The sequence below is a fragment of the Micromonospora sp. B11E3 genome (assembly GCF_039871625.1).
Taxonomy (GTDB): domain Bacteria; phylum Actinomycetota; class Actinomycetes; order Mycobacteriales; family Micromonosporaceae; genus Micromonospora.
This window is the reverse complement of sequence record NZ_JBDPMC010000021.1, coordinates 1-98,774: the sequence shown is the minus strand read 5'-3', so window position 1 is coordinate 98,774 and position 98,774 is coordinate 1. Positions and strand designations below refer to the sequence as shown.

The 98,774-nt window shown below is 73.5% G+C and carries 85 protein-coding genes and 1 pseudogene; 52 read left to right on the top strand and 34 right to left on the bottom strand.

Going from position 1 to position 98,774, the window contains the following annotated elements; all coding sequences use genetic code 11:
- The first annotated feature begins 19 nt into the window (after window positions 1-19).
- Entirely contained in the window at window positions 20-1,252 is a 1,233-nt protein-coding gene (gene coaE / locus ABGB16_RS14010) for a dephospho-CoA kinase (protein WP_347668463.1), read from the top strand.
- 182 nt (window positions 1,253-1,434) lie between these two features.
- Here coaE and ABGB16_RS14005 read toward each other — a convergent pair whose 3' ends face one another.
- The gene (locus tag ABGB16_RS14005) at window positions 1,435-3,030 is read right to left on the bottom strand and encodes a hypothetical protein (RefSeq protein ID WP_347668456.1); all 1,596 of its coding nucleotides are present in this window, start codon (window positions 3,028-3,030) and stop codon (window positions 1,435-1,437) included.
- A gap of 553 nt (window positions 3,031-3,583) precedes the next feature.
- Between ABGB16_RS14005 and uvrB the strand changes: the two genes are divergently transcribed.
- Window positions 3,584-5,689: an excinuclease ABC subunit UvrB gene (gene uvrB / locus ABGB16_RS14000; RefSeq protein WP_347668455.1), complete on the top strand. Its 2,106-nt coding sequence runs from the start codon at window positions 3,584-3,586 to the stop codon at window positions 5,687-5,689.
- A gap of 322 nt (window positions 5,690-6,011) precedes the next feature.
- Window positions 6,012-6,995 (top strand): DUF5753 domain-containing protein, encoded by a 984-nt coding sequence (locus ABGB16_RS13995; RefSeq protein ID WP_347668454.1) that lies wholly within the window; start codon window positions 6,012-6,014, stop codon window positions 6,993-6,995.
- Window positions 6,996-7,191: 196 nt separating this feature from the next.
- Here the strand turns inward: ABGB16_RS13995 and ABGB16_RS13990 are convergent, their stop codons facing one another.
- Entirely contained in the window at window positions 7,192-7,485 is a 294-nt protein-coding gene (locus ABGB16_RS13990; RefSeq protein ID WP_347668453.1) for an antibiotic biosynthesis monooxygenase, read from the bottom strand.
- 401 nt (window positions 7,486-7,886) lie between these two features.
- Here ABGB16_RS13990 and ABGB16_RS13985 point away from each other — a divergent pair, with 401 nt between their 5' ends.
- On the top strand, window positions 7,887-8,882 hold the full coding sequence (locus ABGB16_RS13985) for a TerC family protein (RefSeq protein WP_347668452.1): 996 nt from the start codon (window positions 7,887-7,889) through the stop codon (window positions 8,880-8,882).
- Between the two features lie 51 nt (window positions 8,883-8,933).
- Here ABGB16_RS13985 and ABGB16_RS13980 read toward each other — a convergent pair whose 3' ends face one another.
- Window positions 8,934-9,857, bottom strand: coding sequence for an NlpC/P60 family protein (locus ABGB16_RS13980; protein WP_347668451.1), 924 nt, complete (start codon window positions 9,855-9,857; stop codon window positions 8,934-8,936).
- Between the two features lie 59 nt (window positions 9,858-9,916).
- A complete protein-coding gene (locus tag ABGB16_RS13975; protein ID WP_347668450.1) occupies window positions 9,917-11,014 on the bottom strand; it encodes a dipeptide epimerase in 1,098 nt (365 codons plus the stop codon).
- Window positions 11,015-11,058: 44 nt separating this feature from the next.
- On the opposite strand from ABGB16_RS13975, the gene ABGB16_RS13970 reads away from it, so the two are divergent.
- Window positions 11,059-11,856: a tyrosine-protein phosphatase gene (locus tag ABGB16_RS13970; protein WP_347668449.1), complete on the top strand. Its 798-nt coding sequence runs from the start codon at window positions 11,059-11,061 to the stop codon at window positions 11,854-11,856.
- 21 nt (window positions 11,857-11,877) lie between these two features.
- Here ABGB16_RS13970 and ABGB16_RS13965 read toward each other — a convergent pair whose 3' ends face one another.
- Together ABGB16_RS13965 and typA are read right to left on the bottom strand one after the other, a co-directional pair.
- Window positions 11,878-12,738: a serine hydrolase gene (locus tag ABGB16_RS13965; RefSeq protein ID WP_347668448.1), complete on the bottom strand. Its 861-nt coding sequence runs from the start codon at window positions 12,736-12,738 to the stop codon at window positions 11,878-11,880.
- 88 nt (window positions 12,739-12,826) lie between these two features.
- Window positions 12,827-14,695, bottom strand: coding sequence for a translational GTPase TypA (gene typA, locus ABGB16_RS13960; RefSeq protein ID WP_347668447.1), 1,869 nt, complete (start codon window positions 14,693-14,695; stop codon window positions 12,827-12,829).
- Window positions 14,696-15,450: 755 nt separating this feature from the next.
- Between typA and ABGB16_RS13955 the strand changes: the two genes are divergently transcribed.
- Both ABGB16_RS13955 and ABGB16_RS13950 read left to right on the top strand, forming a co-directional pair.
- Window positions 15,451-16,134, top strand: a complete 684-nt coding sequence (locus tag ABGB16_RS13955; RefSeq protein WP_347668462.1) for a transglycosylase SLT domain-containing protein — start codon at window positions 15,451-15,453, stop codon at window positions 16,132-16,134.
- 260 nt (window positions 16,135-16,394) lie between these two features.
- On the top strand, window positions 16,395-17,264 hold the full coding sequence (locus ABGB16_RS13950) for a hypothetical protein (protein WP_347668446.1): 870 nt from the start codon (window positions 16,395-16,397) through the stop codon (window positions 17,262-17,264).
- A 47-nt stretch (window positions 17,265-17,311) separates the two neighbouring features.
- Here the strand turns inward: ABGB16_RS13950 and ABGB16_RS13945 are convergent, their stop codons facing one another.
- Window positions 17,312-17,515, bottom strand: a complete 204-nt coding sequence (locus ABGB16_RS13945; protein ID WP_145772852.1) for a cold-shock protein — start codon at window positions 17,513-17,515, stop codon at window positions 17,312-17,314.
- A 237-nt stretch (window positions 17,516-17,752) separates the two neighbouring features.
- Between ABGB16_RS13945 and ABGB16_RS13940 the strand changes: the two genes are divergently transcribed.
- Window positions 17,753-18,367 (top strand): VTT domain-containing protein, encoded by a 615-nt coding sequence (locus ABGB16_RS13940; RefSeq protein ID WP_347668445.1) that lies wholly within the window; start codon window positions 17,753-17,755, stop codon window positions 18,365-18,367.
- Between the two features lie 106 nt (window positions 18,368-18,473).
- Here ABGB16_RS13940 and ABGB16_RS13935 read toward each other — a convergent pair whose 3' ends face one another.
- Both ABGB16_RS13935 and ABGB16_RS13930 read right to left on the bottom strand, forming a co-directional pair.
- On the bottom strand, window positions 18,474-19,127 hold the full coding sequence (locus tag ABGB16_RS13935) for an MBL fold metallo-hydrolase (RefSeq protein ID WP_347668444.1): 654 nt from the start codon (window positions 19,125-19,127) through the stop codon (window positions 18,474-18,476).
- 7 nt (window positions 19,128-19,134) lie between these two features.
- The gene (locus ABGB16_RS13930) at window positions 19,135-19,851 is read right to left on the bottom strand and encodes a maleylpyruvate isomerase family mycothiol-dependent enzyme (protein WP_347668443.1); all 717 of its coding nucleotides are present in this window, start codon (window positions 19,849-19,851) and stop codon (window positions 19,135-19,137) included.
- A 182-nt stretch (window positions 19,852-20,033) separates the two neighbouring features.
- Between ABGB16_RS13930 and rsgA the strand changes: the two genes are divergently transcribed.
- Together rsgA and uvrA are read left to right on the top strand one after the other, a co-directional pair.
- A complete protein-coding gene (gene rsgA, locus ABGB16_RS13925; protein WP_347668442.1) occupies window positions 20,034-21,086 on the top strand; it encodes a ribosome small subunit-dependent GTPase A in 1,053 nt (350 codons plus the stop codon).
- A 323-nt stretch (window positions 21,087-21,409) separates the two neighbouring features.
- Window positions 21,410-24,358 (top strand): excinuclease ABC subunit UvrA, encoded by a 2,949-nt coding sequence (uvrA, locus tag ABGB16_RS13920; RefSeq protein ID WP_347668441.1) that lies wholly within the window; start codon window positions 21,410-21,412, stop codon window positions 24,356-24,358.
- Window positions 24,359-24,700: 342 nt separating this feature from the next.
- Here the strand turns inward: uvrA and ABGB16_RS13915 are convergent, their stop codons facing one another.
- The 3 genes from ABGB16_RS13915 to ABGB16_RS13905 form a co-directional block, all read right to left on the bottom strand.
- Window positions 24,701-25,702, bottom strand: a complete 1,002-nt coding sequence (locus ABGB16_RS13915) for a hypothetical protein (RefSeq protein WP_347668440.1) — start codon at window positions 25,700-25,702, stop codon at window positions 24,701-24,703.
- Between the two features lie 28 nt (window positions 25,703-25,730).
- The gene (locus ABGB16_RS13910) at window positions 25,731-27,089 is read right to left on the bottom strand and encodes a cytochrome P450 (RefSeq protein ID WP_347668439.1); all 1,359 of its coding nucleotides are present in this window, start codon (window positions 27,087-27,089) and stop codon (window positions 25,731-25,733) included.
- Between the two features lie 374 nt (window positions 27,090-27,463).
- Window positions 27,464-27,775 carry a hypothetical protein gene (locus ABGB16_RS13905; RefSeq protein ID WP_347668438.1) on the bottom strand — a complete coding sequence of 104 codons (312 nt, stop codon included), beginning with the start codon at window positions 27,773-27,775 and terminating at the stop codon, window positions 27,464-27,466.
- A 131-nt stretch (window positions 27,776-27,906) separates the two neighbouring features.
- On the opposite strand from ABGB16_RS13905, the gene ABGB16_RS13900 reads away from it, so the two are divergent.
- From ABGB16_RS13900 to secG, 9 genes are all read left to right on the top strand, one after another.
- On the top strand, window positions 27,907-28,374 hold the full coding sequence (locus ABGB16_RS13900) for a Rieske (2Fe-2S) protein (RefSeq protein ID WP_347668437.1): 468 nt from the start codon (window positions 27,907-27,909) through the stop codon (window positions 28,372-28,374).
- An 89-nt stretch (window positions 28,375-28,463) separates the two neighbouring features.
- Complete coding sequence (gene uvrC / locus ABGB16_RS13895; RefSeq protein WP_347668436.1) at window positions 28,464-30,509, top strand: excinuclease ABC subunit UvrC; 2,046 nt, start codon at window positions 28,464-28,466, stop codon at window positions 30,507-30,509.
- A 208-nt stretch (window positions 30,510-30,717) separates the two neighbouring features.
- Window positions 30,718-31,635: an RNase adapter RapZ gene (rapZ, locus tag ABGB16_RS13890; RefSeq protein WP_347668435.1), complete on the top strand. Its 918-nt coding sequence runs from the start codon at window positions 30,718-30,720 to the stop codon at window positions 31,633-31,635.
- Window positions 31,632-32,612, top strand: a complete 981-nt coding sequence (gene yvcK / locus ABGB16_RS13885; RefSeq protein ID WP_347668434.1) for a uridine diphosphate-N-acetylglucosamine-binding protein YvcK — start codon at window positions 31,632-31,634, stop codon at window positions 32,610-32,612. The genes rapZ and yvcK overlap by 4 nt, the downstream gene beginning before the upstream one ends.
- 54 nt (window positions 32,613-32,666) lie before the next feature.
- Window positions 32,667-33,647, top strand: coding sequence for a DNA-binding protein WhiA (gene whiA / locus ABGB16_RS13880; protein WP_347668433.1), 981 nt, complete (start codon window positions 32,667-32,669; stop codon window positions 33,645-33,647).
- A gap of 249 nt (window positions 33,648-33,896) precedes the next feature.
- Window positions 33,897-34,901 (top strand): type I glyceraldehyde-3-phosphate dehydrogenase, encoded by a 1,005-nt coding sequence (gap, locus tag ABGB16_RS13875; RefSeq protein WP_347668432.1) that lies wholly within the window; start codon window positions 33,897-33,899, stop codon window positions 34,899-34,901.
- Window positions 34,902-34,953: 52 nt separating this feature from the next.
- Window positions 34,954-36,162 carry a phosphoglycerate kinase gene (locus ABGB16_RS13870; RefSeq protein WP_347668431.1) on the top strand — a complete coding sequence of 403 codons (1,209 nt, stop codon included), beginning with the start codon at window positions 34,954-34,956 and terminating at the stop codon, window positions 36,160-36,162.
- Entirely contained in the window at window positions 36,162-36,956 is a 795-nt protein-coding gene (tpiA, locus tag ABGB16_RS13865; protein WP_347668430.1) for a triose-phosphate isomerase, read from the top strand. Before ABGB16_RS13870 ends, tpiA begins: the two co-directional genes overlap by 1 nt.
- 95 nt (window positions 36,957-37,051) lie before the next feature.
- Window positions 37,052-37,312: a preprotein translocase subunit SecG gene (gene secG / locus ABGB16_RS13860; protein ID WP_347668429.1), complete on the top strand. Its 261-nt coding sequence runs from the start codon at window positions 37,052-37,054 to the stop codon at window positions 37,310-37,312.
- Between the two features lie 74 nt (window positions 37,313-37,386).
- On the opposite strand, the gene pgl is transcribed toward secG, so the two are convergent.
- The 6 genes from pgl to tkt all read right to left on the bottom strand — a co-directional run bounded on the left by pgl (window position 37,387) and on the right by tkt (window position 46,163).
- Entirely contained in the window at window positions 37,387-38,157 is a 771-nt protein-coding gene (pgl, locus tag ABGB16_RS13855; RefSeq protein ID WP_347668428.1) for a 6-phosphogluconolactonase, read from the bottom strand.
- 128 nt (window positions 38,158-38,285) lie between these two features.
- Window positions 38,286-39,302 (bottom strand): glucose-6-phosphate dehydrogenase assembly protein OpcA, encoded by a 1,017-nt coding sequence (locus ABGB16_RS13850; protein WP_347668427.1) that lies wholly within the window; start codon window positions 39,300-39,302, stop codon window positions 38,286-38,288.
- A gap of 31 nt (window positions 39,303-39,333) precedes the next feature.
- Window positions 39,334-40,848, bottom strand: coding sequence for a glucose-6-phosphate dehydrogenase (gene zwf, locus ABGB16_RS13845; RefSeq protein WP_347668426.1), 1,515 nt, complete (start codon window positions 40,846-40,848; stop codon window positions 39,334-39,336).
- A 93-nt stretch (window positions 40,849-40,941) separates the two neighbouring features.
- Complete coding sequence (locus tag ABGB16_RS13840; RefSeq protein WP_347668425.1) at window positions 40,942-42,591, bottom strand: glucose-6-phosphate isomerase; 1,650 nt, start codon at window positions 42,589-42,591, stop codon at window positions 40,942-40,944.
- A 259-nt stretch (window positions 42,592-42,850) separates the two neighbouring features.
- Window positions 42,851-44,008 (bottom strand): transaldolase, encoded by a 1,158-nt coding sequence (tal, locus tag ABGB16_RS13835; protein WP_347668424.1) that lies wholly within the window; start codon window positions 44,006-44,008, stop codon window positions 42,851-42,853.
- Between the two features lie 16 nt (window positions 44,009-44,024).
- Window positions 44,025-46,163, bottom strand: a complete 2,139-nt coding sequence (tkt, locus tag ABGB16_RS13830; RefSeq protein ID WP_347668423.1) for a transketolase — start codon at window positions 46,161-46,163, stop codon at window positions 44,025-44,027.
- Window positions 46,164-46,459: 296 nt separating this feature from the next.
- Here tkt and ABGB16_RS13825 point away from each other — a divergent pair, with 296 nt between their 5' ends.
- The 3 genes from ABGB16_RS13825 (at window position 46,460) to ABGB16_RS13815 (ending at window position 48,970) form a co-directional block, all read left to right on the top strand.
- The gene (locus ABGB16_RS13825; RefSeq protein WP_347668422.1) at window positions 46,460-47,416 is read left to right on the top strand and encodes a heme o synthase; all 957 of its coding nucleotides are present in this window, start codon (window positions 46,460-46,462) and stop codon (window positions 47,414-47,416) included.
- Between the two features lie 288 nt (window positions 47,417-47,704).
- Window positions 47,705-48,037, top strand: coding sequence for a hypothetical protein (locus tag ABGB16_RS13820; RefSeq protein WP_347668421.1), 333 nt, complete (start codon window positions 47,705-47,707; stop codon window positions 48,035-48,037).
- A gap of 6 nt (window positions 48,038-48,043) precedes the next feature.
- Window positions 48,044-48,970: a hypothetical protein gene (locus ABGB16_RS13815; RefSeq protein WP_347668420.1), complete on the top strand. Its 927-nt coding sequence runs from the start codon at window positions 48,044-48,046 to the stop codon at window positions 48,968-48,970.
- Window positions 48,971-49,091: 121 nt separating this feature from the next.
- Here ABGB16_RS13815 and ABGB16_RS13810 read toward each other — a convergent pair whose 3' ends face one another.
- Window positions 49,092-50,048 (bottom strand): COX15/CtaA family protein, encoded by a 957-nt coding sequence (locus tag ABGB16_RS13810; protein WP_347668419.1) that lies wholly within the window; start codon window positions 50,046-50,048, stop codon window positions 49,092-49,094.
- A gap of 211 nt (window positions 50,049-50,259) precedes the next feature.
- Here ABGB16_RS13810 and ABGB16_RS13805 point away from each other — a divergent pair, with 211 nt between their 5' ends.
- From ABGB16_RS13805 to ABGB16_RS13765, 9 genes are all read left to right on the top strand, one after another.
- Window positions 50,260-50,970 (top strand): transcriptional regulator, encoded by a 711-nt coding sequence (locus ABGB16_RS13805; protein WP_347668461.1) that lies wholly within the window; start codon window positions 50,260-50,262, stop codon window positions 50,968-50,970.
- Window positions 50,967-52,397: a Fe-S cluster assembly protein SufB gene (sufB, locus tag ABGB16_RS13800; protein WP_347668418.1), complete on the top strand. Its 1,431-nt coding sequence runs from the start codon at window positions 50,967-50,969 to the stop codon at window positions 52,395-52,397. Before ABGB16_RS13805 ends, sufB begins: the two co-directional genes overlap by 4 nt.
- 126 nt (window positions 52,398-52,523) lie before the next feature.
- Window positions 52,524-53,720, top strand: a complete 1,197-nt coding sequence (gene sufD / locus ABGB16_RS13795; RefSeq protein WP_347668417.1) for a Fe-S cluster assembly protein SufD — start codon at window positions 52,524-52,526, stop codon at window positions 53,718-53,720.
- Entirely contained in the window at window positions 53,720-54,046 is a 327-nt protein-coding gene (locus tag ABGB16_RS13790) for a non-heme iron oxygenase ferredoxin subunit (RefSeq protein ID WP_347668416.1), read from the top strand. Before sufD ends, ABGB16_RS13790 begins: the two co-directional genes overlap by 1 nt.
- Entirely contained in the window at window positions 54,046-54,819 is a 774-nt protein-coding gene (gene sufC / locus ABGB16_RS13785; RefSeq protein WP_347668415.1) for a Fe-S cluster assembly ATPase SufC, read from the top strand. Before ABGB16_RS13790 ends, sufC begins: the two co-directional genes overlap by 1 nt.
- A gap of 6 nt (window positions 54,820-54,825) precedes the next feature.
- Window positions 54,826-56,130: a cysteine desulfurase gene (locus ABGB16_RS13780; protein WP_347668414.1), complete on the top strand. Its 1,305-nt coding sequence runs from the start codon at window positions 54,826-54,828 to the stop codon at window positions 56,128-56,130.
- Window positions 56,130-56,603 carry a Fe-S cluster assembly sulfur transfer protein SufU gene (sufU, locus tag ABGB16_RS13775; protein WP_347668413.1) on the top strand — a complete coding sequence of 158 codons (474 nt, stop codon included), beginning with the start codon at window positions 56,130-56,132 and terminating at the stop codon, window positions 56,601-56,603. The genes ABGB16_RS13780 and sufU overlap by 1 nt, the downstream gene beginning before the upstream one ends.
- Window positions 56,604-56,679: 76 nt before the next feature.
- A complete protein-coding gene (locus ABGB16_RS13770) occupies window positions 56,680-57,129 on the top strand; it encodes a metal-sulfur cluster assembly factor (protein ID WP_347668412.1) in 450 nt (149 codons plus the stop codon).
- Between the two features lie 189 nt (window positions 57,130-57,318).
- A complete protein-coding gene (locus ABGB16_RS13765) occupies window positions 57,319-57,981 on the top strand; it encodes an acVLRF1 family peptidyl-tRNA hydrolase (RefSeq protein ID WP_347668411.1) in 663 nt (220 codons plus the stop codon).
- Between the two features lie 338 nt (window positions 57,982-58,319).
- Here ABGB16_RS13765 and ABGB16_RS13760 read toward each other — a convergent pair whose 3' ends face one another.
- Window positions 58,320-59,237 (bottom strand): neutral zinc metallopeptidase, encoded by a 918-nt coding sequence (locus tag ABGB16_RS13760; RefSeq protein ID WP_347668460.1) that lies wholly within the window; start codon window positions 59,235-59,237, stop codon window positions 58,320-58,322.
- 245 nt (window positions 59,238-59,482) lie between these two features.
- Here ABGB16_RS13760 and ABGB16_RS13755 point away from each other — a divergent pair, with 245 nt between their 5' ends.
- On the top strand, window positions 59,483-61,087 hold the full coding sequence (locus ABGB16_RS13755) for an ABC-F family ATP-binding cassette domain-containing protein (RefSeq protein WP_347668410.1): 1,605 nt from the start codon (window positions 59,483-59,485) through the stop codon (window positions 61,085-61,087).
- A gap of 86 nt (window positions 61,088-61,173) precedes the next feature.
- On the opposite strand, the gene ABGB16_RS13750 is transcribed toward ABGB16_RS13755, so the two are convergent.
- On the bottom strand, window positions 61,174-61,590 hold the full coding sequence (locus ABGB16_RS13750) for a cadmium resistance transporter (protein ID WP_347668409.1): 417 nt from the start codon (window positions 61,588-61,590) through the stop codon (window positions 61,174-61,176).
- 244 nt (window positions 61,591-61,834) lie between these two features.
- Here ABGB16_RS13750 and ABGB16_RS13745 point away from each other — a divergent pair, with 244 nt between their 5' ends.
- The 3 genes from ABGB16_RS13745 (at window position 61,835) to ABGB16_RS13735 (ending at window position 64,965) form a co-directional block, all read left to right on the top strand.
- On the top strand, window positions 61,835-62,062 hold the full coding sequence (locus ABGB16_RS13745; protein ID WP_007462679.1) for a helix-turn-helix domain-containing protein: 228 nt from the start codon (window positions 61,835-61,837) through the stop codon (window positions 62,060-62,062).
- Between the two features lie 46 nt (window positions 62,063-62,108).
- Window positions 62,109-62,876: an enoyl-CoA hydratase/isomerase family protein gene (locus ABGB16_RS13740; protein ID WP_347668408.1), complete on the top strand. Its 768-nt coding sequence runs from the start codon at window positions 62,109-62,111 to the stop codon at window positions 62,874-62,876.
- A 109-nt stretch (window positions 62,877-62,985) separates the two neighbouring features.
- Window positions 62,986-64,965 carry an ABC transporter ATP-binding protein gene (locus ABGB16_RS13735; RefSeq protein WP_347668459.1) on the top strand — a complete coding sequence of 660 codons (1,980 nt, stop codon included), beginning with the start codon at window positions 62,986-62,988 and terminating at the stop codon, window positions 64,963-64,965.
- A gap of 53 nt (window positions 64,966-65,018) precedes the next feature.
- Here ABGB16_RS13735 and mug read toward each other — a convergent pair whose 3' ends face one another.
- The 6 genes from mug to ABGB16_RS13705 all read right to left on the bottom strand — a co-directional run bounded on the left by mug (window position 65,019) and on the right by ABGB16_RS13705 (window position 69,545).
- Window positions 65,019-65,612 (bottom strand): G/U mismatch-specific DNA glycosylase, encoded by a 594-nt coding sequence (gene mug / locus ABGB16_RS13730; protein WP_347668407.1) that lies wholly within the window; start codon window positions 65,610-65,612, stop codon window positions 65,019-65,021.
- Window positions 65,612-66,373 (bottom strand): SDR family oxidoreductase, encoded by a 762-nt coding sequence (locus ABGB16_RS13725; RefSeq protein WP_347668406.1) that lies wholly within the window; start codon window positions 66,371-66,373, stop codon window positions 65,612-65,614. The genes mug and ABGB16_RS13725 overlap by 1 nt, the downstream gene beginning before the upstream one ends.
- 33 nt (window positions 66,374-66,406) lie before the next feature.
- A complete protein-coding gene (locus ABGB16_RS13720; RefSeq protein WP_347668405.1) occupies window positions 66,407-66,865 on the bottom strand; it encodes a hypothetical protein in 459 nt (152 codons plus the stop codon).
- A 232-nt stretch (window positions 66,866-67,097) separates the two neighbouring features.
- A complete protein-coding gene (locus ABGB16_RS13715; protein WP_347668404.1) occupies window positions 67,098-67,949 on the bottom strand; it encodes a DUF692 domain-containing protein in 852 nt (283 codons plus the stop codon).
- Window positions 67,946-68,863, bottom strand: coding sequence for a TIGR04222 domain-containing membrane protein (locus ABGB16_RS13710; protein ID WP_347668403.1), 918 nt, complete (start codon window positions 68,861-68,863; stop codon window positions 67,946-67,948). The genes ABGB16_RS13715 and ABGB16_RS13710 overlap by 4 nt, the downstream gene beginning before the upstream one ends.
- A 109-nt stretch (window positions 68,864-68,972) precedes the next feature.
- A complete protein-coding gene (locus ABGB16_RS13705) occupies window positions 68,973-69,545 on the bottom strand; it encodes a helix-turn-helix domain-containing protein (protein ID WP_347668402.1) in 573 nt (190 codons plus the stop codon).
- A 117-nt stretch (window positions 69,546-69,662) separates the two neighbouring features.
- Here ABGB16_RS13705 and ABGB16_RS13700 point away from each other — a divergent pair, with 117 nt between their 5' ends.
- The gene (locus ABGB16_RS13700; protein ID WP_347668401.1) at window positions 69,663-70,532 is read left to right on the top strand and encodes a carbon-nitrogen hydrolase family protein; all 870 of its coding nucleotides are present in this window, start codon (window positions 69,663-69,665) and stop codon (window positions 70,530-70,532) included.
- A 451-nt stretch (window positions 70,533-70,983) separates the two neighbouring features.
- Window positions 70,984-71,916, top strand: a complete 933-nt coding sequence (locus ABGB16_RS13695) for an RIO1 family regulatory kinase/ATPase (RefSeq protein WP_347668400.1) — start codon at window positions 70,984-70,986, stop codon at window positions 71,914-71,916.
- Between the two features lie 85 nt (window positions 71,917-72,001).
- Here ABGB16_RS13695 and ABGB16_RS13690 read toward each other — a convergent pair whose 3' ends face one another.
- Window positions 72,002-72,247, bottom strand: a complete 246-nt coding sequence (locus ABGB16_RS13690) for a DUF2630 family protein (protein ID WP_347668399.1) — start codon at window positions 72,245-72,247, stop codon at window positions 72,002-72,004.
- Between the two features lie 105 nt (window positions 72,248-72,352).
- On the opposite strand from ABGB16_RS13690, the gene ABGB16_RS13685 reads away from it, so the two are divergent.
- From ABGB16_RS13685 to ABGB16_RS13650, 8 genes are all read left to right on the top strand, one after another.
- Entirely contained in the window at window positions 72,353-73,273 is a 921-nt protein-coding gene (locus ABGB16_RS13685; protein ID WP_347668398.1) for a GNAT family N-acetyltransferase, read from the top strand.
- A gap of 216 nt (window positions 73,274-73,489) precedes the next feature.
- Entirely contained in the window at window positions 73,490-74,821 is a 1,332-nt protein-coding gene (locus ABGB16_RS13680) for a cytochrome P450 (RefSeq protein WP_347668458.1), read from the top strand.
- On the top strand, window positions 74,818-75,732 hold the full coding sequence (locus ABGB16_RS13675; protein WP_347668397.1) for a terpene synthase family protein: 915 nt from the start codon (window positions 74,818-74,820) through the stop codon (window positions 75,730-75,732). The genes ABGB16_RS13680 and ABGB16_RS13675 overlap by 4 nt, the downstream gene beginning before the upstream one ends.
- Complete coding sequence (locus ABGB16_RS13670) at window positions 75,729-77,450, top strand: prenyltransferase/squalene oxidase repeat-containing protein (RefSeq protein WP_347668396.1); 1,722 nt, start codon at window positions 75,729-75,731, stop codon at window positions 77,448-77,450. Before ABGB16_RS13675 ends, ABGB16_RS13670 begins: the two co-directional genes overlap by 4 nt.
- A gap of 97 nt (window positions 77,451-77,547) precedes the next feature.
- Window positions 77,548-80,088: a nitrate- and nitrite sensing domain-containing protein gene (locus ABGB16_RS13665; protein ID WP_347668395.1), complete on the top strand. Its 2,541-nt coding sequence runs from the start codon at window positions 77,548-77,550 to the stop codon at window positions 80,086-80,088.
- A gap of 88 nt (window positions 80,089-80,176) precedes the next feature.
- A complete protein-coding gene (locus ABGB16_RS13660; protein ID WP_347668394.1) occupies window positions 80,177-80,596 on the top strand; it encodes a roadblock/LC7 domain-containing protein in 420 nt (139 codons plus the stop codon).
- Between the two features lie 4 nt (window positions 80,597-80,600).
- Window positions 80,601-80,987 (top strand): DUF742 domain-containing protein, encoded by a 387-nt coding sequence (locus ABGB16_RS13655; RefSeq protein ID WP_347668393.1) that lies wholly within the window; start codon window positions 80,601-80,603, stop codon window positions 80,985-80,987.
- Entirely contained in the window at window positions 80,968-81,582 is a 615-nt protein-coding gene (locus tag ABGB16_RS13650) for an ATP/GTP-binding protein (protein ID WP_347668392.1), read from the top strand. Before ABGB16_RS13655 ends, ABGB16_RS13650 begins: the two co-directional genes overlap by 20 nt.
- Window positions 81,583-81,647: 65 nt before the next feature.
- Here the strand turns inward: ABGB16_RS13650 and ABGB16_RS13645 are convergent, their stop codons facing one another.
- Window positions 81,648-84,533 carry an aconitate hydratase gene (locus ABGB16_RS13645; protein ID WP_347668391.1) on the bottom strand — a complete coding sequence of 962 codons (2,886 nt, stop codon included), beginning with the start codon at window positions 84,531-84,533 and terminating at the stop codon, window positions 81,648-81,650.
- 161 nt (window positions 84,534-84,694) lie between these two features.
- Between ABGB16_RS13645 and ABGB16_RS13640 the strand changes: the two are divergent.
- Both ABGB16_RS13640 and ABGB16_RS13635 read left to right on the top strand, forming a co-directional pair.
- Window positions 84,695-85,052: pseudogene (locus ABGB16_RS13640) on the top strand (VOC family protein).
- A gap of 191 nt (window positions 85,053-85,243) precedes the next feature.
- Window positions 85,244-85,900 carry a DedA family protein gene (locus ABGB16_RS13635; RefSeq protein ID WP_347668390.1) on the top strand — a complete coding sequence of 219 codons (657 nt, stop codon included), beginning with the start codon at window positions 85,244-85,246 and terminating at the stop codon, window positions 85,898-85,900.
- Between the two features lie 69 nt (window positions 85,901-85,969).
- On the opposite strand, the gene ABGB16_RS13630 is transcribed toward ABGB16_RS13635, so the two are convergent.
- Both ABGB16_RS13630 and ABGB16_RS13625 read right to left on the bottom strand, forming a co-directional pair.
- Window positions 85,970-86,632 (bottom strand): C39 family peptidase, encoded by a 663-nt coding sequence (locus ABGB16_RS13630; protein WP_347668388.1) that lies wholly within the window; start codon window positions 86,630-86,632, stop codon window positions 85,970-85,972.
- 314 nt (window positions 86,633-86,946) lie between these two features.
- Window positions 86,947-87,927, bottom strand: a complete 981-nt coding sequence (locus ABGB16_RS13625) for a hypothetical protein (protein ID WP_347668387.1) — start codon at window positions 87,925-87,927, stop codon at window positions 86,947-86,949.
- Window positions 87,928-88,003: 76 nt separating this feature from the next.
- Here ABGB16_RS13625 and ABGB16_RS13620 point away from each other — a divergent pair, with 76 nt between their 5' ends.
- Entirely contained in the window at window positions 88,004-88,372 is a 369-nt protein-coding gene (locus ABGB16_RS13620) for an ArsC/Spx/MgsR family protein (protein ID WP_347668385.1), read from the top strand.
- Window positions 88,373-88,440: 68 nt separating this feature from the next.
- Here the strand turns inward: ABGB16_RS13620 and ABGB16_RS13615 are convergent, their stop codons facing one another.
- Both ABGB16_RS13615 and ABGB16_RS13610 read right to left on the bottom strand, forming a co-directional pair.
- Window positions 88,441-88,956, bottom strand: a complete 516-nt coding sequence (locus ABGB16_RS13615; protein ID WP_347668384.1) for a hypothetical protein — start codon at window positions 88,954-88,956, stop codon at window positions 88,441-88,443.
- A gap of 157 nt (window positions 88,957-89,113) precedes the next feature.
- Window positions 89,114-89,299 (bottom strand): hypothetical protein, encoded by a 186-nt coding sequence (locus ABGB16_RS13610; RefSeq protein ID WP_347668457.1) that lies wholly within the window; start codon window positions 89,297-89,299, stop codon window positions 89,114-89,116.
- Between the two features lie 211 nt (window positions 89,300-89,510).
- On the opposite strand from ABGB16_RS13610, the gene ABGB16_RS13605 reads away from it, so the two are divergent.
- The 4 genes from ABGB16_RS13605 (at window position 89,511) to pulA (ending at window position 97,176) form a co-directional block, all read left to right on the top strand.
- Window positions 89,511-90,200: a hypothetical protein gene (locus tag ABGB16_RS13605; protein ID WP_347668383.1), complete on the top strand. Its 690-nt coding sequence runs from the start codon at window positions 89,511-89,513 to the stop codon at window positions 90,198-90,200.
- Between the two features lie 98 nt (window positions 90,201-90,298).
- Complete coding sequence (locus ABGB16_RS13600; RefSeq protein WP_347668382.1) at window positions 90,299-90,688, top strand: hypothetical protein; 390 nt, start codon at window positions 90,299-90,301, stop codon at window positions 90,686-90,688.
- 127 nt (window positions 90,689-90,815) lie between these two features.
- A complete protein-coding gene (locus ABGB16_RS13595; protein ID WP_347668381.1) occupies window positions 90,816-91,502 on the top strand; it encodes a cellulose binding domain-containing protein in 687 nt (228 codons plus the stop codon).
- A 172-nt stretch (window positions 91,503-91,674) separates the two neighbouring features.
- On the top strand, window positions 91,675-97,176 hold the full coding sequence (gene pulA / locus ABGB16_RS13590; protein WP_347668380.1) for a pullulanase-type alpha-1,6-glucosidase: 5,502 nt from the start codon (window positions 91,675-91,677) through the stop codon (window positions 97,174-97,176).
- Window positions 97,177-97,396: 220 nt separating this feature from the next.
- Here the strand turns inward: pulA and ABGB16_RS13585 are convergent, their stop codons facing one another.
- On the bottom strand, window positions 97,397-98,455 hold the full coding sequence (locus ABGB16_RS13585; RefSeq protein ID WP_347668379.1) for a hypothetical protein: 1,059 nt from the start codon (window positions 98,453-98,455) through the stop codon (window positions 97,397-97,399).
- Window positions 98,456-98,774 lie beyond the last annotated feature (319 nt).

Sequence of the window (98,774 nt, the reverse complement as noted above, 5' to 3'; positions counted from 1 at the left end):
GATCCGGTTGACTGGTCCGGTGCTGAGGGTGGGACTGACCGGCGGGATCGGGTCCGGCAAGAGCGCCGTGGCGGCCCGGCTGGCCGCGCTGGGCGCGGTGGTGATCGACTCGGACCGGATCGCCCGCGAGGTGGTCGCCCCGGGCAGCGACGGGCTGGCCGAGATCGTCGCCGCCTTCTCCGACCGCGTGCTCGGCCCCGACGGCGCGCTCGACCGGGCCGCGCTCGGCGCGGTGGTCTTCGCCGACGAGGGAGCCCGCCGTCGGCTGGAGGCGATCACCCATCCCCGGGTGCGGGCGCGCTCCGCCGAGCTGGCCGCCGCCGCGGCCCCGGACGCCGTCGTGGTCAACGACGTGCCGCTGCTGGTCGAGGTCGGGCTCGCCCCGACGTACCACCTGGTGGTCGTCGTGGAGACCGCGGTGGCGACCCGGCTCGCGCGGCTGGAGCGCGACCGGGGGATGGACCGGGCGGAGGCCGAGCGGCGGATCGCCGCGCAGGCCGACGACGCACGCCGCCGGGCGGCAGCCGACGTGGTGCTGCGCAACGACGGCAGCCTGGACGAGTTGCACGCCGCCGTGGACCGGCTGTGGCACGAACGGCTGGTGCCGTACGAGGCGAATGTGCGCCACGGGCGGGCGGCCCGCCCCGACCGGGTGGTGCTGACGGGCCCGGACCCGAGCTGGCCGGAGCAGTACGCCCGGCTGGCCGCCCGGATCCGGCACGCGATCGCCCCGGCCGACCTGCGGATCGACCACATCGGGTCGACGGCCGTACCCGGCCTGGCCGCCAAGGACGTCGTCGACATCCAGCTCACCGTGCCGAGCCTGGCGGAGGCGGACGGCCCGCTGGCGGAGCGGCTCGCCGCCGCCGGCTTTCCCCGGCTGCCCGGAGACTGGTGGGACAACGCCCGCGCGGCTCGGGCCGGTGGCGCCGGATCCGCTGGGCCGGGCGAAGGATCGGCGGACGCGGTCGGCGGCCGGTGGGAGAAGCGGCTGCACGGCAGCGCCGACCCCGGGCGCCCGGTGAACCTGCACCTACGCCCGGCCGGCTCGCCCGGCTGGCGCTACGCGCTTCTCATGCGCGATCACCTGCGGGCCGACCCGCAGCAGCGGGAGGCGTACCTGGCGCTGAAGCGGCGGCTGGCTGCCGGCGGGCCGGGCGCCGCCGGGTACGCCGACGGCAAGGAGCCGTGGTTCGACGAGGAACACCAACAGGCCGAGGAGTGGGCCGCCCGTACCGCCTGGCGGCCCTGACCCCGCGCCGGCCCCGGCCGCCCGGCTCGGCGGCCGTGACCCGCGCCGGCCCCGCCCGCCCGGCTCGGCGGCCGTGACCCGCGCCGGCCCCGCCCGCCCGGCTCGGCGGCCGTGACCCGCGCCGGCCCCGCCCGCCCGGCTCGGCGGCCGTGACCCGCGCCGGCCCGTCCGGGGCGCCCCCGTCAGCGGGCGGGGGCGGCCACCGGCGGCAGCGCCGGCGTCGGGCCCGGGACCAGATCGAGCTGGGCGTACGTCCCGAGGCGGGTGCGCAACTCGAGGCGGCGGAGCAGGCCGTCCCGGTCGATCCAGTAGCGCAGCAGCCCCTGACGGGCGGCCACCTCGACCACGTCGACCGTCCGGTCGGCGACCCGGTCGCCCCGGATCCGGCTCGCCGACGTGGGCGGCACCGCCGCCTCGCCGGCCTGGAGCGCGGCGGCCAGCAGGGCGTCCACGTCGTCGGCCCCGGGCGGGTGCCGCTGCCAGGCGTCGCGCGGGGGCGGCAGCGGGGGAGGGCCGGCGACCGGGTTGCGGGTGTTCGACGCCGCCCACACCCCGGCCGGGTCGTAGCGGCGCAGCGTCCGTCCGTCCGGCGCGTCCGGGTCGCCGACCGCCAGGTACGCCGCGCGGGCCGTCCAGCTCACCCAGCCCGTACCGCGCGGCGTGACCCCCGGCGCGACCGGCGCGGTGAGCGTCACCGCCGCACCACCCTCAGCCCGTAGCCGGGCCGGCAACCGGGCGAGCCGGTCCTCCTCGGGGCCGGTGAGCGCCCGGGGCAGCCCCGGCCGCCCGCCCAGGGCAGCCGCCGGCCACAGCGTCGGTCGGTTGGTCCGATGCAGTTCCAGGCTCACCGGTACGCCGCCGGGCAGGCGTCCCTCCAGCCGGTGCAGGCGCGCGTCCCGGTCGACCCACCAGCGGGCCGGCCCGTCCAGCGCCCGTGCGGCGGCGGACGGCGTCGGGGCGGCCGGCAGGCTGGGCAGTGGGCCGGGCCAGGTCGGGGCGGGCGCAGCCGTCCCCGGGCCGGCGGCGTCCCGCCGACCGGCGGTGTCGGGCAGCGGGGCCTGGAGGACGTCCACCGGCTGGCCGCCGGCCTCGGCGCGGCCCAGCCAGCGGCCTTCGCCGGGGGGCAGCGCCCCGGCCGGTTCCGGGCGGGGCGCGGCGAGCGCGAAGAGCAGGTCGAGCGCGGGTCGCAGGGCCCGGGTGGAGGGATCCCGCACCCGCCATCCGTCGGCCGGCGGCACCAGCGGCGGGGGTGCCGGGGCGGGCACCGCCGCGGGGTCGGGCCGGGCGAGCAGCAGCCGGGGAGTGGCCTGGACGAGTCCCCGGTCCGCCCCGGCCCCGGGGCCGCCGACGTCGACGTACGCCAGCGACCGGGACCAGTCGATCCAGCCCACGACGTCGATGCGCCCGCCCGCGTCGCCGAGGGTGAGCCGCAGTCCCGACCGGACGTCCCGCTGGTTGGTGACCCGCACGGCGGCGAGCCGCTGCGCCTCGGCGTCGCTCAGCGGCCGGGAGGGCTCCGGCTCCGCCGGCGCCCAGGTCAGCAGCACGGCGGCGAGCCCCGCCGCCGAGGCGACGGCGGCCACGCCCAGCGCGACCCGCAGGGTGCGTCGGCGGCCGGCGGCGGGCCGGTGGGCCGGGTTGACCAGCGTGTCGGCGGGGGGCGCGTCGATCTCGCCGAACCTGGTCGTCGGGTCGGCGTGGTCGGCCACCGGATCGTTGGGAGCGGTGCGGTCGGCCGTCGGGTCGGCGGTGCGGTTCGGCCGGGACGAGTTCTCCACGGGGGGATGAACTTGCGGCGCGCCGGACAGGTGACGCCCGTGCGGTGGGGCGGAAGCCGGCGGCGCCGCCGCCGCGCGGCGGTGGGACGGTCGGTGGCGCTCGCATCCGCGGGCGGGCCGTGCCGGGCGCCTGTGCGGCGGTGGGACGATCGGCGGCGCTCGCATCCGCGGGCGGGCCGTGCCGGGCGCCTGCGCGGCGGTGGGACGATCGGCGGCGCTCGCGCCCGCGGCCGGGCTGTGCCGGGCGCCCGCGCCGCGGGCGGCGAGAGGGCCCGCCACGGGTGGGTGACTGGGGCGCTCGCGGCGGCCGGTCTGCGCCTCGGCGCGACCACCTCGGGTGCGCACGCCGGTCGTCCCGGGTGCTGCGACCTCCTGTGCCGGGGGCGCGCCGGCCCTTCGAGGGGCTCGGCCGCCGGCCCGGACGGCCGCCGCGAGCGGCCTACGGAAGCACACTAGCGCGGTGAGATGTGCCACACAATGCGAATATTGAAGCCGATCACGGACTGTCCGTAATCGGTCCGGGTTGTCGGACCCCCGGCGTACCGTGGAGGTCATGGCGCTCGACATTCCCCGGCTCGACGGCCGCTTCCAGGTCGTCAGTGAGTTCCAGCCGGCCGGTGACCAGCCGGCCGCCATCGACGACCTGGAGCGTCGGGTGCGTCGCGGCGACCGCAACACCGTCCTGCTCGGCGCCACCGGCACGGGCAAGAGCGCCACGACGGCCTGGCTCATCGAACGGCTGCAGCGGCCGACGTTGGTGCTGGCCCCCAACAAGACGCTCTGCGCCCAGCTGGCCAAGGAGTTCAGCGAGCTGCTGCCGCACAACGCGGTGGAGTACTTCGTCTCCTACTACGACTACTACCAGCCCGAGGCGTACATCCCGCAGACCGACACCTACATCGAGAAGGACTCCTCGATCAACGAGGAGGTCGAGCGGCTGCGGCACTCGGCGACGATGTCGCTGCTCACCCGCCGCGACGTGGTCGTCGTGGCCACGGTGTCGGCGATCTACGGCCTGGGCACCCCGGAGGAGTACCTCGACCGCGCGGTCCGGGTCGCCGTGGGGCAGGAGCTCGACCGGGACCAACTGCTGCGCCGCCTGGTCGACATCCAGTACACCCGCAACGACGTGGCCTTCCAGCGGGGCACCTTCCGGGTGCGCGGCGACACGCTGGAGATCATCCCGGCCTACGAGGAACTGGCCGTCCGGATCGAGCTGTTCGGCGACGAGGTCGAGAAGCTCTACTATCTCAACCCGCTGACCGGCGACGTGGTCCGCGAGGTCGACCATCTGCTGATCTTCCCGGCCACGCACTACGCGGCCGGCCCCGAGCGGATGGAGCGGGCGATCCGCGACATCGAGACCGAGCTGGCCGAGCGGCTCGCCGAGCTGGAGCGGCAGGGCAAGCTGCTGGAGGCGCAGCGGCTGCGGATGCGCACCACCTACGACATCGAGATGATGCGCCAGGTGGGGTTCTGCTCGGGTATCGAGAACTACTCCATGCACATCGACGGCCGGCTGCCCGGCAGCCCGCCGCACTGCCTGCTCGACTACTTCCCCGACGACTTCCTCACCGTCGTCGATGAGTCGCACGTGACGATTCCGCAGATCGGCGGCATGTACGAGGGCGACGCGTCCCGCAAGCGCATGCTGATCGACCACGGATTCCGGCTGCCCAGCGCCGCCGACAACCGGCCGCTGCGCTTCGACGAGTTCCTGGAGCGGGTCGGCCAGATGGTCTTCCTCTCCGCCACCCCCGGTCCGTGGGAGCTGGAGCAGGCGCAGGGCGAGTTCGTCGAGCAGGTGATCCGGCCGACCGGGCTGATCGACCCGGAGGTGATCGTGAAGCCCACCAGGGGCCAGATCGACGACCTCATGCACGAGATCAAGCTGCGCACCGAGCGGGACGAGCGGGTGCTGGTCACCACCCTGACCAAGAAGATGGCCGAGGACCTGTCCGACTACCTGCTGGAGAACGGCATCCGGGTGCGCTACCTGCACTCCGAGGTCGACACGCTGCGTCGGGTCGAGTTGCTGCGCGAGCTGCGCAAGGGCGACTACGACGTGCTGGTCGGCATCAACCTGCTCCGCGAGGGCCTGGACCTGCCCGAGGTGTCCCTGGTGGCGATCCTCGACGCCGACAAGGAGGGCTTCCTGCGCAGCGGCCGGTCGCTGATCCAGACGATCGGCCGGGCCGCCCGGAACGTCTCCGGCCAGGTCCACATGTACGCGGACAAGATCACTCCGTCGATGGCGGACGCGATCGAGGAGACCAACCGGCGCCGGGCCAAGCAGATCGCGCACAACGAGGCGCACGGGATCAGCCCCGAGCCGCTGCGTAAGAAGATCCACGACATCCTCGACGACATCTACCGGGAGGCGGAGGACACCGACTCCCGGGTCGGCGGCGCGGTGCGGCAGCTCTCCCGCGGCAAGGCGCCGGTCAAGGAGACCCGCAGCCGTGGCCGGGCGGGGGCGACCGGCCCGTCCCGGGAGGGCATGGCCCGGGCGGACCTGGCCCAGCTCATCCAGGAGCTCAACGACCAGATGCTGGCCGCGGCGCGGGAACTCCAGTTCGAGTTGGCCGCGCGCATCCGCGACGAGATCGCCGACCTCAAGAAGGAACTGCGCGGGATGGACGCGGCCGGCGTGAAGTGACGTCCCCCACGTGCGCGGCGAGGCCGGGCCCTGGCAACCGGGGGAGAGCCCCCCGCCACTCAGCTCGGCGCCCCGCCGCCGCCGGCCACCGCCGGCCGCCGCATCACCCCACCGCCACTCAGCTCGGCGCCCCGCCCCCCGCCGGCCGCCGCGTCACCCCGCCGCCACTCAGCTCGCCGCCGCGCCTCCGCCGACCACCCCGGCCGCCGCGTCACCCCGCTGCCCGCCTGCCTGCCGATGGCGGCCGGCATAATTGCGGTCAGCGAGCAAGGTATTGCACACAGTGATCGAGCTGCGTAGTCTCCGTCCTGGGGAGGCGGGGATGCCGTTGCCAACGAGTCCGGTGATCCGACGTGCACGGCTGGGCGCTGAGCTGCGTCGGCTGCGCAGACGTGAGGAGCTCACGCTGGAGCAGGTCTGCGGCCGCCTCGGCTGGGCCTCCACCTCGAAGCTGTCCCGCATCGAGCTGGGCCAGAGCCGGCCCGACCTCGCCGACGTGCTCGATCTGCTGGACGCCTACCGGGTCGCCCCGCAGGAGCGCGACATGCTGATCACCATCGCCCGGGACGCGGCGACCGGCCGGGGCTGGTGGAAGACGCTCGGCGGGATGGGGGAGCGGCAGCGCGCCTACGCCGAGCTGGAGGGCGGCGCGGCGACGGTGGTGGAGTACCAGCCCGCCGTCATCCCGGGCCTGTTGCAGACCCCGGCGTACGCCCGGCTGCGGCTCGGCGTCGCCCGGCTGCTCGACCGCGACGTGGACGTCGAGGCGGACGTGCGCGCCCGGCTGATCCGGCAGGAGGTGCTGCACCGGGCCGATCCGCCCCAGTACACGGCACTGTTGGAACTGGCCGCGTGCGACCCGGGCGGGGTGCCGGACGGGATCTGGCGCGAACAGCTGCGGCACCTGGTCACCCTGGCGGCGAAGCCGCACGTGACGATCCGGATGATCCCGCCCGGCGTGACCGCGGGCGGCGTCCACCCCCTGACCCCGTTCTCCCGGTACTCGTTTCCGGACCCGGCCGACCCCCGCACCGTCATGCTCGAGGCGTTGACCACCGACGTCCGGCTGGGCTCGCCCGCCGACCTCGCCTGGTACGACGCGGTGGTCGACCGGCTGCTCGACGCCGCCCTGCCGGCCGCCGAGACGGTGGCGCTGCTGGCCCGGCTGGTCGAGGACCCCGGGCTGCTGGGCCGCACGGCGGACGATCCGGCGCCGCCCGTCGTGGGTCGTGCGGGCGGTCACCCGCCGTCGGGCCGTGCCGAGGACCCGGCGGCGCTGCCCCGCCCCCGGCCGCCGACGGACTGAGGGCCGGCAGCCGGGGGCGTGCGGGCACGGCCGCCTCTCGGCGGAGCGGGAGCCGATGGTGTCGCGCCGCCGCCGGGCCAGGCGCCCCCGAGCCCGCCGGGACCGGCGGCCGGCGCGTGCGCGCGTACGGTAACCGGGGGGTACGACAGCGAGGGCTGGACGCGGAGCCGGGGCGTCGGAGGGGCCGGCGCCAGGCTCAGGCCGGGACGTCGACGAAGTGCTCGACCAGCGGCGGGCCGGCGAAGTGCGGGCCGATCAGCGCCCGCCACTGCTGGAACCGCTCGGTGGCGCGGAAGTTCTCCTCGTGGGCCGCGACGGAGTCCCACTCGACGAGCAGCACGAACCGCGACGGCGACTCGACTCCCCGGGTCATCCGCACCGACCGGCAGCCGGGCGTGCCGGCGAGGATCGGCCGCCCCTTCGCGTACGCGGCGGCGAAGTCGTCCTCGTGTCCGGGCGTCACGTCGATCAGCGCGACCTCAAGCACCATGCCGGAGAGCCTGCCATGCGCCTGTCGGCGCCCGACGCCCACCCGAGGTGAACTGGCCTCCTAGGAAGCCCGTCGGCAGAGACATTCGTCACCATTTCCGAGGCGGAACGCCCGGGCGAGGAGACGGGGATCTCAAGCCGCGGGAGGCGGAGGTGCGGTCCGGGCAGGTCATGGTGAACAATGGGGCCGAAGGAGGGGAGTATTCCCCCGCGACGGAGTCGTCAGCACGGTCGACCGCCGACCCCCTCGGTGGCGCGACCCGGCTCCGTCGGTCACCGGCCCGCTCGTGGGGCGGTGGCGGAAGAGACCTCCGACAGTCACCACTGTCCGCGTCGTCGCACCACACGCCCCGTACGGAGCGTACGGTGTGCCCGACGCCGCGTGTCTGCCGGAGGATCGAATTGAACGTGTCCGGATTGGTGTGGGCGGGAACGCTCGTCGCGCTGACGGCTGTCCTGCTCGTCGACCTGCTCATCATCGGTCGGCGACCGCACGAGCCCAGCGTGCGGGAGTCGAGCCTGTGGGTCGGCTTCTACGTCGGGCTGGCACTGCTCTTCGGGGTCGGCGTGTGGCTCACCGCGGGCCCCAGCGCGGCCGGCCAGTTCTACACCGGCTGGCTCACCGAGTACAGCCTCTCGGTGGACAACCTCTTCGTCTTTGTGATCATCATGGCCCGCTTCGCGGTGCCCCGGCAGTACCAACAGAAGGTGCTGCTGATCGGCATCGTGCTGGCGCTGGTGATGCGCGGCGGGTTCATCGCCGCCGGCGCGGCCCTGATCTCCCAGTTCACCTGGGTCTTCTACATCTTTGGTGCGTTCCTCATCTACACCGCGATCAACCTGATGCGGCAGGGTGAGCCGGACGAGGACGAGTTCAGCGAGAACGTCCTGATCCGGTGGAGCCGCCGGGCGCTGCCGATCTCGAAGGACTACGACGGCGCGAAGATGACCACGCACGTGAACGGCCGCCGGCTGTTCACCCCGATGCTGATCGTCATGATCGCGATCGGCACCACCGACCTGATCTTTGCGCTGGACTCGATCCCGGCCATCTTCGGCATCACCCAGGAGCCGTACCTGGTCTTCACCGCGAACGTCTTCGCGCTGATGGGGCTGCGCCAGCTGTACTTCCTGCTGGGCGGGCTGCTGGACCGGCTGATCTACCTCAGCATCGGGCTGGCCGTGGTGCTCGGCTTCATCGGGGTCAAGCTGGTGCTGGAGGCCCTGGCCGACAACCACCTGCCGTTCGTCAACGGCGGGGAGCCGGTGGGCTGGGCCCCGCACATCCCGATCTGGCTGTCCCTGGTGGTCATCCTCGGCACGCTGTCGGCGGCGACCGTGGCCAGCCTGCTCAAGTCGGCCCGGGACCGGCGGCGGGAGTTGGCCGCCGCCCGCTGACGGCCCACGACGCGGGAAAGGGGCGCCCCCCGGGGCCGGCTGGCGCCCTTTTCAGACCCGGTGCGCGCCGACCAGGGTGGCGGTGCGCTCCTCGGGCAGCGCCTCCTCCAGGACCTCGCGCTGCCGGTAGCAGGCGTGCAGCATCCGCCGGTCGTCGCCCTGCGGTGCGGCGCTGACGATCCCGATGTGGTGGATCTTCTTGCCGCGGCGGGCGAAGAAGTAGAGGTCGCCGGGACGTTCGGCGCCCGGCGGCAGGGGGGTGGTGGCCCCGGCCTGGTCGACGGCGTCGCGGGGCAACATCACCCCGAACCGCCGCCACGCCAGGTGCACCAGGCCCGAACAGTCGATCCCGTACGCCGACACGCCGCCCCAGACGTACACGACGTCGCGGAGCCGGGCGGCGACGGCGAGCACCTCCGCCGCGGACGGCGGCGCGGCCGGCAGGGGCACCACGTGCCCGTCGGGCAGCCAGAGCGGGTGGTCGTACCCGGGGGCGCGCACGGGGCGCCAGCCGTCGACGGGCGGGCCGGCCGGGGTGAGCCGGGTGCCGAGGACGACGCCGGGCAGGAGCGGCTCGCCGCCGGGCGCCGCGTGCAGGGCGGTGACGGTCGCGTCGACGACCAGCGGGGCGTGCGCGGGGGCCGGGGCGTCGTCGGCGGGCGGGGCGAGCTGTGCCGCCGGCAGCCATCCCGGGTAGCCGCGGGCGTCGAGCCTCGGCGCCGGCTGCTCGACGGCCACGACGTGCGCCCAGCCGTCGGGGCGCAGCTCGGTGACCAGCACCCGCTCGCCGAGCAGGAGTTGGCTCAGCACGCACTCGCCGACCTGCTGGTCGGCGTCCATTCCGGAGATCCAGGCGGCCACGTCGGCGTGCGCGTCGAGGGCGGGACGGTCGACGGGGCGGACCGCCTCGGGTGCGGTCCAGAGGGTCGCGACCGCGACCCGGACGACGGCCTCGCGGCCCGGTTGCAGTTCCATGTCCACCCCCAGCGTGAGGCGTCACCCTCAGGCGACGATATGAAACTTTTCGCCGGTACTCAACTCGCTGGCTGCATGTTTGCTTCGGTCAGGGCGGTGACGCCGAGCCCGGGGGCGTCGGGCAGCACCACGGTCGCGCCGTCGTACCGGATGCCGCCGCGCACCGGCGACCACGCCAGCCACCAGGCGGCGTCGAGGTCCGACACGGCGGTGGTGCCGTAGGCGGCGACCAGGCTGGCGGCGGCGCCCAGCCCGATCTGGCTCTCCATCATCGACCCGACGATCGTGCCGACGCCGTGCGCGGCGGCCAGGTCGAGCAGCGTGCGCGCGGCGTGCAGGCCGCCGCACTTGGCCAGCTTGACGTTGACCATGTCGGCGGCCCGCCGCCGGATCACCTCGACCAGGTCCCGCACCCCGAACACCGACTCGTCGGCGAGGATCGGCAGGCCGACCCGGTCGCTGACCCACGCCAGGCCGTCGAGGTCCCAGCGGGCCACCGGCTGCTCCACCAGCTCCACGTCCAGCCCGGCGTCCTCGATGCCGCGGATCACCCGGACCGCCTCGCGGGGCGTCCAGCCCTGGTTGGCGTCCAGGCGGATGCGGACCTGCGGGCCGACGGCGGCGCGGACCGCGCGGACGCGCTCCAGGTCGCCGGCCGCGTCGGTGCCCACCTTGAGCTTCAGCACGGCGAACCCCTCGGCGCGCCGCTGCCCGGCGGCGGCGGCCAGGTCGGTGGCGTCGCCGGCGGCCAGGGTGACGTCCGTCGGCACGCGCAGGGCCGTGCCGCCGAGCAGCCGCACCAGGGGTACGCCGAGCCGGCGCGCCGCCAGGTCGTGCAGGGCGGTGTCGACCGCCCCCTTGGCGGCCTCGTTGCCGGCGACCGCCCGGGACACCTCGGCGCAGCGGGCCACCAGGTCGTCGGCGTTCCGGCCGACGAGGCCCGGACCGAGCATCTCGCGGACGCACGCCTCGGCGCCGGCCAGCGACGCGCCGGTCACCTGCCACACCTGCGGCGCCTCGCCGAACCCGGAGCGCCCGTCGTCGTCGATCAGCTCCACCACGAGGGTGTCGACGGTGGTGGTGCGGCGCAGCGCGGTCACGAACGGGGTGTGCAGGGGCGCGGAGAGCCGGTGGGTGCGTACCGCGGCGATCGTCATGTGCGGCACCCTATACGGGTCGGGGCGAGGGCAGGGGAGGCCGGATGGCGGGGCGGGACTGGACGCTGGTCGGGGCGCCGAACGCGCGTGACCTGGGAGGGATGGTGGGCGCGGACGGCCGGCGGGTGCGGGCGGGCCGGCTGATCCGGACGCCGGCGCTGGGCCGGCTGACCGACGAGGACCTGCCGGTGCTGGAGAAGCTGGCGCCGGCCTGTGTGGTGGACCTGCGCGACGACTCGGAGATCGTGGCGGGTCCGGCGGACCGGCTGGTCGGCGAGCCGCGGGTGGTGCGCCTGCCGGTGTACGACGCGGCGCATCCGGTGTTCACGGCGGTGGCGGAGGTGCTGCTGGGGCACGACCTGGGCGCGGAGGCGACGCTGGCCGTGCAGGGCAGCCCGGCGGCGATGGCGGCCATCTACCGCTGGTTCGTGACGGGGGAGGGGGCCCGGGCGAGCTTCGGGGCGGCGGTGCGGCTGGCGGCGGAGGCGGAGAACCTGCCGCTGCTGTTCCACTGCACGGCCGGCAAGGACCGCACGGGCTGGCTGTCGGTCGTCCTGTTGACGGCGCTGGGGGTGGACGAGGCGGCGATCCGGGCGGACTACCTGCGTACCAACGCGCAGACCGAGAGCCTGCGGGAGGTCGTCCTGCAGGCGATGCAGGCCCGGCAGCCGGTGTTGGCGGAGGCGGCGATCCGGCCGCTGCTGGAGGTACGCGGGGAGTACCTGGACGCCGCGTACGACGAGGTGCGGCGGGTGCACGGGTCGTTCGACGGGTACCTGCGGGACGGGCTGGGGCTGACCGGGGCGCACCTGGCCGCGCTGCGGGACAACCTGCTGGACTGATACGGGTCGCCCCGACAGCCGTCAGTCGGCGGCGGTCAGGTCGTGGCGGGCGGCCCAGACCCGGGCGGAGATGTCGGCGAGCAGGCGGCAGGCGTCGTCGTCGGCCCCCTCGCCCTCGGCCAGGTCGGTGGTGGTGCAGACGACGAGCACGTACGGCGGGGCGTCGGGCGGGTAGACGACGCCGGCGCCGTGCCGGACGCCGCGTACCCAGCCGTTCTTGTGGGCGATCGGGACGCCGTCGGGCAGCCCGGCGGCGAGGTCCTCGCGGAACTGCTGGGCGTGCAGGACGTCGAGCATGGCGGCGCAGGCGGCGGGGGTGGCGAGCGGCCCGGGTCGGGCGGCGCCGGCGGCCAGCCCGCCGAGCAGGGCGGCCAGGTCGGCGGCGGTGACCACGTTGGTGATGCCGGCCTCCCGGGCGGCGAAGTCCTCGATGCCGCGGCCGGTGACGCTGTGCCGGGCCCCGGCGAGCTGCCAGGCGTGGGCGACGGCGGGCAGGCCGACGTCGCGGAGGCAGATGTTGGTGGCCAGGTTGCTGGAGCGCACGATCATCCGCTCGGCGAGCCAGCGCAGCGGCGCGGTGCCGCCCTCCCGCTGCCAGACCGCCTCGTCGTTGTCGTAGTCCCGGTCGCAGGAGAAGCGGGGTGCGCCGGGCAGCGCCGAGTCGAACCGGTTGCGGACGGCGACGGGGGCGTCGAGGTCGAGGGTGCCGGCCTCGGCCGCCCGGTGCAGCGCCAGCAGGACGGCGACCTTCATCGTGCTCGCCGCGTAGTGGGTGGCGTCGGGGTGCCGGGTCCAGGTGGGGGCGGCGTCGAGCCGGCCCGCGTACGCCGAGACGGTGCCGGGCAGCGTGTCCAGGTGGGCGTCGAGCTCGTCCCAGGTCATGCCGGTGACCGTAACCGATCGAGCGGGACCGGGTACGGCGCGGGGCCGGGAGCCTCGTCGGCTCCCGGCCCCGGTGGTCGTCGCCCGGTCAGCCGGCGTGCTTGCGGCGGGCCGCCGTGCGGGCCCGGGCGGTCTGGTCCAGCACCACCTTGCGGATGCGCACCGCCGCCGGGGTCACCTCGACGCACTCGTCCTCGCGGCAGAACTCCAGGGCCTGCTCCAGCGACAGCTTGCGCGGCGGGATGAGCTTCTCGGTCTCGTCGGCGGTCGACGAGCGCATGTTGGTGAGCTTCTTCTCCTTGGTGATGTTGACGTCCATGTCGTCGGAGCGGGAGTTCTCCCCGACGATCATGCCCTCGTACACCTCGGTGCCCGGCTCGACGAAGAGCTGGCCGCGTTCCTGGAGGTTGGTCATGGCGAACGCGGTGACGCTGCCTGCGCGGTCGGCGACGAGCGAGCCGTTGTTGCGGGTACGCAACTCGCCGAACCACGGCTCGTACGACTCGAAGACGTGGTGCAGGATGCCGGTGCCCCGGGTCTCGGTGAGGAACTCGGTGCGGAAGCCGATCAGGCCGCGCGCGGGGACCAGCCACTCCATCCGGATCCAACCGGTGCCGTGGTTGACCAGCTGCTCCATGCGGCCCTTGCGGGTGGCCAGGAGCTGGGTGATCGCGCCGAGGTACTCCTCCGGGGCGTCGATGGTCAGCCGCTCGACGGGCTCGCAGGTCTTCCCGTCGATCTCCTTGGTGACCACCTGGGGCTTGCCGACGGTCAGCTCGTACTGCTCGCGGCGCATCTGCTCGACGAGGATGGCCAGGGCCAGCTCGCCGCGGCCCTGCACCTCCCAGGCGTCCGGCCGCTCGGTGGGCAGCACCCGCAGGGAGACGTTGCCGACGAGTTCCTTGTCGAGGCGGTCCTTGACCATGCGGGCGGTGACCTTGGCGCCCTTGACGCGGCCGACCAGCGGCGAGGTGTTGGTGCCGATGGTCATCGAGATGGCGGGCTCGTCGACGGTGATCAGCGGCAGCGGGGTCGGGTTCTCCGCGTCGGCCAGCGTCTCGCCGATCATGATCTCGGGGATGCCGGCGACGGCGATGATGTCGCCGGGGCCGGCGGAGTCGGCGGGCTTGCGTTCCAGGCCCTCGGTCATCAGCAGTTCGGAGATGCGTACCCGCTGGGTGCTGCCGTCGGTGCGGCACCAGGCGACGGTCTGGCCCTTGCTGATGGTGCCCTGCCGGACGCGGCACAGCGCCAGCCGGCCCAGGAACGGGGAGGCGTCGAGGTTGGTGACGTGCGCCTGCAGCGGCGCGTCCTCCTCGTAGGCGGGCGGCGGGATGGTGTCGAGCAGGGTGCGGAACAGCGGCTCGAGGTTGTGGCTGTCCTGCGGTACGGCGCCGTCGGCGGGCTGGGTGAGGGAGGCGATGCCGTCGCGGGCGCAGGCGTAGACGATCGGGAAGTCGATCTGCTCCTCGTCGGCGTCCAGGTCGAGGAACAGCTCGTAGGTGTCGTCCACGACCTCCTTGATCCGGGCGTCGGGGCGGTCCACCTTGTTGATCACCAGGATGATCGGCAGCCGGGCGCGCAGCGCCTTGCGCAGCACGAAGCGGGTCTGCGGCAGGGGGCCTTCGCTGGCGTCGACGAGCAGCACCACCCCGTCGACCATGGTGAGGCCGCGTTCGACCTCGCCGCCGAAGTCGGCGTGGCCGGGGGTGTCGATGATGTTGATGGTGACCGGCTCCGACCCGTCCGCCGGCAGGTAGCGCACGCCGGTGTTCTTGGCCAGGATGGTGATGCCCTTCTCGCGTTCGAGGTCCATCGAGTCCATCACGCGCTCGGTCGTCTCGCCGCGGGCGCCGTACGCGCCGGCCTGCCGCAACATGGCGTCGACCAGGGTGGTCTTGCCGTGGTCGACGTGAGCGATGATGGCGACGTTGCGGAGGTCGGTGCGTAGCTGCATACCCTCCATACTCCTGTCTGCGGTTTGCCGGGCGCGTGCCGGGGTCACCCCCGGATCGCCCCGGATCTGTGCCGAAACTGCTGTTTCGACCGTTCGTGGGTCGGCCTGCAACCCCGCGCCGGTCGGGGGTCGGAGGAATGCCCTGCCGACCGCGCCGCAGGGGCTGTCGCCCCTGTTCGTCCAGGTGACCGCCACGGCGACCGGTGTGGCGGGGCCCGCGGTGGGATCGCGGCCCGCCGGCGCCGGCCGGGGCGCCCTGTCGCTGGTCGGCTTACTAGCGTACGCGCGGGGGCGCCGGCTTGTTCCCGCGCCGGGGTCGTGACCGGTGTGCCGGTGACCGGGGACACACCGGTGCCGGCCGAGGGCGGCGGCATTCGTCTCTGTCCCGGTCGCCGCATCTTGATCGACTCGATGTCGGCGACATAGGGGTGTCCGAGCCCTCCGGATGGCCCCATGTCGGCGACATGGGGGTGGACCACCCATCCCGAACGTGGCCGGAATGCGACGCGGAGCGTCGACGGGGCATCCCTGGGCCGCCCGTCCCTGTTAGGGTCCGGCGACGGGTGACGGGGGGAGACACGGATGGGTGCCGGTTGGCGTCGGGTGGTGCCGGCGGTGACGGTCGGCCTGTTGCTGGCCACGGCCGGGGGGGCTGCGCCGACCCGGAGAGCCAACCACCGGGGGCGGCCGCGCCGGTGGGCCTGTCGACCGAGCTGCCCGCCGGGCCCACGCAGGAGCCGGCGGGCGTGGAGCGGATGGGTGCCGCGCCGAGCCCGACCCCGTCGGCCAGCGCCACGGCGACGCCGACCCGCAAGCCGCAGCCGACCCGGACGGCGGGGCCGCGCCGCACCCCGAAGCCGCCCACGGAGACGAAGGTCCCGCCGCCCCCGCCGAAGCCGGTGCCCGGCTGCGAGCCGACCCGCCGTGGGGAGAAGGCCACCCGGGCGCAGGTGAAGGCGGCGCTGACGGATGCGGCGGACCGGACGTACTGGCCGACGTCGGCGCCCGACATCCGGATCCCGCTGGCGCTGATGAAGGCGACGGCGTGGCAGGAGAGCGGCTGGCAGTCCGACATCATCGCCTGCGACGGCGGCATCGGGCTGATGCAGGTGATGCCGGACACCGCGACGTGGATGAACCAGCGGTTCGGCCAGTCGTACGACGTCGACGACTACCGGGACAACGCCTACCTCGGCGGCACCTACCTGGCCTGGCTGACCAAGTACATCGGTGACATGTACTTCGACTCCGACTACCGCCTCGACGCCGACCTGTGCGGCGAGGAGGTGACCTCGTGCCTGCTCAACGTGGTCATCGCCGCGTACAACGCGGGGCATCACGCGGTGGCGCGCGAGGGTGAGCCGCTGACCGTCCCGAATCCCCGGTACGTGGGCAACGTCCGCGCGCTGATGACCGAGTGCGAGTGCCTGGCGTACTGATCGCCGATGACTCTCGGTTGTGTACGGGCGGAACGTGCCGTCCTCGGTCGGCTGCCCACGGCTGTCTGACCCGACCCCGGGCGCGCGCCTTGCCCTATTCGAAAAATGCCGCTCTGAGCTGGTAAGACGTTCGGTGTCGTGGTTACTGTGGGCGAACCGGTGCCGTGCACCACCCGGTCGGGCCCGGTTCCGGACCCGCAACTTCTCACGCGGTGTGACCGCCCTGCCGGGCCGCCCCACCGTACGAAAGGGGGGCTCCGATGACCCGGGCCCCGGCGAATCTCCTGGCAGTCCGAAGTCTCCTACTCACCCACCTCAACGTCGACAAGGACGTCTCGCGCCCGCAGGACCTCGAACCGAACGAGGTCGGCATCGTGGGTGACGCCCAGCACGTCGGCGGCTACCACTGCGGCTCCGACCGCGTAGTGGACGGCGACTACTCGGTCGTGGAGTCCACGCGGGACAGATCCGGGCTGACCCTCGACGCGTCCGCCGTGGACGTCGGCATGTTCACCGTCACGGCCGGCGGTCGTACCCACGACCTGCGCTCGTTCTCCGTCTGGTGCGTGCAGCAGTGCGTCGCCGGCACGGCCGACACCCGGGACATCCGCGAGATCATCTACTCCCCGGACGGGAAGACGGTCAAGCGGTGGGACCGGCTCGGCAAGCGGACCACCGGGCCCAGTTCCCACCTGACGCACACCCACTTCAGCTTCTTCCGCGACTCCACGAAGGCGGGGCGAGACCAGACCCCGCTGTTCCGCCGCTACCTGACCACCATCGGACTCATCGAGGGGGACGACATGAGCGCGCAGGCCGAGAACGAGATCCATCAGGTGTTCGTCGGGCTGTTCCGGGGCGGCAACAGCATGGGCCGCAAGGTTGACCCGGACGGCGCCGGACCGGCCACCGCCAGCAACAGCCTGGTGGCCAAGCTGGACTACACGATGCTGCGGTTGGACGCCGCGATCGCCCAGCTCACCGCGCTGTCCGACAAGGACTTCACCGACGAGGAGGCCATCGTCGCCGGGGTGTTGGCCAAGCTGACTCCGGAAAAGATCGCCGCGGCGCTGCCGCCGACCGTGGCGAGGGAGGTGGCCGACGAGATCGCCAGGCGGTTGGCCGCCTGAATCCGGCAACGGCGGCGGCCGGTCGCCGCCGCCGTCACCGGCACGGGCTACATCGGGCGGACGTTGTCCGCCTGCGGGCCCTTCTGCCCCTGGATCACCTCGAACTCGACCTTCTGGCCCTCGGTCAGCTCCCGGTAACCGCCGCTCTGGATGGCCGAGTAGTGGACGAACACGTCCGGACCCCCGCCGTCCTGCTCGATGAAGCCGAAGCCCTTTTCCGAGTTGAACCACTTGACCGTGCCGGTTGCCATGCATCTCTCCCTGTTCCAAGCGGGAGACCACCGACCGCCGGCCGGTGATCGCCCTGTACCTCCCCGACAGTAACGGGCGAAAGGCGGATCCGCTGGGCGAAGTGCCGCAGGCGGGTGCGGAAACTGTCGCGCCCGGTGGGGACGCCGCCGCCTCGGGGTGACCCCGAGGCGGAATCAGGGGCCGGTGGGGGATCGGACCGGATGTGCCCGTCCCGGGTTCGGCCATAGCGTGCGGACATGGCGGATTGGACGGCCCAGGTCGGCGAGCTTCCCACCACCCTGCTCATGGGGGTGCTCGGGGTGGTGATGCTCTTCGACGCCGTACCGCTGCTGGGGGTGCTGGTCCCCGGCGACGTCGCGGTCCTCGCCGCGGTCGGCGTCGGGCGACCGGCCACCGGGGCGGCCACCGTCGCCGCCGTGGTCGCCGGCTGCCTGGCCGGCTGGTCGCTGAGCTTCCTCGCCGGCCGGCGGTACGGCGACCGGCTGCGCCACAGCCGGGTGGGCGGCTGGATCGGGGAGCCCCGCTGGGCCGCCGCCGAGGCGATCCTGCGCCGGGGCGGCGGGCGGATGGTGCTGGTCGCGCCGTTCCTGCCGGTGTTCAACGCGCTGCTGCCGCTGGCCGCGGGCGGCCTGCGGATGTCGTACGGGCGGTTCCTGGCCTGCGCGACGGCCGGCGCCGCGGCATGGTCCGGCCTCTACGTGCTCCTCGGGACCCTGTCCCGGTCGCTGGCGGGGCTGCTGCCCGGGAGCGCCTCGCCGATGGTGGTCACCATGGCGGTCGGCCTGCTCCTGGCCGGCGTGGTGCTGCTCGGCGCCCGCCGCCGGCTGCGCGCCCTCACCGGGGTCTCCTGAGCGGGGGGATCCGCGGCGCCGGCCGGCGTACGCCCCGGCCCCGGGCGGCGCGACGGCGTTCGCGTGCCGCGCCGGCCCGTCCGGGGGGCGGGCCGGCGCGCCGGTCTCACCAGCCGCGCGCCCGCCACTGCGGCAGCGCGGGACGCTCGGCGCCGATCGTGCTGTCCCTGCCGTGCCCCGGGTAGAACCAGGTCTCGTCCGGCAGCCGGCCGAACAGCCGGTGCTCGACGTCGTCGATGAGCTGCCCGAAGCGCTCCGGGTCCCGGTCGGTGTTGCCCACCCCGCCGGGAAAGAGCGAGTCGCCGGTGAAGAGATGCGGGGTGCCCTCCGGGTCGCGGTAGAGCAGGGCGATCGAGCCGGGGGTGTGGCCCCGCAGGTGGATGACCTCCAGCGGGCAGTCGCCGACGGTCACCGTGTCGCCGTCGGACAGCGTCTCCGCCTCGATCGGCAGGCCGGCGGCGTCGTCGGCGTGCACCAGCGGGCGGGCGCCGGTCTTGGCGACCACCTCCTCCAACGCCACCCAGTGGTCCATGTGCTGGTGGGTGGTGACCACCGCGGCCAGGCCGCCGTCGCCGAGCAGGTCCAGCAGCCGCGGCGCCTCGTTGGCCGCGTCGACGAGCACCTGTTCGCCGGTGGACCGGCAGCGCAGCAGGTAGGCGTTGTTGTCCATCGGACCCACCGAGAGCTTGGTGATGGTGAGCCGGTCGAGCTCGCGTACCGCCGGCGCGCCGCCGGGGGTGACGTCTCCGCTGTAGGTCATCGGTTGTCTAGATCCATTCCGGTGGGGTCGGCAGGGGGCCGTCGGGGGTGACGGTGAGCGATTCGCCGGCGCCGCGGCCGATCAGCCAGGCGGCGAGCTCGGGGGCGGGGCCGGTGATCGTGGGCGCCCCGGCGGGGTCGCCGACGGCCAGTTCGTGGCGGGTGCCGTCGAAGCGCAGCACCATGGCCGGAGCGTCCGCCCGCTCGCCCAGGCCGGCGGCCACCTCGTGCAGCAGCCGGTGGCCGAACGCCTCCGGCCAGTCGGTCGGCCGGTATCCGGCGGCCAGGTCCACGTGGTGCACCTCGACCTCGCGCAGCCGGCCCCAGACCAGCATCGTCGCCGGCCACGGGCCGCGGCGGGTCTGCACCGTGGCCGCCCACGCCTCGACCGGCATCGTGGCGACCGCGTCGGCGAACCGCTGCGCCGTGCGGCGCAGGTCGTCGAGGTGCGCGGCGGGCGGCCGGGAGGCCCCGGCCTCGATGTCGGCGGACCGGGCGTCGGCGCTGGCGTACATCGGGACCTGCTCGCCGGTGCGGGCGGCGGTGAGCAGGTTGACCAGCGCGTCGGCGTTGCGGGCCAGGTGGGCCAGCACGTGCCCGCGGGTCCAGCCGGGCAGCAGGGACGGCGCGGCGACGCCCGCCGTGTCGAGGGCTGCGGCGGTCGCCAGCAGGCGGGCCGTGGCGTCGTCCACCTCGCCGGTCAGGAGCAGCGGATCCGCGGTCACGCACCGACCCTAACGTCCCGCCGCCTCGGCGTCGCCGTGGAAATCGCTTTCGGCGCGTCGGCGCGCCACCTACCGTCGGGCTCGGTACGCGGCAGCCGGGACGTCGGAGGAGGTGGTGCCCATGCCGGTCGGAGCACGCGCGTCGCGCCACCGTTTCTTCCTTCGACACCGATGAGGTTTCCATGACCATCGATCTGACTGCCCTCGGCTGGGACGCCGAGCGGGCGGCCCACGTACGCCGGCGCACCGACCAGCGCCCGGGCCGGGTGGCCCGGGTCGACCGCGGCGTGTGCACCGTGCTCGACGCCGACGGCCCCGTGCGGGCCACCCTGGGGGCGGCGGTGCTGTCCGCCGCCGCCCGTGACCTCACCCGGCTGCCCTGCGCGGGCGACTGGGTGCTGCTGCGCACCTGGCCGGACGGCCCGGTGACCGTCGAGTCCGTGCTGCCCCGGCGCACCGCGCTGGTACGCCGCACCGCCGGCAAGGACGCCAGCGGGCAGGTGCTCGCCGCCAACCTCGACGCCGCCGCCGTGGTCGAGCCGGTGCACCCCGAGCCGGACGTCGCCCGCATCGAGCGGCTGCTCTCCCTGGCCCACGAGTCGGGCGCCACGCCGCTGGTGGTGCTCACCAAGGCGGACCTGGCCGCCGACCCGGCGGCGATCGCCCGGCAACTCGCCGGGGTCGCCCCCGGCGTGCCGGTGCTGCCCGTCAGCGCGGAGCGGGGCGTCGGCCTCGACCCGCTGCGCCGGTGGGTCGCGCCGGGCCGCACCCTCGGCCTGCTCGGCCCGTCCGGCGCGGGCAAGTCGAGCCTGGTCAACGCCCTGGCCGGGGCGGTGGTGATGCCGACCCAGGCGATCCGCCGGGTCGACGGCAAGGGCCGGCACACCACCACCTGGCGGGCGCTGGTGCCGGTGCCGGGCGGCGGGGCGGTGCTGGACACCCCGGGGGTACGGGCGGTGGGCCTGCTCGACGGCTCGGCCGGGCTGGACCGGGCCTTCGCCGACATCGCGGAGCTGGCCGTCGGCTGCCGGTACGCGGACTGCTCGCACGAGGCGGAGCCGGGCTGCGCGGTCCGTGACGCCCTGGCCGCGGGCGAGCTGAGCGTCCGCCGGTACGACAGCTGGCGCAAGCTGCAGCGCGAGGTGGCGTACGAGACGCGGCGCCGGGAGGCCCGGGTGGCCGCCGAGCGCCGGGGCGGCTGGCGCGGCGGGCGGCGCCGCACCGCCCGCCCGTGACGGAGGGTGATCAGGAGGGGCGCGAACTCCAAGATCCGCGCAACTTCCTCGGAAGTGTGGCCTCGGGTGCGTCGGCAGGCCACTGTTTCCGGGAAACTGCGCGGATCTTGACCCGGGCGGCGCGGCGGGGCCGCCCCGGGTCCGGCGCGTCCGGTGTGAGCTGGGGGAATGTGCGGGCGCGGAAAGTTGTCGTACCTCGGGGCTAGAGTTGCCGAGGCGCTTCTTCTGCGTCCGCACAACCGCTTCGGGTCGTCCCGGAATCGTCCGGACCTCCCCGGAGCGGACAGATCCTCCTCCTCTTCCTCACCGGGAGTACACGGACAGTGGCCGACCGACTGATCATCCGTGGCGCGCGCGAGCACAATCTGCGTGACGTCAGTCTCGACCTGCCCCGGGACGCCCTGATCGTCTTCACCGGGCTCTCCGGCTCCGGCAAGTCGAGTCTGGCCTTCGACACGATCTTCGCCGAGGGGCAGCGCCGGTACGTGGAGTCGCTGTCGTCGTACGCCCGGCAGTTCCTCGGCCAGATGGACAAGCCGGACGTCGACTTCATCGAGGGGCTCAGCCCGGCCGTCTCCATCGACCAGAAGTCGACCTCGCGCAACCCCCGCTCCACCGTCGGCACCATCACCGAGGTCTACGACTACCTGCGGCTGCTCTTCGCCCGCGTCGGCGAGCCGCACTGCCCGGTCTGCGGCGAGCGGATCTCCAGGCAGACCCCGCAGCAGATCGTCGACCGGGTCCTCGCCATGGCGGAGGGCACCCGGTTCATGGTGCTCGCCCCGGTCGTGCGCGGCCGCAAGGGCGAGTACGTGGACCTGTTCGCCGAGCTGCAGGCCAAGGGGTACGCCCGCGCCCGGGTCGACGGCGTGGTGCACCCGCTGACCGAGCCGCCGAAGCTCAAGAAGCAGGAGAAGCACACCATCGAGGTGGTGATCGACCGGCTCACCGTCAAGGCGAGCGCCAAGCAGCGGCTGACCGACTCGGTCGAGGCCGCGCTCGGGCTGTCCGGCGGGCTGGTCCTGCTCGACTTCGTCGACCTGGCCGAGGACGACCCGGATCGGGAGCGGCGCTACTCCGAGCACCTGGCCTGCCCCAACGACCACCCCCTCGCCATCGAGGACCTGGAGCCCCGGGTCTTCTCCTTCAACGCCCCGTACGGCGCCTGCCCCGAGTGCACCGGCCTCGGCACCAAGAAGGAGGTCGACCCGGAGCTGGTCGTCCCCGACCCGGAGCGCACCCTGCGCGACGGCGCGATCCAGCCCTGGTCCACCGGGCACAACCTGGAGTACTTCCTGCGCCTGCTGGAGGCCCTGGGCGAGGCGGAGCACTTCGACGTCGACACGCCCTGGCGGGCGCTGCCGTCGCGGGCGCAGAAGACGATCCTGCACGGCTCCGACGACCAGGTGCACGTGCGCTACCGCAACAAGTACGGCCGCGAGCGGTCCTACTACACCGGCTTCGAGGGCGTGGTGCAGTGGATCGAGCGCCGGCACTCCGACACCGAGAGCGAGTGGTCCCGGGAGAAGTACGAGGGCTACATGCGGGACGTGCCCTGCGCGGCCTGCGGCGGCGCCCGGCTCAAGCCCGAGGTCCTCGCGGTCACCCTGGCCGGCAAGAGCATCGCCGAGGTGTGCAACCTGTCGGTCGGGGAGTGCGCCGACCTGCTCGCCGGCATCGAGCTGACCGACCGGCAGAAGCTGATCGCCGAGCGGGTGCTCAAGGAGATCAACGCCCGGCTGCGGTTCCTGCTCGACGTCGGCCTGGACTACCTCTCCCTGGACCGCCCGGCCGGCACGCTGTCCGGCGGCGAGGCCCAGCGCATCCGGCTGGCCACCCAGATCGGCTCCGGCCTGGTCGGGGTGCTCTACGTGCTCGACGAACCGTCGATCGGCCTGCACCAGCGGGACAACCACCGCCTCATCGAGACCCTGGTCCGGCTGCGCGGCCTCGGCAACACCCTGATCGTGGTGGAGCACGACGAGGACACCATCCGCACCGCCGACTGGATCGTCGACATCGGCCCCGGCGCGGGCGAGCACGGCGGCCGGATCGTGCACTCCGGCTCGGTGCCCGCCCTGCTGGACAACGCCGAGTCGGTGACCGGGGCGTACCTGTCGGGGCGCAGGCAGATCCCCACGCCGAAGCAGCGCCGGCCGCAGACCCCGGGCCGGGAACTGGTGGTGCACGGGGCGCGCGAGCACAACCTGCGCAACCTGACCGTGTCGTTCCCGCTCGGCCAGCTCATCGCCGTCACCGGGGTCAGCGGCTCGGGCAAGTCGACCCTGGTCAACGACATCCTGCACGCGGTGCTGGCCAACCAGATCAACGGCGCCCGGCACGTGCCGGGCCGGCACACCCGGATCACCGGGCTGGAGCACGTGGACAAGGTCGTCGGCGTCGACCAGTCGCCGATCGGCCGTACGCCCAGGTCGAACCCGGCCACGTACACGGGCGTCTGGGACCACGTCCGCAAGCTGTTCGCCGAGACGACGGAGGCCAAGGTCCGGGGGTACGGGCCGGGCCGGTTCTCGTTCAACGTCAAGGGCGGCCGGTGCGAGGCGTGCTCCGGCGACGGCACCATCAAGATCGAGATGAACTTCCTGCCCGACGTGTACGTCCCGTGCGAGGTGTGCAAGGGCGCCCGGTACAACCGGGAGACCCTGGAGGTGCACTACAAGGGCAAGACCGTCTCCGACGTGCTGGAGATGCCGATCGAGGAGGCGGCGGAGTTCTTCTCCGCCATCCCGGCCATCCACCGGCACCTCAAGACGCTGGTCGACGTCGGCCTCGGCTACGTCCGGCTCGGCCAGCCCGCGCCGACGCTCTCCGGCGGCGAGGCCCAGCGGGTCAAGCTGGCCTCCGAGCTGCAGAAGCGGTCCACGGGGCGGACGGTGTACGTGCTCGACGAGCCGACCACCGGCCTGCACTTCGAGGACATCCGCAAGCTGCTGATGGTGCTGGAGGGCCTGGTCGACAAGGGCAACACGGTGATCACCATCGAGCACAACCTCGACGTGATCAAGACGGCCGACTGGCTGATCGACATGGGGCCGGAGGGCGGCCACCGGGGCGGCACCGTGCTGGCCACGGGCACCCCGGAGGAGGTCGCGGAGGTGCCGGAGAGCCACACCGGCCGGTTCCTGCGCCAGGTGCTCAAGCTCGACGGCGAAGCCAGGGGCGCCGCCGCGGCCACCGGCCGGGCCGCGAAGGCCAACGGCGGCGGCACCCGCTCCCGGGCCGCCCGGAAGGTGCCCGCGGGCACGCGTTGAGTCGACGGTCGGGCGAGGGGGCGGCGCCGTCCCGCCCCTCGCCCCTTTCTCCGCCAATGAGCTTGTCCGAACTTCGTTGTCGCTGGTGGGTGCCGGTCGACAGGACGACCGGCGCCGCTCAACCAGAGGCCAGCCAGATGGTTGTCTTCTGGGTGGTGGGGACGATCTTCACCGACGCGACCCGTTCGGCACCAGCCGTGTCGACACCGTTCCGTGATCTGGACCAACCCCCGATGATCGTCCCCGTGGACCCCGAAGTGATCACCCTGCCGACCTCGGGTCGAGCCGCGATCATCGCCTTGTCAACCACCACCTACCAGGGAGAACGAGGTCTGGACACGCTCAATTGGCCCGCGGACTCGCCGCCGCGTCCCTGGCCGGGTCCGCGGGTTCCACGGCGTAGCGGAGGGAGTGCTGCTGCCAGTCGTGGGCTCCGCGCATGACGGTGTGCAGGGCGTCCGTGCGGAACCGGTCGACCGCGTGGCGCTCGACCGGGTCGAGGGCGAGGTGCTCGGCGAGCTCGGGCAGCGCCGCTTCGAGGCGGAGGAAGCGCTCGATGCGGGTGCGGATCATGGCGCACACCGTATCGATCGCCTCGCCCCGGGTGCGGCCGTCCTGCTGCTCCAGTAACACGAGGTTGTGGTCGCCGACTGCCTCCTCCTTCTCCACGGAGACGATTTCGTTGTCGAGCACGACGACCTCAGCGGCGATCAGGCGCATCGCGGCCATGGCGTCGCTGTCGTAGACCCTGGTCGGCACCTCATAGTGCCCGATACGTTCGGCGAGGTCGAGAATGGGTTGGACGCCCGCGGTGTGGCTTCGCACCGCGAGGTGTTCTGCCCGGGTGGGGCCCGAGGCGCGGGCGCGGTGCTCCGCCTCGGTCGCATGTCCTGACAGATAGGCGCGCCAGTTGGCGGCCGCACGGGCGCACCAGGCCGCCGACATGCCCTCACGGCTGCGCTTCCACAGGTCGGCGAACGCACGCACGAGCGGCATCGGGTGTACGGCACCGGGCTCCCGCGGGTCCCGCAGCTCGCCGAGGACGGCGTCGATCAGCTGTGTAGCCCGCTGCGGGTTGCGGCCCCAGGTCCCGTCGAACTGGTCGTCGAACAGGAAGAACCAGCTCATCTGGTCGACGGCAAGGTCGAGGTCGGCCCCGGTGGCCGCCGGGTGGAAGCGTCCCGCGAGCTCCGGGTAGCGGCCCTGCAGGTGCCGCAGTTCCGCCGCCTCGTCGGGCAGCAGGCCGTAGGAGCGCGGCCAGGCCAGGTGGCGCGTCGCGGCGGGCCCGACCCATGAACTGATCCGGGTGGCGAACGGGATATACGTGGCAACGCCCTGTGGCATTGATGTCCTTCCCTGTCCCGCGTCGGGCTCAGCGCGGGATCGGCAGCATGGACAGTCCGTCGGCCTGCACCAGCGCCACCGGCACTTCCCGCACCCGGCACCCGGGGGCGCGCTCCATGCGCCACCGCCGGATGATCGTAACGGCGGCGATCAGGATCACGTGCTGGGCGAAGTGCTCGCCGAGGCACCCGTGCTTGCCGGTGGCGAACGGCATGAAGGCGGCGCGGGGCAGGTCCGCGGTGCGCCCATCGAGCCAGCGCGCCGGGTCGAAGCGCATGCCATGGTCGAAGTGCTTGGAGTCGCGGTGCAGGGTGGTGAGGCTGAATGCGATGTCCGCGCCCGCCTCGATGCGGTAGCCGCCGAGGTCGGCGGCCTGGACCGCGCGGCGGGTGAGCAGCCAGGTGGGCGTGTGCAGGCGGATCGTCTCCTTGACCACGCTCCATGTGTATTCCAGTGTGTTCAGGTTCTCGAAGGTGAGTGGCGCGTCGCCGATCTTATCGCACACCTCCTCGTAGACACGGCGCTCCACCTCGGGGCACTGGTCGAGCTCGTGGAAGAGCCACGAGAGCGTCGTGCCGGGTGCTTCGGCCCCCGACACCACCAGGTTGACGACCTCGTCGCGCAGTTGCTCCGGCCCCATCTGGTCCTGGACGTCCATGACCATGTCGAGAATGGTCATCCGGTCGCCTCCGTCCCCCTTCCTGGCCTCGTATCGGGAGACGATGTCATCGACGGCGGCGGTCATCTGGGACCTGGCTCGGTTGAACCGGCGGTTGACCGGGAACGGGAGTTTCTCGAACCACGTCGCCGGATACAGCGACTGGGCGACGATTCCGGCCATGAAGGCCCAGGTCGCTTCCTTGACCTGGCTGGCCGCCGTATCGGCGAGTTCGCTGCTGAACAGCGCGCGGGTGAACATGTCCAGGCCCAGGCTGTGCATCTGCCGGTTCATGTCGAACGCGGTGCCCGGGACCCACGCGCCGGTCTTGACCTCGGCCTCTGCCACCATGGCGTCGGTGTACTGCGCGATGCGCCGACGGTGCAGCGCCGGCTGCACCAGGCGCCGCTGCCTGTGGTGCAGGTCCCCCTCGGCCACCACCAGGCCCTGGCCGAGCACCTTGGCGGCCTTGTCGAAGATAATGCCCCGGGTGAAGTTCTCGACCCGCGCCACCAGGATATCGTCGACCAGGTCGAGCGAGTTGACCACATGCACCGGGCGCCGGCCAAGATAGATGGTCACCACATCGCCCAGGGGTAGCAACGAGGCCATGAAGTCGAGCGGGGAGCGCAGCAGCGCGGGAAGATGGCCGACCCCCGGCAGTCGGTGTGGCGCGACCGGTGGAGTGGCGCCGTGGGATGTGTCCAGAAGGCTGGGAGAAGTAGTCATGTTACTTCCAAGTGGTTTCGGGAGTGCATCACGAAACGTGGTGCCTCGATTGCGGCGAACGCCCTCTGGGAAGAGGGTAGAATAGAGCCAGTTCGATGGCAAGCACCGATTCGCGGCCTTGAGTGCAGCTCTGCTGCCCCAACGTATCGAGAAGGCGCTCGGTCATTAGCTGAGGGTTGGCCGCGCGTCAGTCCTTCCCTTCGCCCCTGCTCGACGAGATGAGGAGCGCGAGGAACCCTGGCACTCCAATGGCAAGGGCGATCGCCTGGACTTTCAGTAAGGGGCCGATATAGATCAAAATTGCCACCGGGGCTTTGGGTGGCGACGTTCGACCCCGTGGAGTGTAAGCGCCGTGGAAAGATACGTCACGAAGGCTAATCCCGGACCATCATGGCCTGCTGAGGATCAAGTCTGGATCGATTGGCTATCTGCGGATCGTCGTGTTGCGACAGTTCACCTTCCGTGAGAACCGCAGATCGGTCGACTGCTGATTCCATGGCGAGTGTCGACGCCAGAAAGGTGACCCGGGCTTGACCGGCCTGGACGGCGCCAATATCGGCGAACGCCTCGCGAATCGTGTCCAAGATTGCCATGGCCGGGGTGGCGGTGAGGTTCGCGATGGTCGCGCGGAGTTGAGCATTGATGTCAGGCGTCGCGATGAAATTTGAGCGATGCCCTTGATCCACGAGGTCTGGACACGCTCAATCATCGGCAAAGGGCCGGGGTGTCCGCATGGGCGGTGGTGAACCGTCGGGCACAGTGTTGCGTGCATCACGGTTGGCCGTACGAGCGCGGCCGACTGACGAGAGGGGCACAGATGAGTGACGAGCAGGCGCAGACCGGGCCGGGCACGCGGACGCGGCGGGCGCTGCTCGCCGGGGCCGGGGCGGTGGGCGCGGCGGTCGTCCTGTCGGCCTGCGGCGACGACGGGGACAGCGACGGCGGCGCCGCCCCGAGCAGCGGCGGCCCGCAGGCCACGGCCTCCGGCGGGGCCTCGACCGGCGCGCTCGCCCACACCACCGACATCCCGGTGGGCGGCGGCGTGATCTACGCCAGCAAGGGCGTGGTGGTCACCCAGCCCGCGGCCGGCCAGTTCAAGGGCTTCGACTCGATCTGCACCCACCAGGGCTGCCCCGTCTCGAACGTCGACGGCGGCACCATCAACTGCACCTGCCACAACAGCAGGTTCTCGATCGCCGACGGCTCGGTGAAGGGCGGCCCGGCGACCAAGCCGCTGCCACCCAAGGAGATCCGCGTCGACGGCGACCAGATCACCCTGGCGTGACCCGGTCCCGGCCGGCGCGGGCGCCGCGCCGGCCGGGACCGGCGGATCGGCGCGGTCGGACTGTCGGGCGCGGCGGCTAGTCTCGCAGTGTGGCTGACCCCTCGACGTACCGTCCCGCGCCCGGCACCATCCCCGAGTCCCCGGGGGTCTACCGGTTCCGCGACGGCACCGGCCGGGTGATCTACGTCGGCAAGGCGAAGAACCTGCGCAGCCGGCTCAACTCCTACTTCGCCGACCTGTGGGGGCTGCACCAGCGCACCCAGCAGATGGTGACCACCGCCGAGTCGGTCGACTGGGTCACCGTCGCCACCGAGGTCGAGGCCCTCCAGCTCGAATACACCTGGATCAAGCAGTACGACCCGAAGTTCAACGTCCGCTACCGCGACGACAAGTCGTACCCGTACCTGGCCGTCACCCTCGACGAGGAGTTCCCGCGGCTGCAGGTGATGCGCGGCGCGAAGCGCAAGGGGGTGCGCTACTTCGGGCCGTACTCGCACGCCTGGGCGATCCGCGAGACGCTCGACCTGCTGCTGCGGGTCTTCCCCGCGCGGACCTGCTCGTCGGGGGTCTTCAAGCGGGCCGGGCAGGTCGGTCGGCCCTGCCTGCTCGGCTACATCGGCAAGTGCTCCGCGCCCTGCGTGGGCAGCGTCACCGCCGACGAGCACCGCAGGATCGTCGACGGCTTCTGCGACTTCATGGCCGGGCGCACCGACACCATGGTCCGCCGGCTCGAACGCGAGATGACCGAGGCCAGCGAGCAGTTGGAGTTCGAGCGGGCCGCCCGGCTGCGCGACGACGTCGCGGCGCTGCGCCGGGCCATGGAGAAGCAGACCGTGGTGCTCGGCGACGGCACCGACGCCGACGTCGTCGCGTTCGCCGACGACCCCCTCGAAGCGGCCGTCCAGGTGTTCCACGTCCGCGACGGCCGGGTCCGCGGCCAGCGCGGCTGGGTCGTGGAGAAGACCGAGGACCTGACCGCCGGCGACCTGGTGCACCACTTCTGCACCCAGGTGTACGGCGGCGAGCAGGGCGAGGCCGACGTGCCCCGCGAGCTGCTGGTGCCCGCCCTGCCCGGCGACGTCGACGCGCTCGCCGACTGGCTGTCGGGCCGCCGGGGCAGCCGGGTGTCCCTGCGGGTGCCCCAGCGGGGCGACAAGCGGGCGCTGCTGGAGACGGTGGAACGCAACGCGCGCGACGCGCTGGCCCGGCACAAGCTCAGGCGGGCCGGCGACCTGACCACCCGCAGCCGGGCCCTCGACGAGATCGCCGAGGCCCTGGGCATGCGCACCTCGCCGCTGCGCATCGAGTGCTTCGACGTCTCCCAGATCCAGGGCACCGACGTCGTGGCCAGCATGGTGGTCTTCGAGGACGGCCTGCCCCGCAAGAGCGAGTACCGCCGGTTCGTCGTCCGGGGCGCCACCGACGACCTGTCCGCCATGTCCGAGGTGCTGCGCCGGCGCTTCGCCCGCTACCTCGACGTGCGCGCCGAGACCGGCGAGGTCGGCGTGGAGACCGCCGCCGACCCGGACCGGCCGGGCGGCGAGGACGCCGCCCCGCCCACGTCTGACGAGCCGCGGTTCGGCGCCCTCGACCCCACGACGGGGCGGCCGCGCAGGTTCGCGTACCCGCCACAGCTGGTGGTGGTCGACGGCGGTCCGCCGCAGGTCGCGGCGGCCGCCCAGGCGCTGGCCGAGCTGGGCGTCGACGACGTCGCGCTGTGCGGGCTGGCCAAGAGGCTGGAGGAGGTGTGGCTGCCCGACGACGACTTCCCGGTCATCCTGCCGCGCACCTCCGAGGCGCTCTACCTGCTGCAACGCGTCCGCGACGAGGCGCACCGGTTCGCCATCACGTTCCACCGGCAGCGTCGTTCCAAGCGGATGACCGCCTCGGCGCTGGACAGCATCCCCGGGCTGGGGGAGGTGCGGCGCAAGGCGCTGCTGCGGCACTTCGGCTCGCTCAAGCGGCTCGCGGCGGCGTCGGTCGAGGAGATCACGGAGGTCCAGGGCGTCGGCCGGCGCACCGCCGAGGCGATCATGGCGGCGCTCAACCCGGACGCGGACGCCCCGGCGCCGGCCCCGGCTCCGGCCCCGGCCCCGGCGGCGTCGGATCCTGCGGGGCCCGACGGGCGGGCTTGATCCCCCACGTCGCCGACGTCGGGGGTGTCGAGGCCGTCGGGACCGCGCGAGGTCCCGGGGTGTGGGCTGCCGGGATGCCGCCATGTCGGCGACATGAAGTCGGTCATGGGCAGGCTAGGCGGCCGGTCGGCCGGGGCGGGATAGAGTCGCTGACTGACCCATGCGCGGCCGGGCACCGGCCGCCGCGTACGGCCCGGGGGAGTAGGCAGTGAACGAGGCGCGGACCGACCACGACGCGGTCGTCGGCCAGCCGGCGGCGGCGGAGCCGGACACCACCCTGGTGGTGGTGACCGGGCTGTCCGGTGGCGGTCGCAGCACCGTGGCCCGGGCGCTGGAGAACGTCGGCTACTACGTGGTGGACAACCTGCCCCAGGCGCTGATGCTCGACATGGCCGAGCTGGCCGTCAAGGCCGGCGGCGCCGCCCGGCGTACCGCGATGGTGCTGGACGTGCGCTCGCGCGCCTTCTCCACCGACCTGGCCGGGGCGATCCGGGAGCTGAAGGAGCGCGGCTTCTCCCCCCGGGTGGTCTTCGTCGACGCCGACGACGAGGTGCTGATCCGCCGCTTCGAGAGCGTCCGGCGCTCGCACCCGTTGCAGGGCGACGGCCGGCTCGCCGACGGCATCGCCGTCGAGCGGGGCCTGCTGGAGGAGGCCCGGGACCAGGCCGACGTGATCATCGACACCAGCCACCTGAACGTCAACCAGCTGCGCCGCCGCATCGAGGAGCTGTTCGGCGGCGAGGACGCCCGCCGGCTGCGGATCACCGTGCTCTCCTTCGGCTTCAAGTACGGCCTGCCGCCCGACGCGGACTTCGTCCTCGACGCCCGGTTCCTGCCGAATCCGTACTGGGTGCCCGAGCTGCGGGAGCACACCGGCCGGGAGGAGGCCGTCAGCTCGTACGTGCTGGGCCAGGAGGGCGCGGAGGCGTTCGTCGGGGCGTACGCCGACCTGGTCAACGCCACCACGGTCGGCTTCGAGCGGGAGGGCAAGCGCTACCTGACCGTGGCGGTCGGCTGCACCGGCGGCAAGCACCGCAGCGTCGCCATCGCCGAGGAACTGGCCGGCCGGCTGCGCCAGTCCGGCATCGCCGCCAACGCCCAGCACCGGGACCTGGGGCGGGAGTGACCGCGACGAGGGTGGTCGCCTTCGGCGGCGGACACGGGCTGTCGGCGTCCCTGCGGGCGCTGCGCCGGTGCGCCCCCGAACTCGACCTGGACATCACCGCCGTGGTCACCGTCGGCGACGACGGGGGCTCCAGCGGCCGGCTGCGCGCCCGCCGGGGCGGCCTGCCGCCGGGCGACCTGCGCCAGGCGCTGGTGGCCCTCGCGGGCGACCACCCGGCCACCCGGCGCAGCGCGAAGCTGTTCCAGCACCGCTTCGCCGGCACGCCCGGCGACCCCGCGGACAGCGACGACGGGCTGGCCGGGCACGCGGTCGGCAACCTGGTGCTCTGCGGCCTGGTCGAGCTGCTCGGCGACCCGGTGGCCGCGCTGGAGCACGCCGGGGCGATGCTCGGCGCGGTGGGCCGGGTGCTGCCGATGTCCCGTCAGCCGGTGGGCATCGAGGCCCGGGTGCGGGGCGCCGATCCGGCGTACCCGGAGGAGGTGCGCACGCTGCGCGGGCAGCACCAGGTGGCGGTGACCACGGGGCGGGTGGAGTCGCTGCGGCTGACCCCGGCCGCGCCCGCCGCCTGCGCGGAGGCGGTGTCGGCGACCGCCGAGGCGGACTGGCTGATCTTCGGCCCGGGCAGCTGGTACACCAGCGTGCTGCCGCACCTGCTGGTGCCGGGGCTGGCCGCCGCGATCGTCGCGAGCTCCGCCCGCCGGCTGGTCACGCTCAACCTGGCGGCGGAGAAGGAGACCCTAGGGCTGTCCCTGGCCGACCATCTGGACACCCTGCGGCACTATCTGCCCGAGCTGACGGTCGACCTGGTGCTGGCCGACTCCAAGGCGGTGGGCGATCCCGGACCGGTCCAGCGTGCGGCAGAATCGCTGGGTGCCCGGCTGGTCCTCGCCCCGGTCGCCGTCACCGACGGCGAACCCCGTCACGATCCGGCCGCTCTGGGCGCCGCGCTGGTGCCTGTCCTGCGCGCCGATCGTTAGACACGTACGTAATCTCCGGCGACACGCCGGAACCGGTCCGTGAGGGGGCGCACAATGGCGATGACGGCTGCGGTCAAGGACGAGCTGAGCCGGGTGGACGTGCCCAAGCCCTGCTGCCGGCGGGCGGAGATGGCGGCGCTGCTGCGGTTCGCCGGCGGGCTGCACATCGTCTCCGGTCGGGTGGTGGTCGAGGCCGAGCTCGACACCGGGGCGGTGGCCCGGCGGCTGCGCCGGGAGGTCGCCGAGGTGTACGGCTACTCGAGCGAGATCCACGTACTGGCCTCGGGCGGGCTGCGCAAGGGCAGCCACTTCATCGTGCGGGTGGTCAAGGACGGCGAGGCCCTCGCGCGGCAGACCGGGCTGCTGGACGTGCGGGGCCGCCCGGTGCGCGGCCTGCCGCCGCACGTGGTGGCCGCGAACGTCTGCTGCGCCGTGTCGGCGTGGCGGGGGGCGTTCATGGCGCACGGCTCGCTGACCGAGCCGGGCCGCTCCAGCGCCCTGGAGATCACCTGCCCGGGGCCGGAGTCGGCGCTCGCCCTGGTCGGCGCGGCCCGCCGGATCGGCATCACCGCGAAGAACCGTGAGGTGCGCAACGTCGACCGGGTGGTGGTCAAGGACGGCGACGCCATCGCCGCGCTGCTCACCCGCATCGGCGCGCACTCCAGCGTCCTCGCCTGGGAGGAGCGCCGGGTGCGCCGTGAGGTCCGGGCGACGGCCAACCGCCTGGCCAACTTCGACGACGCCAACCTGCGCCGCTCGGCGCGGGCGGCGGTCGCCGCCGCCGCCCGGGTCACCCGCGCGCTGGAGATCCTGGCCGACGACGCCCCCCACCACCTGACCTCCGCGGGGCGGCTGCGCCTGGAGCACCGGCAGGCGTCGCTGGAGGAGCTGGGCGCGCTCGCCGACCCGCCGCTGACCAAGGACGCCATCGCCGGGCGGATCCGCCGGCTGCTGGCGCTGGCCGACAAGCGGGCCCGGGACCTGGGCATCCCGGATACCGAAGCGGCCGTCACGCCCGACATGCTCGTGGTCTGATAGGACGGTGGACGGGATCACCACCCCGCGCGGCGCGGTGTCGCCCGCTCGGATAGGGTCGCTGCGTACGGCAAGGGGGCCGGCACTGGCACTCCTCGCCGTACTCACCGCCTCGGGCGGTCAGGGTCTCTCAGACTGCGGCGGGGCGGCCGACTTGAACTGTCAACGGCCGGCTCCAACGGTCGGCGCACACCATCTCGCCGGCCCAGGGCGGACGCCGGCGGATCAGAACGCGAGGAGATGGGACCTGTGACCATCCGGGTTGGCATCAACGGCTTCGGCCGCATCGGCCGCAACTTCTTCCGGGCCACGCTGGCGTCCGGCGCGGACATCGAGGTCGTGGCCGTGAACGACCTGACCGACAACGCGACGCTCGCCCACCTTGTCAAGTACGACAGCATCCTGGGCCGCCTCCCGCACGAGGTCAAGGCGACCGACGACGAGATCACTGTGGGCGGCCACACCATCAAGGCGTACGCGGAGCGGGACCCGGCGAAGCTGCCGTGGGGCGACGCCGGCGTGGACGTGGTCATCGAGTCCACCGGCTTCTTCACCGACGCCACGAAGGCGAAGGCGCACATCGACGGCGGGGCCAAGAAGGTCATCATCTCGGCGCCGGCGAAGAACGAGGACGTCACGGTCGTCATGGGTGTCAACCACGACCAGTACGACCCGGCCAAGCACACCATCATCTCGAACGCCTCCTGCACCACCAACTGCCTCGCCCCGATGGCGAAGGTCCTGCACGACACGTTCGGCATCGAGCGGGGCCTGATGACGACCATCCACGCGTACACGCAGGACCAGAACCTGCAGGACGCGCCGCACTCGGACCTGCGCCGGGCCCGGGCCGCCGCGCTGAACATCGTTCCGACCTCCACCGGCGCCGCGAAGGCGATCGGCCTGGTGCTGCCGGAGCTCAAGGGCAAGCTCGACGGGTACGCGCTGCGGGTGCCGATCCCCACCGGCTCGACCACCGACCTGACCGTCACGGTCGGCCGGGAGACCACGGTGGACGAGGTCAACGCCGCGCTCAAGGCCGCGTCCGAGGGCCCGCTCAAGGGCATCCTCAGCTACAACGAGGACCCGATCGTCTCCGCCGACATCGTGACCGACCCGGCGTCCTGCATCTTCGACGCGCCGCTGACCAAGGTGATCGGCAACCAGGTCAAGGTCGTCGGCTGGTACGACAACGAGTGGGGCTACTCGAACCGCCTGGTGGACCTGGTCAAGCTGGTGGGGCAGTCACTGTGAGCGCGAGGAGTGAGCTTGCGAGCCCCGCAGTCGTGAGCGGAAGGTCGGCTCTGTGACGATCAAGACGCTCGACGATCTGCTCGCCGAGGGGGTGTCGGGTCGGCGCGTGCTGGTGCGCGCCGACCTGAACGTCCCGCTCGACAAGCAGACCGGCGCCATCACTGACGACGGACGCATCCGGGCGGTGCTGCCGACGTTGACCGCCCTGACCGGGGCGGGCGCCAGGGTCGTGGTGTTCTCGCACCTGGGCCGCCCGAAGGGCGAGCCGAACCCGCAGTACAGCCTCCGCCCCGTCGCCGCCCGCCTCGGCGAGCTGCTCGGCGCCGAGGTCCGGTTCGCCGAGGACACGGTCGGCGACTCCGCCCGGTCCGCGGTGGACGCGCTCGCCGACGGCGAGGTCGCCGTGCTGGAGAACCTGCGGTTCAACAAGGGGGAGACCAGCAAGGACGACGCCGAGCGGGGCGCGTTCGCCGACCAGCTCGCCGCGCTCGGCGAGGCGTACGTCGACGACGCGTTCGGCGCGGTGCACCGCAAGCACGCCAGCGTCTACGACGTGCCGGCCCGGCTGCCGCACTTCGCCGGCCGGCTGGTGCTGCGCGAGGTGGAGGTGCTGTCCAGGCTGACCGGGGAGCCGGAGCGGCCGTACGTGGTGGTGCTCGGCGGCTCGAAGGTCTCCGACAAGCTCGGGGTGATCGAGGCGCTGCTGCCGAAGGTCGACCGGCTGCTCATCGGCGGCGGGATGTGCTTCACCTTCCTCAAGGCCCAGGGCCTGGAGGTGGGCACCTCGCTGCTGGAGGAGGAGATGGTGCAGACCTGCCGCAACCTGCTGGAGCGGTCCGAGGGCAAGATCATGCTCCCGGTCGACGTGGTGGCGGCGGACGCGTTCTCGCCCGACGCCGCGCACGACGTGGTCCGGGTCGACGGCATCCCCAGCCACCGGCTCGGGCTCGACATCGGCCCGGAGACGGTCGCCGGGTTCGCCGCCGCCCTCACGGAGGCCGCCGGCGCGCGGACGATCTTCTGGAACGGCCCGATGGGCGTGTTCGAGATGGCGCCGTACGCCGACGGCACCCGCGGCGTCGCCCAGGCGATCGCCGAGTCCAAGGCGTTCACCGTCGTCGGGGGCGGCGACTCCGCCGCGGCGGTGCGGGCGCTCGGGCTGGACGAGAAGTCGTTCGACCACATCTCCACCGGCGGCGGCGCCTCCCTGGAGTACCTGGAGGGCAACCCCCTCCCCGGCATCGCGGCGCTGGAGGACTGATGGCGGCCCCCACCACCCGCCGGCCGCTGATGGCCGGCAACTGGAAGATGAACCTCAACCACCTCGAGGCCAACCTGCTGGTGCAGAAGCTGGCCGCGAGCCTGACCGAGAAGCAGCTCACCGAGGTCGAGACCGTGGTGCTGCCGCCGTACACCGACCTGCGTACCGTGCAGACTGCGGTGGACGGCGACAAGCTGCTCATCGGCTACGGCGCGCAGGACCTGTCGCCGTACCAGTCGGGGGCGTTCACCGGGGACATCTCGGGGCCGATGCTGACGAAGCTCGGCTGCACGTACGTGGTGGTCGGCCACTCCGAGCGGCGGACGTACCACCACGAGGACGACGCCACGGTCAACCTCAAGGTGGCGGCGGCGCTGTCCAACGGGCTCACCCCGATCCTGTGCGTCGGCGAGGGCCTGGAGGTCCGCGAGGAGCTGCGGCACGTGCCGCACTGCTGCGACCAGCTCGACGCCGCGCTGCAGGGGCTCACCGCTGAGCAGGTGACCAAGGTGGTCGTGGCGTACGAGCCGGTCTGGGCGATCGGGACGGGCAAGACGGCCACTCCGGAGGACGCCCAGGAGGTGTGCGGGGCGGTCCGTAAGCGGCTGGCCGAGAACTTCGGCCAGGCCACCGCGGAGCAGGTCCGGATCCTCTACGGCGGGTCGGTGAAGTCCTCCAACGTCGGCGCGATCATGGCCCAGCCGGACGTGGACGGGGCCCTGGTGGGCGGCGCGAGCCTCGACGCCGAGGAATTCGCCAAGATCTGCCGGTTCCCGGAGCACATCAGCGCCTGACGGCTCGCTATCCTTGACTCCGCCCGTCCGCCGGTCGGTGCCGCCGTGCCCGACCTGCCCGGGCGAGGATCGCTACGAGAGGACTGACCCCAGCCATGCCGATCTGGTTCGCATACACGTTGATCGTGTTGCTGATCATCACGAGCGTCCTGCTCACCATGCTGATCCTGCTGCACCGAGGCAAGGGCGGCGGGCTGTCGAGCATGTTCGGTGGTGGCGTCAGCTCCAGCCTCGCCGGTTCCTCGGTGGCCGAGAAGAACCTCGACCGCTACACGGTGCTGGTGGGCATCGTCTGGTTCGCCTGCATCGTGGGGCTGGGGCTGTGGTTGCGCCTCCAGCTCGCCAGCGGGGCCTGACAGCGAGCCTGTCGAGTCGTACAGACTGCGCGCGGTCCGTCATCTGACGGGCCGCGCGCAGTCGTTTCCGCCCCTCAGCGGAGGCTGCGCAGGCGGGGCGGGACGTCCGCCGCCGCGGCCCGGTCGAGCAGCCAGAGCGTACGGCTGACGCCGTGCGCCCCGGCGGCCGGCAGTTGGACCGGCCCCGCCCCGGCCAGCGCCATGCTCACCGCCCGGGCCTTGTCCGCGCCACTGGCCACCAGCCAGACCTCGTCGGCGGTGTTGATCGTCGGCAGGGTCAGGGTGGTGCGCACCGGCGGTGGCTTGGGGCTGCCCCGCACGGCGCTGACCGGCCGGTTGTCGTGGTGCACCGGGTGCTCCGGGAACACCGAGGCGACGTGCCCGTCCTCGCCGACGCCGAGCATCAGCACGTCGAAGTGGGGGAGCGTGGCGTGGCCCGGCCGCGCGGCGCGGGCCAGTTCGGCGGCGTACCCGGCGGCGGCGGCCTCCGGGTCGGCGCCGGCCGGGCCGTCGGAGGCCGGCATGGGGTGCACCCGGGCCGGGTCCAGGGGCATCGCGTCCAGCAGCGCCGCCCGGGCCTGCGTCTCGTTGCGATCCGGGTCGCCGGCCGGCAGGAAGCGTTCGTCGCCCCACCACACGTCGACCCGGGACCAGTCCACCGCGTCCCGGGCCGGCAGCGCGGCCACCGCCCGGTACACGGCCGCGGCGATCCGCCCGCCGGTCAGCACCACCGACGCCTGGCCGCGGTCGGCCTGGGCGTCGAGCAGCTTCACCACCAACCGGGCCGCCACCGCCTGCGCGAGCAGGTTGGCGTCGGCATGGACGGCGACACTCGCCTCACTCATCTGTTTTTGCCTTCGTTTCCGACCGCCCTCGCGGTCCCTGTTCGTCGTGCCCGCGGGCCGGCGGCCCTCCGTCGCGGCCCCCTCGGTGGCCACCGGGCCACCGCCGGGCGGGCCGCCCGTCCGTGACCTCAGGGGGTCGCCCTGGTCCCCGAGTGGGCGGTCACCCCCGCCTCGGCGCGCTGCGCGGTCGCCGGGTCCTTCCAGACGTGCACCCGCTGCCCGGGGCGCTGGTCCAGCCCGGAGACCCCGGCCATCGCGCCGAGCGCCTCGGCGTACACCTGGTCGGCGTCCAGCCGGCGCAGCTCCTCGGCCAGTTCGTCGCCGAGCGGCCGGCGCACCAGCGGCAGCTGCCGGTCCTGCTGCCCGCTGCGCCGGAACGTCGCCACGCTGTCCTCCCGGGTCAGCGTCAGCGCGTCGCCGTTGGCGCAGGTCAACTGCACCTCACGCATCCGGGGGAAGCCGTCGGTCCGCTCCCACTGCGGACTGATCCCCAGCCGGCTGCCCAGCCAGCCGCACATCAGGGCGGCGGTCGGGTCGGCCGGCGGCGCCACCACCCGGGCCGCGGTGACCCGCGCCTCGGTGGTGTCGAAGGCGCCCGCGACCAGGGTGCGCCACGGGGTGATCCGGGTCCACGCCAGGTCGGTGTCGCCGGGGGCGTAGTCCCGGGCGCGCCGGCGCAGCGCCTCGATCGGGTCGGCGGCCTGCGCCGCGTCGGTGATCCGCCGGTCGGCGACCACGCCGAGGAAGTCCGTGGCGATCTCCTCCGGCGGCTCGCCGTGCCACCACGTCACCACCGGCACGTCCGGCACCAGCAGCGGCATCACCACCGACTCGGCGTGCAGCGCCAGCCGGCCGTACATGCGCATGACCACCGCCTCGCACGGGCCGAGCCGGCCCCCGACGACGATCTCCGCGTCCAGCCGGTTGCGGTCCCGCTCGACGTCCGTGCGGACCACGACGAGCAGCCGGCACGGGTGGGCGGCGGCGGCGATGGTGGCGGCCGCCTCCGCCTCCCGTACCCGCTTCTCGTCGACGACGACGATCAGGGTGAGCGCCATGCCGCTGGCCACCCCGCCGGCGCTGCGCCGCTCCGCGGCGAGCGCCTTGACCACCTCGCTGCCGGTGGTGTCCCACAGGCCGATCACTGGAGCCTCCTGGTTCGGTAGCAGTGCTCGCTCACGCTCTCCGCCAAGCCCGGCCCTCGCGGGCCAGCATCTCGTCGGCGGCCCGGGGGCCCCACTCACCGGCCCGGTACGGCTCGGGTCGGGTGCCCGTCCAGGCGTGCTCCAGCGGGTCCACCACCGCCCAGCTCTGTTCGACCTCGGCGGCGTCGGGGAAGAGGGTACGGTCGCCGATCAGCACGTCCAGCACCAGCCGCTCGTACGCCTCGGGGCTGGACTCGGTGAACGCCTCACCGTACTGGAAGTCCATCGCGATGTCGCGGACCTCCATCGTGGTGCCCGGCACCTTCGAGCCGAACTTCAGCACCACGCCCTCGTCCGGCTGCACCCGGATGACGAGCTGGTTGTTGCCGAGCATCTCCATGTCGGCCGGGTCGAACGGCAGGTGGGGCGCCTTCTTGAACATGATGGCGACCTCGGTCACCCGCCGGGGCAGCCGCTTGCCGGCCCGGATGTAGAACGGCACCCCCGCCCAGCGGCGGTTCTGGATGCCCAGCCTCACCGCCACGTAGGTCTCGGTGGTGGAGTCCGCCGGGACGTCCTCCTCCTCCAGGTAGCCCTTCGCCCGCTGGCCCCCGACCCAGCCCGGCAGGTACTGCCCGCGCACCGTGTCCCGGGCGACGTCCTTCGGCACCGTGATCGCCTTGAGCACCTTCAGCTTCTCGGTGCGGATCTCGTCGGCGTCGAAGCTCGTCGGCTCCTCCATCGCCACCAGCGCCAGCAGCTGGAGCAGGTGGTTCTGCAGGACGTCCCGGGCGGTGCCGACGGAGTCGTAGAAGGCAGCCCGGGTGCCGATGCCGACGTCCTCGGCCATGGTGATCTGCACCGAGTCGACGTACCGGGCGCTCCACAGCGGCTCGAACAGGCTGTTGGCGAAGCGCAGGGCCAGGATGTTCTGGACCGTCTCCTTGCCCAGGTAGTGGTCGATCCGGAAGACGTCCGGCCGGGTGAAGACGTCGTCGACCAGGTCGTTGAGCTCCTTCGCCGACGGCAGGTCGTGCCCGAACGGCTTCTCCACCACCACCCGGCGCCACCCGCCGGACTTCGCGTTGTCGGCCATGCCGGTGCGGGCGAGCTGCTTGAGCACCACCGGGAACGCGGCCGGGGGGATGGAGAAGTAGAAGGCGGCGTTGCCCTGGATGCCGTGGGAGTCGCGCAGGTCGTCCAGCGTGGCGGCCAGGTGGTCGAAGGCGGCGTCGTCGTCGAACGAGCCGCCCACGAACTTGATGTTGCCGGCCAGCCGGGCCCAGACCTCCTCGCGCCAGGGGGTCCGCGCGTGCTGCTTGGCCGCGTCGTGGGCCAGCGACTCGAAGTCGCCGTCGCCCCAGTCGCGCCGGGCGAAGCCCAGGACCACGAAACCGGGTGGCAGGAGCCCCCGGTTCGCCAGGTCGTAGACCGCCGGCAGCAGCTTCTTCCGCGCCAGGTCGCCGGTCACGCCGAAGATCACCAGAGCGCACGGCTCCGGGATCCGGGGCAGCCGCCGGTCCTGGGGATCGCGCAGCGGATTCACCGCGCCACCTCGGTTCGCGACTGCGGGGCTCGCAAAACCGGCTCACTCCTCGCGCTCACGGTGCCACCTCTGTTCGCTCCACATCGTCCATCGTCACGCCCGTAACCGCCGGGCCGTATCGAGCAGCTGGGCCACCCCCGCGGCCCGGTCGGTCAGGTGCAGCCGCAGCAGCGGGCGCCCCCGGCCGGCCAGGGCCTGCCGGTCGCCGGCGGCCTGGGCCGCCTGCAACTCTCCGAAGGAGTACGGCTGCCCGGGCACCGGCAGATCATCCTCGACCGTACCGGTCAACTGGAGGAAGGCGCCCACCCCGGGGCCGCCCTTGTGGTACTGGCCGGTCGAGTGCAGGAACCGCGGCCCCCAGCCGAAGGTGACCGGCCGGCCGGACGCCTCGGCGAGCAGCGGGCGCAGGCCCGCCACCGCGGCGTCGCCGATCCGGTCCAGGAACGCCATGACGGCCAGGTAGCCGTCACCGCCGGTCCCGTCGAGCAGATGCCGCAGCACGCCGGCCAGGTCGCCGGGGGCGCCCGCCGGGGCGTACACCTCGATCGCGCCCTCGGTGAACGCCGGGGCCTGCGCCGGCGCGCCGGCGGCCAGGATGCGCCGGGTGTTGTCCTTGCTCTCCGCGACGTTCGGCTGGTCGAACGGGTTCACCCCGAGCACCACGCCCGCCACCGCGGTCGCGTACTCCCAGGTCAGGAACTGGGCGCCGAGCGGGCCGTTGACCGCGACGTCCGGCTGGCAGCCGCCGCCGGGGACGGTCCCGGCCGCCAGCGCGCCGCCGTAGGCGACGGTCAGCACGTCCGGGCCGGTGCCGCCGGGGGCGGCGGGGGACTCCAGCACGACCGGCAGGATGCCGAGCCCGGCCTTGCCGGTCGACTCGGCGATCAGTTGCTCGATCCAGTCGCCGAGCCCGTCCAGGCCGGTGCCGTCACCGACCAGGGCCAGCTTGTCCCGACCCAGCGTGGCCGCGGCGCCGAGGGCGGCGCCCAGCGCCAGGCCGGGATTGTCGGCGTCGCGCCCCAGCGCCCCGGCGAGCGCGTCGGCCTGGTCCAGCAGCTCGGTCACCTCGACCCCGGCCAGCGCGGCCGGGACCAGCCCGAACGCGGTCAGCGCCGCGTACCGGCCGCCGACCTGCGGGTCGGCGAGCACCGGAACGGCGCCCAGCTCGGCGGCGGCGGCCTCCAGCGGGGAGCCCGGGTCGGTGACCACGACGAAGTGCCGACCGGCCTCCGCCTCGGTCAGCCCGGCGTCCAGGAACGCCTGCCGGTACGCGCGCAGGTGACTGTCGGTCTCCACCGTCGAGCCGGACTTGCTGGCCACCACGACGACGGTGCGCTCCAGCCGGTCGGCCAGCGCCCGGCGGACCTGACCCGGGTCGGTGGTGTCCAGCACGGTCAGCGGCCGGCCCAGCGTGCGGGTGATCACCTCGGGGGCCAGCGACGAGCCGCCCATGCCGGCGAGCACCACGTGGTCCAGGTCGGCCAGCTCGGCGGTCAGCTCGGCGAGCTGGGGGAGCAGTTCCCGGCTGCGCCGGTGGGTGTCCAGCCAGCCGAGGCGGATGCCCGCCTCGGCCGCGGCCTCCGGGCCCCACAGCGTCGGATCCTTGGCGGTCAGCTTCGCCGCGACGCCCCGGCGGACCAGGGCGTCGCGGGCGGAGGCGGGGGCGGACCGGTCGACCGCGTCCGCGCCGTACACGGCCAGCCCGGCCGCCGCCTCGGCGGGACCGGACAGCAGGTCGCTCACGTCGCCGCCCCTTCCCGCCGGAGGACGTCGCGCGCCCCCGGCAGCCCGCGGCGGGCGGTGCGGCGCGTCCCGGGTGCCTGACGGCCCGCTGCGGTAGCCCGCCGGCCCGGCCCGCGGCGCGCCCCGGGGTCACCTCTGCCGGGCGCGCGGCGCGCTCCGGGGTCACCTCTGCCGGGCGCGCGGCGCGCTCCGGGGTCACCTCTGCCGGGCGCGCGGCGCGCCCCGGGGCGGTGCCCCGAGGCGCGTCCGCGGCCGTCCGTCACGCGGTGCCCCCCGCCTTCTTGGCGGCCTGGCCCGGCCGCCCGCTGCCCTGGCCCGCCGCGTCGAGGGAGCGCCGGACCCCGTCGAGCAGCTCCACCCAACTGGCCTCGAACTTCTCCACGCCCTCCCGCTCCAGGGTGGCGATCACGTCGGACATGTCCACGCCGGCCGCGGCCAGGTCGGTGAAGACCCCGCGGGCGTCGTCGTACGCGCCGGTGACGGTGTCGGAACGGGTCTCGCCGTGGTCGGCGAAGGCGTGGATGACCGCCTCCGGCATGGTGTTGACCGTTCCGGGCGCGATCAGCTCCTCGACGTAGATGACGTCCCGGTAGTCCGGGTTCTTCGTCGAGGTGGACGCCCACAGCGGGCGCTGCGGGTGGGCCCCGGCGTCGGCCAGGGCCTGCCAGCGGGCGGAGGAGAAGACCTCGCAGTACCGCTCGTACGCCAGCCGGGCGTTGGCCACGGCGGCCTTGCCGCGCAGCGCCTTGGCCTCGTCCGAGCCGATCTTCTCCAGCCGCTTGTCCACCTCGGTGTCGACGCGGGAGACGAAGAACGACGCCACCGAGCCGATCTTCGACAGGTCGTGGCCGTTGGCCTTCGCCTGCTCCAGGCCGGCGAGGAAGGCGTCCATCACCTGCGAGTACCGGTCCAGCCCGAAGATCAGCGTGACGTTGACGCTGATCCCCTCGGCCAGGGTCGCGGTGATCGCCGGGAGGCCGGCCTCGGTGGCCGGGATCTTGATGAAGAGGTTCGGGCGGTCCACCAGCCACCACAGCGCCTTGGCCTCGGCGACGGTCTTCGCCGTCTCGTGGGCCAGCCGCGGGTCCACCTCGATGGAGACCCGGCCGTCGACGCCGGCGGTGGCGTCGTACGCCGGGCGCATCACGTCGCACGCCCACCGCACGTCGTACGTGGTGAGCATGCGCACCGCCTCCTCCACCTCCAGCCCCCGGGTGGCGAGGTCGCGCAGCTGCCAGTCGTACTCGGTCGCGTCGCCGAGCGCCTTGGCGAAGATCGTCGGGTTCGTGGTCACCCCGACCACGCGCTTCTCCCGGCGGAGCTGGTCCAGCCCGCCGGAGCTCAGCCGCGTCCGGGAAAGATCGTCGAGCCAGACCGCCACCCCGGCGGCGCTCAGCTCAGCCAGCCTGTCCGTCATGCTGTCCACGCTCCCCTCAGTTGCCGGTCGTGAAACCGGTGATCTCGCCCACCCGGGTCAGCGCCGCGTGCGCGGCGGCCACGATCCGGTCGGGGGTGAACCCGAACTGCTCGAAGAGCACGGTGTGCGGGGCGCTCGCGCCGTAGTGCTCCAGGCTGACACTCTCGCCGGAGTCGCCGACGATCGCGCGCCAGGACATGCCGATGCCCGCCTCCACGCTCACCCGTGCCTTTACCCCGCGCGGCAGGACCGACTCCCGGTAGGCCTCGTTCTGGGCGAAGAACCACTCCTGGCACGGCATCGACACCACCCGGGTGGGGGTGCCGTCGGCCTCCAGCCGCTCCCGGGCGGTGAGGCAGAGCTGCACCTCGGAGCCGGTGCCGACGAGGATCACGTGCGGCTGGCCGGTGGAGGCCTCGGCCAGCACGTAGCCGCCCTTGGTGGTGCCCTCGGCGCCGGCCAGGGCCGAGCGGTCCAGCGTCGGCAGCGCCTGGCGGCTGAGCGCCAGCGCGGTCGGCCGGTCGGTGTGCTCCAGGGCCTGCCGCCACGCCCACGCGGTCTCGTTGGCGTCGGCGGGGCGGACCACGTCCAGGCCGGGGATGGCCCGCAGCGCGGTCAGGTGCTCCACCGGCTGGTGGGTGGGGCCGTCCTCGCCGAGGCCGATCGAGTCGTGCGTCCAGACGTAGACCACCGGCAGCTTCATCAGTGCGGCGAGCCGCACCGAGGGGCGCATGTAGTCGCTGAAGACGAGGAACGTGCCGCCGTACGGGCGGGTGCCGCCGTGCAGGGCGATGCCGTTGAGGATGGCGCCCATCGCGTGCTCGCGGATGCCGAAGTGCAGCGTGCGGCCGTACTCGTGGCCCGGGAACTCCTTGGTGGCCCAGGCGGCCGGGATGAAGGACGGCTCGCCCTTCATGGTGGTGTTGTTGCTCTCCGCCAGGTCGGCCGAGCCGCCCCACAGCTCGGGCAGCACCGGCGCGAGGGCCTCCAGCACCTTGCCGGACGCGGCCCGGGTGGCGATGCCCTTGGCGTCGGCCGGGAAGGTCGGCAGGGCGTCCGCCCAGCCCTGCGGCAGGGTCCGCGCGGCCATCCGGTCCCACAGCGCCTTGCGCTCCGGGTTGGCCTTCGCCCAGTTCCCGTACGCCGCGTCCCACTCCTGCTGGGCCCGGGCGCCGCGCTGCAGCACCTGGCGGGCGCGGCCGAGGACCTCTTCCTCGACCTGGAAGGTCTGGGCCGGGTCGAAGCCGAGCAGCTGCTTGGTCGCGGCCACCTCCTCGGCGCCCAGCGCCGAGCCGTGGATCTTGCCGGTGTTCTTCTTGTTGGGGGCGGGCCAGCCGATGATGGTGCGCAGCGCGATGAAGGAGGGGCGGCCGGTCTCGGCCTTGGCCGCCAGCAGCGCCTGGTACAGCGCCTCGACGTCCTCGTGGTACTCGCCCTGGTCGGCGTCGCCGGCACGCCAGTCGACGGTCTGCACGTGCCACCCGTACGCCGCGTAGCGGGCCGCCACGTCCTCGCTCTTGGCGATGCGGGTGTCGTCCTCGATGGAGATCTCGTTGTCGTCGAAGATCAGCGTGAGGTTGCCCAGCTGCTGGTGGCCGGCGAGCGCGCTGGCCTCGTGGCTGATGCCCTCCTCGATGTCGCCGTCCGAGGCGATGCACCAGATGTCGTGGTCGAAGACCGACGCGCCGGGCTCCGCCTCGGGGTCGAACAGGCCGCGCTCGCGGCGGGCCGCCATGGCCATGCCGACCGCGTTGCCGATGCCCTGGCCGAGCGGGCCGGTGGTGGTCTCCACGCCCGGGGTGTGGCCGTGCTCGGGGTGGCCCGGGGTCAGCGAGCCCCACTGCCGCAGCGCCTTCAGGTCCTCCAGCCCCAGCGGGTAGCCGGAGAGGAAGAGCTGGATGTAGAGGGTCAGGCTGGAGTGGCCGGCCGAGAGCACGAAGCGGTCCCGCCCGGGCCAGTTCGGGTCCGCCGGGTTGTGCCGCATCACGCGGTTGAACAGCAGGTACGCCGCGGGGGCGAGGCTCATCGCGGTGCCGGGGTGGCCGTTGCCGGATTTCTCCACGGCGTCCATGGCCAGCACGCGGACGAGGTCGACGGCCCGGCGGTCGAGGTCGGACCAGTTGAGTGCGGGTTGCTCGGGTCGGTTGGCAGCCACGATGGTTGTGCTCCTCGGCAGTTGGGCGGAACCCTCGGTAGTGACCCTATCGAGTGGTTCTAAACGCCCGCCCGGGGATCTACATGCTGGTCTGTGCCGGTCCGACCGGGTTGGACGATCCACCGGCGGTGTGACCGTCCGCACCGTTGTCGGGTCGCCCGGGCAGCGAAAACGACGACGCGTAGTCTGTGGGTCGGTGTGTGGGCCCGGACGGGGTCCGACCGACCCGACCTCCCCCTGCGGTCCGCCCGAAGGTAGACCGCGGCGACTCCGCCGACGCCGGAAGGTGGCAATCCGTGAGCATGATCACCGAGCGCCCCGTCAGCGACCCTGCCGGGCAGCCGGTGCGCACGGTGGCCGGGGCGCCGGCGGCGGCCCGGCGGGACGCCCGGGCGGTGGTCTCCGCGTACGTCGCCCTGACCAAGCCGCGCATCGTCGAGCTGCTGCTGGTCACCACCGTTCCGGCGATGATGCTCGCCGAGGGCGGGCTGCCGTCGCTGTGGCTGATGGCGGTGGTGCTGGTGGGCGGCTCGCTCGCCGCCGGCGCGGCCAGCGTCCTGAACTGCTACATCGATCTGGACATCGACCAGGTGATGCGGCGCACCAAGCGCCGCCCGCTGCCGACGCACTCGGTGTCGCCGCGCAACGCCCTGGTCTTCGGGCTGGTGCTGGCCGTCGTCTCGGTGGCCTTGATGGCCGCGTTCACCAACTGGCTGGCCGCCGGGCTGACCCTGGCCGCGATCGCCTACTACGACCTGGTCTACACGCTCTGGCTCAAGCGCACGACGCCGCAGAACACCTTCTGGGGCGGCGCGTGCGGCGCGGCCCCGGTGCTGATCGGCTGGGCCGCGGTCACCGGCTCGCTGGCCCCGGCCGCCTGGGCGCTGTTCGCGGTGGTGTTCTTCTGGCAGATGCCGCACTTCTACCCGCTGGCGATGAAGTACAAGGCCGACTACGCCCGGGCCGGCATCCCGATGCTGCCGGTCGTGGCCTCCGCCCGCCGGGTCAACGCCGAGATCATCCTGTTCGCCTGGCTGACCCTGCTGTCGTCGCTGGCCGTGTGGCCGCTGGGGATGAGCCCGATCTACGGCGTCACCGCGCTGGTCGCCGGCGGGATCTTCGTGGCCGAGGCGCACAAGCTCTGCCGCCAGGTGGCCCGGGGCGGGGCGGTCCAGCCGATGCGGCTGTTCCACTGGTCGTACGTCTACCTGACGATCGTCTTCGCCGCCGTCGCGGTCGACGCCCTGATCTGACCCGGGACGGCAAGCCGGCCGGGGCCGCGTCGCGGGCGGCTTGCGCCGACAAATCACCGCCACGGACGACTTGTCCGTCCATGCCGGCTCATCGGGCGCATTTCGGTATGAGTCTGGTCCGCTCAACCTGTGACGGATCGGACAACTTTTCCCGATCGTTTTTCCCCTAAGATCCGGATATAACCGGGCAAGTTACCTGTGGTCTTCCTTAAACGTGCAGGTAATCGGAATCACAATTCGTTCATGTTTCTCGCGCAGGACGGCCGAAGTCTGCTTAGGCTTCGCGTCATGGCAGATGGTTCCGATACGACGCTGACGGCTGAACAGACCGCCGGGCAGGCGCCCAACGGCCTGGTCGCGGGCATCAAGTCGTTCGCCGCCGGGCACGGCGGGGCGAAGGCGGTCATCGAGTACGTCGGCAAGCGCGGGGCGCGCATCGTCCTGGTGGGCGCGGACGGGGCGTGGGCGGACCAGTTCGCCGACGGCACCGACGTCGCGCGGCAGGCCTGCGCCACGGCCGGAGTCGCCGTCGAGAACGCCTGGGAGCGTGAACTGATGGACCAGATGCGTCCGAGCAACGACCTCTGGCGGTCCATGGCCCGGCGCACGATGGCCCGTTGACATAAGTTGACCACCCACCACCAGCCGACCCGGGGGGAACCCCGGGTCGCTCTCGTCACCTGCACCGAGCTGCTCGACCTCGATCCGGACGACCGGCTGCTGCTCGCCCCGCTGGCCGGGCGGGGCGTCGCCGTCTCCGTCGCCGCCTGGGACGATCCGACCGCCGACTGGGCGGCCCACGACCTGGTCGTACTCCGCTCGCCCTGGGACTACGCGCCGCGCCGCGACGAGTTCGTGGCCTGGGCCGACACCGTGCCCCGGCTGGCGAACCCGGCCGACGTGGTGCGCTGGAACACCGACAAGCGCTACCTGGTCGAACTGTCCGCCGCCGGGGTGCCGACCGTGTCCACCGCCTGGGTGGCGCCGGGGGAGTCCTGGGAGCTCCCCGCGGCCGGCGAGTACGTCGTGAAGCCGGCGGTCAGCGCCGGCTGCCAGGACACCGGCCGGTACGACCTGGCCGATCCGGAGCACCGGTCACTGGCGGTGGCGCACCTGCGCCGGCTGTCGGACGCCGGCCGGCTCGCCATGGTCCAGCCGTACCTGTCGGCCGTCGACGCCGACGGCGAGACGGCGCTGCTGTTCCTCGCCGGCCCGCACGGGCTCCGGTTCAGCCACGCCATCCGCAAGGGGCCGATGCTGACCGGTCCCGACTTGGGCGTGGCAGGGCTCTACAAGCCCGAGGTGATCACGCCGCCCACGGCCACCCCGGAGCAGTTGGCCGTGGCGGAGCGGGTCCTCGCGGCGGTGCCCGGTGGACCGCGGCGCCTGCTGTACGCCCGGGTCGACCTCATCCCGGGCCCGGACGGCGGGCCGGTGCTGGTCGAGCTGGAGCTCACCGAGCCGAGCCTGTTTCTCGGGTACGCCGACGGCGCCCCCGACCGCCTGGCCGACGCCGTCCTGACCCGCCTGCGCCTGGCCCCGCCGCTCCGTTGAGGGGGCAACTTCACGGAAGTTGTCCCCTCATGCGCCGTTCGAGGCCACTACTTCACAGAAAGTTGCGCGGATCTTGACGGGCGCGGCGCCCCGGAGGGGCGCGCAACCGGCCGCGGTGGGGTCAGGCGGCGGTGGGGATCGGGGCGGCCGGGGCGGCGTCCGGCGCGGTCGGGGTCGGGGTGACCGGGGTCGGGTGGCGTTCGCGGGTGGACCACTGGACCGCGAGGGTGGCCAGCAGCACCAGGCACGAGCCGAGCATGTGGGCGCCGACCAGCACCGCCGGCAGGTGGGTGAAGTACTGCACGAAGCCGATCACGCCCTGCCCCAGCTCCACCGCCACCAGCACGACCGCCGCCCGCTCGGCCCGTCGGGCGCCCACCGCGCGGAACGCGAAGATCAGCGCCACGGACAGCCCGATCAGCAGGAACACGCCGTCGGCGTGCACCTGCGAGATCGCCTCCGGGTCGAGCCCGTTGCGTGCCGCGCCCTGGTCGCCCGCGTGCGGGCCGCTGCCGGTGACCCAGGTGCCGATCACCAGCACCGCGGCGCTGACCACGGTGGTGAGCAGCGCCAGCGCCCGCAGCGGCGCCGGCACGGTGGGCACCGTCGGGCCGTCCGGCTCGCCGATGCGCCGCCAGAGCGCGTACGCCAGCCCGATCACGACCATCGAGGCGAGGAAGTGCAGCCCGACCACCCACGGGTTGAGGTTGGTCAGCACGGTGACGCCGCCGATCACCGCCTGCGCCGGGATGCCGAACAGCACCGCGACCGCGAGCGGCAGCAGCCCCCGCCGGCGGGGCCGGTGCAGGAGCACGCCCACCGCGACGGCCAGCGCGATGATCCCCACGGCGAAGGTGAGCAGCCGGTTGCCGAACTCGATCGCCCCGTGCACGCCCATCTCCTGCGTGGCGACGTACGAGGCGTCGGTGCACCGGGGCCAGGTCGGGCAGCCGAGGCCGGAGGCGGTCAGCCGGACGGCCCCGCCGGTGACCACGATGGCCACGTTGGCGATGATCGACGCGTACGCCAGCCGGCGCAGCAGGGCGGCGGAGACCGGGTACCGGGCGGAGTGCTTCACGCGGCAAATCCTACGCACCGTAGTGGAGCCCGATCGGGTGACTCCGGCGTACCGGTGGCTCGCGTCACCGGGGGTGGGATTGCGGGCCCGCCGCGAATTACGTAACGTTGCCGTTGTGAAAAACGCGGCGGCGCTCTCCGGGCGGCAGCCGGCCACCACGCCGGCCGCCGGCGACGGCTCGGGATCGCGGCGCGGCGTCGGACGCGCCGAGCTGGAGTTGTCGCAGGCCGCGTCCGCCGACCTTTCCACCCGGGACCGGGTCACCCAGCTGCTGCTGGAGCGCGGGGCGACCACCGCCGCCCAGCTCGGCGTGGCGCTCGGGCTCAGCCCGGCGGCGATCCGTCGGCACCTCGACGCGATGCTCGCCGACGGCGACGTGATCGCCCGCGAGCAGGCCGTACGGGGCGGCCGGGGGCGCGGCCGCCCGGCGAAGGTGTTCCTGCTGACCGACGCGGCCCGCGTGCGCTGCGGCACCCACCACTACGACAACATGGCCACCGCGGCGCTGCGCTGGATCGCCCGTAACGGTGGGCCCGAGGCCGTGGAGGCGTTCGCCGCCGAGCAGGTGGAGGCGCTGGAGGCCCGCTGCCGGGCCGCCATGGAGGACGCCGGCGACGACCCCCTCGCGCGGGCCGAGGCGCTCGCCGGGGCGCTCACCGCCGAGGGCTACGCTGCCAACGCGTCGACGATCGCCTCCGGCGGCCAGCTCTGCCAGCACCACTGCCCGGTGGCGCACGTGGCCGCCGAGTTCCCCCAGCTGTGCGAGGCCGAGACCGGGGTCATCTCCCGTCTGGTCGGCACCCACGTGCAGCGCCTGGCCACCATCGCGCACGGCGACGGGGTCTGCACCACGCACATCCCGGCCCAGCCGGCACGTGTCCAGTCCGGTAACACCGTCACCACTGTGAGGACAGATAGATGACCGAGCAGATCGTCCAGCCCCTGACCCAGGATGAGCAGCTCGCCGCCCTCGGTCGCTACGAGTACGGCTGGGCCGACCCCGACGTCGCCGGGGCGTCCGCCCAGCGTGGCCTCAACGAGGCGGTGGTGCGGGACATCTCCGCCAAGAAGAACGAGCCGGCCTGGATGCTCGACCTGCGACTGAAGGGCCTGCGGCTGTTCGGCCGCAAGCCGATGCCGGCCTGGGGCGCCGACCTCACCGGGATCGACTTCGACAACATCAAGTACTTCGTCCGGTCCACCGAGAAGCAGGCCACCAGCTGGGAGGACCTGCCCGAGGACATCAAGAACACCTACGACAAGCTGGGCATCCCCGAGGCGGAGAAGCAGCGGCTGATCGCCGGTGTCGCGGCGCAGTACGAGTCCGAGGTCGTCTACCACAAGATCCGCGAGGATCTGGAGGAGCAGGGCGTCGTCTTCCTGGACACGGACACCGCGCTCAAGGAGCACGAGGATCTGTTCAAGGAGTACTTCGGCACGGTGATCCCGGTCGGCGACAACAAGTTCGCCGCGCTGAACACCTCCGTGTGGTCCGGCGGCTCGTTCATCTACGTGCCGAAGGGCGTGCACGTGGAGATCCCGCTGCAGGCGTACTTCCGGATCAACACCGAGAACATGGGCCAGTTCGAGCGGACGCTGATCATCGTCGACGAGGGCGCGTACGTGCACTACGTCGAGGGCTGCACCGCCCCGATCTACTCCTCGGACTCGCTGCACAGCGCCGTGGTGGAGATCATCGTCAAGAAGAACGCCCGGTGCCGCTACACGACCATCCAGAACTGGTCGAACAACGTCTACAACCTGGTCACCAAGCGCGCCGTCTGCCACGAGGGCGCGACCATGGAGTGGATCGACGGCAACATCGGCTCCAAGGTCACCATGAAGTACCCGGCGGTCTACATGACCGGCGAGCACGCCAAGGGCGAGGTGCTGTCGGTGGCCATGGCCGGCGAGGGCCAGCACCAGGACGCCGGCGCCAAGATGGTGCACGCGGCGCCGCACACCAGCAGCACCATCGTGTCGAAGTCGATCGCCCGGGGCGGCGGCCGCACCTCGTACCGCGGGCTCGTGCAGGTGCTGGAGGGCTCCTTCAGCAGCAGGAGCACCGTCAAGTGCGACGCGCTGCTGGTGGACACGATCTCCCGCTCCGACACCTACCCGTACGTCGACATCCGCGAGGACGACGTGGCGATGGGGCACGAGGCGACCGTCTCGAAGGTCAGCGAGGACCAGCTCTTCTACCTGATGAGCCGGGGCCTGAGCGAGGACGAGGCGATGGCGATGATCGTGCGCGGCTTCATCGAGCCGATCGCCAAGGAGCTTCCGATGGAGTACGCGCTGGAGCTCAACCGCCTGATCGAGCTCCAGATGGAGGGCGCGGTCGGCTGACGCCGCCCGCGAGCCCCGATCCATCGGGCCGGGCTGCGCGAACCCGGACCCGTTGGGCCGGGCAGCACGGGCCCGACCGACCCTCCGATTAATGACACCGTCGTCGTAGAACAGACCAAGGAAGAGATGACTATCCAGGCTTCCGCGCCGCCCAGCACCAAGTCGCAGGCGCTCCGCTCGTACGACGTCGCCGACTTCCCGGCCCTCACGGGCCTGGAGGAGGAGTGGCGCTTCACCCCGCTCAAGCGCCTGCGCGGCCTGGTCGGTGGCGACGGCTCCAGGTCGCAGCGCGGCGCCAGAGGCGCCGAGCTGGAGTTGTCGGAGGCGCAGGCCGCGACCGGCGCGGTCCGCCACGAGTACGGCGACCTGCCCGAGGGCGTCGCCGTCAGCCGGATCGGCAGGGACGATCCGCGGGTGGGCAGCGTGCTCACCCCGTTCGACCGGGTCAGCGCGCTGGCCCACGGCGGCGCGGCCGAGGCGCTGCTGGTCCAGGTCGCCGCGGACGCGGTGGTGGGCGAGCCGGCGCGCCTGCGGGTGGTCGGCGAGGGCGCCGACGCGCTCGCCTTCGGCCACACCTTCGTCGAGGTGGGCCGGTTCGCCGAGGTGACCCTGGTGGTGGAGCACACCGGCTCGGCCACGCTGGCCGACAACGTCGAGGTGGCGGTGGCCGACGGCGCGAAGCTGACCCTGGTCACCGTCGCCGACTGGGCCGACGACGCCGTCCAGGCGCAGCACCTCAAGGTGAGGCTGGGCCGCGACGCCAAGGTGGTCCACGTGCAGGTCACTCTCGGCGGCGACCTGGTCCGGCAGTACACCTCGGTGGAGTACACCGGCCGGGGCGGCGAGGCCGAGCTCTACGGCGTCTACTTCGCCGACGGCGGCCAGCACCTGGAGCACCGCCAGCTCGTCGACCACAACGTGCCGGACTGCCGCAGCTACGTCGGCTACCGGGGCGCGCTGCAGGGCGAGGACGCCCACACGGTCTGGGTGGGCGACGTGCTGATCCAGGCGGAGGCGGCCGGCACCGACACGTACGAGATCAACCGGAACCTGCTGCTCACCGACGGCGCCCGGGCGGACTCCGTGCCGAACCTGGAGATCGAGACCGGCGAGATCGCCGGCGCCGGCCACGCCAGCGCGACCGGCCGCTTCGACGACGAGCAGCTGTTCTACCTGATGGCCCGGGGCATCCCGGAGGGCGAGGCCCGCCGCCTGGTGGTGCGCGGCTTCTTCGCCGAGCTGATCAACAAGATCCCGGTCGAGGAGCTGCGGGAGCGCCTCGGCGACGCGATCGAGGCCCGCCTCAGCAAGGCCGGCGCCTGATGATCAGGATCTGCGGGACCGAGGACGTGCCGAAGGGCACCGCGATCAGCGCCGACGTCGACGGCACCCGGATCGCCGTCGTGCACGGCGAGGACGACCAGTTCTACGCCGTGTACGACGAGTGCTCCCACGCCGCGGTCGCCCTCTCCGAGGGCGAGGTCGAGGGCTGTTCGCTGGAATGCTGGCTGCACGGATCCCGTTTCGACCTGCGTACGGGCGAGCCGACCGGGCTGCCCGCCACCGAACCCGTCCCCGTCTACCCCGTCGAAGTCCGCGACGGCGACATCTACGTCAGCCTCACGCCGAGCAATGGAGTGACCCGATAATGAGCACCCTGGAGATCCGCGACCTGAAGGTGTCGGTCAAGCTGCCCGAGGGTGAGCTCAAGCCGATCCTGGCCGGGGTCGACCTGACCGTGAGGTCCGGTGAGACCCACGCCATCATGGGCCCCAACGGCTCCGGCAAGTCCACTCTGGCGTACTCCATCGCCGGCCACCCGAAGTACGAGATCACCGGCGGCTCGGTGACCCTCGACGGCGAGGATGTGCTGGCCATGTCCGTCGACGAGCGGGCCCGCGCCGGCCTGTTCCTGGCCATGCAGTACCCGGTCGAGGTCCCCGGCGTCTCGGTGGCCAACTTCCTGCGTACCGCGAAGACGGCGATCGACGGCGAGGCGCCGAAGCTGCGCACCTGGGCCGGCGAGCTGCGCGGCGCGATGGAGAAGCTCCAGATGGACCCGGCGTTCGCCCAGCGCAACGTCAACGAGGGCTTCTCCGGCGGCGAGAAGAAGCGGCACGAGATCGTGCAGCTGGAGCTGCTCAAGCCGAAGGTGGCGATCCTCGACGAGACCGACTCCGGCCTCGACGTCGACGCGCTGCGCGTGGTCAGCGAGGGGGTCAACCGGGTCCGCGACACCGGTGACACCGGCCTGCTGCTGATCACCCACTACACCCGGATCCTGCGCTACATCAAGCCGGACTTCGTGCACGTCTTCGTCGCCGGCCGGATCGTCGAGGAGGGCGGCCCGGAGCTGGCCGAGAAGCTCGAGGACGAGGGCTACGAGCGGTACGTGGCCGGGGCCGGCTCGGCGCGGGCCTGAGTTCCGATGACCTCCATCGCGATCCCGGCGGGCATGCCGCAGTACGACGACGTGCCCCGGTTCGACGTGGCGCGCGTGCGGGCCGACTTCCCGATCCTGGACCGGGAGGTCAACGGGCACCGGCTGGTCTACCTCGACAGCGCCAACACCTCGCACAAGCCGCGGCAGGTGCTCGACGTCCTCGCCGAGCACTACGCCCGGCGCAACGCCAACGTGTCGCGCTCGGTGCACACGCTGGGCACCGAGGCGACCGAGGCGTACGAGGGGGCCCGGGCGAAGATCGCCGCGTTCGTCAACGCGCCGAGCGTGGACGAGGTGGTGTTCACCAAGAACTCCACCGAGGCGATCAACCTCGTCGCGTACGCGTTCTCCAACGCGTCGCTGCGGCCCGACGCCGACCCCCGGTTCCGCCTCGGCCCGGGGGACGAGGTGGTGATCTCCGAGATGGAGCACCACTCGAACATCGTCCCGTGGCAGCTGCTGTGCGAGCGCACCGGCGCGACCCTGCGCTGGTTCCCGGTCACCGACCACGGCCGGCTCGACGAGTCGGGGCTGGAGGACCTGGTCACCGAGCGGACGAAGATCGTCTCGCTGGTGCACACGTCGAACATCCTCGGCACGGTCAACGCCACCGCCCGGATCACCGAGCGGGTCCGCCAGGTGGGGGCGCTGCTGCTGCTCGACTGCTCGCAGTCGGTGCCGCACATGCCGGTGGACGTGGTCGACCTCGACGCCGACTTCATCGTCTTCACCGGGCACAAGATGTGCGGCCCGACCGGCATCGGCGTGCTGTGGGGCCGGGGCGAACTGCTCGCCGCGATGCCCCCGGTGCTCGGCGGCGGGTCGATGATCGAGACGGTGACCATGGCGCGGTCCACGTTCGCCGCGCCGCCGGCCCGGTTCGAGGCGGGCACCCCGCCGATCGCCGAGGCGGTGGCGCTCGGGGCGGCCGTGGACTACCTCACCGGCCTGGGCATGCGGGCGGTGCAGTGGCACGAGAAGGAGCTGACGGCGTACGCGCTGGACGCCCTCGCCACCGTGCCCGGCCTGCGGATCTTCGGGCCGACCGTGCCGGTGGGCCGGGGCGGGACGATCTCGTTCGCGCTCGGCGACATCCACCCGCACGACGTGGGGCAGGTGCTGGACTCGCTCGGCGTGCAGGTCCGGGTGGGGCACCACTGCGCGAAGCCGGTGTGCACCCGGTTCGGCGTACCGGCCATGACGCGGGCGTCGTTCTACCTGTACACCACGACGGACGAGATCGACGCGTTGGTGTCCGGTCTCGAGCAGGTGCGGAAGGTGTTCGACTGATGCAGCTCGACCAGCTCTACCAGGAGATCATCCTGGATCACTACAAGCACCCGCACGGCCGTGGCCTGCGCGACGCCGAGGACCCGGCCGACCGGGTCGCCGAGGCGCACCACGTCAACCCGACCTGCGGGGACGAGGTGACCGTACGGGTCGCCACCGACGGCGACGTGCTGCACGACATCTCGTACGACGGCATGGGCTGCTCGATCAGCCAGGCGTCGGCGAGCGTGCTGCACGAGCTGCTGCGCGGCCGGGACGCGGGGGAGGCGTTCGCCGTGCACGAGGCGTTCGTCGAGTTGATGTCCGGCCGTGGCCAGGTCACGCCGGACGAGGAGGTGCTCGGGGACGGGGTGGCGTTCGCGGGTGTCGCGCGCTACCCGGCCCGGGTCAAGTGCGCGCTGCTGCCGTGGATGGCGTTCAAGGACGCCGCGGCACGCGCGGGGGTGGGCGCGAGCCCGGAGGTGAAGGCATGAGCGAGCGTCAGCGAGCGAATCATCGGCACAGCACCGGAACCGCTCATGCCGGCGCCGAGCGAAGCGAGGGGACGGCATGAGCGAGGACAGCACCACCACGCCGGAGGCGGGCGCCGTGGCGACCGACGGCACGGCCACGCCGGCCACCGAGGGTACGGAGACGCTGGCCGCCGACGGGGCCGCCGCCCCGGCCGGCGGTGGCAAGGCGGCGTTGGGCGACATCGAGGAGGCGATGAAGGACGTCGTCGACCCCGAGCTGGGCATCAACGTGGTCGACCTCGGCCTCGTGTACGGCGTCCACGTCGACGACGACAACGTCGCCACCCTGGACATGACGCTGACCTCGGCGGCCTGCCCGCTGACCGACGTCATCGAGGACCAGACCCGGCAGGCGCTGACCACCGGCCCCGGCGGGGGACTGGTCAACGACTTCCGGATCAACTGGGTCTGGCTGCCGCCGTGGGGCCCGGACAAGATCACCGACGAGGGCCGGGACCAGCTGCGCGCCCTCGGCTTCAACGTCTGACCCGGCCCCGCGCCGGATCTCCGTCGAGCGCGACGCCCCAGTGGGCGCCGCGCTCGACGCGTTCCCGCCTCGCGTTCGCGCCTGCTGGACGGCTGACCAATCGCGGTTCGGGTACGGTCGGGCGGTGACCAGCCGACCCGCTGCGTGGGTTGGTTTGGGTGCGGCCGGGTGGTGCCGTACGGTCGGGCGGTGACCAGCCGACCCGCTTCCGGGGGTGGCCGGTGGATCGAGGTCGACCCGACCCGCGTCGCCCGCTGGGTCGGGAACTTCGCCGACCGGCACGGCCCGCCGACGACCACCCCGCACGCGTACGGGCTGCTGCTCGCCGCCCCGGACGGGGCGACCGCCGAGCTGCACACCCCGCCGGGGGTGCCCGCCGCCGCCGACCTCGCCGGTTTCGTGGCCGCGGTGGACGCACCGCGTCGGCTCGGCCTGCTGCTGGCCCGCAAGGGGGCGGTGGCGGTCGGCATCGCCGTCGGCGACGAGCTGGAGGTGTCCAAGGTGGACACCCGGTACGTGCAGGGGCGCACGGCTGCCGGTGGCTGGTCTCAGCAGCGCTTCGCCCGGCGCCGGGACAACCAGGCCAAGGCGGCTCTCGGGGACGCCGTGGAGCTGGCGGCCCGGCTGTTGTTGCCGGCGGCGGCCACGCTGGACGCCCTGGTGTGCGGTGGTGACCGGCGGGCGGTCGACACGGTGCTGGCCGAGCGGCGGCTGGCCCCGCTCGCCGCGCGGCGGCACGAGCGGCTGCTCGACGTCCCTGAGCCCCGGCACGCGGTGCTGGTCGGCGCGGTCGCCGCGGCCCGCGCGGTGCACGTCCTGGTCCGTGACCCCGAACGGGATGCGGCCTGCTGACCGCGCCTTTCGTCCGGGTCGCCAGCCGCGCCTCGTCGCCGCCAGCGTGGCGGCGTGGCCGCCTCGCCGGGGCGCCCATCGCCACCGCAGGTCACCGGTCCGCCCGACCCCGGATACCCGTCCGCGCCCCTTTGCTCTGCACCTATGGACGCGACAGTGGCTCTGGGTGACCGCCGCGATGTCCGGCGCGGACCCGCCGCTGTCCGCGTCCTACCTGATCGCAGCGCTGTTGCGTCCGTGGGTGCAGAGCAAAGGGGCCAAGGGGAGCCGGGCGGATCGGGGCGGGGGTCACGGTCGGTGACTGCCGGGCTCGCCCCGGGGCGCCGCCCCAGTCGGATCTAGAGGCTGCCGCCGAAGGTGTCGCAGGACTTCGGGTCGCCGGTGTCGTACCCCTTGCTGAACCACCGCTTGCGGTCCTCGGACGTGCCGTGGGTGAACTCGTCCGGGTTCACCGGGCGGCCCGAGCGCCGCTGGATGGCGTCGTCGCCGATCTTCTCGGCGGTGTCGACCGCCTGCTGGATGTCCTGCTCCGTGATGCTGGTGAAGATCTTCTGGCCCTTCTCGTCGGCCGTGCCCGTCGCGTTCTTCGCCCAGGCGCCCGCGTAGCAGTCGGCCTGCAGCTCCAGCTTCACCGACAGCGCGTTGGCGTTGTCCGGGTCGCGTTGCTGCTGGCGGCGCATCTGTGCCTCGGTGCCGAGCAGGTCCTGCACGTGGTGGCCGTACTCGTGGGCCAGCACGTACGGCTGGGCGAACTCGCCTTCCGCGCCGAGCTGGTCGGCGAGCAGCCGGTAGAAGGTCAGGTCGATGTAGACCAGGTCGTCGGCGGGGCAGTAGAACGGGCCGACGCCGGAGTCGGCCTGCCCGCAGCCGGTGCTGACGCCCTGGCTGAAGAAGACCGTCTTCGACGGCTGGTACTGCTCGCCGAACGTCTCCGGCAGGGCGCTGCGCCAGTACGCCTGGATCGAGTTGACGTACAGGGTGTTGCGGCAGTCGAGCTGCTGGAGGGCGTCGTCGGCGGAGCACTTCTGCTCCAGCGAGGTGTTGTCGCCCTGCCCGGACCCGCCGCCGTCGAAGGCCGCGTTCAGCCCGAAGCCGCCGCCGACCAGGGCGACCAGCACGGCGACGATGATGCCCACGATGCCGCCGCGCCCGCCGCCGATCGGGATGGGGATACCGCCCAGGCCGCCGCCTCCGCCGGACCCCCGCCGATCGTCCACCTGGCTGGTGTCGATCTGCGCGTTCTCGTTCAGCTCCATCTTGACCCCGATCACCGATTCGTCACGTCATGGTGGTTGCGGTGCCGGACCGGGTCCGGACGTCTGCTTCCGTACCCGATGATCTTGTGCGGTAATCCGCGCGGCGGGCGCGCGGCGGCCCGGTACACTTGCCCCGTGCTGCTCTGCGAAGGCTGAACCGCCCCGCGCCGACGGGAAATCCCACCCGCCGGCGCTTTCGCGTGCCCTGAGTCAGCCCTTCCAGACCCCGAGAGCGAGTCCGCGACATGATCACTGCCACCGGCCTGGAGCTGCGCGCCGGCGCCCGGATCCTGCTGTCCGACACCACCCTGCGGGTGCAGCCGGGTGACCGCATCGGCCTGGTCGGCCGCAACGGCGCCGGCAAGACCACGACGTTGAAGGTGCTGGCGGGCGAGGGCCAGCCGTACGCCGGGCAGATCGACCGGCGCAGCGCGATCGGCTACCTGCCGCAGGATCCGCGCACCGGCGACCTGGAGGTCACCGGCCGGGACCGGGTGCTCTCCGCCCGCGGGCTGGACGTGCTGATGGCCCAGATGAAGGAACTGGAGGCCAAGCTCGCCGACGGCGGCGACGAGCGCATGGTCCGCCGGTACGGCGCCCTCGAGGACCAGTTCGCCGCGCTCGGCGGGTACGCCGCCGAGGCCGAGGCGGCTCGGATCTGCGCCAACCTGGGCCTGCCCGACCGCGCCCTCGCGCAGACCATCGGCACCCTCTCCGGCGGCCAGCGCCGCCGCATCGAGCTGGCCCGCATCCTGTTCCGCGACGCGGGCGAGAACGGCGGCGGCATCCTGCTGCTCGACGAGCCGACCAACCACCTCGACGCCGACTCGATCACCTGGCTGCGCGGGTTCCTCGCCAACCACAAGGGCGGCCTGATCGTGATCAGCCACGACGCCTCGCTGCTGGAGGCGGTGGTCAACAAGGTCTGGTTCCTCGACGCCACCCGCTCGGTCGTCGACGTGTACAACCTGGGCTGGAAGGCGTACCTGGAGCAGCGGGAGACCGACGAGCGGCGCCGCCGCCGGGAGCGGGCCAACGCCGAGAAGAAGGCCGGCGCGCTGATGGCCCAGGCCGACAAGATGCGCGCCAAGGCGACGAAGACGGTCGCCGCGCAGAACATGGCCCGCCGCGCCGAGAAGCTGATCGCCGGGCTGGACGAGGTCCGGGTCGCCGACAAGGTGGCCAAGGTCCGGTTCCCGACGCCGGCGCCGTGCGGCAAGACCCCGCTCACCGCGACCGGCCTGTCCAAGTCGTACGGCTCGCTGGAGATCTTCACCGACGTCGACGTGGCGGTGGACCGGGGCTCCCGGGTGGCGATCCTCGGCCTCAACGGCGCCGGCAAGACCACCCTGCTGCGGATCCTCGGCGGCCTGCTGGAGCCGGACACCGGCGAGGTGCGGCCCGGGCACGGGCTGCGGCTGGGCTACTACGCCCAGGAGCACGAGACCCTGGACGTGGACCGGACCATCCTGGAGCACATGCGCAGCGCGGCGTCCGAGCAGACCGACACCGACCTGCGCAAGATCCTCGGGGCGTTCCTGTTCTCCGGCGAGGACGTGGACAAGCCGGCCGGGGTGCTCTCCGGCGGGGAGAAGACCCGGTTGGCCCTGGCCACCCTGGTCTGCTCCGGCGCCAACGTGCTGCTGCTCGACGAGCCGACGAACAACCTCGACCCGGTCAGCCGGGAGCAGGTGCTCGACGCGATCGCCCGCTACCCGGGCGCGATCGTGCTGGTCACCCACGACCCGGGCGCGGTGACGGCGCTCAAGCCCGACCGGGCGATCCTGCTGCCCGACGGCGACGAGGACGCCTGGAGCGACGACCTGCTGGAACTGGTCGAGCTGGCCTGACCGGCGGCCCGCCGGTGGCCGGGCCGGCCCGGCGGCTCAGCCGAGCAGCTCGGCCAGGCGGCCGAGCACGCCGGAACCGACCAGGATCACGACACCGATCGCGACGAAGACCGCCGGGACCAGCCAGTGGCCGGCGCGGCCGACCAGCCGGACCACCCGGGGGTGGCCGCCGAGCAGCGCGGCGGCGGCGCACCACACGGCGACCAGCGCGGCGAGTCGTCGTCCTCGCGGGCCAGCAGGGCGCGGACGCCGAGCCCGATCGGCAGCAGGCCGAGCAGGCCGGTCCACGGATCGGGCACCACGAGCAGCCCGGCGGCGACCACCACGGCGGCGGCGACCAGCGCGCCGATGCCCAGGTACTGGCCGGCGACGATGTGCCGGGGGCGGGGCCGGCCGGTGCCCCGGGCGGCCACGAACAGCACGGTCAGCACGACGATGTCGTCGAGGTTGGTGGCGGCGAACACCAGCGCCGCGCCGGCCGCGGCGGCGAGCAGGTCGGTCACCCGAGGCAGCGTACGCACCCGCGCCACGGGCCGCAGTCCGCATGTCACCGGCCGCCATCAGGCACGGCCCCTCCGGCCGCCGGCCCGCCATGCCCGACCGGCCGGCGTCATCACCCTATCGGGTAGGTGACATTGCATAGCGTGTCGGTTGGCGAATAGTTGATATCTGGCGCATGATCGTTCGAGGCGGTCTAATAGGTGGGACCGTATCCGAACCGCACAGTCTGGGACGTGAGGAATCAGCATGGCAGCCACTGGCACAGCCACCAGCACTGAGAAGGGTCGCCGGATCGTCGGGGCCGAGCGTCAGACGCTCGCCAAGGACCTGGTAAAGCGGTACACCTCGGGGGAGAGCATCCGCGCGCTCGCGGCCTCCACCGGGCGTTCCTACGGGTTCATCCACCGGGTCCTCACCGAGTCCGGCGTGCAGCTGCGCCAGCGCGGCGGTGCCCGGCGCCGCAAGAAGGCGTGACCCGCCCTCCGAGGTCGTCCATCAGCGTCGCCCTCCGGTCCGTCCGGTGACCGCCGAGACGGTCGGGGTGCGACTCGACTGCGACGGGCCGGTGGCGACGGTCACGTTGTGCCGGCCCGACGTGCTCAACGCGCAGACCCCGACGATGTGGCGTGCGCTGAGCGACTTCTCCCGGCAGTTGCCCGGCGACGTACGCGTCGTCGTGGTGCGCGGTGTGGGCCGGGCGTTCTCGGCCGGTCTCGACCTGTCGGTGGCCGGCGCCTCGGGGCCGGGCTCGTTCGCCGAGCTGGCGACCCTGCCCGAGCAGGAGTGCGCCGACCGGATCGCCGAGTTCCAGGCCGGCTTCACCTGGCTGCACCGGCCCGACGTGATCTCGGTGGCGGCCGTGCAGGGCCACGCCATCGGCGCCGGCTTCCAGCTCGCGCTGGCCTGCGACCTGCGCGTGCTGGCCGCCGACGCCAAGCTGTCCATGGCCGAGGTGACGCTCGGTCTGGTTCCCGACCTGGCGGGCACGAAGCGGCTGGTCGAGCTTGTCGGCTACGCTCGCGCCCTGGAGATCTGCGCCACCGGCCGGCGGATGGACGCCGCCGAGGCGGACCGGCTCGGGCTGGCCACGCTGGTCGTGCCGAACGCCGAGCTGGACGCCGCGGTGCGCGACCTCACGGCCGGCCTGCTCGCCAACGACCGCGACGCGGTGGTGGAGATCAAGGCGCTGCTGGCGGGGGCGGCCGGCCGTACCCACGCCGAGCAGCAGCGGGCCGAGCGGGAGGCGCAGACCCGCCGGCTGCGCGATCTCGCCGGCCGGGGAGAATAGTAAGGACCGTCCGGGAAGAACCGGGTTACGACCGAGGTTGTCGTAGTCGTCGGCAGAATTGACCCGACGGCTGTGCTCCACGACCCGGAGGTGACGCGTGTCCAACCCGATGTCCGGCGGCGGCATGGCCGGCTGGAGCATGCTCCGCGCGATGCGCAACAAGGACGAGATCTCCGCACACCGGCTCAAGCGGGGCACGGCCCGGCGCATCGTCGCGTTCGCCCAGCCGTACCGGCGGGACATCGTGGTCTTCCTGGTCACCGTCGTGATCGCCGCCGTGATCGGGGTGGCCACCCCGGTCCTCGCCGGTGACGTGATCAACGCGATCAGCCGGGGCGGCCCGGAGGCCGGGTCGACGGTCGTCCGGCTGGCCCTGGTCATCGCCGTCCTCGCGGTCGCCGACGCGCTCTTCTCGCTGGCGCAGCGGTGGTACTCGGCGCGCATCGGCGAGGGCATCATCCTCGACCTGCGGACCCGGGTGTACGACCACGTCCAGCGGATGCCGCTGCAGTTCTTCACCCGCACCCAGACGGGCGCGCTGGTCAGCCGGCTCAACAACGACGTGCTCGGAGCCCAGCGGGCGTTCACCTCCACCCTGTCCGGGGTGGTCAGCAACGTCATCCAGCTCGTGCTCACCGCCGGGGTGATGTTCACCCTGTCCTGGCAGATCACCGCCCTGTCGCTGGTGATGCTGCCGATCTTCATCATCCCCGCGCGCCGGGTGGGCCGCCGGCTGGCGGACATCACCCGCGAGGCGTACAACCTCGACGCCAAGATGAACGCGACCATGACCGAGCGGTTCGGGGTGGCCGGCGCGCTGCTGGTGAAGCTGTTCGGCTCGCCTCACGTCGAGGCGCGCCGGTTCGCCGGCCGGGCCGAGCGGGTGCGCGACATCGGCATCCAGTCGGCGATGTACTCGCGGACGTTCTTCGTGGCGATGCTGCTGGTCGCCTCGCTGGCCCAGGCGCTGACGTACGGCCTCGGCGGCTGGCTCGCGGTGACCGGCAGCGTCAGCGCCGGCACCGTGGTGACCCTGGCGCTGCTGCTCACCCGCCTCTACGGCCCGCTGACCGCGCTGTCCAACGTCCGGGTCGACGTGATGAGCGCGCTGGTCTCCTTCGACCGGGTCTTCGAGGTGCTCGACCTGCGCCCCGGCATCGAGGAGAAGCCGGACGCGGTGCCCGTGCCCCGGGGCAGCGGCCGGGTCGAGTTCCGCGACGTGCGGTTCCGCTACCCGAGCGCCGCCGAGGTGTCGCTGGCCTCGCTGGAGGAGGTCGCCACCCTCGACCGTACGATCAACGAGCCGGTGCTGCGGGGCGTCTCGTTCAGCGTCGAGCCGGGGCAGATGGTCGCCCTGGTCGGCCCGTCCGGCGCCGGCAAGTCCACGCTGTCCATGCTGCTGCCCCGGGTCTACGACGTGACCGACGGGCAGGTGCTGGTCGGCGGCGTCGACGTCCGGGACGCGACGCTCGCCTCGCTGCGCGACGAGATCGGCGTGGTCACCCAGGACTCCCACCTGTTCCACGAGACCATCCGGGAGAACCTTCGCTACGCCAATCCGGACGCCACCGACGAGGAGATCTGGGCGGCGCTCGCCGGGGCGCAGGTCGCCGACCTGGTCCGGTCGCTGCCCGACGGGCTGGACACGACCGTCGGGGAGCGGGGCTACCGCTTCTCCGGCGGTGAGAAGCAGCGGATCGCCATCGCGCGGCTGCTGCTCAAGGCGCCGTCGATCGTGATCCTCGACGAGGCGACCGCGCACCTGGACTCGGAGAGCGAGGCGGCCGTGCAGCGGGCGCTGTCGGTGGCGTTGGCCGGGCGTACGGCGCTGGTGATCGCCCACCGGCTGTCCACGGTCCGGGACGCCGACCAGATCCTGGTCCTCGACGAGGGACGGATCGTGGAGCGGGGCCGGCACGACGAGCTGGTCGCCGTCGGCGGCCTCTACGCCGAGCTGTACCGGACGCAGTTCGCCGTCGCCGACTCGCCCCCCCCGTACGCCGACGCGACCGGTCCCGAGCCGGTGATCACCATGCCGATGGCCACGTACGTGGCCGAGGAGGCGATGCCCCCGGCCGCCGCCAACTGATCCGTCGGGCCCCTGGGCCGCGTCGCGAGGCAGCTGGCGACGCCGGGCCCTTCTCACGCGGTCGCGGCGTGCAGCTCCGCGAAGGCCGCGCCCAGGGTCTCCGGGGTGTAGTGCGCGTTCAACCCGCTCGGGTTGGGCAGCACCCAGAGCCGGGCGCCCCCGAGCGGCTCCGGCTGCGGCCCGAAGCCGGCCTTCGGCCGGGCGAAGCCGACCCGGTACGCGGTCACCCCCACCACCGCCACCCACGCCGGCCGGTACCGCCGCGCCTTGTCGCCGAGGAGCCGCGCGCCCTCGACCAGCTCGGCGGCGGTCAGCTCGTCGGCGCGGGCGCTCGCCCGCGCCACCATGTTCGTGATTCCCAGCCCGTACCCGGGCAGCTCGTCCTGCTCGCTCGGCCGCAGCAGCCGGGGGGTGAACCCGCCCCGGTGCAGCGCCGGCCAGAACCGGTTGCCGGGCCGGGCGAAGTGCCGGCCGGTCGCCGCCGACCACAGGCCCGGGTTGATGCCGACGAACAGCACGGTCAGCCCCGGCGCGATGACGTCCGGGATGGTCCGGCCCGCCGCGGCGGCCAGCTCCTCCCGCGTCGGGCGGGGGTCTCCGCCGTCGGCGCGGGTCGGCCGGGGATCCCGGCCCGCGGCCCGGGGCATCAGAGTCCGCGCAGCGCGCCGCCGTCGACCGGCAGGGTGATCCCGGTCAGGTAGCCGGCGGCGGGGGAGAGGACGAACGCGGCGACCCGGCCGAACTCCGCGGGCTCGCCGATCCGGCGCAGCGGGATGCCCGCCTCCGCCTCGGCGCGGGCCCGCTCGGGGTCGCCGGCGGCCTCGAACAGCTGCCGGTTGCGGTCGGTCATGATCCGCCCCGGCAGCAGCCCGACCACCCGTACGCCCCGGGGGCCGTACTCGTCGGCCATGTCCTTGGCCACCCCGGCCAGGCCGGGCCGCAGCCCGTTGGAGATGCCCAGCCCGGCGATCGGGCTGCGCGCCGAGGTGGACAGGACCAGCGCGATCGCACCGCCGTCGGGCAGGGCGGCGGCCACCGTCCGGGCGGTGCGGACGGTGCCGAGGAAGACGGTCTCGAAGGACTCGCGCCACTGCGCGTCGGTGGCCCCGGCGGCGGTGCCCCCGGGCGGCCCGCCGACGGAGACCAGCGCGCCGTCGAGCCGGCCGAACCGTTCCCGGGCCGCGGCGACGAGCCGCTCCGGCGTGGCCGGGTCGCTCAGGTCGGCGGCCAGCCCGATCGCGTGCTCCGGCCCGCCGAGCCGGCCCACGGCCTCCGCCACCCGCTCGGGCGTCCGGGCCGAGAGCACCACCCGCGCCCCGTCGGCCACCAGGCACTCGGCCGTGGCGAAACCCAGCCCGCGTGAGGCGCCGGTCAGCACGTACACCCGGTCGGTGAGTCCCAGATCCATGCCGAGGATCCTGCCGTACGCCGGGCGGGGCGGCTACCGGCGGGCCGGGCGCAGCAGGCGTACCCGGCCGGCGAGCTGCACCGCGACGGCGCCGCCGACGCGGCTCAGGGCCGGCAGCCGGCGCGGCCGCGGAGCCGCGGAGCCGCCGTAGCGGGCGGTCGCCTCGCGGACCGCCAGCTCCTCGGCGCCCAGCGGCGGCAGCTCGCCACGCTCGCGCAGGTCACGGGCCAGGTCCCAGCCGTCGCGCAGCGAGCCGTTGGTGGGCCGGCCCGCCGCCCAGCGGGCGAACGTCGCCGGCCAGTCCGCGCCGAGGCCGGCGGCGAGCAGCGGCCAGTGCCGGGCCACGTCGCCGGCCCGCTTGCGCAGCAGGGCGCGCCGGGCGGCGTCGACGGGGCCCGGGGCGAACCCGGGCGGCAGCGGACCACCCGCGACCAGCGCCGCGACCAGCGCCGCCTGCCGCGCGGCCAGGTCGCCGCGCCGGGCGACGTTCACGGTGCCGCCTTTGTTCGCGACTGCGGGGCTCGCAAGCCCGGCTCACTCCTCGCGCTCACGGTGCCGCCGTTGTTCGCGACTGCGGGGCTCGCAGGCCCGGCTCACTCCTCGCGCTCACGGTGCCGCCTTTGTTCGCGACTGCGGGGCTCGCAGGCCCGGCTCACTCCTCGCGCTCACGGTGCCGCCTTTGTTCGCGACTGCGGGGCTCGCAGGCCCGGCTCACTCCTCGCGCTCACGTGACCACCGGGTATCCGGAGGCGGCGGCGATCGCGTCCAGTTCGGCCCGCAGCTCCGGCGCGGGCGGCCAGTGCCCGTCGCGCTCCAGCAGCAGCGCGGGCGAGGGGTGCCGGGCGCAGAGCTCGGCGACCAGGTCGAGCACGGCCGGTGGGACGGGGTCGGTGTGCGTGTCGTGGTAGAAACCGCCCTGCTCCACGCCGCCCGCCACGTGCGCGTACGCCAGCCGGTCCAACGGCAGCCGGTCCAGCAGGGCCAGCGGGTCGCCGCCCCGGTTGCGGGCGTTGGCGTGCACGTTGGCGACGTCCAGCAGCAGCGTCGCGCCGGTCGCGTCCAGGATCTCGGTGATGAAGTCCGCCTCGGTCAGCTCGTCGTCCGGCCAGTCGAACAGCGCGGCGATCGGTTCCAGCGCCAGCGGCACCGGCAGCTCCGCCTGCGCCCGGCGGACGTTGGCGACCACCGCGGCGACCGCCTCCCGGGTGCGCGGCAGGGGCAGCAGGTGGCCGGCCTCCACGCCGCCGGCCCGGACGAAGGCGATGTGCTCGCTGACCAGCGGCGCCCCGACCAGCTCGGCGACCCGCGCCAGGTGGGCGACCCGGGCCGGGTCGACCGGCTCCGCGCCGCCGAGGGAGAGCTTCACCCCGTGCGGTACGACGGTGACGCCGCGCGCGGTCAGCTCGGCGAGCGCGTCCGGCAGGGGCGCGTGCGGGGCGAGTGTCTCGGCCACCACCTCGACGAACCGCAGCCCGGGCAGGTCGGCGACGAAGCCGGCGATCTCCGGTCGCCAGCCGATGCCGACCCCGGCGGGCACGCATCCGGTCCGGACGGCGGCGGAGCGGGGCGTCGTCATCCGCCGCACCCGCCGCCGCCCCCGCAGCCACCGCCGCCCCCGCAGCTGCTGCCTCCGCTGCACGAGCTGCCGCCTCCGCCGCACGAGCTGCCGCCGGACGAGGTGCCGGTGCCGGAGAGGGCCTGCCGCTGGATCTCGGCCTGCTCGGCGAACCCCGGGTCCAGCACCCAGAGGGAGGCGGTGCCGAACAGCGCCACGCCCATCGCCGCGCCGGCCGCCCCGTAGGTCGCGTACGCCGGGCTGGAGGCTGGGGCGAGGTGGGTGTTGCTCCGGCGCAGGTCCCGCAGGGCTGCGTTCGCCGCCCGGGTCCGCCACGGCACCCGCGCGAGCAGCGCGGCCGCGACGATCACCCCGATGATGCCGAGCACCAGGAAGCCGACCGGCCGGCCGTTGGACAGGCCGGCGAACAGCCGGAACACGCCGACCATGACGAGCGCGAACAGCAGGAACGGCCCGCGGCGGGCGGCGGCGCGCTGCTCCGGGCTGAGCGCGAGGCCCTGCCGCTGCAGGCCCTCGCGCAGGTCGCCGAGGGCCCGGGCGACCCACTCGTCCCGGGCCAGCTCCCGGGCGAACAGGTTCCGGGAAGCGGCGTGGTGGATCGCCTGGTCCAGCGGGGTCACCCCGGCCGGCAGGGGACCGCCGGTGGTGAGCCGCCGGTCGGGGCGTACGCCGATGGCGCCGGCGCTGCGCAGTCCGCTGAGCGCGGTCCAGACCGCGAGCTGGCCGCCGCCGTTGAGGAAGGCCACCTGCTGCGGGCCGAGCTGGGAGTGCTGGGTCACCCGTTTGCCGGCGAGGATCGCGTTGCGGCGGGCGATCGAGACGATGACGACCACGAGGGCCGCCAGCAGGTAGATCCCGAGGAAGGTCCGGCTCGGGATGCCCCAGGTGTCTCCCGGTGCGGCGAGAACGGTCATGGCTGCTCCTGTCGCGCGAGGGGGTCGCGGCCCCATTGTGGAGCAGGCCCGCCACCGCCGACCCCGGCCGGGTGGCGAGTTACCGGACCGATGCACCAGGCCGCGACCGTCAGCGCCGGCGCACCGCCTCCTCGACCAGGTCCAGCACCGGGCCGAGGTCGCCGGCCGGCTGGCCCATCGCCAGGTGCAGTACGAGGCCGTCGTAGGCGAGTTCGAGGAACTGGGCCAGCACGTCGATCGGTACGTCCTCGCGGAGCACCCCGGCCTCCCGCTGGCGGGCCAGTCGCTCCCGGGTGGCCTCGGCGACGGCGGCCGAGCGCTCGGCCCAGCGGCGGGCGAACGCGGGGTCGGTGCGCAGCCGCCGGGACACCTCCAGTTGGCTGCCCAGCCAGCCGGTGGTGTCCGGCGAGACGGCCCGGGCCAGCAGGTCCCGCATCACCTGGACCAGACCGTTGCGGGCGACCGTCTCCACCATGGTGGCCGCGTCGTCCTCGGCGACGGCCAGGAAGAGCGAGTCCTTGTCGCGGAAGTGGTGGAAGATCGCGCCCCGGGAGAGCCCGGTGGCCTCCTCCAGCCGGCGCACGGTGGCGCCCTCGTAGCCGTGCCGGGCGAAACACGCCCGCGCGGCGGCGAGGATCTCCTGCCGGCGCGCGTCGAGCTGGTCCTGACTTACTCTGGGCACGCGTCGATCGTGTCAGTTACCCGGACGCTGCGCAAACCGTACGTACGGCTTGGGAGCTGCCGCCGGTGTCCCCGCGCGGGATGATCGTCCGACCTGTCCTCCGGCTACGATCGCCCCGTGACGCCCCCCGACGCCCCCGTGTCGCCGCCCGCCGCGCCGCTGACCGTGGCGGCCGTGCAGGCCGAGCCCACCCCCGGCGACGTCGCCGGCAACGCCGCGTCCGCCGCCCGGCTGGTGCGTCGGGGCGTGGACGGCGGAGCACGCGTGATCGTGCTGCCCGAGCTGTTCCTCCCGGCGTACCATCCGCCCACGCTCGCGGCCGACCCGGCCGGCACCGACCTCGCCGCCGCCGAGGACGCCACGGTGGACGACGGCCGGCTCGACCCGCTGCGGGCCGTCGTCCGGGACGCCGCGGTCGTCGTGGTGGTCGGGGCGGCGGTGCGGCAGCCGGACGGGCGACGCACGATCTCCGCCCTCGTCGTCGACCGGTCCGGCGTGGCCCACGCCGCGTACGACAAGCAGCAGCTCTGGGGCGACGAGCGGGAGCTGTTCCAGCCGGGCCGGCGGGGGGCGACCCTGCTGGTCGACGACTGGCGTCTCGGGCTCGGCATCTGCTACGACGGCTGCTTCCCGGAGCACGGGCGGGCCGCCGCCGTGGACGGCGCGCACGGTTACCTCTGCCCGAGCGGCTACCTCGCCGGCTCCGAGCACCGCCGGGACCTCTACTACGCCGCCCGGGCCCTGGACAACACCATGTTCGTCGTCTTCGCCAACGCCGTCGACGGCGCGTCGCCGTGGCGGTTCAACGGCGGCGCGGCGGTGTACGACCCGCAGGGCCGGCCGCTGGCGCGGGGCGCCGACACCGGCGAGGACGTGCTGGTGGCCGTCCTCGACCCGGCCGAGCTGGCGGCGACCCGTGCGGCGCACTCGATGCTGGCCGACCGCCCCGCGGGGCCCGGGTCGGCCCGCGTGTCGCTGCGCGCCTGATCCCGGGGACCGCGGCTCGCGACCGCGGGACTGCGGTCGCCGTCGGCCGGCCTGCCGCGCGCTCACCGGCGCGCCCGGCGGGTGCCCAACGGGTGCCCAACGGGTGCTCGGCGGGTGCCCGTCGGGTGGGCGTCGCGTGGGCGTCGGCCCGCGTCGGCCCGCGTCGGCCCGCGTCGGCCCGCGTCGGCCCGCGTCGGCCCGCGTCGGCCCGCGTCGGCCCGCGTCGGCCCGCGTCGGCCCGCGTCGGCCCGCGTCGGCCCGCGTCGGCCCGCGTCGCGGCCGGCCCGGGCGGTAAATCGGTTGCGGGGCCGGGCGGACGCGGTCGAGCATGGTGCCGCGCGAGGGCGCAGCCGGGCGTTCCCGGTCGAGCGGTGAGGAGGTCGGTCATGGCCGTCTTTGCAGGGCGCTTCCACCTGCCTCCACCAGCCTCGATCAAGGGATCACCAGCACAGTGCGTGACGACGACTTCCCGGCGCGGCAGCGCCGGACCCGCGGCAAGAGCCGCTTCGACGACGACGAGCCGCAGTTCCTGAAGCGTGACCGGCCCGGCGCGCCGGCCCTGACCGACCCGGGCCCGGACGACGACGCCCCCGGCGACGACTGGTCGACCTGGGACCAGGCGGTGCACGGCCCGGAGCCGCACCCGGCCTGGCTGGTCACCGAGCTGGCCGCCCGGGACACCGAACTCGGCGTGCTCAAGACCGGCAAGGAGGCGGACGTCCACCTCGTCCGCCGGGCGGTGCCGGGGACCGACCGGTCCTGCCTGCTGGCGGCCAAGCGGTACCGGGACGCCCAGCACCGGCTGTTCCACCGGGACGCCGGTTACCTGGAGGGGCGCCGGGTGCGCCGGTCCCGGGAGAACCGGGCCATGGCCGGGCGCACCGCGTTCGGCCGTCAGATGATCGCCGGGCAGTGGGCCGCGGCCGAGTTCGCCGCGCTGGCCCGGCTCTGGGAGATCGGCGCGACGTACGGCACGATCGCCGTGCCGTACCCGGTGCAGCTGCTCGGCACCGAGCTGATGCTGGAGTTCGTCGGCGACCCCGACTCCGGCAGCGCCGCCCCCCGGCTGGCGCAGTGCCGTCCCGAGCCGGCCGAGCTGCGGTCGCTGTGGGAGCAACTGGTCGACGCCCTGGTCGTACTGGCCCGGGCCGGCTACGCCCACGGCGACCTGTCGCCGTACAACCTGCTCGTGCACTCCGGGCGCCTGGTCATGATCGACCTTCCCCAGGTGGTCGACGTGGTGGCCAACCCGCAGGGACCGGAATTCCTGGCCCGGGACGTCCGGGTGGTCGGCACGTGGTTCGCGGCGCGCGGCCTGCCGCCGCACGAGGCCGACCCGGTGCCGCTGACTGAGCTGCTGCTGCGCGAGGCCGGCATCCGCTGAGCGACCGCCCGCGCTGGTGCCCCGGCCGGGGCACCAGCGCGGGCGGACGGTAGCCGCGACGTCCGCCCGCCCCCGGTGTCCGCCCCTATTGGAGGTATCGCTCGACCTCCGGCCGCGGGCGTACGCCCTGGGCGTCGGGGTCGCCGTGGGTCTGCCGCGCGGCCCGCCGGCGGCGCAGCAGGTCCCAGCACTGGTCGAGGGACTCCTCCAGCTCGCGCAGCCGGTCCCGGTCGCCCTCGGTGCCGGACTCGCTGGCCTGTGCGGCCGAGCGGAGCTGGTGCTCCTCGTCGACCAACTCGGAGATGCGCTTCAGGATGTCCGTGTCTTCCATGCCCCCGAGCCTGGCACAGCGCGTGCGGCACCGCCGGCTTCTCCCGCGTCCCCGGTGGGCAAAAGCCCTCGTCCGGCGCGGCGCGGCGCGGTAGGTTGCCGCCCCATGACCCTCATCGTCCGGCCCTTCGTCGACGGCGACGCCGAGGGCGTCGCCGACCTGCTCCGGGCGGCGCTGCCGCACCTGGTGGCCACCCCGGAGCTGATCCGCTGGCAGGCCGGCGGCGCCAAGGCGGCCGAGCGGTTCGCCGCGCTGGTGGTCGAGGCCGACGGCCCGCCGGTCGGCGTGGCGCGGACCGGCCTGCTGTACGAGAGCGCCGAGCCGGGGCTCGGCTTCGTCAACCTCGCGGTCCGGCCCGAGCGGCGGGGCCGGGGCGTCGGGTCGGCCCTGCTCGCCGCCGCCGAGGAGCGGCTCGTCGGAATCGGCGTCACGACGGCGTACGCGACGGTCGCCGACCTGCCGGCGGACCGGGCCTTCGCCGAGCGGCGCGGCTACCGGCCCGGCCGGCACTCCCGGCTGCTGCTGCGTGACCTGGCGGCGACGCCGTTGCCGCCGGCCCCGCCGCCGGTGCCCGGGGTGACGGTGTGCGGTGCGGCGGACCTGCCCGACCCGCGCCCGCTGTACGAGGCCGACCTGGACGCCGCCCGCGACGAGCCCGCCGACGTGGTGATGGATGACATCGGGTACGCCGACTGGCTGGCCGCCTACTGGCACCGCCCGGACCTGGACCGGGAGCTGACCACCGTGGCCGTCGTGGACGATGCGGTGGTCGCGTTCAGCGTCGCGCTGACCGACGGGCGGTACCTCTACCAGTCGGGGATGACCGGCACCCGGAGCGCATACCGCCGACGGGGCCTCGCCCGGCTCGTCAAGCACGCCGGGCTGACCCGGGCGCAAGCCGCCGGGTTCCGGCACGCGGTGACGATCAACGACGCCGGCAACGAGGCGATGCTGGGCGTCAACGACTGGTTGGGCTACCGGCCCGTCGCCGGCCACTGCCGATATGCGCGGCATTTGCGCTTATGACAGCCGCGCGGGACGCCCTTTGTGGAAGCGTGCAATTTCGCTCGCGAAAATTTCTCGCCGCACCCCTGGAGAAGGTGGCCTGCTCGGTGGCATGCTCGGACGGATCTGTGACCTTGCACAGTCGTCTCGCGACGCACCGTCGATCAGGAGAGTTCAGCACAGGTGGGCACCGCGCATACCATCTCGACCGGCACCCGGCGGGCCAGGACCGTCCCGCTGCGCCGGGTCGCGCGCGGCCTGGCGCGTGACCCGGCCCGGGCCCTGGTCGAGTTCGGCGAGCAGGCCGGCGGCGAGGTCGTCCGGCTCCACCTCGGATCGTTCCGCCCGTATCTGGTGAGCGAGCCGGAGCACGTCCAGCAGGTGCTCCGGGACAGGGCGGAGGACTTCGCCCGCACCGGCGACGGCGCGTTCTGGCGGCCGCTCGGTCGGTTGTTCGGCGAGGGCATCCTCGGCGCCGGGGCGGTCTGGGCGGACAGCCGGCGCATCCTGCAGCCGCTGTTCACCGCGAAGCGGATCGAGGCGCTGATGGCCGGGATGGCCGAGACGATCGCCGAGGCGGTGGCCGAGCTGGACGAGCCGGCCCGGGCGGGGCGACCGGTGGACATGCTCGCCGAGCAGGCCCGCATCGTCTGCACCGCCATCATGCGGGCGCTGTTCGCCGACCGCGTCTCGGTCGCCGACGCGCTGCGCATCATGCGGGCCCAGGACGCCATCGCCACCTCGGTGATTCCCCGGTTGCTGATGCCGTTCGTCCCCATGTGGATGCCAGCACCCGGCGACCGGACCTTCCGCGACGCGGTGCGGAGCATCGACGAGATCCTGGTGCCGATCGTCCGCGCGGCGCGGGAGACGGCGGCGGACGGCGACGACATCATCGCCACCCTCTGGCGTGGCCGCACCGCCGACGGCCGGCCGCTGGACGAGCGGCGGGTACGCAACGACACCGTCGCGATGGTCGCGGTGACCACCGAGACGACCATCAACGTGCTGGCCTGGCTCTGGCCGCACCTGAAGCAGTCCCCCGAGATCGCCGCCCGGTTGCAGCAGGAGATCGACGAGGTGGTGGGCGGCGACCGTGTCGGGCCCGAGCACCTGCCCCGGTTGCGCTACACCCGGATGGTGCTCGACGAGCTGGTCCGGCTCTATCCGGTGGGCTGGCTGGAGCCCCGGGAGGCGACGCGGACGACGTCCCTCGGCGGGGTGCGGATCGAGGCCGGGGCGACCCTGCTGGTCAGTCCGCTGATCACGCAGCGGATGGCCCGGCACTGGGAACGCCCGGAGGTCTTCGACCCGGAGCGGTTCGCCCCCGAGCGGGTCCGCGGCCGGCACCGGTACGCGTTCTTCCCCTTCGGCGGCGGCCCGCACCAGTGCCTGGGAATGCACCTGTTCTATCAGGAGGCGCAACTCATCGTGGCGAACCTGCTGAGCCGCTACCGCCTGACGGTGCGCGGCCCGGCGGTGCCCGACGTGCGCCTGGCCGCCGCGCTGCGCCCCGGCAGCCGGGTGCTGCTGGAGTTGCGTCCGGCCGGGTCCCGGGAGGCCGCATGAACGTCGCCACCGGGCTCGCGCCGGTGCTGCCCGACCAGCTGTCCGCCGCCGCCGAGCAGGGCCGGATCTGCGCCCTCGCCGCCAAGGGGCAGCGCGACCTGCAGCGGCAGGCCGCCCGCTACCCGGACCTGTTCGCCGGCCGACCGTTCGACGGCGCACTGTTCAGCAACATCGCCCTGGCCATCGCGTTCGGCGCGCCCTGGTGCACCGCGGAGCAGCTGCGGCTGACCAACCGGGCGGTGCTGTGGGGGTTCGCCCTGGACTGGCAGGTCGACTACCTCGCGAGGTCCCGGGAGGACGTCGACCGGGTGGTCAGCCGCACGCTGGCGGTCGCCGAGGGGGCCAGCCCGGACGCGGACGACCCGCTCGGGCGCCTGCTCGCCGAGCTGCGCGACGAACTGGCCACCGTGCCGGCCTTCGCCGGGCTGGGCGGCGCCTGGCGGGCCGCGGTGCGGCGGACGGTGACGGCCATGGCCCGGGAGTGGGACTGGAAGATCGCCCGGGAGCGGAACGGGGCGGCGCTGCCCGCCTTCGCCGAGTATCTCGACAACGCCGACAACCTCGCCTGCACGGTCGTCAACGTCGCGCACTGGATCTGGACGGGGGACGCGGCGACCCACCGGCACCTCGCCGAGCTGGTGGTCGCCAGCGACGAGGTGCAGCGGGTGCTGCGGCTGGTCAACGACCTGGGCACCCACGAGCGGGACCTCGAATGGGGCGACCTGAACGCCCTGCTGCTGGTCGCCGACCGCGCCGAGGTGGACCGGCGGATCGCCGAACTGGTCGAGCGGTGCACCGACCTGCTGGCCCCGTTGACGGCCAGCTGCCCGGTCCAGGCGGCGTACCTGGCCCGGCAGGTCGGCTTCAGCAGCGGCTTCTACCGGTCGACCGACTTCTGGGGCGAGCGATGACCCTGGTCGGACAGCGCGCCACGGTGGCCGACGCGAGCATCGGCGACCGGTCCGGGCGGGACGAGGTGCCCGTGCCCGGCGGCGACCGCTCGGGGCGTGACCCGACAAGCGACGCCCGGGAACTGGTCGCCGCGATGACCCGTGAGCCGGCCGGGCAGGCCTCGCCGTCGGTCTACGAGACCGGCCGCCTGGTCAGCCTGGCCCCGTGGCTGACCCATCACGTGGAACGCGTGGAGTACCTGCTCGCCGCGCAGCGGCCGGACGGCGCGTGGGGCGGCCCGGAGGGGTACGCGGTGGTGCCGACGCTGAGCGCCGTCGAGGCGCTGCTCACCGCCCTGCGCCGCGGCGACACCGCCTGGCTGCCCGGTGCCCGCGGCCCGGCGTGCCTGGTCCGGGCCGTGGACGCGGGGCTGAGCGCCCTGTACGGGCGGCTGCCCGGTTGGGCCGCGCTGCCGGACCTTCCGGCCACCGACCTGACCGTTCCGGCGCTGGTCGAGGCGGTCAACGGACACCTGGACGTCCTGCGGGCAGACCCCGGTGGCGGCCTGGCCGGCTGGCGCGACGCGCGCCCGTTGCCGCTGCCCACGGGGCTGGACGGCGCCCGGCTCGACCGGGTCCGCGCACTGTTCGCCGCCGGCCGTCCGCTGCCGCAGAAGCTGCTGCACGCGCTGGAGGTCGGCGGCGCCGCGGCGCGGCGCGTCCCCGGGGCCGCCCCGACCGGCCCGGGCGTCGTCGGTGCCTCCCCGGCGGCGACGGCGGCCTGGCTCGGCGTACCCGAACCGGGGGCCGGCAGCGGCGTCGCCGCCGCGGTGTCCTATCTGGAGGAGGCGGCCCGGCGGCAGGGCGGGCCGGTGCCGTGCGCCACCCCGATCACCGTCTTCGAACGTGCCTGGACGCTGAGCATCCTGAGCCGGGCGGGGCTGGCGCCGCCGGTGTCGCCCCTGCTGCTGGCCGGCCTCGTGGCGGCGGTCGGGCCCACCGGTGCCGCCACCGGTCCCGGGCTGCCCGCCGACGCCGACACCACCTCGGTGACCCTGTACGCGTTGGCCCGACTGGGGCACCCCGTCGACCCGTCCACCCTGTGGCGGTACGACACGGGGGAGCACTTCTGCACCTGGCAGGGCGAGGACGGGGAGTCGGTCACCACCAACGCGCACGTGCTCGACGCGTTCGGCTGGCACCTGGCCCACGGCGGGCGGCCCGACCGCCGGCTCGAGGCGGCGACGCGGCGGCTCAGCCGCTGGCTCGCCGACCGGCAGTCGCCCGACGGCGGCTGGTCCGACCGGTGGCACGCCTCGCCGTACTACGCCACCAGTTGTGCGGTGCTCGCCCTGGCCGGCTACGGTCGGGGCCCGCAGGTGGCGGGCACGGTGGCCCGGGCGGCGGCGTGGGTGCTGGCCGGGCAACGCGCCGACGGCTCCTGGGGGCGGTGGGACGGCACGGTCGAGGAGACCGCGTACGCCGTGCAGGTCCTGCACGCCGCCGGCCCCGCCGCGCCGCCGGGCACCGGGCCGGCGCTCGCGCGTGCCAGGCGGTACCTGTCCGTGATGGAGGGTCGGGACGGCGAACCGGCGCTGTGGCACGACAAGGACCTGTACCGACCCGCCGTGATCGTGGGCGCCGCCGTGGCGGCCGCCCGTCATCTCGTCCGCGATCGCGCCGTCCGGGCAGCCGACGACGCCGAAAGTCGGACCGGTCCGTTGATCAGTGCCGCTTGAGTGAACATTCGGACACTGCTAGCGTGCGCGCGTGGTCGATGGTGTACCGACCACATGCGTCCGGCACCCCTTTCGTACACCCGGCCAGGACGGTGTGATGCGTTCCCGCAGTACGAACCTCCGTACCAAAGTCGTCGCCCTGCTCGCGTCGCTCGTCGCGCTCTGGGCCTTCGCGGCGTGGGTGACAGTCCGGGACGGATTCAACCTGCTCGGGGTGCAGACCCTCAACACCGAGGTCTCCGAGCCTGCTGAGCAGCTCCTGCCCCAGTTGCAGCGTGAGCGGCGGACGTCCCTGGCGTACCTCGGCCGGCCGGACGAGGCCCGCCGGGAGGCGCTGGCCGCCGACCGGCGGCGCACCGACGAGCTGGCCGCGGCTTTCCGGGAGTCGGCCAGCGGCTGGCGGGCCGGCATGGCCGCCAGCGACACCCTCGACCAGCGGCTCCGCGCGGTCTACGCGCGCCTGTCCGGGCTCGCGAAGATCCGCTCCCAGGTGGACGCCCGCAGCGCCGACCGCGCGTCCACCCACGCCGCGTACGGCGGGGTGAACCGGTCCATCTTCGACGTCTACCAGGAGCTGGGCGTCCTCGACGACCAGGGGATCGCGGAGGACACCAAGGCGCTCATCGACCTCAACCGCGCCCGCGAGCTGCTCAGCCAGGAGGACGCCCTGCTCACCGGCGTGCTCGCGGCGGGCCGGATGACCGCGGCGGAGCGCGCCCAGCTGACCCAGCTCATCGGCGCGCAGCGGTTCGCAGCCGACCTGGCGGTGAGCCGGCTGCCCGCGGCGGACCGCCAGCGGTACGCGGAGATGCTCGACAGCCCGACGTTCGAGCGCCTGCGGAGCCTGGAGGACGGGATCCTCCAGGGGCGCAGCGGCGACACCCGGCCGATGTTCCAGGCGACGGAGTGGGACGGAGTGGTCGCCCAGGCGCTCGCGCGGTGGAACGACGTGGTGACCGCCGGCGGCGACGACGTGGTGGGGCGAGCCACCCCGGTCGCCATCACCGTGGTCCTCCGGCTGGTGCTCGCCACCGGCCTGGGCCTGCTCGCCGTCATCGCGTCGATCATCGTGTCGATCACCACGGCCCGGGCCATCGTCCGGCAGTTGGAGCGCTTGCGGGAGGCGGCCTTCACGCTGGCCAACGACCGGCTGCCCAGCGTCGTCGAGCGGCTGGGCCACGGCGAGGAGGTCGACGTCGCGACCGAGGCGCCGCCGCTGGAGTTCGGCGACGACGAGGTCGGCCAGGTGGGCAAGGCGTTCAACGTGGTCCAGGAGACCGCGCTGCGTACCGCCGTCGAGCAGGCCGAGCTGCGGCGCAACGTCCGCGAGGTCTTCCTCAGCCTGGCCCGCCGCACCCAGGCCCTGGTGCACCGCCAGCTCACCCTGCTCGACGCCATGGAGCGGCGGGAGCAGGACGCCGAGGAGCTGGAGGACCTGTTCCGGGTCGACCACCTGGCCACCCGGATGCGGCGCAACGCCGAGAACCTGATCGTGCTCTCCGGTTCCACCCCCGGCCGGGCCTGGCGGCGCAGCGTCCCGATGGTCGACGTGGTCCGGGGCGCGGTCGCCGAGGTGGAGGACTACACCCGGGTCAACGTGCTGCCGCTGGGCGCCGTCTCGCTGGCCGGCCGGGCCGTCGGCGACGTCATCCACCTGCTGGCCGAGTTGATCGAAAACGGCCTGTCGTTCTCACCGCCGCACACCACCGTCGAGGTGCGCGGCCAACTGGTGGCCAACGGCTTCGCCGTCGAGATCGAGGACCGGGGCCTCGGGATGAGCGAGGAGGACCTGGCCGCGGCGAACCACCGGATCGTGGACCGCTCCGAGCTGAACCTGGCCAACGCCTCCCGGCTCGGCCTGTACGTCGTCAGCCGGCTGACCGAGCGGCACGGCGTCCGGGTGCAGCTGAAGGAGTCCGCGTACGGCGGCACCACCGCGGTCGTGCTGATCCCGCTGGACCTGGTCGTCGACTCCGACGAGCAGGCCGAGACCCCGGAGGGCCCGGACGGCACGGCACCGGGCGGCCCGGTCGCGGTGGCGCCGCCCGCCCCGGCCGCCGACCAGCCGCCCGGCCGACCGGCCGTCCCTGTCGCGCTGGCGCAGCCTGCGGCGTTGCCCGGCGGCCCGGTCACCACGGCGGACCGGGGGTCCGGCGGGGACGACGCACAACCGGCCCTGCCCACCCGCGCCCGGCCCGGCGCGGCGCCGCGGCTGGCGCCGTCGGACGCCTCGGGGCTGCCGGTACGCACCCGCCGCACCGCGCAGCCCGCGCTGGACGGTCCGACCGTGCCCGGTGGGCTTCCGCTGGCGACGTCCCGGACGCCCGCGGCCGAGGCGGCCGACGGCGGCACGGACGCGCCGGCACCGGCCCCGACGGCGGCGGCCGCGCCCGGCAGGCTGACCGACGCGGGGTTGCCCGTGCGGGTCCGCCAGGCCAACATCGTGCCCGAGTTGCGGGACGATCCGTCGGCGCAGGGGGTGGACGAGGAGGAGGACGGGCTCCGGCCGCCGGAGCAGATCCGCCGGATGATGAGCTCCTACCAGACCGGCACCCGGCGCGGGCGCAGCGACGCGGCGCGGCTGCTGGGCGCGGAGCCCGCCGACGGGCCGGGGGCGGGCGAGCAACAGGCGACGTGAGCGGCGGCGCGGACAGGACGCGCGCCCATGGCGGGACGCTGGTCCCAGACGAGAACGGCGACATCAGCCGGAAAGAAGAGGACGACGAGTGGCGCAGAAGACGGCTTCGAGTGCCGACCTGACGTGGTTGCTGGATGATCTGGTCGGCCGTGTGAAACAGGCTGAGCACGCGGTCGCGCTCTCCACCGACGGCCTGCTGATGGCGTCGTCGCAGGGGTTGAGCCGGGACGACGGCGAGCATCTCGCGGCGATGGCCGCCGGGATCCAGAGCCTGGCCCGGGGCGCGGGCAAGCGGTTCGGTGGCGGGCAGGTGCAGCAGACGATCATCGAGATGCAGTCGTCGTTCCTGTTCGTCACGGCGGCCGGGCGCAACGCCTGCCTCGCCGTGCTGGCCTCCGAGGACGCCGACGTCGGCCTGATCGCGTACGAGATGGCGATGCTGGTCACCCGAGTGGGCAAGTACGTGGCCTCGCCGACCCGGGCTACCGAGCAGCCCGTCGGCGAGTAGCCGGATGACGGTCGCAGGGGAGCCCACGGAGGAGCAGTGGGTTGACGACCACGCCGGGCCCGTGGTCCGCCCGTACGCGGTGACCCGCGGTCGGGCCCGGCCCGTCACCGGCACGTTCGACCTGATCTCCCTGGTGACGGCCACCCGCGCGGAAGCGTCACCGGAGGTCGGGCTGGGCCCCGAGCACCTGGCCATCGTCACGCTGTGCCAGCGGGTCCAGTCCGTGGCCGAGGTCGCCGCGCACCTCGATCTGCCGGTGGGCACGGTCCGGGTCCTGCTCGGGGACCTGGTCGCGCGCGATCTGGTGCAGGTACGCGAGCCGCGGGCGACCGCTGGCCTTCCCGACGACAGCGTTTTCGAGGCGGTTATCAATGGACTTCGGGCACTCTGAGCGGCCGGCCGGCGCCGCGCCGCTGCCCACCGCGATCAAGATCCTCATCGCCGGCGGGTTCGGCGTGGGCAAGACCACCATGGTTGGCGCGGTGAGCGAGACCCGCCCGCTGCGCACGGAGGAGGTGCTGACCGAGTCCGGGGTGGGGATCGACGACCTGTCCGGGGTGGAGGGCAAGGCGACCACCACCGTCGCGATGGACTTCGGCCGGATCACCATCAGCGACGACCTGGTGCTCTACCTGTTCGGCACGCCGGGGCAGGACCGGTTCTGGTTCGTCTGGGACGAGTTGGCGCTCGGCGCGCTCGGCGCCGTGGTGCTCGCCGACACCCGGCGGCTGGCCGACTGCTTTCCCTCGATCGACTACTTCGAGGGGCGGGGCACCCCCTTCGTGGTCGCCGTGAACTGCTTCGAGGGCGCCCGGCAGTACCGGTTGGACGAGGTGCAGGCGGCCCTCAACCTGGACTCGGGGGTCCCGGTGATGCTGTGCGACGCGCGGCAGCGGGAGTCGAGCAAGGAGGTGCTGATCACCCTGATGGAGCACGCCATGAAGACCCGCGACGCGCGCCGCCGCGCCGCCAACGGCGGGAAGTAGCCCACACCCGACGCGGGAAGGGGCCCCTGGTCGACGACCAGGGGCCCCTTCCTTCTCCGTCAGCGTCAGCTGGCGATCATGCGGCGCAGCACGTACTGCAGGATGCCGCCGTGGCGGTAGTAGTCCGCCTCACCCGGGGTGTCGATCCGGACGACCGCGTCGAACTCGACGCCGGTGTCGGTGGTGACCTTCACCGTACGGGGGGTGGTGCCGTCGTTCAGCGCGGTCACACCGGTGATCGAGAACGTCTCGGTGCCGGTGAGGCCGAGCGACTCGGCGGTGGTGTCGACGGGGAACTGCAGCGGCAGGACGCCCATGCCGATCAGGTTCGACCGGTGGATGCGCTCGTACGACTCGGCGATGACCGCCTTGACGCCGAGCAGCATGGTGCCCTTGGCCGCCCAGTCGCGCGACGAACCGGAGCCGTACTCCTTGCCGGCCAGGATGACCAGCGGGACGCCCGCCTCCTGGTACGCCATCGAGGCGTCGTAGATCGTGGTCGACTCGCCGGTCAGGTGGTTGACCGTGAAGCCGCCCTCGGGGAGCGGAGCTCCCGCAGCCGGCCCAGTGCCTGGGGTCCGCAGTTGATTGCGCAGCCGGATGTTGGCGAACGTGCCCCGGATCATCACCTCGTGGTTGCCCCGGCGCGAGCCGTACGAGTTGAACTCGTGGCGCGGCACGCCGTGCGCGGCGAGGTACTCGCCGGCCGGGGAGTCGGCCTTGATCGAGCCGGCGGGGGAGATGTGGTCGGTGGTCACCGAGTCACCCAGCTTGGCCAGCACGCGAGCGGGACCGATGTCGGAAACAGGCGCCGGCAGGCGCCCCATGCCCTCGAAGTACGGGGGCTTGCGGACGTAGGTGGACTCGCCGTCCCAGGAGAAGGTGTCGCCGGTCGGCGTGGGCAGGGACTGCCACCGCTCGTCGCCGGCGAACACGTCCTCGTACGCCGCGGCGAACCCGGTGGCGCCGATCGCCGAGGCGATGACGTCCTGGATCTCGGCGCTGTTCGGCCAGATGTCGCGCAGGAAGACGGGGTTGCCCTCGCGGTCCTCGCCGATCGGCTCGTTGGCCAGGTCGATGTCCATCGTGCCGGCGAGCGCGTACGCCACCACCAGCGGCGGGGACGCCAGGTAGTTCATCTTGACGTCCGGGTTGATCCGGCCCTCGAAGTTCCGGTTGCCGGACAGCACCGAGACGACGGCGAGGTCGGCCTCGTTGACGGCGGCGGAGACCTCCTCCGGCAGCGGGCCGGAGTTGCCGATGCAGGTGGTGCAGCCGTAGCCGACCAGGTTGAAGCCGAGCTTCTCCAGGTACGGGGTGAGGCCGGCCCGGTCGTAGTAGTCCATGACGACCTTGGAGCCGGGCGCCAGGGTGGTCTTGACCCACGGCTTGCGGGTCAGGCCCTTGTCCACGGCGTTGCGGGCGAGCAGCGCCGCGCCGATCATGACCTGCGGGTTGGAGGTGTTGGTGCAGGAGGTGATCGCCGCGATCACCACGGCGCCGTGGTCCAGCTCGAACTCGGTGCCGTCGGCGCCGGTGACCCGGATCGGGTTGCTGGCCCGCCCGCCGGAGCCGATCGCGCCGTTGACCAGCTCCCGCGGCTCGTCGGCCGGGTCGGGGACGGTGCCCGCGGCGGGGGAGTCGCTGGCCGGGAAGGACTCGGCGCTGGCCTCGTCGGCGCGGCCCGCCACGCCGTACGGCGGGCTGGTGCGCACGCCGCCGCGGGCGTCGGCGCCGCTGCCGGTCTGGTCGTCGGCCACGTAGTCCGTCAGCGCGGAGCGGAACAGCGTCTTCGCGTTGCCCAGCGGCACCCGGTCCTGCGGGCGCTTCGGGCCGGCCAGGGACGGCTCGATGGTGCCGAGGTCCAGCTCCAGCCGCTCCGAGTACTCCGGCTCGGCGTCCGGGTCGTGCCAGAGGCCCTGCTCCTTGGCGTACGCCTCGACGAGCGCGACCTGCTGCGGGTCGCGGCCGGTCAGCTCCAGGTAGCGCACGGTCTCGGCGTCGATCGGGAAGATCGCCACGGTGGAGCCGTACTCGGGGGACATGTTGCCGATGGTGGCCCGGTTGGCCAGCGGCACCGCGCTCACGCCCGGGCCGTAGAACTCGACGAACTTGCCGACCACGCCGTGCTTGCGCAGCATCTCGGTGATGGTGAGCACGAGGTCGGTGGCGGTGGTGCCGGCCGGCATCTCGCCTGCGAGCTTGAAGCCGACGACCCGCGGAATCAGCATGCTGACCGGCTGGCCGAGCATCGCGGCCTCGGCCTCGATGCCGCCGACGCCCCAGCCCAGCACGCCCAGGCCGTTGACCATCGTGGTGTGCGAGTCGGTGCCGACCACGGTGTCCGGGTACGCCTGGCCGCCCCGCTCCATGACCGTACGGGCCAGGTACTCGATGTTGACCTGGTGCACGATGCCGGTGCCCGGCGGGACGACCTTGAACTCGTTGAACGCGGTCTGGCCCCAGCGCAGGAACTGGTAGCGCTCCTTGTTGCGCCCGTACTCCAGCTCGACGTTGCGCTGGAAGGCGTCCTCACGGCCGAACAGGTCGGCGATGACCGAGTGGTCGATGACCAGCTCGGCCGGGGCCAGCGGGTTGACCTTGGTGGCGTCGCCGCCGAGGTCGCGGACGGCCTCGCGCATGGTGGCCAGGTCGACCACGCACGGTACGCCGGTGAAGTCCTGCATCAGCACCCGCGCCGGGGTGAACTGGATCTCGACGCTCGGGTCGGCGGTCGGGTCCCAGGCACCGAGCTGGCGGATGTGGTCGGCGGTGATGTTCGCGCCGTCCTCCGTCCGCAGCAGGTTTTCCAGCAGGATCTTCAGGCTGTAGGGCAGTCGGTCGTGCCCGTCCACCTTGCTGATCTTGAAAATCTCGTAGCTCGCGTCTCCGACGCGTAGCTGGGTCTTCGCACCGAAGGTGTCGAGGCTCGCCACGTCGTACTCCTTCACACCAGCGACCGTGAGTAGTCCTGAGCAGTGTGTCGCACCGCCGGGGGCCGCGCCCCGGTTAGGTGACACTTACCGCCGATTCTCGTCTTCAACAAAACCGTACGTCCGTCTTGCTATTCGCGCAACCTCGTGCCAGGGTTCGGGACAGGAGATGCATCATCATGATCCATCACGTCCTGCTCGCCTGCCCACGCGGCTCCGAGGCTGCGTCCCGGGCGTTCTACGCCGGCCTGCTCGGGATGGTCGAGAAGCCCAAGCCCCCGGCCCTCGCGGCCCGCGGTGGGTGCTGGTTCACCGGGTACGGGGCGGAGTTGCACCTCGGCGTCGAGGCGGAGTTCACGCCCGCCCGGAAGGCTCACGTCGCCCTGCTCCGGCCGGGACCTGGACGACCTCGCGGCCCGCCTGGCCGCCGCCGGCTACCCCGTGGACTGGGGTGCCGAGGAGGAACTGCCGGGCCTGCGTCGCTTCCACACCGAGGACGCCCACGGCAACCGCCTGGAGTTCCTCGCCCCGGCCTGACGCTCGCGCATCTCTCCGGCCCGCCGGCGCAGCCCGCCGCGCACCGCCACCAGGTCGGCGGAGCGGTGGAGCCGGTGGGTGGCGGCGGCTCCGGGCCGGGCCGGGCCCGGGCGGGTGGTCGGCCGGCGAGGGGACGCGACGGGCCCCGCGCCGGGGGTAGGGTTCGAGGCCGCACCGGAAGGGGGTCGGCCGTGGTCGACGTTCAACACTGGCTCTCCGCGTTGCCCCCGCTCGCGGTCTACCTGATCGTCGCCGGGGTGATCGGTGTCGAGAGCATGGGCATCCCGCTGCCCGGCGAGATCGTGCTGGTCAGCACCGCCCTGCTCGCCGCCACCGGGGTGGTCGAGCCGGAGTGGGTGGCGGGGGCGGCGGCGTTCGGCGCCATCGTCGGCGACTCGGTCGGCTACGCGGTCGGCCGCCGAGGTGGCCGGCCCCTGCTGGAACGCCTCGGCCGGCGCTTCCCCAGGCACCTCGGCCCCGCCCACCTCGCCCGGGCCGAACAGAGCTTCGCGCGCCACGGGGTGTGGGCGGTCTTCTTCGGCCGGTTCGTGGCGCTGCTGCGGATCCTCGCCGGCCCGCTGGCCGGGGCGCTGCGGGTGCCGTACCGGCGGTTCCTGGTGGCGAACGCGGCCGGCGGGCTGCTCTGGGCGTTCGGCACCACGTACCTGCTGTTCACCGTCGGCCGGGCCGCCGAGCACTGGCTCAAGGACATCTCCTGGGCCGGGCTGGCCCTCGCGGTGCTCGCCGGCCTCGGCAGCACCTGGTGGCTGCGCCGCCGGGCCCGCCGGATGTCGGAGGTGCCGGCGGTGCCGGCCGGCGCCGAGCCGGTCCGCGCCGGCACCGACTGACCCGGGTACGCCGAAGGGCCCGGCCCCGTGGTGGGTGGGGTCGGGCCCTTCGTGGTGCTGCCGCCTCGGTCAGGAGGTGGCGCTGTAGCCGCGGGTGGCGATCCAGTCGGCGAGGTTGTCGATGCTCATCTGGTAGGAGGCCTGGTCGGGGTTGGCGGAGTCGGCGATGGTGACGGTGTGGCCGTTGTCGTGGTAGCCGACGATGCTGATGTAGTGGCCGCCTTCGAAGGAGTGGGTGGTGCCGTCGGTGTCGGTGGCGGTGCCGGCGATGTTGGCCACGACTGCCTTGCCGTTGTCGACGGTGCGCACGATGTCGGCGCGCAGGGTGTCGGTCTGCCTGTCGTCGGCCTTGCTGTCGCGGATCTCCACCGACTTGTAGACGTCCTTACCGGTTTCCTTGTTCAGGACGGGGGTGATGTCGTTGATGCTGTTGGTGCCGTCCTCGGTGGTGCCCATTTCCTTGGCCATGGCGTCGACGTCGATGTTCTTGCCCTGGACGGACAGGGCGTTGCGGGTGGCGGCGGGGCCGCAGTAGTAGAAGTTGGGCTGGGCCTGGTAGCGGACGTCGAGTTCCCGCTCGCCGGCCGGCTTACGGTCCGCCCGCACGGCGGCCTGCGCGGCCTTCTCGGCCGGGGTGGCGTGGGCGGCGATGGCGGGTCCGGCGATGCCACCGGCGGTGGCGGCGACACCGGCAACGGTCAGAACGGTCTTACGCAGCAGATCGGTACGCATGATGAGGGAAACCTTTCGTTCGGGGGCGCGCGGCAACGGTGTACGCCAGGGGGAAGGCGTGCTGGCCGCGCGGAAGGAAAGGAAAGAAGTTGGAAGGGCTCGGATCCCGGCGATGGTGTGCTCGGGTGGCCCGGGGGTGTAACGACCGGGGGCGGCGGCTGATTCCCGCGAGGCTCCCGGCGGGACGGGCCCGGGATGACTGCTTCGGGCGTCCGGGGTTGTGTAACGACCGGGCGGCTGGCGGCATTCCGCCGCGTGGCCTGCGGCTACCCGGGCGTGTGGCCCGGATGGTGCAACGACCCGGGGCGGGCGGCTCACTCCGGCGTGACCCCCGCCGACAGCCGGGGGCGAACCGGACATGCCGCCCAGACAGCGGCTGCATGTCGCCGACATGGCGGAGTCCGCCGGGCGTGGATGCCCCCATGTGGGCGACATGGGGTCAACCACCCCGGGAAGAGCCCGAGGCTGGCGGCCGCCGGGGCCCGGTGGGCGCTGCATGTCGCCGACATCGCGGGGTCCGGGCGGGCTGGAAGCCGCCATGTCGGCGCCATGGAGTCGATCGTCACCCGAGGGCGGTCCGGTGTCAGTGAGACCACCGCGTCCCGGGCGGCGCGTACCGCGTCGCGGGACTGGTCGGTGTGGTCCAGGGCGTCGAAACCGTGCCGGCCGTCCGGTACGTGCAGGAGCCGCACGGGGCGTCCCCGCTCGGCCGCCGCCGCGGTGAAGGCGTCGGTCGCGGCCAGGATCGGCGGCGCGTCCCGGCCGGCGCGGGTGAGCACGATCGGCAGGTCGCCGGCGGCGTCGAGCGCCGGCAGCGGCAGGAACCGTTCGTCGACCTCGCCCCAGCCGGGCATCGGGCCGAGCAGGGGATAGGTGGCCGCGATCCCGCGCAGCCAGGAGGGCCGCTCGCGGAGGTAGTCGGCCAGCAGCAGGCCGCCGCCGGAGAAGAACCAGAGCACCAGCCGCTCCGGGTCGACCCGGGGGCCGGCGCGGACGAGCGCGACCGCGTCCGCGACGTCGGCCGCCCCCAACGGGAGGCTCGCCATGTCATGGACGCGGTGGCTGACGACGGCGGCGACCAGGCCCTGCTCGGCGAGCAGGTCGCCGTAGCCCCGGTACAGCAGCCAGTCGCGGGGGTCGGGGGCGCCCGGCGGGAGCGGCACGCCGTGCACCAGCACCACGGCGGGGGACGGGCCGTCGGCCGTGGGAAGGTACAGGTCCACCCGGCCGTGTCGCTCGACCGGCGCGGCCGGCGGGGACAACACGAACGGCGTCTGGTCGAAGGACGTGGCCATGTCATGATCTTAGCGATCAAGGTCGTGTCGAGCCGTCCATGCTGGACCGGTCGGGCGGTCTGCCACCATGGTGGTCATGGAGATCTGGCACAACCCGTCCTGCTCGAAGTGCGCCGGCGCCCGGGCCACCCTCGACGAGGCGCGGGTGCCGTACCGGCTGCGGGCGTACCTGGAGCAGCCGCCGAGCGCGGCGGAACTGGCCGAGGTGCTGCGCCGGCTGGACGCGCGAGCCTGGGACATCTGCCGTACGGGGGAGCCGGCGGCGGTCGCCCAGGGCATGGCCGACTGGCCGCGGGACGACGCCAGCGAGCCCCGGTGGATCGCGGCGATGGTGGCGCATCCCGAGCTGATCCAGCGGCCGATCCTGCTGCTCGACGACGGTGGCGCGCTGGTCGGGCGTACCCCGGAGGCGCTGGACGAGGCGGTCCGCCGGACGGCGGAGTGACGCGGGTCAGCCGAGGACTGCCGCCCCGATCAGCACGACGACCAGGGCCGCGCCCTGGGCGATGTTGATCAGCAGCAGGGGGCGGCCGGGGTCGGGCGCGTTCCGCCGGCTGCGGCGCGGTCCCGGATGGACGCCCGGCCGGCGCGGAGCGCCCATGACCAGGGGGAGCAGCCCGCCATCACGCCCGCGAAGAGCGCTCCGGCGCCCGACAGGGCCGCCTGGCCCGCGCCGCCGCCGAGCAGCACCGTCAGCCCGAAGCACAGCAGGAGGACGCAGCCGGTCATCGCGTAGAGGCCGGGCCGGCTGGGCGGCAGGTGCCGGTAGATGAGCCCGGCCAGCACGATGGTCCCGCCCGCCGGGACCCATCCCGCGGCGGCCAGCCCCATCGGGTTGCAGCGGTCGGCGGTGCACAGCAGGTCCAGCAGGCCGTCGGTGACGGGCGCGCCGGCCACGAGGCCGGCCCAGATCGCGCCGAGCGACAGCGGCAGCAGGGCGACGACTTCCACCGTGCGTAGCTCCGGCCACGTACGCCGGCTGTCCCTGTCGGACCGGACCCGCCGGCCGCCGTGCTCCCGTCCGCCCACCGCGGCCCCCTTCCGTGGCCCCCGACGGTAGGGCGACCGCGCACATCGGGAGGGCTGCGGCCCGGGCCGCCTGTGCGGGCAGCCGCCGCCGGGCCAGGCCCCGCGGCTCAGGCCCGGTCGACTCCCGGCGGGGTGCGACCGGGCCGGGCCCCGCGGTTCAGGCCCGGTCGTCTCCCGGTGGGGCGGCGCCGCCGGCGGTGGCCGCCGCGTGCCGGTCGCGTAGCCGGGTCCGGATCTCCTCCGGGGTGTACGCCCGCCGCCGCCGCTCGGCCCGGGCCACGACCACCCCGGTCGCGGCGACGCCCGCGAGACCGGCCAGCCCGAGCACCTTCCACCACCGCATCCGCTGCCGCATCGGCCTAGGGTAGACGCTCATGAGCGAGCGCACCGAGCGGACGACCGGGGTGGCGGCATGAGTGAGCGCCGGCGAGCGAATCGTCGACGCAGCTGGAAGGCCGACGCCGAGCGGAGCGAGGTGGTGGCATGAGTGAGCGTCAGCGAGCGAATCATCAAGGCAGTTGGAAGGCCGACGCCGAGCGGAGCGAGGTGGCGGCATGAGTATCAGCCTGGACGAGGCGGTGGAGCTGACCCGTACCGGTGACGTGTGGGTGTTCCGGGGCCGCAGCGTGCCCGACCGGGCCATCCAGTTCACGACGAACAGCCCGGTGAACCACGTGGGCATGGCCGTGGTGCTCGACGACATGCCACCCCTGATGTGGCACGCCGAGCTGGGCCGGTCGCTGCCGGACATGTGGGCGGGCACCCACCAGCGGGGCGTGCAGCTGCACGACCTGCGCGACGCGGTCTGCGTGTGGGCCAACCGGTACGGCCAGCGGGCCTGGTTGCGCCAGCTCGAACCGCCGGCGGACGCGGCGATGGAGGACGCGGTGCTGCGTACGGTCGCCCGCCTCGACGGCACGCCGTTCCCGTCGACCGCCCAGCTCGCCTGGCGCTGGCTGCGCGGCCGGGCGCCCGTCGTACGGCGGCCCGTCGTGCGGCGGCCCGGCGCGCGGCGGGTCGCCGCGTCCAGGGAGGACGGCGGGGTCGGGGTGCGGGACCGGGCACTGGAGACGGCGTACTGCGCCGAGGTGGTCGCGGTGACCTACGAGGCCATGGGGCTGCTGCCCGCGGGTCGCCGGCCGAACTGGTACGACCCGGGGCGGTTCTGGAGCGGCGACGACCTCGGTCTGACCGGGGGCGCCCAGCTCGGCGCGGAGATCGAGGTGCGCGTCCCGCACCGGTGAGCGCCGGCCCGCCGCCCACGGGACCCGCCCGCGCCCCGCCGGCCCGCCGCCCGACGGCGGGGGTTTGCCGAGGCGGCCGGCCGGCAATCACAGTCCTCGTGACAGCCTCCACCGATCTCGACGCGCTGACCGAATTCTTCGACCGGTACGGCGTCGCGTTGACCGCCGGCGACGTGGCCGCCGTCGCCGGATGCTACGCCCTGCCCGGGCTGGTGGTCGCCGACTCGTACAGCTTCTCGTTCGCCTCCCCGGCGGCGGTGGCCTTGTCCTTCGTGGGCGCCGCACCCGACTACACCGAGCACGAGCTGGTCGCGGCGCACGCCGCGATCGAGGACGTGCACCCGTTCTCCCCGCTGCTGACGGAGGTGGCGGTGGAGTGGGAGTTCCTGGACAGCCAGGGGCGGCACGTGCCGGGCGAGCGCTACCGGTACGTGCTGCGCCGCACCGACGAGGGCTTCGTGATCTGTACGGTGATCCGGATCGTCTGATCCGCCGCGGCGGTCCCGGAGGACCGATCGGGCGTACCCTCAGGACGGTCGGTTGATGCCTCGGCACTTTCCGCGAGTGGCCGCCGATCGCTACGCTCTGCGGACGCAGACCGTCGAAGGGGAGGGTATGTCCGGCAGCCGTCGTGTACGACGGACCCCCGACGCGAGCGCCGCGGTCGCCTCCTCGCCCTGGATCATCGTGTCGGTCGGCGTGGTCGTGATGGTGGTGCTCCTGGTCATCGCGATCGGCGCGTACCGGGGGCGGGCGCCGGTCGGGCTGGTGCTGCCCGAGCCGGTGGCCACCGTGGCGCTGCCGACGCCGACGCCGTCGGTGCGCCGCGCCGCGGCGGAGCCGCCCGCACCGCTGGCGGCCCGGTCCACCCCGAGCGCCACGTCGTCGCCCAGCCCCAGCCGGTCCGCCGGGCGCGGCCCGAGCCCCTCGGCCGGCGGGTCGGCGTCGGTCGCGCCGCCGGAGTCGGCGCTGGTCGCTCCGCAGCCCGTCACCGGCACGTACCGGGTGGTCGAGGACTTCAGCCGTTCCTTCATCGGCGAGGTGCTGCTGCGCAACGTCTCGGGCGCGGACCAGGACTGGACGGTCCGGGTGACGGTCCCGGAGGCCAGGCTGGTCACCTCCTGGATCGAGGGCGCCGCGCAGGGCGGGGTCAGCCGCTCGGGCGACACCTGGACGTTCACCAGCGGCGCGCGCCTCGCGCCGGGCGACTCCGTGGCGCTGGTGTTCCAGTACGACCGCACCCGCGCCGGCCGGCCGACGAGCTGCACCGTCGGCGGCGCCGACTGCGCCGGCCTCGGCTGACGGCCGGTCCGCCCCGCGCGTCGCCGAGCCGGCCGTACGCGGCCCTCCACCGTGTTCTGAGCCCCGCTTTTCGCAAGACCGCTGCTTTGTTACGACTTGGTTTGCAAGCTATTGCAGAATGTTTCGGCAAGGGCTAGCGTGCGGGCGGATCACGACCAGAGAGAGGCCGTCGATGAAACCCCCGCCGATGTCCCGCACAGCGTTGCTCGCCTTGGTCTCCACCCTCACCCTCGCCCTCGTCGGCGCCCCCGTCGCGCTGCGTCAGCTCGGCGGTGACGTCACCGACCGCTCCGCCGGCACCGACCCCCTCGCCGCCGCCGGCGCCCGGCAGTGGCGCTCCGAGCCCTCCGCGGATGCCCTGCTCGCCGCCGGCACGAACGCCGGCCGCGCCGAGCAGTTCTACTTCGTCCTGCCCGACCGGTTCGCCAACGGCGACCCGCGCAACGACTCCGGCGGACTGACGGGCGACCGGCTCAGCACCGGCCTCGACCCGAAGGACAAGGGCTTCTACCACGGCGGCGACCTCAAGGGGGTGATGGACCGGCTCGACTACATCCAGGGCCTCGGCACCACCGCCATCTGGCTCGCCCCGGTCTTCAAGAACCGCCCCGTGCAGGGCAGCGGCGACGACGTATCGGCCGGCTACCACGGGTACTGGATCACCGACTTCACCCAGGTCGACCCGCACTTCGGCACCAACGAGGACCTGAAGAAGCTGGTCCGCCAGGCCCACCAGCGGGGCATCAAGGTCTACCTCGACGTGATCGTCAACCACACCGCCGACGTCATCAAGTACGCCGAGAACACGTACACCTACGTGGACAAGAAGACCTCCCCGTACACCGACGCGCAGGGGCGGCCCTTCGAGGACCGCAACTACGCCGACGGCACCCGGGCCTTCCCCGAGGTCGACGCGGAGTCCTTCCCGTACACCCCGACGTTCGCCACCCCCGCCGACGCGAAGGTCAAGGTGCCGGCGTGGCTCAACGACCCCACCATGTACCACAACCGGGGCGACTCGACCTTCGCCGGTGAGAACAGCGAGTACGGCGACTTCTTCGGCCTGGACGACCTGTGGACCGAGCGCCCCGAGGTGGTGCGCGGGATGACGAAGATCTACGGTGACTGGATCGCCGACACGGGCGTCGACGGCTTCCGGCTGGACACCGTCAAGCACTCCAACCTGGAGTTCTGGCCGCAGTTCAGCCAGGGCATCGCGCGGGCCGCCGAGCAGGCCGGCAAGTCCGACTTCTTCATGTTCGGCGAGGTCTACAGCGCCGACCAGGAGGTCACCTCCACCTACGTGCGGCGCGGCGGCCTGCCGGCCACCCTCGACTTCGCCTTCCAGGAGGCCGCGCGCGGCTACAGCGCGGCCGGCGGCTCCGCCAAGGCCCTCGCCGACGTGTACGCCCGCGACGACCTCTACGCCGCCCGCGACACCGACGCCACCCGGCTGACCACCTTCCTCGGCAACCACGACATGGGCCGCATCGGCTCGTTCGTCGCCGCCGCCGGTGGCGACGACGCCAGCCAGCTGCGCCGCGACCAGCTCGCCCACCAGCTGATGTTCCTCACCCGGGGGCAGCCGGTGGTGTACTCCGGCGACGAGCAGGGCTTCACCGGCCCGGGCGGCGACAAGGACGCCCGGCAGGACATGTTCGCCTCGAAGGTGCCCGACTACCTCGACGACGACCTGATCGGCACCGACCGCACCCACGCCGGCGACCAGTACGACACCAGCCACCCGCTGTACCGGACGATCGCCGAGCTGGGCCGCCTGCGCCAGGACCACCCGGCGCTGCGCGACGGCGTCCAGGTCACCCGGTACGCCGCCGACGGCGCCGGCGTCTTCGCCTTCTCCCGGATCGACCCGCGCCAGCGCACCGAGTACGTCGTCGCGGTGAACAACGCCGACAGCGCGCAGACCGTCACCGTGGACACCTGGTCGGCCGGCGCCACCTTCGCCGGCGTCTACGGCGGCTCGGCCACCGCGGCCGCCGGGGCGGACGGCAAACTCACCCTGACCGTGCCGGCGATGTCCGCCGTGGTCCTGCGGGCCGGCGCCCCGATCCCGCACGCCGACGCCGCGCCGTCGATCGCGATCACCACGCCCGCCCCGGACGAGCCGGTGGCCACCCGGGCCGCCGTCACCGCCCAGGTCACCGGCGACCCGCTGGCGACCGTCACCGTAGCCGCCCGGGTGGCGGGCGGGAAGTGGACCCTGCTGGGCAGCGCCCGCCGGGCCCCGTACACGGTGCACCACGACCTGACCGGCCTGGCCGGCGGGACGAAGATCGAGTACAAGGCCGTCGTCTCCGACGGCAAGGGACGCACCGCCACCGCCCGGTCCACCGCCACGGTCGGCACCCCCGCCCAGGGCGCGTCCCGGGAGTGGGCGGTCGTGCACTACCAGCGCCCGGCCGGCGGGTACGCCGACTGGGGCCTGTACACCTGGGGCGACATCGACCCGGCGTACGCCACCCCGTGGCCGCAGGGCCAGCCGTTCGCCGGTGAGGACTCCTTCGGCCGGTTCGCCTGGGTGAAGCTCAAGCCGGGCGCGAAGTCGGTGGGCTTCCTCGTCGTCGACAAGAACGGCAACAAGGACGTCCCGAACGACCGCAGCATCGACGTGACGCAGACCGGCGAGGTCTGGGTCAAGCAGGGCGACCCGACGCTCTACCCGAGCCGGCAGGCCGCCACCGGCGAGCCCGCCCCGCCGGTCGACGAGGGCACCGCCGTCATCCACTACCGCCGGGCCGACAACAACTACGACGGCTGGGGCCTGCACCTCTGGGACGGCGCCGCCAACCCCACCGACTGGTCGAGCCCGCTGCCGCCCGAGCGGATCGACTCCTACGGCGCCGTCTTCCGGGTGCCGCTGTCCGCCGGGGCGACCGGGCTGAGCTACATCATCCACTCCGGCGACGAGAAGGACCTGCCGGAGGACCAGCGGCTGGACTTCGCCGGCGCCGGACGCGAGGTGTGGCTGCTCGCCGGCACCCGGGGTCGGCTGCTGCCCTCGACCTCGTCCGGGGTATCCGGGGACGTGGACATCACCAAGCAGAAGGCGCACTGGATCGACCGCTCCACCGTCGCCTGGCAGACCGGGCCGACCGACGGCAAGACGTACGCCCTGGTGGCCGCCCCGGCCGGCGGGCTGAGCGTCGTCGACGGCGAGCTGTCCGGGACGTACCCGACGCTGCCGCTGCGGGCGCAGCGCAACGGGCTCACCGAGGACCAGCGCGCGGAGTTCCCGCACCTGTGGGCGTACCAGGCATTCACCCTCGACCCCGGTGACCTGGCCAAGGTGCCGGCGGCGCTGCGCGGGCAGCTCGCGGTGACCGAACGGGACGCCGAGGGCGCGCTGCTGAACGCGACCGGCGTGCAGATGCCCGGCGTGCTCGACGACGTCTACTCCGCCGCCACCCGGGCGCGGCTCGGCGCGACCTTCGCCGACGGGGTGCCCACCCTCGCGGTGTGGGCCCCCACCGCGCGGACCGTGGCGCTGCAACTGTTCGACTCGCCGACCGCCGAGCCGCGGACCGTCGCGATGAACCGCGACGACCGCACCGGCGTCTGGTCGGTGCGCGGGCCGCGCAGCTGGGCCGGGAAGTACTACCGGTACCGGATCGAGGCGTGGCAGCCGGCCGCGCAGCGGATCGTCACCGCCGCGGTGACCGACCCGTACTCGGTGGCCCTCGCGCCGAACTCCACGCACACCCAGATCGTCGACCTCGACGACCCGGCCCTCGCCCCGAAGGGCTGGGCGCACCTGCGCAAGCCCGCGGCGGTGCCGCCGTCGAAGGCGCAGATCCAGGAGGTCTCCGTCCGGGACTTCTCCATCGCCGACACCACCGTGCCCGCCGAGCGGCGGGGCACCTACCTCGCCTTCACCGACCCGGCGACCGCCGGCATGACGCACCTGCGGGCGCTCGGCGACGCCGGCGTCACCTACCTGCACCTGCTGCCGGCGTTCGACTTCGCCACCATCCCCGAGCGCCGGGCCGAGCAGCGGCAGCCGGCCTGCGACCTGGCCGCCCTGCCGGCGGACTCCGACCGGCAGCAGGCGTGTGTCGCGGCCGTGGCCGACACCGACGGCTACAACTGGGGGTACGACCCACTGCACTACACCGTGCCGGAGGGCGGCTACGCCGTCGACCCGGCCGGGGCGAAGCGGACCACCGAGTTCCGCCAGATGGTCGCCGGGGTCAACGACGCCGGCCTGCGGGTCGTCATGGACGTGGTCTACAACCACACGTCGGCCTCCGGGACGGACCCGAAGTCGGTGCTCGACCAGATCGTCCCCGGCTACTACCACCGGCTCCTGGAGGACGGCACGGTCGCCAACTCGACCTGCTGCGCCAACACCGCCCCGGAGCACGCCATGATGGGCAAGCTCGTGGTGGACTCCCTGGTCACCTGGGCGCGGCAGTACAAGGTGGACGGGTTCCGGTTCGACCTGATGGGCCACCACCCGAAGGCGAACATCCTGGCCGTGCGGGCCGCGCTCGACAAGCTCACCGTCGACCGCGACGGCGTCGACGGGAAGAAGATCCTGCTGTACGGCGAGGGCTGGAACTTCGGCGAGGTCGCCAACGACGCCCGGTTCGTCCAGGCCACCCAGGCCAACATGGCCGGCACCGGCATCGCCACGTTCAACGACCGGCTCCGCGACGGCGTTCGCGGCGGCGGGCCGTTCGACGGCAACCCGCGGCTGCAGGGCTTCGCCTCCGGGCTGTTCACCGACCCGAACGGCGACCCGGTCAACGGCACCGCCGAGCAGCAGCGGGAGCGGCTGCTGCACCAGCACGACCTGATCAAGGTCGGGCTGACCGGCAACCTGCGCGGCTACCGGTTCACCGACTCGGCCGGACGGCAGGTCACCGGCGCCCAGGTCGACTACAACGGCTCGCCGGCCGGCTACACCGCCGCGCCGGGCGAGGCGGTCACGTACGTCGACGCGCACGACAACGAGATCCTGTACGACGCGCTGGCGTACAAGCTGCCGCAGGACACGCCGGCGGCCGACCGGGCCCGGATGCAGGTGCTCGCGCTGGGCACCACCGCCCTCGGGCAGGGGGCCGGGTTCGTGACGGCCGGCTCGGAGCGGCTGCGGTCCAAGTCGCTGGACCGCAACTCGTACAACTCGGGGGACTGGTTCAACCAGATCCGCTGGGACTGCGCCCAGGGCAACGGTTTCGGCGCCGGCCTGCCGCCCGCCGCCGACAACCAGGACAAGTGGCCGTACGCGAAGCCGCTGCTGGCCGACCCGAGGCTGGTGCCGGACTGCGCGGCGATCGACCTGGCCGACGCCCGGTACGCCGAGCTGCTGCGCATCCGCCGGTCCTCGCCGGTGTTCGGGCTGGCCACGGCCGATCAGGTGCAGCAGCGGGTCGCCTTCCCGCTCTCCGGCACCGCCGAGACCCCGGGCGTGCTCACCATGACCCTCGACGCCCGCGGGCTCGACGGGAAGTGGAAGTCCGTGACGGTCGTCTTCAACGCCACCCCGCAGGCCGCGACCCAGCGGCTGGCCGGGCTGCGCGGGGCGGACGTGGAACTGCACCCGGTCCTGCGGGCCTCCGCCGACCCGGTGCTGCGTACCGCGTCGTTCGATCAGGGCACCGGCACGTTCACCGTGCCGGCCCGCAGCGTGGCGGTCTTCGTGCAGAAGTAGGCCCCTGGTACAGGTCGGCCCCCTTCCGCCCCTGGCGGAGGGGGCCGACCCACGTCCGGGCCCCGGGGCCGTGCGGCCCCACCGGTCGTTGCGGGCCACGCAGAGGCAGGGGGCCGGACGGGACCGGCCCCGCCCGGTGGATCCGTGTGGATCGTTCCCGAGCGGGGCCGGAGAACCCCTGGTCGGCGTCACCGTCCGTGGCTACCGACCGTGCCTGCGATCAGGCGAAGCAGCCGGGGACCTTGCCGGCGCAGTTGCGGGGGTCGTTGTCGGTGATGATGGACTCGTCGTCGACCTTGACCGTGCCGTCGTTGTTGACGACGCCGCCGGCGACGTCGTACGCCTTGTTGGTGTCGTTCGCGGTGTTCTTCTTGACCTTGGTGTCGATGAGGCGGACGGTGCCCCGGTTGTTGAAGATGCCGCCGCCGTTGCCGGCCGTGTTGTTCTCGACCTTGCTGTGTCGCAGGGTGACGATCGCGTCGTTGTCCTTCACCGGCCCCGGGATGAAGTCGGGGTCGCCGTTGAAGATGCCGCCGCCGCGTCGTCCGGCGTTGTTGGCGGTGATGGCGCTGTCGTCGATGGTGGCGCTGCCGCGTTGGTTGTGGTCGCGGTCGTCGCCGTGTTCGTCGTTGTAGGACTTGTCTTTGTCGTTCTTCTTCTTGTTGGTGGCGGTGTTGAAGATGCCGCCGCCGTCGTTGCTGGCTTTGTTGTTTTCGACGGTGACTTTCTTGAGGTGTAGGACGGTGTCCTTGGCGTAGATGCCGCCGCCGCTGTCGCAGGCGGTGTTGTCCTTGATCTCGGCGAAGGAGATGTCGACGAAGCCGTTGTTGGTGTAGATGCCGCCGCCGTTGCCGTTGGCGGTGTTGTGGCTGATGGTGCTCTTGGTGATTTCGACGGTTCCGGTGGCGCGGTTGTCGATGGTGAGTTTGGGTTCGTAGGTGGAGGTCTTGGGCTCGTGGGAGTCCTTGTGCTCCTTGGTGTCGCCGTTGGCGATGCCGCCGCCGTTTGCGCCGGCGGTGTTGTTGGTGATGCGGGATTCCTTGATCTTGAGGACGCCGGTGTTGAAGATGCCGCCGCCGTTGCCCTTGGCGTGGTTGTCCTCGATGGTGGTGCGTTCGAGGACGGTGCGGCCGAAGTTGGCGATGGCGCCGCCGTTGCCGCTGGCGTTGTTGTGGGCGAGTTTGCTGTCTTCCAGGTTCAGGGTGCCGCCGCGCTTGACGAGTACGGCGCCGCCGTCGGCGCCCTCGTCGGGCTTGCTGGACCAGTCCGCACCAGGCATGGTGCCTGGTGCGCCTGGCACGACCCCCGACCCGCCAGGCGCGGTGCCCGGCCCAGCCGGGGCGGTGCCCGACCCAGCCGGTGCGGTGCCCGACCCAGCCGGGGCGGTGCCCGACCCAGCCGGGGCGGTGCCCGGTCCAGCCGGGGCGGTGCCCGGTCCAGCCGGGGCGGTGCCCGGTCCAGTCGGTGCGGTGCCAGGTGCGGCTCCCGCTCCGCCAGGCGCAGTCGCCGGTCCGGCGGGGGCGGTGCCCGGTGCGCCGGCTGTGGCGCCTGGCGCGGTGGGTGTGCCGGCTGTGGCGCCTGGCGCGGTGGGTGTGCCG

Coding starts and splice junctions, on each gene's coding strand:
- uvrB (WP_347668455.1), top strand. CDS start 3,584: ATGGCGCTCGACATTCCCCGGCTCGACGGCCGCTTCCAGGTCGTCAGT.
- ABGB16_RS13995 (WP_347668454.1), top strand. CDS start 6,012: ATGCCGTTGCCAACGAGTCCGGTGATCCGACGTGCACGGCTGGGCGCT.
- ABGB16_RS13990 (WP_347668453.1), bottom strand. CDS start 7,485: ATGGTGCTTGAGGTCGCGCTGATCGACGTGACGCCCGGACACGAGGAC.
- ABGB16_RS13980 (WP_347668451.1), bottom strand. CDS start 9,857: ATGGAACTGCAACCGGGCCGCGAGGCCGTCGTCCGGGTCGCGGTCGCG.
- ABGB16_RS13975 (WP_347668450.1), bottom strand. CDS start 11,014: ATGACGATCGCCGCGGTACGCACCCACCGGCTCTCCGCGCCCCTGCAC.
- ABGB16_RS13970 (WP_347668449.1), top strand. CDS start 11,059: ATGGCGGGGCGGGACTGGACGCTGGTCGGGGCGCCGAACGCGCGTGAC.
- ABGB16_RS13965 (WP_347668448.1), bottom strand. CDS start 12,738: ATGACCTGGGACGAGCTCGACGCCCACCTGGACACGCTGCCCGGCACC.
- typA (WP_347668447.1), bottom strand. CDS start 14,695: ATGCAGCTACGCACCGACCTCCGCAACGTCGCCATCATCGCTCACGTC.
- ABGB16_RS13955 (WP_347668462.1), top strand. CDS start 15,451: ATGGGTGCCGCGCCGAGCCCGACCCCGTCGGCCAGCGCCACGGCGACG.
- ABGB16_RS13950 (WP_347668446.1), top strand. CDS start 16,395: ATGACCCGGGCCCCGGCGAATCTCCTGGCAGTCCGAAGTCTCCTACTC.
- ABGB16_RS13945 (WP_145772852.1), bottom strand. CDS start 17,515: ATGGCAACCGGCACGGTCAAGTGGTTCAACTCGGAAAAGGGCTTCGGC.
- ABGB16_RS13940 (WP_347668445.1), top strand. CDS start 17,753: ATGGCGGATTGGACGGCCCAGGTCGGCGAGCTTCCCACCACCCTGCTC.
- ABGB16_RS13935 (WP_347668444.1), bottom strand. CDS start 19,127: ATGACCTACAGCGGAGACGTCACCCCCGGCGGCGCGCCGGCGGTACGC.
- rsgA (WP_347668442.1), top strand. CDS start 20,034: ATGACCATCGATCTGACTGCCCTCGGCTGGGACGCCGAGCGGGCGGCC.
- ABGB16_RS13915 (WP_347668440.1), bottom strand. CDS start 25,702: ATGCCACAGGGCGTTGCCACGTATATCCCGTTCGCCACCCGGATCAGT.
- ABGB16_RS13910 (WP_347668439.1), bottom strand. CDS start 27,089: ATGACTACTTCTCCCAGCCTTCTGGACACATCCCACGGCGCCACTCCA.
- ABGB16_RS13900 (WP_347668437.1), top strand. CDS start 27,907: ATGAGTGACGAGCAGGCGCAGACCGGGCCGGGCACGCGGACGCGGCGG.
- whiA (WP_347668433.1), top strand. CDS start 32,667: ATGGCGATGACGGCTGCGGTCAAGGACGAGCTGAGCCGGGTGGACGTG.
- tpiA (WP_347668430.1), top strand. CDS start 36,162: ATGGCGGCCCCCACCACCCGCCGGCCGCTGATGGCCGGCAACTGGAAG.
- secG (WP_347668429.1), top strand. CDS start 37,052: ATGCCGATCTGGTTCGCATACACGTTGATCGTGTTGCTGATCATCACG.
- pgl (WP_347668428.1), bottom strand. CDS start 38,157: ATGAGTGAGGCGAGTGTCGCCGTCCATGCCGACGCCAACCTGCTCGCG.
- tal (WP_347668424.1), bottom strand. CDS start 44,008: ATGACGGACAGGCTGGCTGAGCTGAGCGCCGCCGGGGTGGCGGTCTGG.
- ABGB16_RS13820 (WP_347668421.1), top strand. CDS start 47,705: ATGGCAGATGGTTCCGATACGACGCTGACGGCTGAACAGACCGCCGGG.
- sufB (WP_347668418.1), top strand. CDS start 50,967: ATGACCGAGCAGATCGTCCAGCCCCTGACCCAGGATGAGCAGCTCGCC.
- sufD (WP_347668417.1), top strand. CDS start 52,524: ATGACTATCCAGGCTTCCGCGCCGCCCAGCACCAAGTCGCAGGCGCTC.
- ABGB16_RS13790 (WP_347668416.1), top strand. CDS start 53,720: ATGATCAGGATCTGCGGGACCGAGGACGTGCCGAAGGGCACCGCGATC.
- sufC (WP_347668415.1), top strand. CDS start 54,046: ATGAGCACCCTGGAGATCCGCGACCTGAAGGTGTCGGTCAAGCTGCCC.
- ABGB16_RS13780 (WP_347668414.1), top strand. CDS start 54,826: ATGACCTCCATCGCGATCCCGGCGGGCATGCCGCAGTACGACGACGTG.
- sufU (WP_347668413.1), top strand. CDS start 56,130: ATGCAGCTCGACCAGCTCTACCAGGAGATCATCCTGGATCACTACAAG.
- ABGB16_RS13770 (WP_347668412.1), top strand. CDS start 56,680: ATGAGCGAGGACAGCACCACCACGCCGGAGGCGGGCGCCGTGGCGACC.
- ABGB16_RS13760 (WP_347668460.1), bottom strand. CDS start 59,237: ATGGAGCTGAACGAGAACGCGCAGATCGACACCAGCCAGGTGGACGAT.
- ABGB16_RS13755 (WP_347668410.1), top strand. CDS start 59,483: ATGATCACTGCCACCGGCCTGGAGCTGCGCGCCGGCGCCCGGATCCTG.
- ABGB16_RS13745 (WP_007462679.1), top strand. CDS start 61,835: ATGGCAGCCACTGGCACAGCCACCAGCACTGAGAAGGGTCGCCGGATC.
- ABGB16_RS13735 (WP_347668459.1), top strand. CDS start 62,986: ATGTCCGGCGGCGGCATGGCCGGCTGGAGCATGCTCCGCGCGATGCGC.
- mug (WP_347668407.1), bottom strand. CDS start 65,612: ATGCCCCGGGCCGCGGGCCGGGATCCCCGGCCGACCCGCGCCGACGGC.
- ABGB16_RS13725 (WP_347668406.1), bottom strand. CDS start 66,373: ATGGATCTGGGACTCACCGACCGGGTGTACGTGCTGACCGGCGCCTCA.
- ABGB16_RS13715 (WP_347668404.1), bottom strand. CDS start 67,949: ATGACGACGCCCCGCTCCGCCGCCGTCCGGACCGGATGCGTGCCCGCC.
- ABGB16_RS13710 (WP_347668403.1), bottom strand. CDS start 68,863: ATGACCGTTCTCGCCGCACCGGGAGACACCTGGGGCATCCCGAGCCGG.
- ABGB16_RS13690 (WP_347668399.1), bottom strand. CDS start 72,247: ATGGAAGACACGGACATCCTGAAGCGCATCTCCGAGTTGGTCGACGAG.
- ABGB16_RS13685 (WP_347668398.1), top strand. CDS start 72,353: ATGACCCTCATCGTCCGGCCCTTCGTCGACGGCGACGCCGAGGGCGTC.
- ABGB16_RS13675 (WP_347668397.1), top strand. CDS start 74,818: ATGAACGTCGCCACCGGGCTCGCGCCGGTGCTGCCCGACCAGCTGTCC.
- ABGB16_RS13670 (WP_347668396.1), top strand. CDS start 75,729: ATGACCCTGGTCGGACAGCGCGCCACGGTGGCCGACGCGAGCATCGGC.
- ABGB16_RS13665 (WP_347668395.1), top strand. CDS start 77,548: ATGCGTTCCCGCAGTACGAACCTCCGTACCAAAGTCGTCGCCCTGCTC.
- ABGB16_RS13655 (WP_347668393.1), top strand. CDS start 80,601: ATGACGGTCGCAGGGGAGCCCACGGAGGAGCAGTGGGTTGACGACCAC.
- ABGB16_RS13650 (WP_347668392.1), top strand. CDS start 80,968: ATGGACTTCGGGCACTCTGAGCGGCCGGCCGGCGCCGCGCCGCTGCCC.
- ABGB16_RS13630 (WP_347668388.1), bottom strand. CDS start 86,632: ATGCGTACCGATCTGCTGCGTAAGACCGTTCTGACCGTTGCCGGTGTC.
- ABGB16_RS13625 (WP_347668387.1), bottom strand. CDS start 87,927: ATGGCCACGTCCTTCGACCAGACGCCGTTCGTGTTGTCCCCGCCGGCC.
- ABGB16_RS13620 (WP_347668385.1), top strand. CDS start 88,004: ATGGAGATCTGGCACAACCCGTCCTGCTCGAAGTGCGCCGGCGCCCGG.
- ABGB16_RS13610 (WP_347668457.1), bottom strand. CDS start 89,299: ATGCGGTGGTGGAAGGTGCTCGGGCTGGCCGGTCTCGCGGGCGTCGCC.
- ABGB16_RS13605 (WP_347668383.1), top strand. CDS start 89,511: ATGAGTATCAGCCTGGACGAGGCGGTGGAGCTGACCCGTACCGGTGAC.
- ABGB16_RS13595 (WP_347668381.1), top strand. CDS start 90,816: ATGTCCGGCAGCCGTCGTGTACGACGGACCCCCGACGCGAGCGCCGCG.
- pulA (WP_347668380.1), top strand. CDS start 91,675: ATGAAACCCCCGCCGATGTCCCGCACAGCGTTGCTCGCCTTGGTCTCC.
- ABGB16_RS13585 (WP_347668379.1), bottom strand. CDS start 98,455: ATGCCTGGTGCGGACTGGTCCAGCAAGCCCGACGAGGGCGCCGACGGC.